The 105,004-nt window shown below is 43.7% G+C and carries 90 protein-coding genes and 2 tRNA genes (1 of these 92 cut by a window edge); 60 read left to right on the top strand and 32 right to left on the bottom strand.

Translation table 11 applies throughout. The features are described from left to right. Positions 1-196: 196 nt before the first annotated feature. Positions 197-3,031: a leucine--tRNA ligase gene (gene leuS / locus ABDV94_RS11305; RefSeq protein ID WP_343747285.1), complete on the bottom strand. Its 2,835-nt coding sequence runs from the start codon at positions 3,029-3,031 to the stop codon at positions 197-199. 363 nt (positions 3,032-3,394) lie between these two features. Here leuS and ABDV94_RS11300 point away from each other — a divergent pair, with 363 nt between their 5' ends. From ABDV94_RS11300 to ABDV94_RS11270, 7 genes are all read left to right on the top strand, one after another. Next, positions 3,395-3,604, top strand: coding sequence for a hypothetical protein (locus ABDV94_RS11300; RefSeq protein ID WP_343747284.1), 210 nt, complete (start codon positions 3,395-3,397; stop codon positions 3,602-3,604). A 188-nt stretch (positions 3,605-3,792) separates the two neighbouring features. Next, on the top strand, positions 3,793-5,994 hold the full coding sequence (locus tag ABDV94_RS11295) for a histidine kinase (protein ID WP_343747283.1): 2,202 nt from the start codon (positions 3,793-3,795) through the stop codon (positions 5,992-5,994). 169 nt (positions 5,995-6,163) lie between these two features. Further along, the gene (locus ABDV94_RS11290; protein WP_343747282.1) at positions 6,164-6,913 is read left to right on the top strand and encodes a LytTR family DNA-binding domain-containing protein; all 750 of its coding nucleotides are present in this window, start codon (positions 6,164-6,166) and stop codon (positions 6,911-6,913) included. Between the two features lie 466 nt (positions 6,914-7,379). Then, positions 7,380-7,667: a hypothetical protein gene (locus ABDV94_RS11285; RefSeq protein WP_343747281.1), complete on the top strand. Its 288-nt coding sequence runs from the start codon at positions 7,380-7,382 to the stop codon at positions 7,665-7,667. 7 nt (positions 7,668-7,674) lie between these two features. Next, positions 7,675-8,031, top strand: a complete 357-nt coding sequence (locus tag ABDV94_RS11280) for a hypothetical protein (protein WP_343747280.1) — start codon at positions 7,675-7,677, stop codon at positions 8,029-8,031. Between the two features lie 77 nt (positions 8,032-8,108). After that, positions 8,109-8,270, top strand: coding sequence for a hypothetical protein (locus ABDV94_RS11275; RefSeq protein ID WP_343747279.1), 162 nt, complete (start codon positions 8,109-8,111; stop codon positions 8,268-8,270). A 181-nt stretch (positions 8,271-8,451) separates the two neighbouring features. After that, the gene (locus ABDV94_RS11270) at positions 8,452-9,795 is read left to right on the top strand and encodes a hypothetical protein (protein WP_343747278.1); all 1,344 of its coding nucleotides are present in this window, start codon (positions 8,452-8,454) and stop codon (positions 9,793-9,795) included. Positions 9,796-9,889: 94 nt separating this feature from the next. Here the strand turns inward: ABDV94_RS11270 and lepA are convergent, their stop codons facing one another. The 3 genes from lepA to ABDV94_RS11255 all read right to left on the bottom strand — a co-directional run bounded on the left by lepA (position 9,890) and on the right by ABDV94_RS11255 (position 13,824). Then, on the bottom strand, positions 9,890-11,686 hold the full coding sequence (gene lepA, locus ABDV94_RS11265) for a translation elongation factor 4 (RefSeq protein ID WP_343747277.1): 1,797 nt from the start codon (positions 11,684-11,686) through the stop codon (positions 9,890-9,892). Positions 11,687-11,792: 106 nt separating this feature from the next. Then, positions 11,793-12,596 carry an SDR family oxidoreductase gene (locus ABDV94_RS11260; protein WP_343747276.1) on the bottom strand — a complete coding sequence of 268 codons (804 nt, stop codon included), beginning with the start codon at positions 12,594-12,596 and terminating at the stop codon, positions 11,793-11,795. A gap of 355 nt (positions 12,597-12,951) precedes the next feature. Next, positions 12,952-13,824, bottom strand: coding sequence for a bestrophin family ion channel (locus tag ABDV94_RS11255; RefSeq protein ID WP_343747275.1), 873 nt, complete (start codon positions 13,822-13,824; stop codon positions 12,952-12,954). A gap of 193 nt (positions 13,825-14,017) precedes the next feature. Here ABDV94_RS11255 and ABDV94_RS11250 point away from each other — a divergent pair, with 193 nt between their 5' ends. The 8 genes from ABDV94_RS11250 (at position 14,018) to ABDV94_RS11215 (ending at position 22,968) form a co-directional block, all read left to right on the top strand. After that, a complete protein-coding gene (locus ABDV94_RS11250) occupies positions 14,018-15,013 on the top strand; it encodes a Wzz/FepE/Etk N-terminal domain-containing protein (RefSeq protein WP_343747274.1) in 996 nt (331 codons plus the stop codon). Positions 15,014-15,015: 2 nt separating this feature from the next. Continuing rightward, complete coding sequence (locus ABDV94_RS11245) at positions 15,016-16,461, top strand: O-antigen ligase family protein (RefSeq protein ID WP_343747273.1); 1,446 nt, start codon at positions 15,016-15,018, stop codon at positions 16,459-16,461. A gap of 1 nt (position 16,462) precedes the next feature. Further along, on the top strand, positions 16,463-17,050 hold the full coding sequence (locus ABDV94_RS11240; protein WP_343747272.1) for a riboflavin synthase: 588 nt from the start codon (positions 16,463-16,465) through the stop codon (positions 17,048-17,050). Between the two features lie 172 nt (positions 17,051-17,222). Then, positions 17,223-20,189 carry a MopE-related protein gene (locus ABDV94_RS11235; RefSeq protein WP_343747271.1) on the top strand — a complete coding sequence of 989 codons (2,967 nt, stop codon included), beginning with the start codon at positions 17,223-17,225 and terminating at the stop codon, positions 20,187-20,189. 201 nt (positions 20,190-20,390) lie between these two features. After that, positions 20,391-20,717, top strand: a complete 327-nt coding sequence (locus ABDV94_RS11230) for a DUF4286 family protein (protein ID WP_343747270.1) — start codon at positions 20,391-20,393, stop codon at positions 20,715-20,717. Continuing rightward, positions 20,707-21,498: a 16S rRNA (adenine(1518)-N(6)/adenine(1519)-N(6))-dimethyltransferase RsmA gene (gene rsmA, locus ABDV94_RS11225; protein WP_343747269.1), complete on the top strand. Its 792-nt coding sequence runs from the start codon at positions 20,707-20,709 to the stop codon at positions 21,496-21,498. Before ABDV94_RS11230 ends, rsmA begins: the two co-directional genes overlap by 11 nt. A gap of 377 nt (positions 21,499-21,875) precedes the next feature. After that, the gene (locus tag ABDV94_RS11220) at positions 21,876-22,256 is read left to right on the top strand and encodes a TraR/DksA C4-type zinc finger protein (protein WP_343747268.1); all 381 of its coding nucleotides are present in this window, start codon (positions 21,876-21,878) and stop codon (positions 22,254-22,256) included. 1 nt (position 22,257) lies between these two features. Continuing rightward, positions 22,258-22,968 (top strand): signal peptidase II, encoded by a 711-nt coding sequence (locus ABDV94_RS11215; RefSeq protein ID WP_343747267.1) that lies wholly within the window; start codon positions 22,258-22,260, stop codon positions 22,966-22,968. Between the two features lie 124 nt (positions 22,969-23,092). Here ABDV94_RS11215 and kdsB read toward each other — a convergent pair whose 3' ends face one another. Next, a complete protein-coding gene (gene kdsB, locus ABDV94_RS11210) occupies positions 23,093-23,827 on the bottom strand; it encodes a 3-deoxy-manno-octulosonate cytidylyltransferase (RefSeq protein WP_343747266.1) in 735 nt (244 codons plus the stop codon). Between the two features lie 175 nt (positions 23,828-24,002). Here kdsB and pth point away from each other — a divergent pair, with 175 nt between their 5' ends. Further along, the gene (gene pth / locus ABDV94_RS11205) at positions 24,003-24,566 is read left to right on the top strand and encodes an aminoacyl-tRNA hydrolase (protein ID WP_343747265.1); all 564 of its coding nucleotides are present in this window, start codon (positions 24,003-24,005) and stop codon (positions 24,564-24,566) included. A 94-nt stretch (positions 24,567-24,660) separates the two neighbouring features. Here the strand turns inward: pth and ABDV94_RS11200 are convergent, their stop codons facing one another. Both ABDV94_RS11200 and ABDV94_RS11195 read right to left on the bottom strand, forming a co-directional pair. Beyond that, a complete protein-coding gene (locus ABDV94_RS11200) occupies positions 24,661-25,296 on the bottom strand; it encodes a response regulator transcription factor (protein ID WP_343747264.1) in 636 nt (211 codons plus the stop codon). Then, positions 25,293-28,244 (bottom strand): two-component regulator propeller domain-containing protein, encoded by a 2,952-nt coding sequence (locus tag ABDV94_RS11195; protein WP_343747263.1) that lies wholly within the window; start codon positions 28,242-28,244, stop codon positions 25,293-25,295. Before ABDV94_RS11195 ends, ABDV94_RS11200 begins: the two co-directional genes overlap by 4 nt. A 104-nt stretch (positions 28,245-28,348) precedes the next feature. On the opposite strand from ABDV94_RS11195, the gene ABDV94_RS11190 reads away from it, so the two are divergent. The 5 genes from ABDV94_RS11190 to ABDV94_RS11170 all read left to right on the top strand — a co-directional run bounded on the left by ABDV94_RS11190 (position 28,349) and on the right by ABDV94_RS11170 (position 33,035). Further along, the gene (locus ABDV94_RS11190; RefSeq protein WP_343747262.1) at positions 28,349-29,638 is read left to right on the top strand and encodes a cellulase family glycosylhydrolase; all 1,290 of its coding nucleotides are present in this window, start codon (positions 28,349-28,351) and stop codon (positions 29,636-29,638) included. Positions 29,639-29,665: 27 nt separating this feature from the next. Further along, positions 29,666-30,121, top strand: a complete 456-nt coding sequence (locus tag ABDV94_RS11185) for a hypothetical protein (protein ID WP_343747261.1) — start codon at positions 29,666-29,668, stop codon at positions 30,119-30,121. A gap of 191 nt (positions 30,122-30,312) precedes the next feature. Continuing rightward, positions 30,313-31,395, top strand: a complete 1,083-nt coding sequence (locus ABDV94_RS11180) for an acyl-CoA desaturase (protein WP_343747260.1) — start codon at positions 30,313-30,315, stop codon at positions 31,393-31,395. 152 nt (positions 31,396-31,547) lie between these two features. Further along, positions 31,548-32,108 carry a sugar O-acetyltransferase gene (locus ABDV94_RS11175; protein ID WP_343747259.1) on the top strand — a complete coding sequence of 187 codons (561 nt, stop codon included), beginning with the start codon at positions 31,548-31,550 and terminating at the stop codon, positions 32,106-32,108. A 15-nt stretch (positions 32,109-32,123) separates the two neighbouring features. Next, positions 32,124-33,035 carry a cation diffusion facilitator family transporter gene (locus tag ABDV94_RS11170; protein WP_343747258.1) on the top strand — a complete coding sequence of 304 codons (912 nt, stop codon included), beginning with the start codon at positions 32,124-32,126 and terminating at the stop codon, positions 33,033-33,035. A 65-nt stretch (positions 33,036-33,100) separates the two neighbouring features. Here the strand turns inward: ABDV94_RS11170 and ABDV94_RS11165 are convergent, their stop codons facing one another. The 4 genes from ABDV94_RS11165 to ABDV94_RS11150 all read right to left on the bottom strand — a co-directional run bounded on the left by ABDV94_RS11165 (position 33,101) and on the right by ABDV94_RS11150 (position 38,542). Next, on the bottom strand, positions 33,101-33,472 hold the full coding sequence (locus tag ABDV94_RS11165; protein ID WP_343747257.1) for an endonuclease domain-containing protein: 372 nt from the start codon (positions 33,470-33,472) through the stop codon (positions 33,101-33,103). A gap of 180 nt (positions 33,473-33,652) precedes the next feature. Continuing rightward, positions 33,653-37,375 (bottom strand): choice-of-anchor I family protein, encoded by a 3,723-nt coding sequence (locus ABDV94_RS11160; protein ID WP_343747256.1) that lies wholly within the window; start codon positions 37,373-37,375, stop codon positions 33,653-33,655. Positions 37,376-37,555: 180 nt separating this feature from the next. Further along, positions 37,556-38,230, bottom strand: coding sequence for a 2-C-methyl-D-erythritol 4-phosphate cytidylyltransferase (locus tag ABDV94_RS11155; protein WP_343747255.1), 675 nt, complete (start codon positions 38,228-38,230; stop codon positions 37,556-37,558). A 132-nt stretch (positions 38,231-38,362) separates the two neighbouring features. Then, a complete protein-coding gene (locus ABDV94_RS11150; protein ID WP_343747254.1) occupies positions 38,363-38,542 on the bottom strand; it encodes a hypothetical protein in 180 nt (59 codons plus the stop codon). A gap of 186 nt (positions 38,543-38,728) precedes the next feature. On the opposite strand from ABDV94_RS11150, the gene ABDV94_RS11145 reads away from it, so the two are divergent. Together ABDV94_RS11145 and ABDV94_RS11140 are read left to right on the top strand one after the other, a co-directional pair. After that, on the top strand, positions 38,729-39,145 hold the full coding sequence (locus ABDV94_RS11145; protein WP_343747253.1) for a BrxA/BrxB family bacilliredoxin: 417 nt from the start codon (positions 38,729-38,731) through the stop codon (positions 39,143-39,145). 120 nt (positions 39,146-39,265) lie between these two features. After that, complete coding sequence (locus tag ABDV94_RS11140) at positions 39,266-40,033, top strand: TatD family hydrolase (protein ID WP_343747252.1); 768 nt, start codon at positions 39,266-39,268, stop codon at positions 40,031-40,033. A gap of 22 nt (positions 40,034-40,055) precedes the next feature. Here ABDV94_RS11140 and ABDV94_RS11135 read toward each other — a convergent pair whose 3' ends face one another. Then, positions 40,056-40,325: a helix-turn-helix transcriptional regulator gene (locus tag ABDV94_RS11135; RefSeq protein ID WP_343747251.1), complete on the bottom strand. Its 270-nt coding sequence runs from the start codon at positions 40,323-40,325 to the stop codon at positions 40,056-40,058. 123 nt (positions 40,326-40,448) lie between these two features. Here ABDV94_RS11135 and ABDV94_RS11130 point away from each other — a divergent pair, with 123 nt between their 5' ends. Beyond that, the gene (locus ABDV94_RS11130) at positions 40,449-41,591 is read left to right on the top strand and encodes a transglutaminase domain-containing protein (protein WP_343747250.1); all 1,143 of its coding nucleotides are present in this window, start codon (positions 40,449-40,451) and stop codon (positions 41,589-41,591) included. 78 nt (positions 41,592-41,669) lie between these two features. Then, complete coding sequence (locus ABDV94_RS11125) at positions 41,670-42,698, top strand: asparaginase (protein ID WP_343747249.1); 1,029 nt, start codon at positions 41,670-41,672, stop codon at positions 42,696-42,698. 122 nt (positions 42,699-42,820) lie between these two features. Here ABDV94_RS11125 and ABDV94_RS11120 read toward each other — a convergent pair whose 3' ends face one another. From ABDV94_RS11120 to ABDV94_RS11100, 5 genes are all read right to left on the bottom strand, one after another. Continuing rightward, on the bottom strand, positions 42,821-43,375 hold the full coding sequence (locus tag ABDV94_RS11120) for a hypothetical protein (protein ID WP_343747248.1): 555 nt from the start codon (positions 43,373-43,375) through the stop codon (positions 42,821-42,823). 344 nt (positions 43,376-43,719) lie between these two features. Further along, positions 43,720-44,337 carry a TetR/AcrR family transcriptional regulator gene (locus ABDV94_RS11115; protein ID WP_343747247.1) on the bottom strand — a complete coding sequence of 206 codons (618 nt, stop codon included), beginning with the start codon at positions 44,335-44,337 and terminating at the stop codon, positions 43,720-43,722. Between the two features lie 237 nt (positions 44,338-44,574). Further along, positions 44,575-44,664 (bottom strand) — tRNA-Ser (locus ABDV94_RS11110). Positions 44,665-44,790: 126 nt separating this feature from the next. Next, positions 44,791-45,072 carry a chaperone modulator CbpM gene (locus tag ABDV94_RS11105; protein ID WP_343747246.1) on the bottom strand — a complete coding sequence of 94 codons (282 nt, stop codon included), beginning with the start codon at positions 45,070-45,072 and terminating at the stop codon, positions 44,791-44,793. A gap of 2 nt (positions 45,073-45,074) precedes the next feature. After that, the gene (locus ABDV94_RS11100) at positions 45,075-46,001 is read right to left on the bottom strand and encodes a DnaJ C-terminal domain-containing protein (RefSeq protein WP_343747245.1); all 927 of its coding nucleotides are present in this window, start codon (positions 45,999-46,001) and stop codon (positions 45,075-45,077) included. Between the two features lie 142 nt (positions 46,002-46,143). Between ABDV94_RS11100 and ABDV94_RS11095 the strand changes: the two genes are divergently transcribed. Both ABDV94_RS11095 and ABDV94_RS11090 read left to right on the top strand, forming a co-directional pair. After that, on the top strand, positions 46,144-46,908 hold the full coding sequence (locus ABDV94_RS11095) for a nucleotidyltransferase domain-containing protein (protein ID WP_343747244.1): 765 nt from the start codon (positions 46,144-46,146) through the stop codon (positions 46,906-46,908). Next, positions 46,908-47,978, top strand: a complete 1,071-nt coding sequence (locus ABDV94_RS11090) for a nucleotidyltransferase domain-containing protein (protein ID WP_343747243.1) — start codon at positions 46,908-46,910, stop codon at positions 47,976-47,978. The genes ABDV94_RS11095 and ABDV94_RS11090 overlap by 1 nt, the downstream gene beginning before the upstream one ends. Before the next feature lie 79 nt (positions 47,979-48,057). Here ABDV94_RS11090 and ABDV94_RS11085 read toward each other — a convergent pair whose 3' ends face one another. Together ABDV94_RS11085 and ABDV94_RS11080 are read right to left on the bottom strand one after the other, a co-directional pair. Then, complete coding sequence (locus tag ABDV94_RS11085; RefSeq protein WP_343747242.1) at positions 48,058-48,438, bottom strand: GxxExxY protein; 381 nt, start codon at positions 48,436-48,438, stop codon at positions 48,058-48,060. Positions 48,439-48,590: 152 nt separating this feature from the next. Continuing rightward, positions 48,591-50,348 carry an ABC transporter ATP-binding protein gene (locus ABDV94_RS11080; protein WP_343747241.1) on the bottom strand — a complete coding sequence of 586 codons (1,758 nt, stop codon included), beginning with the start codon at positions 50,346-50,348 and terminating at the stop codon, positions 48,591-48,593. A 220-nt stretch (positions 50,349-50,568) separates the two neighbouring features. Between ABDV94_RS11080 and ABDV94_RS11075 the strand changes: the two genes are divergently transcribed. After that, a complete protein-coding gene (locus ABDV94_RS11075) occupies positions 50,569-51,510 on the top strand; it encodes a hypothetical protein (RefSeq protein ID WP_343747240.1) in 942 nt (313 codons plus the stop codon). 238 nt (positions 51,511-51,748) lie between these two features. Here the strand turns inward: ABDV94_RS11075 and ABDV94_RS11070 are convergent, their stop codons facing one another. From ABDV94_RS11070 to ABDV94_RS11045, 6 genes are all read right to left on the bottom strand, one after another. Next, positions 51,749-53,326 carry a DHA2 family efflux MFS transporter permease subunit gene (locus ABDV94_RS11070; RefSeq protein ID WP_343747239.1) on the bottom strand — a complete coding sequence of 526 codons (1,578 nt, stop codon included), beginning with the start codon at positions 53,324-53,326 and terminating at the stop codon, positions 51,749-51,751. A 7-nt stretch (positions 53,327-53,333) separates the two neighbouring features. After that, the gene (locus ABDV94_RS11065) at positions 53,334-54,431 is read right to left on the bottom strand and encodes an HlyD family secretion protein (RefSeq protein WP_343747238.1); all 1,098 of its coding nucleotides are present in this window, start codon (positions 54,429-54,431) and stop codon (positions 53,334-53,336) included. Between the two features lie 11 nt (positions 54,432-54,442). Beyond that, positions 54,443-55,702, bottom strand: coding sequence for a TolC family protein (locus ABDV94_RS11060; protein WP_343747237.1), 1,260 nt, complete (start codon positions 55,700-55,702; stop codon positions 54,443-54,445). Between the two features lie 11 nt (positions 55,703-55,713). Then, positions 55,714-56,319: a TetR family transcriptional regulator gene (locus ABDV94_RS11055; RefSeq protein ID WP_343747236.1), complete on the bottom strand. Its 606-nt coding sequence runs from the start codon at positions 56,317-56,319 to the stop codon at positions 55,714-55,716. 222 nt (positions 56,320-56,541) lie between these two features. Beyond that, the gene (locus ABDV94_RS11050; RefSeq protein ID WP_343747235.1) at positions 56,542-57,843 is read right to left on the bottom strand and encodes an amidohydrolase family protein; all 1,302 of its coding nucleotides are present in this window, start codon (positions 57,841-57,843) and stop codon (positions 56,542-56,544) included. 16 nt (positions 57,844-57,859) lie between these two features. Continuing rightward, on the bottom strand, positions 57,860-59,098 hold the full coding sequence (locus tag ABDV94_RS11045) for a hypothetical protein (protein ID WP_343747234.1): 1,239 nt from the start codon (positions 59,096-59,098) through the stop codon (positions 57,860-57,862). Between the two features lie 270 nt (positions 59,099-59,368). On the opposite strand from ABDV94_RS11045, the gene ABDV94_RS11040 reads away from it, so the two are divergent. The 11 genes from ABDV94_RS11040 (at position 59,369) to ABDV94_RS10990 (ending at position 73,985) form a co-directional block, all read left to right on the top strand. Beyond that, entirely contained in the window at positions 59,369-60,538 is a 1,170-nt protein-coding gene (locus ABDV94_RS11040) for an iron-containing alcohol dehydrogenase (RefSeq protein WP_343747233.1), read from the top strand. After that, positions 60,538-61,572, top strand: a complete 1,035-nt coding sequence (locus ABDV94_RS11035; protein ID WP_343747232.1) for a hypothetical protein — start codon at positions 60,538-60,540, stop codon at positions 61,570-61,572. Before ABDV94_RS11040 ends, ABDV94_RS11035 begins: the two co-directional genes overlap by 1 nt. A 111-nt stretch (positions 61,573-61,683) precedes the next feature. Continuing rightward, a complete protein-coding gene (gene dxs, locus ABDV94_RS11030; RefSeq protein ID WP_343747231.1) occupies positions 61,684-63,642 on the top strand; it encodes a 1-deoxy-D-xylulose-5-phosphate synthase in 1,959 nt (652 codons plus the stop codon). 69 nt (positions 63,643-63,711) lie between these two features. Beyond that, positions 63,712-64,617 (top strand): AEC family transporter, encoded by a 906-nt coding sequence (locus tag ABDV94_RS11025; RefSeq protein ID WP_343747230.1) that lies wholly within the window; start codon positions 63,712-63,714, stop codon positions 64,615-64,617. Between the two features lie 353 nt (positions 64,618-64,970). Continuing rightward, on the top strand, positions 64,971-66,422 hold the full coding sequence (gene asnS, locus ABDV94_RS11020) for an asparagine--tRNA ligase (protein WP_343747229.1): 1,452 nt from the start codon (positions 64,971-64,973) through the stop codon (positions 66,420-66,422). Between the two features lie 105 nt (positions 66,423-66,527). Beyond that, positions 66,528-66,917, top strand: coding sequence for a four helix bundle protein (locus ABDV94_RS11015; RefSeq protein ID WP_343747228.1), 390 nt, complete (start codon positions 66,528-66,530; stop codon positions 66,915-66,917). 83 nt (positions 66,918-67,000) lie between these two features. Then, positions 67,001-68,452, top strand: coding sequence for an RNA polymerase factor sigma-54 (gene rpoN, locus ABDV94_RS11010; protein ID WP_343747227.1), 1,452 nt, complete (start codon positions 67,001-67,003; stop codon positions 68,450-68,452). Further along, a complete protein-coding gene (locus ABDV94_RS11005) occupies positions 68,453-69,124 on the top strand; it encodes a phosphatase PAP2 family protein (protein ID WP_343747226.1) in 672 nt (223 codons plus the stop codon). 128 nt (positions 69,125-69,252) lie between these two features. Next, a complete protein-coding gene (locus ABDV94_RS11000) occupies positions 69,253-69,663 on the top strand; it encodes a hypothetical protein (protein ID WP_343747225.1) in 411 nt (136 codons plus the stop codon). A 14-nt stretch (positions 69,664-69,677) separates the two neighbouring features. Further along, positions 69,678-73,343: a PKD domain-containing protein gene (locus tag ABDV94_RS10995; protein ID WP_343747224.1), complete on the top strand. Its 3,666-nt coding sequence runs from the start codon at positions 69,678-69,680 to the stop codon at positions 73,341-73,343. After that, positions 73,344-73,985 carry an MBL fold metallo-hydrolase gene (locus ABDV94_RS10990; RefSeq protein WP_343747223.1) on the top strand — a complete coding sequence of 214 codons (642 nt, stop codon included), beginning with the start codon at positions 73,344-73,346 and terminating at the stop codon, positions 73,983-73,985. It abuts the gene before it with no gap. 312 nt (positions 73,986-74,297) lie between these two features. On the opposite strand, the gene der is transcribed toward ABDV94_RS10990, so the two are convergent. The 4 genes from der to yiaA all read right to left on the bottom strand — a co-directional run bounded on the left by der (position 74,298) and on the right by yiaA (position 77,754). Next, the gene (gene der / locus ABDV94_RS10985) at positions 74,298-75,608 is read right to left on the bottom strand and encodes a ribosome biogenesis GTPase Der (protein ID WP_343747222.1); all 1,311 of its coding nucleotides are present in this window, start codon (positions 75,606-75,608) and stop codon (positions 74,298-74,300) included. Between the two features lie 54 nt (positions 75,609-75,662). After that, entirely contained in the window at positions 75,663-76,538 is an 876-nt protein-coding gene (gene era / locus ABDV94_RS10980; RefSeq protein ID WP_343747289.1) for a GTPase Era, read from the bottom strand. 183 nt (positions 76,539-76,721) lie between these two features. Next, positions 76,722-77,276: a hypothetical protein gene (locus ABDV94_RS10975; RefSeq protein ID WP_343747221.1), complete on the bottom strand. Its 555-nt coding sequence runs from the start codon at positions 77,274-77,276 to the stop codon at positions 76,722-76,724. A 76-nt stretch (positions 77,277-77,352) separates the two neighbouring features. Then, positions 77,353-77,754, bottom strand: coding sequence for an inner membrane protein YiaA (yiaA, locus tag ABDV94_RS10970; RefSeq protein ID WP_343747220.1), 402 nt, complete (start codon positions 77,752-77,754; stop codon positions 77,353-77,355). A gap of 353 nt (positions 77,755-78,107) precedes the next feature. On the opposite strand from yiaA, the gene ABDV94_RS10965 reads away from it, so the two are divergent. The 6 genes from ABDV94_RS10965 to ABDV94_RS10940 all read left to right on the top strand — a co-directional run bounded on the left by ABDV94_RS10965 (position 78,108) and on the right by ABDV94_RS10940 (position 82,032). Beyond that, positions 78,108-78,180: transfer RNA gene (locus ABDV94_RS10965), tRNA-Met, on the top strand. A 413-nt stretch (positions 78,181-78,593) separates the two neighbouring features. Beyond that, positions 78,594-79,076 (top strand): hypothetical protein, encoded by a 483-nt coding sequence (locus ABDV94_RS10960; protein ID WP_343747219.1) that lies wholly within the window; start codon positions 78,594-78,596, stop codon positions 79,074-79,076. A 298-nt stretch (positions 79,077-79,374) separates the two neighbouring features. After that, on the top strand, positions 79,375-79,674 hold the full coding sequence (locus ABDV94_RS10955; RefSeq protein ID WP_343747218.1) for a hypothetical protein: 300 nt from the start codon (positions 79,375-79,377) through the stop codon (positions 79,672-79,674). Positions 79,675-79,716: 42 nt separating this feature from the next. Next, on the top strand, positions 79,717-80,526 hold the full coding sequence (locus tag ABDV94_RS10950; protein ID WP_343747217.1) for a hypothetical protein: 810 nt from the start codon (positions 79,717-79,719) through the stop codon (positions 80,524-80,526). A 424-nt stretch (positions 80,527-80,950) separates the two neighbouring features. After that, positions 80,951-81,694: a hypothetical protein gene (locus tag ABDV94_RS10945; RefSeq protein WP_343747216.1), complete on the top strand. Its 744-nt coding sequence runs from the start codon at positions 80,951-80,953 to the stop codon at positions 81,692-81,694. 83 nt (positions 81,695-81,777) lie between these two features. After that, positions 81,778-82,032, top strand: coding sequence for a hypothetical protein (locus tag ABDV94_RS10940; RefSeq protein WP_343747215.1), 255 nt, complete (start codon positions 81,778-81,780; stop codon positions 82,030-82,032). A 68-nt stretch (positions 82,033-82,100) separates the two neighbouring features. Here the strand turns inward: ABDV94_RS10940 and ABDV94_RS10935 are convergent, their stop codons facing one another. Both ABDV94_RS10935 and ABDV94_RS10930 read right to left on the bottom strand, forming a co-directional pair. Then, positions 82,101-82,358, bottom strand: a complete 258-nt coding sequence (locus ABDV94_RS10935; RefSeq protein ID WP_343747214.1) for a helix-turn-helix transcriptional regulator — start codon at positions 82,356-82,358, stop codon at positions 82,101-82,103. A 517-nt stretch (positions 82,359-82,875) separates the two neighbouring features. Beyond that, a complete protein-coding gene (locus tag ABDV94_RS10930) occupies positions 82,876-84,339 on the bottom strand; it encodes a hypothetical protein (RefSeq protein WP_343747213.1) in 1,464 nt (487 codons plus the stop codon). 245 nt (positions 84,340-84,584) lie between these two features. On the opposite strand from ABDV94_RS10930, the gene ABDV94_RS10925 reads away from it, so the two are divergent. The 5 genes from ABDV94_RS10925 to ABDV94_RS10905 all read left to right on the top strand — a co-directional run bounded on the left by ABDV94_RS10925 (position 84,585) and on the right by ABDV94_RS10905 (position 89,149). Then, a complete protein-coding gene (locus ABDV94_RS10925; RefSeq protein WP_343747212.1) occupies positions 84,585-85,325 on the top strand; it encodes a hypothetical protein in 741 nt (246 codons plus the stop codon). Positions 85,326-85,357: 32 nt separating this feature from the next. Next, complete coding sequence (locus ABDV94_RS10920) at positions 85,358-86,053, top strand: hypothetical protein (protein ID WP_343747211.1); 696 nt, start codon at positions 85,358-85,360, stop codon at positions 86,051-86,053. Continuing rightward, the gene (locus ABDV94_RS10915; RefSeq protein ID WP_343747210.1) at positions 86,050-86,823 is read left to right on the top strand and encodes an ATP-binding protein; all 774 of its coding nucleotides are present in this window, start codon (positions 86,050-86,052) and stop codon (positions 86,821-86,823) included. The genes ABDV94_RS10920 and ABDV94_RS10915 overlap by 4 nt, the downstream gene beginning before the upstream one ends. Positions 86,824-86,856: 33 nt before the next feature. Continuing rightward, the gene (locus ABDV94_RS10910; protein WP_343747209.1) at positions 86,857-87,519 is read left to right on the top strand and encodes a response regulator transcription factor; all 663 of its coding nucleotides are present in this window, start codon (positions 86,857-86,859) and stop codon (positions 87,517-87,519) included. An 82-nt stretch (positions 87,520-87,601) separates the two neighbouring features. Further along, positions 87,602-89,149, top strand: coding sequence for a BBE domain-containing protein (locus ABDV94_RS10905; protein WP_343747208.1), 1,548 nt, complete (start codon positions 87,602-87,604; stop codon positions 89,147-89,149). 33 nt (positions 89,150-89,182) lie between these two features. Here ABDV94_RS10905 and ABDV94_RS10900 read toward each other — a convergent pair whose 3' ends face one another. Continuing rightward, on the bottom strand, positions 89,183-89,842 hold the full coding sequence (locus tag ABDV94_RS10900) for a hypothetical protein (RefSeq protein WP_343747207.1): 660 nt from the start codon (positions 89,840-89,842) through the stop codon (positions 89,183-89,185). A 182-nt stretch (positions 89,843-90,024) separates the two neighbouring features. On the opposite strand from ABDV94_RS10900, the gene ABDV94_RS10895 reads away from it, so the two are divergent. The 10 genes from ABDV94_RS10895 to ABDV94_RS10850 all read left to right on the top strand — a co-directional run. Continuing rightward, positions 90,025-90,843: a hypothetical protein gene (locus ABDV94_RS10895; protein ID WP_343747206.1), complete on the top strand. Its 819-nt coding sequence runs from the start codon at positions 90,025-90,027 to the stop codon at positions 90,841-90,843. A gap of 209 nt (positions 90,844-91,052) precedes the next feature. Beyond that, positions 91,053-91,475, top strand: a complete 423-nt coding sequence (gene vsr, locus ABDV94_RS10890) for a DNA mismatch endonuclease Vsr (protein WP_343747205.1) — start codon at positions 91,053-91,055, stop codon at positions 91,473-91,475. Then, complete coding sequence (locus ABDV94_RS10885) at positions 91,460-93,133, top strand: DNA cytosine methyltransferase (protein ID WP_343747204.1); 1,674 nt, start codon at positions 91,460-91,462, stop codon at positions 93,131-93,133. The genes vsr and ABDV94_RS10885 overlap by 16 nt, the downstream gene beginning before the upstream one ends. A gap of 10 nt (positions 93,134-93,143) precedes the next feature. Continuing rightward, entirely contained in the window at positions 93,144-93,938 is a 795-nt protein-coding gene (locus ABDV94_RS10880; RefSeq protein WP_343747203.1) for a DUF3883 domain-containing protein, read from the top strand. Then, positions 93,935-95,392 (top strand): ATP-binding protein, encoded by a 1,458-nt coding sequence (locus ABDV94_RS10875; RefSeq protein WP_343747202.1) that lies wholly within the window; start codon positions 93,935-93,937, stop codon positions 95,390-95,392. Before ABDV94_RS10880 ends, ABDV94_RS10875 begins: the two co-directional genes overlap by 4 nt. Further along, positions 95,389-99,075 carry a Z1 domain-containing protein gene (locus ABDV94_RS10870; protein WP_343747201.1) on the top strand — a complete coding sequence of 1,229 codons (3,687 nt, stop codon included), beginning with the start codon at positions 95,389-95,391 and terminating at the stop codon, positions 99,073-99,075. The genes ABDV94_RS10875 and ABDV94_RS10870 overlap by 4 nt, the downstream gene beginning before the upstream one ends. Continuing rightward, positions 99,065-100,969, top strand: coding sequence for an AAA family ATPase (locus ABDV94_RS10865; protein ID WP_343747200.1), 1,905 nt, complete (start codon positions 99,065-99,067; stop codon positions 100,967-100,969). The genes ABDV94_RS10870 and ABDV94_RS10865 overlap by 11 nt, the downstream gene beginning before the upstream one ends. Positions 100,970-100,972: 3 nt before the next feature. After that, entirely contained in the window at positions 100,973-102,748 is a 1,776-nt protein-coding gene (locus ABDV94_RS10860; protein ID WP_343747199.1) for an AIPR family protein, read from the top strand. A gap of 16 nt (positions 102,749-102,764) precedes the next feature. After that, on the top strand, positions 102,765-103,517 hold the full coding sequence (locus tag ABDV94_RS10855; protein ID WP_343747198.1) for a hypothetical protein: 753 nt from the start codon (positions 102,765-102,767) through the stop codon (positions 103,515-103,517). A gap of 127 nt (positions 103,518-103,644) precedes the next feature. Beyond that, positions 103,645-105,004: the 5' portion of a cation:proton antiporter gene (locus ABDV94_RS10850; protein ID WP_343747197.1), read on the top strand. It continues 872 nt past the right edge of the window; the window shows 1,360 of its 2,232 coding nt (coding positions 1-1,360); it begins with the start codon at positions 103,645-103,647; its stop codon lies off the right edge, out of view.

Raw genomic sequence — 105,004 nt, 5'->3', positions numbered from 1 at the left:
CTGTAAACAATAACATTCAGCATTTATACTATTAGAAGCGAGTGCGGTAGCCGAGCTAAAAATTTGCGCATTTGCGGTAGAAATGAAGCGTGGGTTCATAGTGTGATGAATTCCCTAACTTTTTTGTATCCAAACCTACCTGACTTAAGTACATAATTCCCCCAACTTGTTTTTATTCTATCTTTTGAAAGATCACTTAAACAACGATATTCACGATTCTTCCCGGAACAACGATTAGTTTCTTCGGTGCTTTTCCTTCCAGCCATTTTTGAGCTTCCGGCATGGCCAAAACTGCTTCTTCTACTTCTTTGGCAGAGAAGGTAGTTGGCAATTCAGCGTTAAATCGCATTTTTCCATTGAAAGATACGGGATAAACGGTATTTGCTTCTACCAGCATTTCCGGGTTGAATTTCGGGAATGGAGTTGTAGAAACCGTTCCTGCCGGATGGCCCAATGCTTCCGACCACAGCTCTTCTGCGGCATGTGGTGCATAAGGAGCGAGCAGGATCACCACTTGTTCCAGGATTTCTTTCGAATGACATTTCTGATCCGTCAGTTCGTTGACACAAATCATCAGGTTTGAAACATTCGTATTGAAGGAGAAACGCTCCAGGTCGTCTTCTACTTTTTTGATCGTTTTATGCAGCGTTTTCAGAGCTTCCTTGCTTGCAGGAGCATCCGTTACGATCAGGTTTCCATTCTCGTAGAACAAGCGCCATAGTTTGCGCAGGAAGTTGTGAACCCCGTTGATTCCTTTCGTATCCCACGGTTTGGTTTGCTCCAAAGGCCCCAGGAACATTTCGTACATGCGCAGGGTGTCTGCACCGAATCGTTCTACCAGTTCATCCGGTGTTTGAACGTTGAACTTCGATTTGGACATTTTTTCCACTTCGGAACCACAGATATAAGTTCCGTCGTCTTCCAGGATAAATTCTGCGTTCGCAAACTCCGGACGCCATGCTTTGAATGCTTCGATGTCCAGTTTATCGTTATCGACAAGAGAAATATCTACGTGGATTGGAACGACCTGCTTTCCTTCTTTTTTAGAAAAAGTAATATAGGTCTTGTTATCTTCCAGTCGGTACACAAAACTACTTCTTCCCAAAATCATCCCCTGGTTAATCATCTTCTTAAACGGTTCGTCGAAAGAGATGTAACCGCGGTCGTAGAGGAATTTGCACCAGAAGCGGGAATACAGCAAGTGTCCGGTAGCGTGCTCCGAACCTCCGATGTACAGGTCGACCTGGTTCCAGTAATCCGCTTTTTCTTTGGACACGAATTCGTGGTCGTTTTTCGGATCCATGTAGCGCAGGAAGTAGAAGGAACTTCCGGCCCAGCCCGGCATGGTGTTGTATTCCATGCGTTCGCCCTCGAAATACTTCCACGCACTTTTCTCGGCACGTGCCAATGGCGGTTCACCGTCTTCAGTTGGCAGGTATTTATCTACTTCCGGCAGTTCGATTGGCAAATGGGCATCGTCTACCAGGTAAGGAATGTCGTTTTTGTAATAAACCGGGAAAGGTTCACCCCAGTAACGCTGACGGGAAAAAATCGCGTCGCGCAGGCGGTAGTTTGTTTTTCCTTTTCCGATTCCCAGTTCTTCGATTTTTGCAATCGCAACGGTCATCGCTTGTTTGATCGGCAATCCGCTCAGGAAGTCCGAATCAGCAATGGTTCCTTCTTTCTCAACGTATGCTGCCTCTGAAATATCCACGTTTTCGAAGATATTTTTAATCGGGATCTTGAAATGTGTTGCAAAATCCCAGTCGCGCTGATCACCGCACGGAACGGCCATTACAGCTCCTGTTCCGTAGGAAGCCAGTACGTAATCACCGATCCACACCGGAATTTTTTCCCCGGAAAACGGGTGAAGCGCATAAGCTCCGGTAAACTGCCCGGTGATGTTTTTCACGTCCGCTTGTCGGTCGCGCTCCGATTTCAGGGAAGCCGCTGTTTTGTATGCTTCAACTGCATCTTTGTATTCCGCAGTGGTGATTTCATTTACCAATGGATGCTCGGGAGCAAGCACCATGAAGGAAACACCGAAAATGGTGTCGGGGCGGGTGGTGAAGACTTCGATCTCGGCTCCGCTCGATCTCCGTAGTTCATTGTTTGTTGACTGAGCGGAGTCGAAGGCAACCTCCTCCGCACTTGAACTGACAACAAACTTAACCGAAGCACCTACGGATTTCCCGATCCAGTTGCGCTGCATGTCTTTGATGGCATCTGTCCAATCCACGGTGTCCAAACCGGTGATCAGTCGTTCTGCGTATGCTTTGATGCGCATAGACCACTGGCGCATGAGTTTTTGTTCCACGGGATGTCCGCCGCGTTCAGAAAGTCCGTTGATGACTTCGTCATTTGCGAGAACGGTTCCCAAAGCCGGACACCAGTTTACCCAGGAATCAGCCAGGTAAGCCAGGCGGTATTCCATCAGGATATCGGATTGTTCTTTCTCCGAATAGCCTTTCCACTGATCAGCAGTGAAGATTTCTGCGAATTCGGTAACGGCTGTAATTCCTGCATTCCCATTGCTTTCAAAAGCAGCAATCAGGGTCGAAATATCTTCCGCCTTATCCGATTTCAGGTTGTACCACGAATTGAAAATCTGTTTGAAGATCCACTGTGTCCACTTGTAATAACCCGGGTCGGAAGTGCGTACTTCACGATCCCAGTCGAAAGAAAACCCGATTTTGTCCAGCTGGTCACGGTAGCGGTTGATGTTCTGTTCCGTCGTCAGCGCCGGGTGCTGTCCGGTTTGGATCGCATACTGCTCCGCCGGAAGCCCGAACGAGTCGTAGCCCATCGGGTGCAGGACGTTGTAACCTCTCAGGCGTTTGTAACGCGCGTAGATATCCGAAGCGATGTAACCGAGCGGGTGACCCACGTGTAATCCGGCTCCGGAAGGATATGGAAACATATCCAATACGTAGTATTTCGGTTTACTGCTGTTGTCTTCCGCTTTGAAAGTTTTATGGTCAGCCCAAAACTGGCGCCATTTCTTCTCGATTTCACTAAACTGATATTCCATGCTGTTACTTAGCTTATAAAGTGGGGCAAAGATAAGAAAAAGCGCAGCTTTTGAAGACAAAGTTGCAACAAACGTTAGTGCGACAGCAACGAAGGATAGATGTTCATCTCCCACAGCGGGAAACAGAGTCATGACAACTCTCAAAGCGGCTGTGATGACGGAGTCTTTCAATAAGGAAAATTGAAAATGTAAAAGGGAACGGGATGTAGTTCAAGGCTGACGTAATATTGCGGAATTACGTCCTGAATTGCAGGATACACACCGCTGTTCGCAAGCTACACGTTCAAAAACGGTCAAAATTCAGCCGCCCTGTTTTGGCTGTAACCAATTCGTTTTATTTGTGTTATAACTAAAAGAACGACTATGATTCTCCGTATTTTCTTTGCGCTTTTCGCAATCAGTTCCGTATTCGGAATAGCAGCTTCGGCACATGCTGCGGAACAAGTATTTACATCCGGACGAAGTGTTTTGGAAATGAAAACGTCTTCCGTAACAAAGAAGAACAACTTCAAACCCAAAAAACGTAAAAAATCGAAGCCGAGAAGACACGGATGTGAAGCGTACGGAGGATAGTTTTCGGAATTCCGGGGTAATGGCTGAAGGAATTTTTGAGAGGATATGAATCCCTTGCTGTGGCTGGGCTAATCCCGCACGTGCGGGATCCGTCATTTGGAGAGGTGTCCTGGTATGAATTTCCCAAAAAACAGCATCCCCATCCACACATAGAACAACACATTCCCGAAAAAAACTATTTTTAGTGCATGTTTCGATTACTGCTTGCGCTCCTGATACTCCAGTTTTGCTTTATTGCATCCTTCAATAAGGTATTTGCAGCAGGTGGCGATGAGGCAAGCTACAAGCGTGCATATTTAACCGAAAAGGACAATACCAAACGATTCTGGCGCCAGGTGGCACTTGGGAAGTACTACCAGTTCAACGATGTTCAGAAAGCAGATTCTATCCGCTATGCCATTATTGATGCGAGCCGCACGGAGTCTGATTCTGCGAAACTACAGGCACTCATTTTCGATTTGAGAATTGAAGAGTTGCGTGGAAACAAAACAGCATATTACGCAAAAATCCTCCAGTTACAGCCCTATCTGTCGCGTACAGACTCCAAGCTGAACCAGGTCTATATTTTTCACCTGCTGGCAGAATATCACATTGCTTTCCGGGAATACGAACAAGCTGGGATTTACCTCACAGAGGCGTTGCGCTTTTCGAAACGGGTACGCAGCTATGCGCTGATTGCTGAAACGGATCGCTTGCTGGCAAAACTGAATATGGAGCAGAACAAACGCGATGCTTCACTGGAATTTGCAGAAACTTCCACACAATATGCCCGGCGTTCATCCGATAAATCCCTGATGGCAAAATGTGTGAACATGCAGTCGGTGATTTACAACTTTTTCGGGCAGGTAGAGCTTTCGGTTTCCAGGAACTTCATCGCACTTCAGTTGGCTAAGGAAGCCAATGATTTCCCGCAGGTTGCGCAGTACCAGCGCGAGATCGGGGAATCCCAGTTCCAGATTTTTAACTACGACAATGCGAACAACTTCTTCATGCAGTCGCGGGAAACAGCGTTGCGCATTCGCGACAAACGGTTGGTCGGGTTGGCAGACACAGATATTGGTTTGGTGAAACTGGCCAAAAAGGACTACACACATGCAATCAATGATCTGAAGGATGCTGTTCGAACCCTGCAGGCATTCAACGACCAGGATGGTTTGGGACTGGCACACAAATACCTTGGAAATGCATTCAACGAGCAGAAAAAATACAACGATGCGCTCCGTTATTACAACATGGCGCTGGTTTATTTCGAATCCGCAGCCAACCGGCCACAGATTGCTGCGGTTTATCACCTGGTCGGGACCGTATTTGCTGAACAGGGAAAATACAAGAATGCGCTGAATTACCTGAACCGCTCCATTGAGATCCGCTCGCAGTACGGAAGCATCGGCGGGATTTACGCTTCTTATAAAGAAATGGCGGATGTGTACAAGAAAACCGGGAACATGGATCTGGCATACAAATACCTAAACATGTATTCCGATTATGCAGACAGTGCCCGGGTGGTGGAAGTGAGCGCCAAAATTGCCGAATTGTCGGAGTTGTACCGTTCGGAACAGCGCGAGCGTTTGATTGCCATTCAGGCAGATTCGATTGAATTGCAGCGGAAGCAGAAGGAAAACACCGAATTGCGGAATATTTTCCAGACATACATTATTATCGGGTTTATCGTCGTGCTGGCGCTTGGCGCATTGATTATCTACAACCGCTGGAAACAACGAAACATCAAACAGCTGCAGCGGGAGGCGGAAATGAGCCAGACCCTGCTGCGTTCCCAGATGAATCCGCACTTTGTCTTTAATGCGATGTCGGTAATCCAGAGTTATATCTATGAGAACGACACGAAGAACTCAACCAAATTCCTGGTGAATTTTTCCAAACTCATGCGCCTGATCCTGGAAAATTCGTCCAAAGAGTTTATTCCGCTGGGAACAGAGATCGACATCCTGAATAAGTACCTGGAAACACAAAAACTGCGTTTCGGTGATCGTTTTGAATATGAAGTTTCTGTGAATGAACAATTATTACAGCAGGAAGTCGTTATTCCGCCAATGATTACGCAGCCGTTTATTGAAAATGCCATTGAACACGGACAACTGCATACCATTGAAGGCGGGTTCATTCATGTGCGGATTACAAAAGATGAAGAAATGCTGCATGTGGTGATCGAAGACAACGGAGTGGGAAGAAAAGGCGCGAGAAATAATAAGAAAAGTGCCGAACACAAGAGCATGGCAATGAAAATCACGCAGGACCGGATCGACAATCTGAGCTACAAATACAAAATTTTGGGCCGGATGGAGATCGAGGACTTTGATAAGGAGAAGGAAACCGGTACGCTGGTGAATATCTATCTTCCGTTCCGTAAAGAGGGAGGGACTTCTTTTTAATTGAAAATGCAAAATGCAAAAGTGAAAAGAATTTGTTTTAGGAATTAGGAATTAGGAATTAGGAATTAGGAATTAGGAATTAGGAATTAGGAATTAGGAATTAGGAATTAGGAATTAGGAATTAGGAATTAGGAAAATTTTTATCTTTCCAAAAAATACTTCACAGTATATGAAAAAAGTATTAATCATTGATGACGAGCAGCGTACCCGGGAATTAATCGCGAAAATGATCGAATCATTCGACCTGGACATTCAGACATTTCCGGTCGGAGAAAACGTGCAGTCAGGACTAGCCGCCATTGCAGAAATCAAGCCCGATTTAGTTTTCCTGGACATTCAGATGCCGGACGGAACCGGATTCGACTTGTTGAAATCCGTTCCGGAAAAAGACTTCGGAGTTATTTTCATTACGGCACATGAGGAATTTGCTATCAAGGCAATTAAATTCTCCGCGCTGGACTACATCCTGAAACCAGTAGATCCGGAAGAACTCAGAAGTGCTGTTGAGCATGCACTGGATTCGATGAAAGAAGAAGAGTCGAAGCAGGAACCGCAGTTCGAAGCCCTCCAGAACAATATCCAACCGAATCAGAAAAGACGCCTGGTGCTGAAAACCCAGGAAAGTGTTCATGTAGTGGATCTGGATCACATCATTCGTTGCGAGGCCGACAGAAACTATACATCATTTTTCCTGACGGAAGGCAAGAAGATTTTGGTTTCGCGCACGCTGAAAGATTACGAAACATTGTTATCAGGACATAACTTTCTGCGCGTGCAGCAGTCGCACCTGATTAACCTGAACTTCGTAGATCGTTATGATAAAGGAAACGGCGGTGCGGTGGTGATGAAAGACGGTTCTGAGGTTCCGTTGTCGCCTGCGAAAAGAGACATCTTCTTCCAGATTCTGGAGAATTTATAAATCACGTTAACTTATTTTGGCTAAATATTCATCCAAACAGGGGATATATTCATTGGCCGGATTCGGATTCCAACACATTACTATCTTAGAAGAGGAAATAAGGAGAATGGAATCAGGTTGTTTTCTATGTTAGGTTTAAGTTAAAACGGAAAACACTGCAATGGAGAGGCAGTTTTTTCATTTTCTAGTTTTATTGAAGAGTATACAGTTCTATCTCCGTCAAAGACTTGACCAATTAAAAACTTAGAAACAACCTGATTTTCATGAATAGTTGATTTGTTCACACGCGACATAGCAAACTAAAACACTACTAAACTAATTTAGAGAGACTCATGCACCAGTTGTTCATGGGTCTTTTTGCGTTAAGAAGTATTAAACAATCTCCCGTTTAAATGTTTTTTTTCAAGTTTGGTCGAAAACTCCTTTTTCAATTCATCAAATGATTTATTTTTGCTCAAAAATGGAAATGGACACAACGAATTTTGTTCAAATTGAGAAAGAGGACGTAGCAGCGTTGCATTTTCCGAAAGAAGAAATTTTGGAAGATACAGATTTGGTTGCCGTGCGTAGAGCAAATGTGGATCGTGCAATCTCTCTTGGTAATTTGGAACATTATAAAGTAAAGATTTATTTTGCAGACGATAGCGGTGAGAAAGTTGTACATACAACTATATGGGCTGTGACAGATGTTGCAATCGTTTTGAAACAACACGTTCTTATTCCTATCAATCGTATCATCAAATTAGAAATATAAAAGCCGCATGTCGAAAAAGAAGACAATTATTAGCTATGATAAGCTGAATATCGATCAGAAGAAACAACTACTAATTGCTTTTCCGGAAGGATTTTCCGGGAACACTACTAAAATGACGAACCCAATTACCGGAGAAGTATTTGATTCCTTGCTTTGGGAAACAGACGACATCATTTATTTGGTAAAACTTCCGAAAGTAACAGTGAAGTCTCCTTCTGTAGACGATGACGACGATGACTTCGAAGATGATTTCGACGCAGTTGACGCAAAAGGAGATGATGACGACACTCCGGATGATGACGATGACGACGATTCATACGGTGATGCTCCTGATGAAGAAGCTGACGAAGAGGATGAGGATTAAAAAAACAGCATAAAACTAAAAGCCCCGGTCATTGAGTCCGCCTCAGCGGAAAATACCGGGGTCTTTTTTTTAATAATATGGCAGAAGAACAGCAAGCAGCGGATCAACCGGTCGATGAGAAAGCTCTGAAGCGTAAAAAGTGGTTAAAACGTTTCGGACTAGCTGGCTTTTTATTCTTTTTGATCAAAGGATTGATTTGGATCGCTGTCGGATTGTTTGCCTGGAAAGGCTGTTCTTAAAAAAAGCTTTTATTGCGTGAAAGCCTTCCGGTGACGGGAGGCTTTTGTTTTGATACGATTCTTTGAATCAATTTAATAAATCGATTTAGGATGTCAAGAGTTGAGTTTGTTTTGACAGAAACGGACGCTTTTCGTTTTTCAAAAGAAATTAGATTTAGCCCAAATCAAAACAAACTATTTTATGAAGCTTATTAATCACTTATTGATCGCCGGGGCGCTCCTGGCAGGAATCGGCGCATCCGCACAATATGTACCGGATCCGGCATTTACGAATGATTTTGCCGGGAGAACCGGTCATTCCAATTCCAACCTGACCAATCCTGCGGGAGCCGGATTTATGCAAGCTCCGAAATGCATCGTTCAATCCGGAAGTTACGTTTATGTTGCCGGAAAAACGGTCGATGATCAATTCATTTACGGCGGGTATATCCTGAACAAGAAACACGCAACAACAGGAGCCAATCCCTTGTTAATCAAGTTGAATTACGGTCTTTTGACCACAGGAACCGTGAATTCGGATGATATCTGGGTATATGCCATGACTCCGGATGCTAACTCGGACAGGTTGTACGTTGTGGGAAGAACATCCGCTACCGATAAAGGAATTGTCTTATGTTTTAAACTGAGTACCCTGGCGCTGGAGACGGGATTCAACGGAACCGGAATTCTGCTGATGGAAACCGGATCAGCTGTATTTGACATCGTGATGAAGGATGTGTTCAGTTTATTGTCGGTGCGAAATATCGCGGGGGAAATCCGTATCACTGAAATCTCGATCGCTGGAGTCACCAGTACGACTTCAACACTCTCTGCTTCCGGGAAAACATATAAATCAACAAGAATTAAAAGTTATCCGGGATTGGCGAATCGTTTTTTTATCACCGGGTCTTGTAAGGATAATACTTCCGGGGTCACTTCTCCGGGTGTTTGGGGAGTTGATTACGTGGCGGGTGGTCATGGTGGAACTTCTTCGATCGTTTTGAGATGCGAAAATGCCATGCAGCTTTCCACGGAAGGTCCCGGAGAGTTCCTTGATCTTTGTTTTCCGTACAATAGCAATACACAGAAGTACGACATTGTCTGTGTTGGAAAAACCAATGCAGTCAGCATTGCAGGAAGTGGAATCTTTGTCAAGTATAAAGGAAATACTACCACCGGACCAATCTTCAACATGGCGCTTGACAATACGTTCAAAAACCAAGCCTCGTTGCCGGGAACCGGGTATGCAAGTAATATTTCGGATCCGACAAACATGACTGTTTTCAGTGGTTGTGAAGTCATCGGAACTCAAATTGCAGTTTCCGGATCACACAAAGTGGGTAGCGCTGATCCGCACGATGCGCAGGTAGGAATGATCAGCTCAACGGGAGGATATACTTCCATTTACATCGCTCCATATTCTACAAACCCTACGTATAGCGGAAATGTTGTTCATTATCCCGGAAGACTTTGCACCAATGCCCAAAGCCAGATTTTTGTAGTTGGCTGTGACTATGGATTGAGTGCTTTCAAATTGAAGCCGTAATTAATCGAAAAAGGTAGGGATTAGTCCCTACCTTATTTAGGTATCATTTACACAACCGGAGAACTGAGCGGAGTCGAAGTTTCCGGTTTGTTTATTAATCATTCAATTTCAGAACCGCCATAAACGCTTCCTGCGGAACTTCTACTTTTCCGACCTGGCGCATGCGTTTCTTACCTTCCTTCTGTTTCTCGAGCAATTTACGCTTACGGGAAATGTCCCCACCGTAACATTTTGCCGTTACGTCTTTCCGCAAAGCCTTGATTGTTTCACGCGCAATGATTTTCGCACCGATTGCTGCCTGGATTGGAATTTCGAATTGCTGACGCGGAATCAGTTCTTTCAGTTTCACACAAATCTTTTTCCCCAGGTCATACGCATTGCTGCGGTGAACCAATGCCGAAAGGGCATCCAGCTGTTCTCCGTTCAGAAGCATGTCCATCCGGATCAAATCCGATTCCTTGTACCCGATCGGGTGATAATCAAACGATGCGTAACCACGGGAAACGGATTTCAAACGGTCGTAGAAGTCGAATACGATCTCTGCCAGCGGCATTTCGAATGTCAATTCCACGCGATCCTGAGTCAGGTAAACCTGGTTGCGTAATTCACCACGCTTTTCAATACACAAAGTCATAATCTGGCCGATATACTCCGACTTGGTAATCACCTGCGCTTTGATATAAGGTTCCTCAATGCGGTCGATCGTTGAAGGATCCGGCAATTCGGAAGGGTTGTTAACGATAAAACGTTTATCCGGCTCTTTGGTCGTGTAACAGAAGTACGATACGTTCGGAACGGTCGTAATCACCGTCATATTGAATTCGCGCTCCAAACGCTCCTGGATGATTTCCATGTGCAACATTCCGAGGAATCCGCAACGGAATCCGAAACCAAGTGCCGCGGAAGATTCCGGTTCGAACACCAGGGATGAATCGTTCAGCTGCAGCTTCTCCATCGAATAGCGCAATTCTTCGTACTCGTCGGTTTCTACCGGGTAAATTCCTGCAAATACCATCGGTTTTACGTCCTCGAATCCTTTGATTGCTTCTGTAGTCGGGTTTTCTGCCAGTGTGATCGTATCTCCGACCTTGACTTCTTTGGCTGTTTTAATTCCTGAAATGATATACCCTACGTCTCCGGCACGAACTTCTTTTTTCGGACTTAGATCCATTTTCAGGATTCCGACTTCGTCTGCGTTGTATTCGCGTCCGGTATTGAAGAATTTGACCTTGTCGCCTTTTTTGATCACCCCGTTTTTCACCCGGAAATAAGCAATAATTCCGCGGAAAGAGTTGAATACGGAGTCAAAGATCATGGCCTGAAGCGGTGCGTTTTCATCACCTGACGGAGCAGGAATCCGCTCGATAATTGCTTTCAGGATTTGATCCACTCCCAAACCTGTTTTCCCGGAAGCCGGGATCACATCACCCGGGTCGCAGCCGATCAATTCAACAATTTGATCCGTTACTTCTTCCGGCATCGCGCCCGGAAGATCCATTTTATTCAGAATCGGGATGATTTCAAGGTCGTGTTCTAAAGCCAGATACAGGTTCGAGATTGTTTGCGCCTCGATTCCCTGTGAAGCATCCACAATCAGCAGAGCGCCTTCACAAGCGGCAATGGAACGGGAAACTTCGTAGGAAAAGTCCACGTGTCCCGGAGTGTCAATCAGGTTCAGCACATAATCCTGACCTTCAAACTTATAGTTCATTTGAATCGCATGCGACTTAATGGTAATCCCACGTTCACGCTCCAGATCCATGTCGTCGAGGGCCTGAGCCTGCATTTCACGATCAGAGATTGTTCCGGTTGTTTGCAGCAAACGATCGGCTAATGTGCTCTTACCGTGGTCGATGTGTGCGATAATACAAAAATTGCGTATGTGCTTCATGGCGCAAAGATAATGCTTTTTTTTTCAGTTTTTAAGCGAGTCAGATCGTGCCGGAACAGCGCATTATCCGGAAAGAAAAATACCGGAGTTGAAAACGATTTAGTTGTTACTTTCTTCCTGTAAAGTGGTCCATTGTTTTATAAATACCAAGTACTTTTCCTGCTACCCAATCAAAAACGGCTAAGGGAAAAATTCCCTGTGATATGCGTGTCAAACGATAAATATATCCCGGAATGGTTACGAGAGTCTTGTTCTTTTCTATCGACCGGATGATTGTCAGTGCCGCACGTTCCGGATCCAGAATCGGAATGCGCGAACGAACCCCGTCAAACATACCCGTGTTGATATAGTAAGGCATAATGGTAGTGACGCCGATGTTTTTACCTAAACGTTTCATTTCCAGCCGCACACTATCTGACCAGCCTGCAGCTGCCCATTTGCTTGCTGCGTATACAGCCATTTTCGGATTTGAAATAAGCCCGGCGGACGAGGCAATAGTGCAAATATGTCCTTCATTCCGCTCCAGCATATCCGGAAGGAAAAACCGGGTGATGTGCATGGGAGCAATGCTATTTACGGCCATGGTGCGTTCGATTTCTGTTTCGGTGTGTTCGTGGAAATATTTTCCTGTAACAACTCCCGCATTGTTAATCAGGATGTCGACTCTTCCGTGAATTTCTATTGTTTTGAGTGCGGTTTGAAGGGTTTGTTCCCAATTCGAAAGATCTGTCTGAAAACCCGAAATAACACCGAGGTGATTCAAGGATTCGAGCGTTTCCTGAATTTTAGCCTGGTCAATATCCCAGATAATGACTTTTGCCTTTCGTTCCAGAGAGAGCCTGGACATGATTTTACCGATTCCGGAAGCTCCTCCGGTAATCAGCACCGTTTTTCCTGTTAATGAACTCATAAGTAAAACTTTAAGATAGGAAAAATAAGAGAACTGCTTACTTCTGACGAGATGAAATAGCTTCGTTTTTTTAAGCCGGCTTCGAATAGTTTTGCACCCTCCCTTTTCCCAAAGCTACGAAATTAGGTGCCTGAGTGGATAGTCAGAACCTTATTTTCGGGGTCTTTTAAGTGCTGCTACTTTTAAGTGCTGCTATCGGAGATCTTGCAAAGGATGTTTTGTAGATGCAACACATACTTTTCTGCCTGGGGGAGTAGGCAACGGAAATCCGGATTTTGATTTCGCAATATTACGAATACACCCTCTGTTTTGGATCTCTCTTTTCCGAATAACATGACAGGATACTATAAAAAGACTAAGGCCGGGCCAAAATGGTTCGCACAATCCCCTGGATGCGCAATGCCATTTCATCCGTCGGAAGGTCATTGTCGTCCGTGCCGAAAGGATCTTCGATTTCTTCCGCCAGGATTTCAATACTTACCAATACGTAGAAAATAAATGTAGCGATGATTGCGGAGTAATATCCAAAGTTGACAACGAACGCAAAAGGAAGCGTCACCACATACGTGAAAATAAACTTTTTGAAGAACATCGAATACGAATACGGAATCGGGGTGTTTTTGATGCGTTCGCAAGCGCCCACGCAATCCAGAAATCCGTTGAGGTTCCGGTCCAGGCGCAACAGATCTTCTTCCGAGAGAACTCCCGCTTTTTTCAGTTCGTTCAATCGTTTGTACATCAGTTCTACAATCCCCGAAGGAATGTGATCCAGGTTTTCGAGGAAAACACGTTCTTCGTTTGTTAAATCCAGCAGGTCAAAGTCGGTTCCCTGGCGCAGGTGTTCCTTAATACACAACGCAAAATTCCCGATGTGGCGCCCGAAATAATGGTTGTCTTCCAACGTCAATTCCAATGCGGTTAATTTCACCGCAAGGTTGCGCGAATCATTGACCAGCTGTCCCCAGTTTTTACGGCCTTCCCACCAACGGTCGTAAGCGGTATTTGTTCTGAAAACCAATAACAGCGACAAGACAAAGCCCAGGATGGAATAAACCGAGAACAGTTTTTCCAAAACAACGGCATCTGAAAAGAAATGAATCTCGAAAAAGGCAATTCCAAGTGTGAAGAGGAAAATGAAAAGCAGTTCCTTCCATAAAATGGAAAGCGTATCACTTTTAGTCAGGTGAAAGATCAATCCGATCCAACTCTTTGGGTTGTATGTTATCATGCAATAGCTTAGGGAACAAAAGTAATGAATTTTGGTACGACGATAATTTTAAAATAAAAAATGCGTTAAGGGAAGCGGGCAATCCTGACACAAAACTGAAATCAGACTGAAAGCGCTTTTTCTTCCGATCGGATGATAGAATTTGGCTATTGCTGAATTTCGGATAAATTTGCAACACGTAATTGAAAAAAGTATGGAAGAAAGCAGCAAGGTAATGCAGGAACAACGAATGAATTTATTCGTCACATTATGGGCTAAACGCAGAATATTGCTGATCGTTACGGCGGCAGGTCTGGTCGTTTCAACCCTCATCGCATTCCTGATGACGCCGCTCTATCGATCCACAGCAATCGTGTTCCCTGCTGCAACCAGTACGGTATCCTTTTCCGAACAGCGAAATGCCAAAGCTTCTTCGATGGACTTCGGGGAGGAAGAACAGGCAGAACAGCTGATCCAGATCCTGCAGTCTTCCAAAGTAAGAGATAAAGTCGTACAGCAATTTGATTTGTGGAAGCATTACGACATTGATCCTTCCGATGCCAACAAGCACTTCAAACTGGTGAAAGAATACAACAGCCACATTTTGTTCGTGCGTACACGCTACGGTTCCATCCAGATCGACGTACTGGATAAAGATCCGCAATTGGCGGCAGACATGGCGAACAAAATTGTCGACCTCATTGACACTGTGAAGAATGAAATGGTCATGGAGCGTACGGTTCCTGCGTTCCAGATCAACAAACGAAAGAAAGAAATGCTCGAAGCTGAACGCGATGCCATTCTGAAACAGTTGGATTCACTGGCAGGTTTGGGAGTTGTTCCGCTGGAAAGCCGGGCAAACCTCTTCCAGGCTTATGTAGAAACAAAAAGCGCGGAAGACAAAGCAGATTACAAGGAACGCATCGATATTAACCTGAAATACGGAGCACTTTTCGACGGATTGGAATACGAACGAAACGAAAAAATCATGAAATTGTCTGATTTCAACCAGTCTTATGAACAGGCAGAATCCGATGCGAATACGCAGTTCAACCACAAGTTTATCGTGGAACGCGCGGTCGTGGCAGATAAAAAGGACAAGCCGAAACGCTTGATCATCATGCTGCTGTCTACATTCGGAACGTTTGTATTCATGGTATTCCTGTTGTTGATCCAGGATAAAATCAAGGAACTTCGTAAGTTGTCCTAAGCGTGGCTTTTCTTCGGGAAAATAGTTGGTTATTGGTCCTCGGACTGGCATTTGTCGGTTTGCTGGGATACGGATTTTGGTTTGATAACACCTATATCCCACTGATTCCCTATGCGCTGATCGTGCTTTTTGTAGCGCTGTTTTACACCGAGTACACTTTCTTTTTCATCATCGCGGCCACTCCGTTGTCGATTAACATCGAAGAATACACTGACAGCTTCGGGTTATTTATTCCCACCGAACCACTGTTGTTCGGAACGATGCTCCTGTTGCTGATCCAGAATATGAAATACCGGGTTTTTCCAACATACCTGAGAAATTCGGCGATTGTCTGGACGGTGGTTTTCTACCTGGTTTGGGTCTTGTTTACGTCGATTACCAGCGAAAATACCGTAACTTCATTGAAATTCCTGCTTGCACGCCTGTGGTTCATTGTTCCGGTTTTGTTCTACGGAAGCGCCGTTTTTTATGAGCCGAAGAAAATCCGCTGGTTCCTGTGGCTGTTTATTTCGACCATGGTCATTGCGATTACCTACACGCTGGTGGTGCATGCTTCCTACCGTTTCGGGGAAAAGGAAAGCCACTGGGTGATGTGGCCGTTCTTTAAGGATCACACGATCTACGGAGCATTGGTTGCGCTGGTAGTTCCGCTGATTTTCTCGTTTTATTTTGCCCGCAAACACACGCCGCTGCAGCAGTTCATCCTCATCGGATTTATGTTTATTTCCTTGCTTGGATTGTATTTCAGTTATACCCGTGCAGCCTGGTTGAGCGTATTTTTGGGAATTGTGATTTGGTTATTGATCCGTTTCAAAGTGAAATTTTCCTGGTTGGCGGGAATCGCATTGGTGATCGGGTTGTATATCTGGGCTTCCTGGGATTCGATTCAGCAGGATTTGGCGCGAAACAAATACGAACATACAACGGAAGAATTCGGAGAGCGCCTGCAAAGTGCAACGAACGTAACAACCGACGCTTCGAACCTGGAGCGGATCAACCGTTGGAACTGTGCGATCGACATGTTCCGGGAGCGGCCTTGGGTGGGTTTTGGGCCGGGGATGTATTCGTTCGAATACGCCCGTTTCCAGCGCCCGGAAAACCTGACGATCATTTCGACCAATTTCGGGAATATGGGAAATGCGCACAGTGAATACCTCGGACCTTTGGCAGAAATGGGATTGCTGGGAATGCTGAGTATGCTGGCGATTGTGGCGGCTGTTTTTTACGAAGGAATCACACTTTATAATGCCTGGCCGGTTGAAGACCGTGAAATCAAAACCCTGTTGATGGGATTCATCGTTTCCCTGTCGACCTATTTTATACACGGATTCCTCAATAATTTTTTAGATACCGACAAAGCGGCCGTTCCTGTTTGGTCAATGTGTGCTATCTTTATAGCCTTAAGAGCGCGTCTGCAGAAAATGCAGCAGCAAACACAAGGAGAATAGCATGTTTACAGGTATTATAGAAACCCTCGGAAGGGTTGTTGCGATTGAAAAAGATCAGAGCAACGTTCATTTTACGGTAGAATCTACCATCACTCACGAATTAAAAATTGATCAAAGTGTTGCCCACAATGGTTGCTGTTTGACGGTTGTGAAAATAGAAGGGGATACCTATGTGGTTACGGCGATCCAGGAAACACTGGATAAAACGAACCTTGGCGAATGGGAAGTAGGCGCAAAAGTGAACCTGGAGCGCTGCATGCTGTTGGGAGCACGTCTCGACGGACACATGGTGCAAGGTCACGTAGACACAACGGCAACCTGCATTTCCGTAGAGGACTTAGACGGAAGCTGGAAATACACTTTCCGCTATGATTTTGACCAGCCGACCGTGGCAAAAGGCTCTATTACGGTAAACGGAGTGAGCTTAACGGTAGTGGATTCTGAAAAAGGATTGTTTTCCGTTTGTATCATTCCGTACACGCATGAACACACTAATTTCCACACTTTTCAACCCGGAACGAAGGTAAACCTGGAATTCGACATCATTGGAAAATACGTGGCGCGCTTAATGGAGATGCAGAAAGCTTAATGATTTAATAATACTGTTCGTTTAAATCGATTTAGTTTTAAGTATTTCATTGATTTTGAAACACTTAAAATTTTAGTAAAATTTCACCATACCGATTTAGCAACTATTTTTTTTAGGAACATAGTACCCGCTTTTCATACCTTTGGCAAAAATTTTTGAAAAAGAATACAAAATGAAAAGACTTTTACTAATACCTATTTTGTTTTTAGGTCTTGGGGGTACTGCTCAGGTTTCTATCACGGGAACCGGTTCATATACCCAGGATTTCAATACATTGGCAAGTACGGGAACCACGAACGCGTGGGTAGATAACTCTACGATTGCGAACTGGTATTCTCAAAGATCCGGAACGGGAACGACTTACCGTGCGGATGTAGGATCTTCTAATGCCGGTGCTTTATACAGTTATGGAGCTGCTGCTTCAACGGAAAGAGCCTTGGGCTCTATTGGATCAGGAAATGCAGCAGCAGGAAACTTTGCTCACGGTCTTTTATTAAAAAACAATGCTTCCGGAAATATCGGAACCATTACAGTGGGTTACACCATGGAGCAGTGGAGAGACGGAGGGTCAAGTACGACAGGTGCCGCTCAATCCATGACCTTCTGGTATAAAGTAAGCAGTACTGCAATTACATCTTTAAATCCAAATGTAAACACAGGTTGGACGCAGGTAACCGCACTTACCGGAACCAGCCCGATTTTTGTTGCAGCTGCTACTGGTGCAGCATTGGATGGAAACCTTGCAGCAAACAGAATGGTTTTATCGAATATTCAGATTCCGGGATTGGTTTTGACCCCTGGTCAGTATTTGATGATCAAGTGGGATGATCCTGATCAATCAGGAAATGACCATGGTTTATCGATTGATGATGTAACTGTTTCCTGGACTGCTGCCGGTGGTTGTGTTCCAACAACAGGCACATTAGCTGTGACTCAGTGTGGCGGAACATACACTGTTCCTTCCGGACATGAAGTTTACAGCGTTTCCGGAACTTACCACGATACGATTCCAAATGCCGGAGGATGTGATAGTGTTATCACGATTAACCTGACGATTAAAAACAACACAACCAGTACGATTTCACCGGTTGCTTGTGGTTCTTACACGGTTCCTTCAACTGACGAAACGTACAGCGTTTCCGGAACATACCACGATACAATTCCGAATGCTGCAGGATGTGACAGTATTATTACGATTAACCTGACAATTACAGGTTCCATTACGTATTACCAGGATTCTGACGGTGATGGTTTGGGTAACCCTGCGGTATCTCAACCAGGATGTGCGCCAATTACAAACTACGTAACGAATGATGACGACTGTGATGATACCAATGCTGCTATCGGATTGGGGACGACTTATTATGCCGATGCTGACGGTGACGGTTTGGGTGATGCAGGTTCTTCTGTTGTTTCCTGTACGCCGGTTGCAAACCACGTAACAAATGCTAACGATTGCGACGATACGAATGCGGCTATCGGTGCGGCTGTATTGTACTACACAGATGCGGATGGTGACGGATACGGTGCTGCAACTGCTACAGGAGTTCCTTCTTGTACACCGATTGTAGGTTCTGTAACGAATAACACAGACTGTAATGATACGAACCCTGCGATTCACCCGGGAGCAACTGAAATTCCAAATAACGGAATCGACGAAGATTGTAACGGATCTGATCTGAATACTATCGGAACAGCAATCGGATTGTATGAATTTACAGGAAACGATTGTGCTGCGCCGGTATTGGGCGTAACAACTCAGCCTGCAAACGCAACATTTGGTGATTACGGTGCTGCCGGAAGTTCTTTGACTTGTTCTTCTGCTAACAACGTAATTAACTATAACGGATTCAACACTGGAGCTACAATTGATTTGACTCAGTATTACCACTTTGCGATTACGCCTTCCAGCTGTTACGGTTTGGATCTGAGCATGATTAAATTCAGCCACAGATTGTCCGGAACAGGAGGAACTCCAACGCTTCACGTTCGTTCCAGCCTGGATAACTATGGAGCAGATTTGTTTACAAAACAATTGACAGTAAATGGATCTACTTACCTGGTAGATACCGTATTCCTGACTTCTGCTTTCGATAACGTTACTTCAAACGTTGAATTCAGATTCTACCTGACTGAAATCGGTTCGGCTACAGCAACTTACCGTCACGATAACGTAACTCTTTTCGGTGCAATCAATGCATTGCCGACTCAGACATATTATGCAGATGCTGATGGCGATGGTTACGGAAACCCAGCGGTTTCTCAAACAGCTTGTACTGCTCCAACCGGATACGTATTGGATAACACCGATTGTGATGATACAGATGCAGAGGAATTCCCTGGTGCTGTTTGGTATGCTGACGTTGATGGTGACGGATTGGGTGATGCAGGAGCTTCTCAGATTTCTTGTACGCGTCCTGCAAACTACGTTTCCAATGATACGGATTGTAACGACAACGACGCTCAGATCGGAGCTGAAATGACTTACTACGTAGATGCTGACGGTGACGGATACGGAGATTCTGATGCTTCAGGAGTTGTTTCTTGTACACCGATTACAGGATCTGTAACAAACAATGAAGATTGTGACGACAGCAACGATCAGGTGAACCCTGCTGCAACAGAAGTTTGTGACGGTGTTGACAACAACTGTGACGGAAACATCGATGAAGGTTTCACCATGACAACGTACTACGAAGATGCTGACGGTGATACATATGGTAACCCGAACGCTTCTGTAACAGATTGTACACAACCAGCAGGTTATGTAACAAACAATGAAGACTGTGACGATACAAACGCAGCGATTCACCCGGGTGCAGTTGATCAAACCGGAAACGGAATTGATGAGAATTGTGACGGTGTTGACGGTGTTCTTGGAATCGAAGAAGCTATTTTGGCAAACTTGAACGTATACCCGAACCCGGGAACAAGTTCAGTCCTATTGAACCTGGCTTCAGGATGGAACGGATTTACAGTAACATTCATTGGAGTAGACGGAAAAGAAATGGCACTGTCTGCTACTCAGAAATCTGCTGCTGAATTGGTATTCAACACAGAAACACTGGTACCTGGAACTTACTTTATTCGTTTGACTTCTGCTTCAGGAACCGCACTGGTTCGTTGGGTGAAGAACTAAGAATAGATTCATTTGAAATCATTGAAAGGCTGTCTCGTTGAGGCAGCCTTTTTTGTTGGGAGAATACCTGCCAAACCCCCTGAAACCGGACTTTTTACACAGTCCAATAGCTATCGGGATTATCAATTTGTAAAATTGTTGAGCTTAACGGTTAAAAACACCCTGCCAACCGACTCCCCAATTTTCAGTAACTTTGCACCGATGGAACAGATAATCTACAATGTCACAGTAAGCATCGACCCGGCGATCGAACAGGATTGGGTGAGCTGGATGTGCGAAGTACACATTCCGGATGTGATGGCGACCGGATGCTTTCTCGAAGGCCGGATGTCCAAAATGAACGATGAAGAAGAAGGAGCCTGCACCTATGCCATGACCTATGTGGCATACAGCCAGGAGCATCTGAGCGATTACCAGCACAATCATGCGGCAAGACTTCAGGTAGACCATAAAAGCAGATACGAAGGGCGTTTTGCCGCTTTCAGAAGTACTTTGAACGTGATCCAACACTTTCCGCATGAGCGTTAGAGCAAAAAAACACCTGGGGCAGCATTTCCTCAAGGATAAGAATATCTGTAAGAAAATTGCAGATCAGTTCAAGCATCACCAGGGAGTGACAACGGCGATTGAGATCGGTCCGGGAATGGGAGCACTGACAGAATACCTGTTGCAGGATCCGGAAACGGAATTGTATGTGATGGATGTCGATTCCGAATCGATTGATTACCTGAAAGTGCACTATCCGCAATTGGATGGACGTATTATCTTCGGGGATTTCCTGAAAATGGATCCGACCCAGATTGTGGGACAGAAACCGTTTGCCGTACTTGGAAATTTCCCGTACAATATCTCCTCCCAGATTTTGTTCAAATGCATTGATTTCAAGGATTCGATCCCGGAGATCATGGGTATGTTCCAGAAAGAAGTAGCCGAACGCGTAGCCGAGAAACCAGGCACTAAAACGTACGGAATCCTGAGCGTTTTGCTCCAGGCATACTACGATATCGAATATTGCTTCACCGTAGATGAGCATGTATTTGATCCGCCTCCGAAAGTAAAATCCGGGGTGATTCGCTGTACCAGAAACGATAGAGACAAACTTCCGTGTGATGAAAAGCTTTTCAAACAGGTCGTGAAAATGTCGTTCAACCAGCGCCGCAAAACGATTCGGAACTCCATCAAAGCGATGCTTCCGGAAACGTATGAGGAAAACCCGGTGTTGCAGCTTCGTCCTGAGCGATTGGGAGTTGAAGAATTCATCGAATTGACCAATTGGATTGAAAAGCAGCGGGCAAACGCACAGTCATAAACTAATTACCTGAACCTCAGGTTGATTTGAATAAATTGGGTGCTGCGAAAGTGATTTCCTGAAAAAGGAAGATAATTCCGTCCGGATTCACCGGTTTTGGGTGTGTAAATACTTGTAAATGTGTTTCGAAGCCCTTGTGTTGTGGTTTTTTCAATGCAATGGAAAGCGGATGTTAAATGGAGCAGAAAGGAGAATATTACATCTCTTTAACACTTTCGTTTTTTGAGCGTTTTCCTTCAGAATATCAGTGATTTACTAACAAAAACAGGTGCTGAAAGAGTATTCCTGTGAATAAGTAATTGTTACCATTCATCAATTTCTCGTTACTCCTCTGAAAATTCGATTATTTTTGTGCGAATTTCAAAAAATACGTTACAATGTCACAGGAGAAAACAAGATACTCAGATAGTGAATTGGAAGAATTCCGTCAATTGATCAATGAGAAATTGAAAGAGGCGTATGATGACTACGATATGCTGAAATCATCTTTGTCGAATGATAATCATGGAACAGATGACACCGGAAGAACTTTCAACATGATGGAAGATGGGTCGGAGACTTTGTCCCGTGAAGAAGTTGCACAATTGGCTGCTCGTCAGGAGAAATTCATTGAAAACCTGAAAAATGCGTTGATGCGCATTGAGAATAAGACTTATGGTGTTTGTCGTGTAACCGGTAAATTGATCCAAAAAGAGCGTTTGAGACTGGTTCCGCATGCTACTTTGAGTATTGAAGCTAAAAACATGCAAAACAAGTAAGTTGAAAAAACAACTCTATATCGTTATCATAGCGGTATGCTGTATTTTACTGATTGATCAGATCACTAAAATTTGGATCAAGACATCCTTCAATTATTACGATCCTCCGGTAAACGTATTCGGTTCCTGGTTTCGCCTGTTGTATATCGAAAACCAGGGAATGGCCTTCGGAACAACGTTTGGAGCCAGTATCTGGGCAAAACTGGGGTTGAGTATTTTCCGGATTGCGGCCAGCTTCGCGATTGCTTATTACTTTATCAAGCAGTGGCGAAAGGGAGCGAAAACAGAATTTCTGTTGGCCATCGGATTGGTGTTTGCCGGGGCAACCGGAAACCTGATTGATTCCATGTTCTATGATTTCATTTTCGATTACGATCCGTGTATCGGGTTCAACCACCTGGAAGGATCCGGAATCTGGTCTGATTGCGGAATAGTAGGAAAATACGAAACAAGGCACACCGGTTTCCTGCTTGGAAACGTAGTGGATATGTTCCAGTTCAATGTGGAGTGGCCTTCCTGGGTTCCGTGGTACGATCAAAATGGAGACAACCAGATTTTCCCGGCAATCTGGAACGTGGCAGATGCGGCGATCAGTGTCGGAGTGGTGATGATTATCCTGAGACAGCGAAAATACTTCCCGAAGGAAAAGAAAGTAACAGCACCGGCAAGCACGGTTTCAGCTGAAGAAAATACGATCAGAACGGAAGAGTAATCTTCCGTTTTTTTGTTTCTATCAGTTTCGAGTGATTCTGCTCATGTCAGTTCGCGTTCCCGACAGAAACGGAGCGAATAGTCGGGAGTATCAAGCACAGTGAGCAGCATCGATCCGAATTTGTTTAAAGCAACTCCAGCACTTTCTCCACATCTTCCGGAGTATCGATATTCGGCGTTTCGATTTCCGTTTCCACCACCTGAATCGAATAACCGTTGTAAAGCCAGCGCAGTTGCTCCAGCGATTCGATCTTTTCCAGCTGGGTTTCTTCCAGTCTGCTGAGTTCAAGCAACACCTCCGAACGGTAGGCATACAGCCCGATGTGTCTCAAAAACGGATAGATTTCGAGTGGTTCTCCTTTTGCGTTCGCAAAATTGGGAATCGGGCTTCGTGAAAAGTACAATGCCCGGTGATTCTTATCGATGACCAGTTTAATCCGGTTGGGGTTTTGAATATCTTCCATCGCAATTTTACGTGAAGCCAGTGTTGCGATTTGCACTTCCGGGTTAGTGAAAGCCTGCAGCAACTGGTCCAGTTGCCGTGCATCCACCAAGGGTTCATCGCCCTGGATATTGATCACCACATCGTATGATTCGGATAGCTTGCGGAGCACTTCCGCACAGCGATCCGTTCCTGTAGGGTGTTTGGAATCCGTCAGCATCACGTCTCCACCGAACCGCGCTACTTCATCTGCAATGCGCTGATCATCCGTTGCGACGACCAAATCCGTTAGCAGGGAAGCCTTTGAAGCTCCCTCTACCACGCGTTGAATCATGGTTTTTCCGTTCAAATCAATCAAAGGTTTCCCCGGAAAACGCGAGGAGCCGTAACGTGCGGGAATGATACCGAGAATGCGCATGGTTTTTCTTTCAAAGATAGTTATTCGGAGGAAATCTTCTTTGCGCTCTTTGCACCTTTGCGGTTCATTTAGGTATGTATACCTCATGTGTTTTAAATGCAGAGAAGCAAAGCACGCAAAGTTTGGGAAAGGGATTTTACCCAAATTTCTGACTTTTAGTTAATTTTGTCGCATTATGAAATACCTGTTTGTCGGTTTAGGAAACCCCGGTTCAAAATACGAAGAAACGCGCCACAATATCGGATTTAAAGTGGTTGAAGCCCTTGCAAAAGAGCTTGGCGGGACATTTAATTTGCAGAAAACCGCAGAAGTAGCGGAAGTAAAGTTCAAGGGCAGAACACTGATCCTGGTGAAACCGACAACGTACATGAACCTTTCCGGTAAAGCGGTGAACTACTACCTGCAGCAGGAAAAGATTCCGCGTGAAAACCTGGTCGTAATTACCGATGACCTGGCGCTTCCGTTCGGGAAACTGCGCATGAAAGGAAAAGGTTCAGACGGCGGACACAACGGGTTGAAAGATATCCAGGCAACGTTGAACACCACCGAATACTGCCGCCTGAGATTTGGTGTGGGAGCAGATTTCCACAAAGGACAACAGGTAGATTACGTACTCGGAGAATGGACTGCGGAAGAAAAGGAAACCTTGAACGAACGCATCCAGGTTGCAACCGAGTTTCTGAAAAGCTATGCTGCGGTTGGTATTCAGCTGACCATGACGAATTGGAATAATAAATAACGATTTTTTTGATTGAGAGGGGGATAAGCGCAAGGATATCCACCATATACCCGGGTAGGTTTTTTGAGTGTTCAACCCGGAAAGGGCATTCGTCTTATTCAACAATCCGGTTTTTCAATGCTTTTGCCACAGCTTCCGATGCCGAATTGACCTGCAATTTCGAGTAAATATTCTTGATATGCGTGCCAATCGTGTCAACCGAAACGAACAAATGTTCCGCTATTTTCTTATAGGAATAGCCTTTAGTAAGTAACTCCAATACTTCATGTTCCCGCTTGCTCAGTTCAAAACTAAGGGCTTTTGGTTTACTCTTTTCCCGGAAAGCATGAAGTACCCTGGACGCAATTCCCGGGCTGATGGGTGATCCGCCGGTAACTGTATTGCGAATAGCAGGAATCAGCTCCGAAGGAATCGATTTCTTGAGTAAATAACCATCGGCCCCGGCTTTGATCGATTCGAATATTTTAGTATCGTCTTCAAAAACAGTGAGCATGACGATTTGGGTGTCCGGACTTGCTTTTTTGATGCGTTTCGTACCTTCAATTCCGTTGATCTCGGGCAGGTCAATATCCATCAATACAATATCCGGATTCAGTTGAAGCACATGTTCAACGCCCCGGACACAATGGGGGAAGAGCCCCAGGACACGAAAATCCGGCTCATTTTCAAGCAGTAGTTTGAGTGACTCGCGCATATTGGCTTTGTCTTCGAAAACAATGATTGTCGTCATATGAGTTGAATGTTTAAAGAAACGCTGGTTCCCTTTCCCGGAAAAGAAAGAATGGAAATAGTTGCCCCGATTTCAGAGGCACGTGCCTGAAGATTGCGCATGCCGTTGCCGTTGCTCCGTATACTTGTGTCGAATCCGGTTCCATCGTCTTTGACAGCGAATTCGAATAGCCTGCCGTTCAACCGGAAAACGATCTCCATGCTGTTTGCTCCGGAATGCTTCACCGCATTGTTGATGCTTTCCTTGAAAATCAGGTAGAGGTGGTATTTTTTTTGATTGTCAAGTTTAAAAGAAGCGGCAAACTCCGGAATCCGGAGTTCGTATTCAATACCAGCAGCTTCAATCGTTTCAGAGGCATAACGCACCATCCGGCGAATTAATTCATCGAGCGAATCAAATTGCGGGTTCACGTTCCAGATGATGTCGTTGATCGTGTCACTGATCTCAACAGAGTAGCGGGAAATATTATCCAGGGCTCTTTGCGCCATGGGAGAATGAGGGTCGTTTTGCAGCATGTTTGCCAGGATATGAATCGAACTCACATTAGCGCCGAGCTCGTCGTGCAGATCCTTTGAAATCTGGTTGCGGATAGCAAGTAAGCGCAGGTTCTGGTAACGTTTATAGAAATAAAAAATACCGAAAAGCAGCGCAACAAATAAAAAGAGCAGCAGGATAAACCACCAGGTATTGTAAAAAGGAGGGGCAATATGGATGAACAACGTTTTGGACGATGCTGATCGCACACCTTCGTTGTTGATAGAATAATATTGAAGGGTGTAGTCTTCCGGAGCCAGGTTTTGAAGTTCAATGATTCCATCGGAAATGTGGGGAGCCTGTTGGTTCAGGCGATAATACCAGCGATTTTTTCCGGATTCCGGATAAACACATCCGGCCAGGTAAATGCGGATATCATTTGCATGGCTGGAAAGATCCAGTTGATTGCGGGATAGAAGCACCGGATGATTGTTCACCGTTAATTTTGAAATGACCAGGGAAGGTGTTTTTTGATTCCGGAAACGATTGGTAATCGTATACCTGCAAAAATAATCAGACACACTATAGAGAAATGTTCCGTCCCCGGAAGGCTCCAGCTGGTTGTACCATTTCTGAACATAGTTTTCATATGAAAAAAGACGCAGACTCTTTTTGGTGTCCGGGTTGTAGGTATACAAACCATCTACAGTGGTGTAAAGCAGCTGATTTCCGTCTGTAACAAGCAGGTTCTCGATTTCATCACCAATCAAACCGTCAGCTGTTTTGAGGTAATCAACCTGGTGCAGCCGGTCTGTATGCTGGCGGATGATTCCTGCGGATGTAGCCATGTAAACACAGTTATCTGCTGCCTGGATGCAATGATAATCAACCGGAATGTTTAATTGGGAAGGATGTGTAGCATATAGTTTTCGAAAAGTGGGGAACTCCCGGACTTCCCAGCCATCGAAAAAACGCAGAATCCACAATTTATGATCCTTCAGACAGACATCTTTGCAAAATAATTTCTCCGCTGCAGTGCCTGCAATGGCTTCCTCTTTGAAAACAAATTGCTTTTTCCGTATATCGAACAACATCAATCCCTTTTGAGTGCAAAACGCAAGCAAGGCATGATTCAATTGCCGGATGCGCAGGGTACTCACTGCAACAAGCGGCTTGGACTCCAGTTGATGAGTTTGTTCCGAAAAACGGAATGTTCCTTTTTTTGAACCCACCAGAATACCCAGTTCTGTTTTAGCAATAGAACTGATTTGAGTCAGCGGAACGGGAATGGAAATCAACTCATCGGAATCTGCATGGTAAAGAAAAAGACCGTCATATTCTGTTCCGATCAGGAACGATTGTCTGCTTAATGGGAGCACGGCATTGATTAGGATCCCGTTTTTCAGCGTTTCGCGATTATGGAAATGATAGCTTTTGTTCTTCTGAAGAGAGGGATGGAAATAACTGATTCCCATTCCGGTTGCAATCCACAAACCTTCGTTGTCATCGGTGCAAAACCCCTGGATCTGATTTGAGCACAAGCTTTTGGGATTGTATGGATTTACGCGGATGAAAAAGTGCCGGTGTGTTTTTTCATTCCAGGCAATAAGCCCTTTGGATTGTGTCCCGACAATCAGGAATTGTTCCTGTCCGACCCGGTAACGGATGACCTGCGAATAATCCGTTTCCGGAACGAAAACCTCCGGAAAGAAAGCCCGCACCCGGTTGGTTCCGATCGTATAGATTAATAAACCATGCTGCCGGGTGGTTAATAACAGCTGTTTTGCATTGAGTTGAAAAATACCCCGCACTACCGGACTGATCTGTTTGTTCTGAAGGTAAAAATGTGTGATGTAGTTCAACGTTCCCGATGTTGGATTCCAGTGAACCAGTGAAGGCCGGTCTTCCGGACAGGTCCAGATACTTCCGTCCCATCCGCGGTAAAGGAAAGGAAACGAATTTTTAGCGGTTTCAGGAAAAGATCGGATGGAGTGCAACGTGCTGCCTTTTTTCCGGAATAGCTCCAATCCGGTCCAAGACGAAACCAGGATTTGATCTGCTCCCACGGAAATGATTCTTCCCCAGCCTTTCACCGGATCCGCATAGCGGTAAATGGAATCCCCGGCAAAATTATAGAAAGCAATTCCCCGGTCGGTATTGATCCAGATTCCCTTGTTTTTTTCTTCATCCACATCAATCACCCAGTTGGCGGGGAGCTGCCTGTTCTTTGTTTCGGCCTGTTGCTGAAAAGTTTCCCAGCGATTGCCGTTGAAGCGGTTTAAACCGTTCAGCGTAGCAATCCAGATCGTGCCTTTCGAATCCTGGAGTACATCGTAACAATAGTTGGAGGAAAGTCCGTCTTTCATCGAGTAATTCTGGAAAACAGCATGATCAAACAGCAGCGAAGTGCTGTGATTCTGACCGAATACAGTAGCAGCATATATCAAAATCCCGGTGAGGAAAGCATTTTTCATCTGTAATCAAAGATACGGAATCCGATGCAGCTGAAAATCACCAATTCAGGTGATTGATTGAAGGGGGAATGATCGTAGGTTTGCGCTATCCAAATCTAGTAAAAATGAAACAATTTATACTGAGTCTTATCGGAATCATGGTTGTCGGAAATCTGATGGCACAAACCCCGGGTCGAATTCACACCAGCGGGAAGTACATTTTAGGGCCTTGCGGTGATACCCTGCATTTAAAAGGAATCAATTACGCTCCATACAACTGGGGCTATGATGTGAATGAACAGCGAATTTCCGAAATTGCTCAATCGGGAGCCAATGCGGTACGTCTTCCCTGGTACTGGAGTAACCCGGGAGCCGATGTATACTACAATTATGTCGCCCTGGACAGTATTATCAGTAAATGCATCCAATTCGACCTCATTCCGATTTTGGAACTGCATGACTTTACCTGTGAGAACAATCCATCGGATTTGATTACCGGATCCGGATGGTGGACGAATGCTTCCGTTTTTCCGATCCTCCAAAAGTACCGTCACAGCATCATTGTCAACATTGCCAATGAAGCATTGTACGTGAATTGGACGGGAAACCAGGCAGCTGCCCTGACAAGCTATCAAAACACCTATGAAACCATTATCAACAACCTGCGAAACGTAACAGGATTCGATTTCCCTATCATGATTGATGCTCCGGATTGCGGACAAAACTCCGACGTGTTCATTACTTCCAACACGGCAAATCAATTGATTAACACGGATCCGGAGCACAACCTGATTTTCAGTGCACATGCTTATTGGTACGCTTACGCCAATAATGACAGTACGCAAATGGCCAATAAAATCAATGCAGTGCTGGCTGCCGGTATTCCATTTGTGCTGGGTGAAATTGCCAACCAGCAGGATGATCAGAGCATGTGCCAATACAACCTCAATTATCAGCCCCTGCTGCGCTATTGTGAAGTAAATAAGGTCAATTGGCTGGCGTGGAGCTGGGATCGAGACGGCTGCCCGCAAAGACAACTATCAACCAACGGGTTGTTTGCGTCACTCACGCCTTACGGGAATGATTTGGTGAATAACCCGGATTACGGGTTGAATACCAAACCAGCCGCAAAAAGTCACTTCCTGGTTCATGGAGCTTGTGAAAGCACTGCTTCTTTAAGCGAAATGGAGATGCTTTCCGCCACCGTTTTCCCGAATCCGAATACGGGGATATTCCGGGTGTTGCCAGGAGATCATTTTCATGTCGGAATGACCTGCTATGATCTATTGGGGAATGAGATTGCGTTGAGTGATTTGGGTAGTGGAACCTATCAAATCCAATCGCCACCCGGAATGTATCTGTTAAAACTGCATACCCCGAACCAGGAAGCAATTGTTCGCATTGTTGTGAGATAACGGACTCCTGAAACCAAAGAAAAAAAGATGAAAAATGGATTTGTTTTGCTCCTTATTGCAGGAGTGGCGGCGGGAATTGTTTCCTGCAAGAAGAAAGAAATTGTGACGACCAATACGGTAGAAGTGGAACCGCAACCGTCCTTAATCGGTGCCTGGGAAGGTTACTACGGATCCAGGGGAATTACCAATTCAGGAGATACCTGTTTTTATGAACCCACGTACCCGTATTCGATGGTGCTTGAATCAGGCGGTACGGCAAAAGTTTACAACACTTTGCTGGCTGATACCTCCGCATCATCCAGGGCGGTAGGAAATTGGGTGTATGCTTCCAATAATACGATTTACGTGGATTATACCTATGTTTCTGCAGGGATTCAATACATTATCCGCGCCAGGGTGGATCCGAAAATGCATGCGATAAATGGAAAATGGTATAATTCCGACAATGCAACAGGTGGGTTGTTTTACATGGCGAAAAAGTAAGTGAGGCACCATTCCATGAATAGGAATTCAATCAAAAGACAGAAATTGATAAAACGCAATCATTTTGAAAAACAGTGTGTTAACTTCTTTTGGGAATTGAAATCGATGTATTTCGTCTTTTTTGGCTATTTTGAATTGAAACAATGAATACCTTTGTGAATGCAAATAAATACCATTTGCGGAATAAAACTATGCAATACATACGACTCACGAGAAGTGATGACTTTACAAAGAAACTCTCCCAAAAAGTAGACGAATACCTCAAAAAAAATAACTTGAAACGTTATGGTAACTGGCGCATTCTATTGAAAGTTCCCTTGATGTTTTCCCTGTTTTTGCTGCCTTATTTTTTAATGGTTTTTGGAGTCATTGAAAACCACTGGCTCATGTTTTTCATGACCATGATTATGGGAGTAGGGATGGCAGGAATCGGGCTTTCCATTATGCATGATGCCAATCATGGAGCATTTTCCAAATACAAGTGGCTGAATAAAATCATGAGTTTCTCCATGGAAATCCTGGGCGGATTTAACCTGAACTGGCGCATTCAGCACAATGTATTGCATCATAGCTTTACAAATGTGCACGACATGGATGAAGACATCGACTCCATTGGTTTGTTGCGTTTCTCTCCGAATGTACCGCACAAGAAAGTACACCGTTTTCAGGTCTATTATGCATGGTTTTTCTACGGATTCATGACCCTTTCATGGATGACGAACAAAGATTTCATGCAATTGAGCCGTTACAACAAAGAAGGCTTGTTGAAAGCACAAAATACCACTTTCGCAAAGGCCATGACACAGCTGGTTTTTTCAAAGATTTTGTATTATACGTACATGATTGCTGTTCCGTTATTGGTAATGGATGTAACCTGGTGGCAGGTGTTGCTTGGATTCTTCGTGATGCATTTCATTTGCGGAATCATTCTTGCCTTTGTATTCCAGGTTGCACACGTCATGCCGGAAACGGAATTCATGACCAGAGATGGGTATACGCATAAAAACGACGATGTTTCCTGGGCAAAGCACCAGATGATGACAACAGCGAATTTTGAGAACTGGAACCCGATTTTGACATGGTACGTGGGTGGATTGAATTATCAGATTGAACACCACTTATTCCCGGATATTTCGCACGTTCATTACCCGAAAATTTCGAAAATTGTGAAAGAAACGGCACAGGAATACGGGATTCAGTACAATTACCACAAAACATTCGGTGCAGCTATCTTCAATCATTTGCGCCTACTGAAGCAATTGGGAAGAGCTTAAGCTATTGAAAATAAAAGGAAGGGGGAACGCGATGCATCGCGTTCCCCCTTCTTGCTTTCTGTACTTCCGGTTCCGAAGGAAATATTTTGGATGCTGCCGGAATTCCGGGCGTTTCTTTGCTAACTTTAAGAAGTAATCAGATTGCAGAAACAATGACAGAAAAGGAAAAGTGTGCGGAAGGATTGATGTACAATGCCAATTATGATGAAACATTGATCCGGGAACGGATCATATGCAAAGATTTGTGCCAGGAATACAATGGACTGAAAAGCTCCGATATGGAAGCCAGAAGCGCGAAAATGAATGAAATCATCGGCAGTACGAAGGGAAATTTCCTGATCGAACAACCATTTATCTGCGATTACGGATACAACATTGAGATCGGAGAGAATTTCTACAGCAACCACAACCTGGTGATCCTGGATGCCGCGAAAGTGACTTTCGGAGACAATGTTTTCATTGCGCCGAATTGCGGATTTTACACCGCAGGTCATCCGGTTGATGTAGCACAGCGGAACGAAGGACTGGAATATGCACATCCGATTACGATCGGGAATAACGTCTGGATCGGAGGAAACGTCGTGGTTCTTCCAGGCGTTTCAATCGGAGACAATTCCATTATCGGAGCCGGAAGTGTGGTCAATAAAAGCATTCCTGCAAATGTGATCGCCGTTGGGAATCCGTGTAAAGTGAAAAAAAGCATCGATGAATAATTAAAAATCCGGCATATGGGACACGATCACTCACATCATCATCATCACCAGGAAGTTGTACTGAAAAAGGTCAACACCGCTTTTGTGGTGGGCATCGTGCTCAATTTGTCCTTCGTTGTAATCGAAGCCATTGTCGGGATTGCAATTGATTCCCTGTCCGTCTTATCGGATGCGGGCCATAACCTCGCGGATGTCGGTACGCTGGCGCTTTCACTTTTGGCTTTCAAACTGATGAAAATCAAATCGAACAGCCAGTACACGTACGGTTACCGGAAAACGACGATCCTGGTGGCGTTATTCAATTCCTTCCTGCTGCTCATCACCATCGGAGCGATTGTTTATGGAGCCGTAGACCGTTTCTTTTTTCATCCGCAGGAAATTCCCGGACTATCTGTTTCCATTATTGCCGGAATCGGCATTGTAATCAACTTTGGAACGGCGCTGCTATTTTTACGCAACAAAGAACAGGATATCAACGTCAAGAGCGCATACCTGCATTTGGTCAGTGATGCCCTGGTTTCCGCAGGATTGGTTGTGGGAGGGATTGTCATCTACTACACGCATTTGTACTGGCTCGACAGTTTATTCAGCCTGATCATTGCCGGAATCATCCTGGTGAGTACCTGGAAACTGATGAAAGAAAGCCTGCGTTTGTCACTGGACGGCGTTCCGAGTACGATCCGGCTGGAAGACGTGATTACGCAAATCTGCAGCGTAGAAGGTGTAAAAGAAGTACATCACGTGCATATCTGGCCCTTGAGTTCAACGGAAAACGCCCTCACAGCTCACTTAACCCTGGAACGCGAAATCACCGGGGAACAGGAACCGGAAATCAAACACGAAGTACGCCATCTGCTGGAGCATTTGAATATCCGGCATGTCACCCTGGAAACCGAACGGGAAGATTGTAAAACCGGCTCGTGCTGATTTTTTGTTCCGGAGGGAGTATTCTTTATTTCCCCCTTTGGAGGGGGATAAAGGGGGAGGAAAAACTAATCCTTCTCCTTCAGACAATAAATTACATGTTGGATTTGAGTGATGACATCTCCCAGATTATTGAGAACGTCTCCTTCCGAAAACCGGATAAAAGTATAACCCAGATTTTCCAATTTGTCCTGACGCATGCGGTCGTAACTTCCTTTAGTTGCGTGTGAATTCCCGTCAATTTCGATGATTAGTCCAACTTCCTGGGCAAAGAAATCTACGATAAAATGTAAAATCGGTCTTTGGCGTTTGAATTTAACACCTTGCTGATTCCGGGAAAGCGCATTCTTCCATAAATACTTTTCGGCTCTTGATACTGTTTCAGTTCTCAATTCATGGGCAAATTCACGTAAGTCTTTGTTATAGTGATTGTTTCTCATCTAATTAAGATAAGAATTTTGTCTTTGATTTACAAGAGTTTACTATCCTCCCCCTTAGTCCCCCTCCAAAGGGGGAGACAGATATTCGTTTTTACGCCTAAAAAAGGGGAGATATAAAAAAAACAAGAAACCCTCCCGGGAAAAAAGTCCGGGAGGGTTTCTTAGCGTATATAGGTTGGATTATTTCCTGATCACCAAACGCTGAGTCACTGTTCCTTCCGCAGAAGAAACCGTCAACCAGTATACTCCGTCTGCCAAAGTATCCAGGTTCAACGTGAAATCAGTGTTGGTGTTTTGTTGTGTAAACAGAGCCTGTCCGTTCATTGCGTAAACAACTACTTCAGAGTTTGTTGTATTTGTTTTGACGTAAACCAGGTTGGAAGCAGGGTTCGGGTAAACAGAGAACTCAAGAGCAGTGTTTTCAGCCAGACCCAAACAAGCCTGAGAGAAGATCACAACGGTGTCTTTATCCTGGCAACCGTGGTTATTCGTAACGGTCAACATGTAAGATCCTGCCTGTGATCCGGTGGTATTTTGAGTCGTTGCACCGTTGCTCCAGTTGTAGCTGGTATATCCTGCCGGGCCATTCAGGTTTACCGGGAAGTTGTTCGCACAGATTGTCATATCGCTTCCCAGGTTGATGGAAGGATTGGCGTATACCGTCATTACCAGCGTGTCTTTATCCTGGCAGCCATTTGCGTCCGTTCCGGTTACAATGTAATTTCCGGCTGTAGTAACATTGAAGGCCGTACCGTCGGTTACACCGTTGTTCCAAACAAATGAAGTCGCTCCGGTAGCAGTCAGCGTAACGGAAGTTCCGGAACAAACCGCCTGATCCGTTCCCGCATTGACAGTTGGAAGTGTATTGACAGTAACAGTCAGCGTATCTGAATTCTCACATCCGTAAACATCTGTTGCAGTTGCAATGTAATCCATCGTTGCAGCCGGAGCGAAGTTCACTCCGTCCTGAACGCCGTTGTTCCAGGAAATAGCAGCAGTAGTTGTTGCTTCCAGGCTTACGCTGTCTCCGGCACAAATGGCTGCATCAACACCTGCAGCTACCGTTGGCAAAGACAAAACGGTAATCATTTCAGGAAGCGTCGTATCAGCACAAGCATGCGTTGCATTCGAAACATACACACGGTAGTCTCCGGCTTCACTTACGGTCAGCGTGTTGCCGGTTTCTCCGGAGATCACCTGGTCGTTTTTCAACCATTGAACAGAGCTTTGAGCATTTCCGGGGATTGTCAGCGTCACCTGAGTTCCGTCGCAGATAGAATCATTCGGAGCAGTGATCGTTGCTCCGGCCAATTCCACACACGTATTGATTTCATAGATCGAAAGCGTAGAACTTACCTCGTTTGCAAGGATCACGATTTCTTTTCCGGTTGGAGAATCTTCTTTGCTGATCGTAATGATTCCTTCGGCTCCGCGATCCGGACCATTGGTTGCGAAAGCGCGGTTGTTGTAGTAACCCACATAAACCGGTGCAGTTGGAACGTCGATATTGAAGACCATTACACCACCGATGCGCTCCAAAGCAACGAACAAGTAGTGATTTCCATTGATTACAGTAGTAGCAAGACCTTCCGGCTCCGGACCTTTGTCATCCGAACGGTTTTTAGCCGTTGCTGCACCCGAAGAGTTGCTTGCGTTGAACAATGCACCGAAAGTAGGGTGGTTTGCAGTGATTTGCTCAAACAAATCTTTGGAATCAAATACCAAAGCACCTGTCTGTGCATTCCAGATAGAGAAAGAACGTGTTCCGAATACATGAATATCGTCGATATCTCCGTCTCCGTCCGTATCTCCGCTTGCACGTGTAACATTGATGCGACCCAGGAACTGGTTGCTTTTCAAAATGTTCTGATCCGGGATGGAGGCATCAAGCGATGCTGCTGACAACCGGCTGATTTCACTGTAAGCAGTATATTCACGTGCATCTCCTTCGTTTGCTGAGAAAATGTATTCTGTTCCCCCGATGGAAGCGTGAGCCAATGCATCGGGCATGAATAGTCCTTTTACCGGAGCAGATCCGATAAAGATTCCTGCCGACTGGTCAGAAGGATCCAACGCATCGTTTCCGTTTGCATAATTCATGGTTCCCAATGGTCTTACTGCTGTCACAGTAGCAGTAGCAATATCTACAACAGCCATCGCGTTGTTTTCCTGCAAAGAAACGTAAGCCGTTGCGTTGTCTTCCGAAATCGTGATGTATTCCGGTTCAAAATCCTGGGCAGCAGAGCTTCCGGGTCCGAAGATGCGGATTCCCTGAGCGCGGAGTGTTGCCTCCTGACCGTTGAATGCCTGGAAGTTTGCAATAGCTACGTTTGATGCGGTCAATGAAGCATAACCGCCGGTAATATCGATAATGGCGATGGAACCTTCCGGATCGGATGCGTAAGTGGTATTCGGTTCACCTTCACATGCCACGAGGATTTTCGTATGATCGTTGTTGAATGTGATCATGTCCGGCATAGCGCCAACCGGAACATCTGAAATGTGGTTACCGTTCTCGTCGAAGAAAACCACTTTCCCGTTTGCCTGCGGATTGGAGTTTTCTACCGCCACGGCCACTGTTCCGTTGTGTACTGTCAAGGAGTTCAGGTTTCCGTATGGAGTGATGGAGATCGAATTCAGCAAAGCCGGAGCAGCCGGATTGGTGAAGTCTACGATATCCATTTTCGCACCCACCGAGTTGGCGATGTATAATTTGTTGGTCGTAGGGTCGAACGAAACGATTTCAGCAGAGTTAGTTCCTTCCGCACCGTTTGAAAAGCTGGTCAGCAGGTTCAGTTTCAGTTCATTGTTTGCAACCGGAGCCTGGTAATCGTTGTCTTTGATGTAAATAATCTGGAAGCTGTTTGTTCCGATCGTTGCATTTGCCAAAGCGCTCATCTTCAGGATCACCCGTTCTGTTTTTTCTGCCAATGCATCGTCAACAATGGTCAGAGAAACGTTTTGTGTTCCCGTGAAGTTCGCAGGAATAACGATGGTATCTTCAGCCAATGTAAAATCTGCTGTTTCCGTTGCGTCTGTGTAAACCGAGTAGCTCAAAACCACTTTTGCCTGGGAACTATTGGTAGATGTTGCAGTAATTCCGATGTTGACGGTTCCCGCATTTTCCGCGAAATTCTGAGTCACTGCAGAGAATGCAAATGTTCCCGGAGCAGGAAGTACGCTCACGGAAGAAAGGTTGTTTAACGTCGGAGTACCCAATGTCCAGCTACGTTGTGTAGTCCAGCTAAGCGTTTGGGTGTTGAACGATCCGGTAGCGCGTAGCGACTGGTTGCTTGCAGGATCGCCTGCAATAAACGAACCGGATTGAAGTTTTCCACCGCTGTACAAATCGTTGACAGGAAGTTGGTAACCATCTGCACCACCATTCAGAACGGCAGTTCCAAGAGCTGTTCCGTAGAAGATCGCATCAACAGGAACCGTTGCATTGGTTAAGGAAGCGACCGGTAAATTGAAGACAGCAATTCCGTCCCCGTTGTTACCACCGTTTCCTACCACACCACCGCTTGCCGCCGTACCGAATCCGTCGCCGTTCGTGGTAGCGGTATTAATCACACGCAATTTTGTACCGGTTGGAGCCATAGATGTTCCACCGACGTATACGACATCTCCTCTGCCTACCGTTCCGCTGTTGATTTGGAAAGCGTACGTAATCAGGCCGCCTTCGATCCATCCGTTTACCGTTGCATCGGAGTTATTGCAAACTACCGTATAAGGAGTTGTTGCGAAGTTGATGTCTTGAGTTGCTACTAGTTCAATCCATTCAAACGGGGAATCTGCCCCGGAAGGATTGGTGTAAATTTCTGAAATAACGAGTCCGGGATTCTGGGAAAAACTATTGATTCCCAGCAAAAACGACCCGATGAAAAGTAAGGTTTTTTTCATTGCTGTAAAACTTTTCGCAAAGTTCCGTCCAGCATATAATCAGAGTACACGACCAAAATGACTTTTCCGATAAGATTGTGTTGGAATCGTGTAAATTTTATGAAACAGGGATTAATAAAATCGGTTTGGCGAACACGATTTGTTCAAATGAAGTTCACGAAAGGTTAAAGCCCAATCGATTTAGTGACTGTTTTTCAGGGATTGGAGCAGGATCTCAGCCAGTTTCAGGTCTACGGGGTTTGTTAGCTTAATATTTTCATCATTACCGGAGATTAAATGAATGCGTGTTCCGATGGATTCAACCACGCTGGCATCGTCTGTAAAGGAATGCGTATACTTTTGTTCGTAAGCCTTTTTCAGGAGTTTTCCTTCGAAAATCTGGGGTGTCTGAACAATTTGATACTGACTTCTGGGAACGGCAGCGCTGTGAGTTCCTTCTACCAGGCGCAGGGATTCTTTTACCGGAACTACCGGAATGACCGCCCGGTGTGTTTTGACCTCTTTAACCAGTTCCGACAAGACGTTTTTTCCTACAAAAGGACGAACCCCGTCGTGAACAGCGATCCAGTCGCCACTTGCTTTGTCGAGGGCATTTTTAATCGAGTCGAAACGTTCTTCTCCTCCTGAAACAACGGTATGCTGAATCTCACAAGCATGTTTTTCACACAGTTCCTGCCAGTCCTTCAGGTAATCTACCGGAAGCGTGACGATCAATTCCGCAGAAGGATCAAAGTGATGAATCCGTTCGATGGTATGTATGAGAACAGGTTTTCCGTCGAGCAGTAAAAATTGTTTGGGAGTAGCTCCTCCCATTCTTTTTCCGATTCCTCCGGCTGTGATGATGAATGTCAGCATGTGATAAATATAGTGGAAAAAATCTGTTGGCGCGCGATGCATTTTGTTGGTGCGCGATGCGTCGCGCACCAACAAAAAAGGCTCCTGTCAATCGACGGAGCCTTCCTAAAATTTATTATAAAGCGGAATAAATTACTTGATCTGGTTCGGATCTTTTTCTGCTTGCTTGTTGAACTTGTTTTGCCAGTTCAACCAGTAGAACAATCCGAAGAATCCAAGAATGATTACTGAATAATTAAAGATATCTCCGATGTTGTCATAAAACCATGCACCGTTCAAAATTTGTCCGAGTTTCCACCAAAATTGATTCATAATCCTTTTCTTTTATTGGAGACAAATGTAAATAAATAATTTGTTGATAAACTCTGATTTCGTTGAAAAAAAAGAATTTTTTGTCATTTAGAATCGTTTTAAACTTATTTGGCAAAAATTGAAACGGAGATTTGTTTTCCACTGAAAGAAGAATCCCTAACTTTGCAGTATTAAAATTTAAAGATTATGTACCCACCAGAACTCGTACAACCAATGAAGGAAGACCTTACACGTGTGGGCTTTCAACAACTTGAAACAGCATCGGATGTAGATGCAAGCATTCCAAACAGCGAAGGCGTTGCTTTGGTCGTAGTAAACTCTGTTTGCGGATGTGCAGCAGGAAACCTGCGTCCGGGAGTGAAATTGTCTTTGGACCAGGATGGAAAAAAACCCAATCATTTGCTGACTGTTTTTGCAGGAGTTGATACGGAAGCAACACAGCAGGCACGCAAATATTTCTTACCGTTCCCTCCGTCATCGCCATCTGTGGCTTTGTTCAAAGACGGGAAACTGGTTCATTTTTTAGAACGACACAATATCGAAGGAGTTACGGCAGCAATGATCGCTGAGAATTTAGCAGCTGCTTACGAGGAATTCTGTTAAGAGAATAGATTTTAGGACCTCAGGATTTTAAGACTTCAGGACTGGGTGACTCATACTGTCATAGGTTCTGAAGTCTTTTTGTCTTTTGTCCTGAAATCTTGGCGTCCTAATATCTCAATCATGTTTATCGATACACACACACACCTTTATTCCGAACAATTTGGTGAAGACCGGGCAGAAATGATCCAGCGGGCAATTGCTGCCGGAGTCGGACGCATGTACATGCCGAATATTGACCTGGATTCCATTGAAGGAATGCATGCACTGGAAGCACAATTTCCGGAACACTGTTTTTCAATGATGGGACTGCATCCCTGTTCGGTGAATGCAAACTGGGAACTGGTTCTGGCAAAAATGCGCCTGATGCTGGATAAACACCCGTATGTGGCAGTCGGAGAAATCGGAATTGACTTGTATTGGGATAAAACCTATATCAACGAGCAGAAAGAAGCTTTCAGAACCCAGATTCAATGGGCTAAAGAACTGCAGCTTCCGATCGTGATTCATGCACGGGATTCTTTTCCGGAGATTTACGAAGTATTGGATCAGGAAAACGACGAACGCCTGCGCGGGATTTTCCACTGTTTTACCGGAAACGAACAGGATGTTCAACAGATTCTGAACTACGGAGGATTTTCTTTCGGGATCGGGGGAGTGGTAACGTACAAAAAATCAGATCTTCCCGAAACCCTGAAACACATTCCGTTGGACAAACTATTACTGGAAACGGATGCGCCGTACCTGGCCCCAACTCCTTTCCGCGGAAAACGCAACGAGAGCGCTTACGTGGTTCATACGGCGGAGAAAATCGCAGAAATTCTCGACCTTCCGTTAAGTAAACTGGAAGAGATCACAACAGAAAATGCACTGAAAGTATTTCATCCGTAGTCGGGTACTTAACGGTCGATTTTTAATCATCAAATAAGTGACGCTTGCTTTCCAAATCATTGGGTTGAAGCAGCTTTTCAAATTCCTCCAACCGATTGAATACTTTGACCAGTTTCAGCATGCTTTCCAGTGAAATCATTCCGGTTTGCTCGAATTTTCTCAAGGTAGAAGCGGGAACCCCCGAACGATTGGCAAGGTCTTCCCGGCTCATTTTTCGTTCCTTACGCAACTGAGTAACCCGTTTACCGAAAATCAGTGTGATTTCTTTGGGAGTTTTTTCTAATCCGTACATTTAAAATGATACTATAATGTCAAAATAAATTTAATTAAAATCAAAACTCTGAAAGGTTTTTTACCGGATTTGTCAAAGTAACGGAATATTGTATAGCTTTGAGAATAAAGCTAATTCAATTCGATGCGTTCAATCTTAACGATTTCCGCGATTCTTTTATGCGGATTCACCTTTTCCCAGAAACAACAGGTACTTCGTACGAATATCAAAACGTTTCCGATGAAAGTTTCCAATGACGGCCCTCGCACGAGCCATACCTGGACCATTGCCCCGGATGTCAAACCAGATACTTATCAGACTTCGGGAAAAGAGGTTCGGTTCATTACAGATGTGGATTCCATCACGATCAAAGTCAGCAAGAAAAAGCCGGTTGTTGATTTTATTGTCATTTACAACCAGACAGATACTTGTCAAACCCGCATTCAATTTGTTGAGATTGCGGATCATCTCGGGAAATTGAAACACGCGAAAAAATACAATACTGCAGATGTCAGGGCGATTCCGGCGTTTACTTACCAGGATTCCAGCAATACCTACCTGAAAGCGCTGCGGAAAAAGTACAACCTGGATTCCATTGCCGGAGATGCAAGCGAAATTCACCAAATGCTGAACCTGATGCACTGGATTCACAACCTGGTGGAACACGATGGGCAGCATGGTAACCCGGAGGTCAAAAATGCAGATAATATGATCCGGGCCTGCAGCGATGGGTCGAGAGGTTTAAACTGCCGCGGACTGGCTATTTCACTCAATGAATGCTTCCTGGCGATGGGGTTTAAATCCCGCTACATCACTTGTATGCCGAAAGAACTGGAATTTGACGATTGTCATGTGATCAATATGGTTTACTCCAACGACCTGAACAAATGGATTTACCTGGATCCGACGCACGATGCATATGTGATGGATGAAAAAGGTGTTTTGCTGAGTGTGGAAGAAGTACGGGAACGGTTGATTACAGGGAAACCTTTGTTGCTGAATCCGGGAGCAAACTGGAACAATGAGCAGGCAACCTGGGCGGAAGATTACCTGTATTTTTATATGGCAAAAAACCTGTACCGCCTGGAATGCCCGGTATCCAGTGAGTACAATTATGAGACAAAACTTCCCGGAAAGAATACGGTTTATATAGAATTACTGCCGCTTGACGGAATCAATCAAACACCGCAAAAGACAGAAAGCGTGAACCAGGAAGCGAAATTTACCATGACTCACTACGTGACCAATAATCCGAATCTGTTCTGGGCTGTACCCGTCGTTAAATAGATTGCAGGAAGAAACTTCACTCCTGAGACTTGCTATTTCGCTAAAATCGGTGAACTTTGCTGCACAAATCGGAAGAGCATGAATACAAGCCCCCAGGTTCTCGTAATTTACACCGGTGGAACCATCGGAATGGTGAACGACCCGCAAACAGGTTCCCTCACTGCATTTGATTTCGGTGATGTATACAAACACATTCCGGAATTGGGGAGGTTGAACGTAGAGCTGACCACGCATGCCTTTCCGCATCCGATTGATTCTTCGGAAATGAACCCGGAGTGGTGGAAAGAAATGGCTGAACTGGTTTATTCCGGTTACCACCAATTTGATGGTTTTGTGATTCTTCACGGTTCAGATACCATGGCTTTTTCGGCTTCGGCTTTGAGCTTCATGCTCCAGGGATTGAAAAAACCGGTCATTTTCACCGGTTCGCAACTCCCGATCGGAACAATTCGTACAGACGGAAAGGAAAACCTCATCACGGCGATTGAAATTGCGGCAGCTAAAGATGAATCCGGGAATCCGAGAATCCAGGAAGTGGCTATTTACTTCGAGTATTCGCTGTATCGTGGAAACCGGACTTCCAAAGTTTCAGCTTCTTCTTTCGAAGCATTCCGTTCTCCGAACCTGCGTCCTTTGGCCGTAGCGGGAGTACATATTGATTACACCGGGGAAACATTTGCAACATCCGGAGATCTTGAATTATTCACAGATTTTGACGCTTCTGTGGGGCTGATCAAGTTTTTCCCGGGAATTAACTGGGAAATTTATGCTTCGATCTTCGACGTGAAAAAAGCGAAAGCAATTATCCTCGAAACGTATGGTTCCGGGAATGCGCCTTCAGATCAGCGTTTCCATGAATTGTTACTGGAATACCTCCGATCCGGCGGAATTGTTCTGAATATTACGCAGTGCTCAACCGGACGGGTGGAGCAGGGGAAATACGAAACGAGTTCTTTCTTCGAGAAAAACGGGATTTTATCCGGCTATGATCTCACCAGTGAAGCAGCGGTTACCAAAATGATGTATGCTTTGGGGAAATCGGCAGGGAATCCGGTTCTTGCGAAGGAAATTTTGGAGCGGTCTATCTGCGGAGAAGTCACGCTGTGATTGGGCAAATTATAACTTTTTCCCGCCACTGCGGGATGTCTATTCGTATTTTGAAGAGTAGCCGACGGGTTCTGAATACCAAATTTTTGTGTTCTTCGATTTTCAGCGAAATCCCCCTTTGATTACTCAATCCTCATCACCATTAACCCGTTCATTTCACACAGGTAAGCAACAAACTTCTGATCCGGCGAAAGGGTGAGACTGTGGCAGTTTTCGCCTTCGCTCGTCCAGATAATCTGTGGATCTTTTCCGGGCTTGGTAATAACCAGCGAAACGGAAAAATCGGCGGCCTCTTTCAACTGTATTCGAATTCCGGATTTGGAAATCACTTCCCGGGCATTAAAGGGAGAAACTGCCAGGAAACGTTTCAATTCGGTACTGTCCTTAATGGGCGAGACCGCTTTCGGGTTGTTCATGATCCCGATTTTCCGGTCGTGCCAGTCGGCAGGAGCCAGCTTCATTAATTTCAGGTCGAATTTATACCAGTCTCCAAAAGTATAGCAAGCTACAAAATCAGATTCCGGCGACCAAAGCGGGTATTCGTCGATGCCTTCTACATTGGCAACCAAAACGGTTTCCACTTTCATTTTTTTCATGGCTTTTTCGAGTGCTGTGGCTTCCTGGGCAGAAGCAAGCAGGGAAAAGAACAAAATCGACAAGGTAAAAAGAGGTTTCATAGCCCATGAGGTTTTGTCCAAAAGTAGGAGAATGCGGTGCTACACCGTTCGGGATTATGGAAAATTAACGTTTGGGGGAATAGAAGATCTGAAAAAGATCAATTCAATAAAAAATCCCAGGCTCGTAAACCCGGGATTCGTTCTGCAAAGAAGAGCGTACTAAACGCGATCATTGGATCGCACGAAGTTCCATTCTCCCTGATTAGTAGTGGTAGATTTGCAATATGGGAATTCTTTAAAAAGAGGGAAACCTTTTTTGTATCGCTTAAACGCGTACAAATATAGCGATAAGTCACCAGTTAGTGACTTGTTGCGGCATTTTGTTCGATTCTCAGCTTTTTAAGCTAGTGTATTTGCTCAAAAGCTTGCCGGTTGAGGAAGGAAATTGCCTCCTGGATTTGGCGGCGACCTTCTTCGCTGCTGATGTCTATGCCGCAGAACGTTCCGGTATTCATGGCGGTGTGCAGGTTCAGATAATAAATTCCTGCAACGAGAACCGCCGCAACTGCACGATAGCGTCCGGCGGATTCTCCGAAATGCGGGTCAGTCATATTACGGAATAGCAGTTCGCCTGTGCGTTCCTGGTTGTCAAGTAAGGTCGTCAGTGACTTTCGCTGTTCCGACAAACGCCAGAGAATGATCTTCTGAAGTTCAGGATTGCTGTTCATTTGTTCATATTGCTGTAGAAGCATGGCCTCGGAAAAGGCTTTCCCACCGTCAGTAACAGTTTGAGGAATCAACTCTTCTTTTACACTGCTCCAAAAATCCTTTGTCCGCAGATACTCATCCAGTAACTGATCCAGTCCGCCGAAATACTTATAGATCAATTTTTTATCCAGCCCGGCAACTTCTGCAATGGCATTGATTTTCAAAGCAGCAAACCCCTTGGTGGTCAGGATTTCACCGACCGCTTGTAAAAAACGTTCCCGGCTTCTTTCTTTATTTCGCACTGAATCTGGCATGATCGTATAAACTAAGGCAAATGTACAAAAACGGATGATCGGGTAGGATTGTCTTTTTGCAAGTGACAGAAAATGAGGAGTAATCAGGTAGGAAGAAATCGCAGATCAAATGGACAGAGCTAATTCATGATCCTGCAATCATTCGATGAACGATTGATCGCGATTTTCGTATTCAGAGTAAACGCGCATCGCTATAAAAACAAAAATCCCGACAGCAAAGCTCGTCGGGATTAGTTCTGGCAGAGAGGAAGAGATTCGAACTCTCGATACAGTTACCCGTATACTACCTTTCCAGGGTAGCTCCTTCAACCACTCGGACACCTCTCTGTATCATCTGAAAACCGTTTTTTCAAACCAACTTTCAGATTGTGGAGTGCAAAATTACAACTATTATTCGAATCCGCAAACATTCCTGGTTTTATCTTGATCGAATTCTGGTACACGCGGACAGATCTACCCGGCTTCTCCTTTCAATCGGTTTAACTCCTTCTGAAGATCATGCACCCGGTCGAGCAGGTGTTTGATGGTTTCCAATCCTTCCATATTTATTTCCAGTTCATAATGCAGGTGCATGTATTTTTCGAGATCGGAGAGTTGTTCAAACGTGATGAAAATTGTTTCATTGGAGCGGATCAATTCAATCAGACCGTGTTCATCCAGTTTTAGCACAAAGGAGCGTTCAATGTTGTAAACCACACAACATTGTTCAATGCTTATCCAATTTTCCTGTTCCATAATCACTTGTTTTTACGCTCGCCGGCAAGTTGTTCGATCAATTCTTTTTCTTTCGCAGTCAGGTTTGTGGGCAGTTGTATTTGGTATGTTACATACAGGTCACCAAATTCGCCTTCTTTTTTATAGACCGGGAATCCTTTTCCTTTCAGCCGTACCTTAGTGCCGTTCTGTGTTTCGGGAGCCACTTTCATTTTCACTTTCCCATCCAGTGTGTCGATGAATTCTTCACCGCCCAGCAAAGCCTTGTATAAATCCAGGGGAACTGTGGTGTAAAGGTCATTTCCCTTGCGCGTAAAAGAAGTGTTGTTTTTGATCTCAAACGTGATATACAAATCTCCGTTTGGTCCGCCATTCATGCCCGGAGCACCGTAACCTGCCAGTTTGATTTCCTGGCCGTTCTCTATTCCAGCCGGAACGGTGATACGGATGTTTTTCCCGTTCACTGTAAAAGTCTGCTGATGCGTTTTGGCGGCATCTGTTAGGTTCAGTTCCACAGAAGCGCGAAAATCCTGCCCCTTGAATTTGGTTTGTCTGCTACCTGCCCGATTTCCGAAAATAGACGAAAAAAAATCGGAGTAGTCACCGCCCTCTTCATACGTAAAATACTCGTTTCCGAACGGGTTGTCTGAGTTGCTGAAGGGATTTCCCTGGCCCTGTGCACCGGATGCCTGTTGCTGTTTACGGGCCTGTTCGAACTGCTCTGCATGCTTCCAGTCCTTGCCGTATTGGTCGTACTTCTTCCGGTTTTCCGGATCACTCAGCACTTCATTGGCCTCGTTGATTTGCTGGAATAATTTACTGGCTTCCGGGTTGTTGGGGTTTAAATCCGGGTGGTGTTTCCGGGCTAATTTCCGGTACGCTTTTTTGATTTCCTCTGCCGTGGCGTTCCTGTTAACCCCCAAAATCTTGTAATAATCGATATACTCCATACGATTGAACCTTGTGAATTGAAGTTACGGTTAAAATAGGAATTACACAAACAGTAAAAAATGATCCAGGTCAGGAAAAATGCAGGAAAAATCAGTTTGTTTTATTTGGACTTTTCTTCCAAACTTTTCCCATCTTTGAGTCATGAGAGAGACCATCATTGAAGCCATCCGAAAAATCGAGGAAGAAAGAAATATTCAAATTTTATTCGCTTGCGAAACAGGTTCAAGGGCCTGGGGCTTTCCTTCGCCTGATAGCGATTACGATATCCGGATCATCTACAAGCACCAGACAAGTTGGTATTTGAGCGTTTCGGAGAAGAAAGATACGCTGGAAGCCATGCTCAACGATGGCGACCTGGATATTACCGGCTGGGATATCCGGAAGTGCCTGCGTTTGCTGTGGAAATCGAACAGTGCGCTGCTGGAACGTTTGCAGTCGCCGGTGGTGTATTATGTGGAACCTGGTTTCCTGGAGATCATGCAGCCGCTTGCCGAAGCTTGTTTTGCCCCGGTTGCTTCGATGTACCATTACCTGAATATGGGAAAAAACAGTTTTGAAGAGATTGATGGTAAAGATGAGGTGAAATTGAAAAAGCTGTTTTACGCGTTGCGAGCTGCTTTTGCCTGCAAGTGGATCCTGGACAAAGATTCCATTCCGCCGATTGTTTTTCAGAAAATGCTCGATGAACTGGATATTCCTGCAGCTTTGAGAACCCGGATTTATGAATTGATCGAATTGAAATCCGGGAAAAACGAAGATTATCTGCACCCAGAGGAAGCCGCAATCAATGCGTTTATCCGCGAACAATTTGAGCGTTCCGAAAAAGAATCTCCGAATCTGAAAGGCCGAAAACAGAAAACGGCAGATTTAGACGGCGCGTTTTTAACCGTTTTGAATACCTTGTAATGGTCAGCCTGCACCAACTGCACGAAGAAAACCGGTTTCTGTTACTGAAATGTATCAGTGGGAGCCGGGCCTATGGATTGCATACTCCGCAGTCGGATACGGATTACAAGGGAATTTTCGTTTCGCCCAAGCGCGTGTATTACGGATTGAATCCGCAGGAGCAGATTAATAATGAAACGAACGATATCGTCTACTATGAGTGGAAGAAGATCGTGGATTTGTTGGGGAAAAACAACCCGACCGTTTTGGAATTGCTGGCAACTCCGGAAGAGTCTGTGCTCTACAAACATCCCCTGCTGCACCAGTTGCAGGTTTCGGATTTTCTTTCGAAATTATGCTGTCAGACTTTTGCCGGATATGCGCAATCGCAGGTGAAAAAGGCGCGCGGACTGAAGAAAAAGATCAGTAACCCGATGGAACCGGTGCGCAAAGAAATCCCGGATTTTTGCTACGTAATTGACGGCATGTACAGCATTCCACTGGCGCAGTGGCTTTCCGATTTCCGGATGAGTGCTGCGGATTGCGGATTGGTGAAAATTCCACACATGCGCGACGCGTTTGCACTGTTCCATACTTCCCAGTTGGAAAATGGTTCCCTGAAAGGAATCTATTCCGGTCCGGATGCAAACGATGTGTCGCTGAGTACTATTCCGATAGGTATTCGACCGCTGGCCTTGATGAGTTTCAATAAAGACGCTTATTCCATTCACTGCCGGGAATATGCTCAGTATTGGGAATGGATCGGAAAACGCAATGAAACCCGTTATCAAAGTACGGTTTCGCACGGCAAAAACTACGACGCCAAGAACATGATGCATACCTTCCGGCTGCTGCATATGGCGGAAGAAATTGCCCGTGAAGGAGTGCTTCATGTGAAAAGGCAAGACCGCGATTTCCTGATGCGTATCCGGGAAGGACAGTTCGAATACGAAGATTTGTTGCAGCAGGCAGAAGAAAAAGTACAGCTGATTGAAGAGCTGTTCGAAAAAAGCACCCTTCCGGATGAGCCGGATTTGAAAAAGCTGGAGGAATTGCTAATTGATGTACGCGATGCGTATTACAGGAATTGATTGCTGGTTGAGGGGTATTTTTTCCCGCAAATGCGCAAATAAAAGCTCGCCTAACGGTCTCGCCGGTTAAACGTAAAGATTATCGTTCTAAAATGACACGTTTGTATTGAAGTTTGGGGTTTCGAAAATTGACCAATAGTCCGACTTCCATCCCGGAAACTGCGAGGTAGTTGATAGTCTGTTCAAAATGTTCTTTGCAAAAATCAGATACTGCTTTTACTTCCAGTATAATACAGTCAAAAACAACAAAGTCTGCAAAGAATTGGTGTGGCAGAATCGTGTCTTTGTATCTAACCTGGTAACAAACTTCACGGGCAAATGGAATTCCATTTTTTTTGAATTCGTATTCCAAAGCATCTTTATAAACGATTTCAGAAAACCCAAAGCCTAATTCATTATGGACTTCCATGCAAAATCCGATAATTTCGTAGCATTCTTCTTTTAGTAAATAGTGTTCCATTTTACTTAAGTTAATCAAAAAGATCATTTGTTCAACTCAGAATGGAACTTTTTTCGTAATAAGGCGACCGGTAGGCGCCTATCAAATTTGCGCATTTGCGGGAAAGAGAGTAGCGGCGTAATTCACTACGCCACTACTAAATTAGATGTTTTTTATTCCGTTACAACCTCACGGCGTTCACCGATCTGCTGTCTCCACATGGCGTAATACAAGCCTTTTTCATCCAGTAATTCGCTATGTTTTCCAGTTTCGATGATCACACCTTTTTCCAGTACGAAAATGCGGTCTGCATGCATGATGGTCGACAAACGGTGTGCGATCAGTACCGTAATATGTTCTTTTTGATCCGTAATTTCGCGGATTGTATTTGAAATGGCTTCTTCCGTGATGGAATCCAGGGCTGAAGTGGCTTCATCAAAAACCATCAGGCGCGGATGGCGCAGTAAGGCACGGGCAATGGACAAACGTTGTTTTTCGCCACCGCTCAATTTCATACCACCTTCACCGATTACTGTATCGACTCCATATTCACTGCGGGCGATCAGGTTGGTACAGGAAGCTTTTTCCAGCGCGATGTCGATCTCTTCTTCCGTTGCATCCGGTTTGACGAACAAGAGGTTTTCACGGATGGTTCCAGAGAACAATTGGGTGTCCTGGGTCACGAAACCAAGCTGCTGTTGCAATTCTTCCTTATCGATCTCGGAGCTGCTCACACCGTTATACGTGATTTCTCCGCTTGGAGCAGTATACAATCCAACCAGCAGTTTCACAAGTGTACTTTTCCCGGAACCACTTGGCCCGACAAATGCGATCGTTTCTCCTTTATTGACTTCGAAGGAAATATTGCTCAATGCATCGTAGGAAGCTGTTTTGTGACGGAATCCGACGTTGTGGAATGCCAGTTTTTCAATCGCGTTCAGTTTACGCGGATGAACCGGTTTTGCTTCGATCGGCGTATTGATGATTTGCTCGAAATTATTCAGAGAAGCTTCTGCTTCCCGGTATGAAATAATGACGTTCCCGACTTCCTGCAACGGCCCGAAAATGAAGAAGGAGTAGAACTGGAGCGTCATAATTTGACCGATAGTCAGCACATCTTTGAATAATAGGTACATCAGGAAGAACATGATGGACTGGCGCATGAAGTTCACAAAGGTCCCCTGGATAAAGGAAATACTTCTGATTTGACGCACTTTTTTCAACTCTAGCTGCAGGATTTTCCGGGTTGTGTCATTCAAACGCTCCGTTTCCTGAGTTGCCAATCCCAAACTTTTCACCAATTCGATGTTGCGCAAACTTTCGGTGGTACTTCCTGCCAGTTGATTGGTTTCCTTCACAATGGTTGTCTGCACTTTCTTGATGCGTTTCGAAAGTTTATTCGTGATATAACTCAACAGTAAGGCAGAACCCAGGTAGATCAGAATCAGTCCGGGATGCACACTTAGGGCATAAACGATTACGAACACCAAACCAACGAGCGAGGTAAAGAGGATGTTGACAAAGTTCGTGATGAACTTTTCATTGTCGAGGCGCACTTTTTGCAGGATATTCAGCGTTTCGCCACTGCGTTTGTCTTCAAATTCGCTGAATGGAATCTGGAGTGTGTGTTTTAGTCCGTCGGTGTAAATGTCTGCACCAACCTTTTGAATCGTCAGGTTGACGGTGTAATCCTGGAATGCTTTTGCAATACGGCTCACCATGGCTGCACCGATCGCCAGTCCGATCAGTCCGGCCACTCCAACAAGGAAATCAGATTGTGAATAATCTCCTTTGTGAGAAGCATATCTGTCGAGTAATTTCCCGAAGATGTAAGGATCCAGAAGAGAGAAAACCTGGTTAACACTTGCCAGGATCATGGAAAGGAAAACGAGTCCTTTGTAACGTTTCAGATAAGATACGAGAATTTTCATGTAACTGTAAAAATGAAGTTTTTTCCTGAAGAATGAATTGTCTGAATATTAAAAATATCGGGTCTGTATGATTGTTTCAATCAGGAGGTGCAAAAGTAATGAAAAGTAATGATTTACACCAATCGATTTTTGACCTATTTGAATCAAAATTTGATACCATTGAGGAAAATGAAGGCTTCTGAAAAGAATGGATTGATATGTTTGTTTCAAATACAGCCAAATGAAACGATCCATCTTCCTTGTACTGCTCTCTCTGAGTGTGTTGATTCCAAAAGCGGGGTTTTCGGAATGCGCTCCTTTTTACTTCCGCATTTGGCCGGAAGGTGAAACATTGAATAGAAACCCGATGGTTGTCCTGAATTTTTCTGAGTCCGATTATCCCTGGAGTAAGAAATCAGAATTGGTAGCTCCGGAGTTGGGTAAAAAAATCCGGTTCTTTTTCAAATCCGAGCATTCATCGATTCCGTTGAGATTGATCCAGCGAAACCGTGGAAAGTCTGATGAAAACCAGGTAATCCTGAAACCTGCGCGTTTACTCGAACCAGGTGTGGAGTATACTCTGGAGTTTTTCTGCCAGGATTCTGTTTTGGCGAAAAGATTTCTGCAAAATATCCGGTTCCGCTCCCGTAGCTGGGTTGTGAAGAATGAAATCGATAAGGAAGTGCCGGTCTGGTTGTCTGAGCCTGTATTTCAGTTTAAGAATTACGTTCGTTACGGATGTGGTCCGGAAAGCTATTGGAAATTTTGTGCCTCATTCAAAGACCAGTCTGCTGTTTTCATCCAAACCATTGTGAGACATTTGGAAAGTGGAAAAATCTCGGAGTATCTGCTCTTGCCCGATACCCATTCGCTTGTAGTCGGATATCATATGTGTGGCGGTGCATTCAATATGGTTCCCGGTGAACATTATTCCGTTTCGTTTAACCTGGTCGACGCATCCGGAAATACGCTGAATCAATTTTCCGATCCGGTTTTTGTTCAGGCCCCCACAGAATCCGATTATCTGTCGGAAGAGGAATTGGAAAAAAAGAAATGTCCCTGTGTTTCTGAGCAAAACGAATTAGAAGAAAGAGTCTCATTGGATTTTGCCTGGATTTTGGGAATCGTTGCCTTGATTGTGCTGTTGGCTGTTGCCAATTGGTATCGAAATGCGATAAAGTAATGGATAAATGTCCATGTCATGAGTACAACAAAAGATCAGGCACGATTTGATGCACGGCTTTCCAGAGAGCAGAAGTAGTTTTATGCCAAATACGATTTTATCAAACTGCCGGATAGTGGAAAAATGATTCTTCCCACCGGAACATTGAGCGCACTTTTTGGAGCATAAAAAACCTTCTTTCTCTAAACAGATAGCTGTTCCGAAAAAGAAGGTCTATGTAGGGGCAACCCGAAAGTTCTTAATGGTCTGCAGCCACTGCTTTTGTTCCTTTTTTGTAACGAATCAACAGCGTAATCGGGACACAGATCAAAATCAATCCTGCTACCATGAGGAATCCGTGGTCATAGCTGACCAGCATCTGCTGTTTGGTCATCAGGTTATCCATCGTCTGGTTGGCCATCATTTCGGCATCCACACTGGAAAATCCTTTGGAAATATAGTTTTGTGACAGCATCTGGATGCGTTCCGTAACCGTATCACTGTACTGGTTAATGTAAGCCACCATGTTTCCGCGCACCAGGGCGTTTTGATCACTCAAATACAAGTTGATCAATGCGATTCCGACGGAACCTCCCAACTGGCGGATCATGTTGGACAAACCGATCGCCTGCGGAATATCCTTTGGATTCAAACCTCCTACTGCCAGGGTCAAAATCGGTGACATCATGAATGCCATCCCGAATCCGCGCAGCGCAAAAGGCAGGTAGAAATTCCATTCGGAAGAATCCGGAGAGGAGAAGGACAACATGAACACGAAGGTAAATGTCATCGTAATTCCCATCATGATTACCGCTTTCGGGTTCATTCCCCGGCCTAAGAGCTGGGCAACGAGCGGCATGGCGAACGCCGTACAAAGTGCTCCCGGAATCATAAATGTTCCGGTCTGTGTGGCGGTCCATCCCAGTGAAATCTGTACGAAAAGCGGGAAGATGAATACCGTTCCGAAGAGCATCAATCCCAAAAGGAAGTTCATGATCGCACCCATTACCATGTTGTAATTGGCATACAAGCGGATATTTACAGCCGGATGTTTGACACTTAGCTCCCGGATGATGAAAGCAATCAACCCGGCAATACCGATAATGGTCATTGCAACGATCTCATGGCTTTCAAACCAGTCTTCAGATGTTCCTTCTTCCAGTACAAATTGAATGGAGCCGATCGCAACAATCAGGAAAATAATTCCCCACCAGTCAATTTTCTTGGGCCTGACGGCTCCGGGTCGATCGGTCACATAGGTATAACTCAGGATCGTCGCAACGATTCCAATCGGAATATTTACGAAGAATACCCAGTGCCAGGAGAAGTTATCGGTAATGTAACCACCCAAAGTTGGCCCGAATGTTGGCCCGAGGATGAGTCCCATACCGAAGATAGCATTTGCTACAGAGATTTTTTCCGGGGGGAAGGCTCCGATAATGATGGATTGTGCTGTAGAAAGCAAACCACCACCACCTAATCCTTGCACAAAGCGCCAGAAAACAAGTGTCCACAGATTGGACGAAAGTCCACACATCAGGGAGGCAATAGTAAAGATGATCACAGATCCGGTAAAGTAATTCCGGCGACCGAAGAAGTCACTGAGCATACTTGTAAGCGGAATAATGATAACATTGGAGATGGCGTAGGCTGTAACTACCCAGGCAATTTCCGTTGTTGTAGCACCCACACTACCACTGATTTCACGTAAGGCTACGTTTACAATGGTGGTGTCGAGGAGCTCCAGGATTGCACAGCTGATCGCTGTGATGACCAGGATCCATCTTTCTGCCCCCGTCGGGTAAACGATCGGTGTTTTTAAAGCAGAAGTTTCCACGTGATTCTTATTTAACTTTTACTGAAACGTTCGCACTCAAACCCGGGAACAACAACTTGGATTCTTCCTTGGTCAAGTGATTGATAGTGATTTTTACCGGAACACGCTGAACGATTTTCACGAAGTTTCCGGTAGCATTGTCCGGAGGAAGCAGGGAGAATTTTGCTCCTGTAGCTCCTACGAAAGAGTTCAGTTTACCAGCCAGTTTCAGGTGTGGGTATGCATCGATGCGGATTTCGACAGGTTGTCCAACGCGCATGTGCTCCAATTGCGTTTCTTTAAAGTTTGCGCTGATCCACAGGTTGGTGTTGTCTACCGTAGAACAAACAGACTGTCCGGTAGAAACGTATTGTCCTACTTCTACACTTCTTTTAGAAACGATTCCGTCACACGGAGCTTCGATGGTTGCATAGTCCAATTGTGTTTTCGCCAGGTTCAATTCCGCTTCGCGCTGACGAACCAACGCTTCAGCCAAAGAAATCATGGATTGTTGTCCCAAAGCCTGTGATTTCACACCTGCAGATTGAGATTGAGATACTTTCAGCAATTTCTGAGCCGATTCATATTGTGCCTGCGCTACTTCCAATTCTGCTGTTGCGTTATCCATCTCAGCCTGTGTGGAAGCTTTTGCGTCGAACATGTTTTTGATCCGCTTGTAATCTGCCTGCGATTTATTCAAACGTGCTTTGGCAGAATTGATGCTTTGTTGTGAAGATTCTGCTGAAAACAGGGACGCAACGGCATTTTGATTGGATGCGCTTGCATTATTTTGTGCGGCTTTCAGGTTTGCTTTTGCATTTTCCAATGCTGCTTCTGCCTGAGCAAGTTTCGCGCGGTATTCTGTATCGTCAATTGTAACGAGCAATTGTCCTTTTTTCACTTCCTGGTTGTCTTCGAAATGTACTTTCTGAACATAACCGGAAATCGATGAGCGGATCGGGATGATGTTTGCATCGATTTGAGCATTATCCGTTGATTCCGTTCCGCCACCCATTAAAAAGATGACGATTCCGACGATAACAACGGCAGCCAATCCACCGATAATGAACTTCATACGTTTTTTGGAGGAGTTCTTCTTTTGTTTTTTTGTTTCTTTATTTTCCATGAGTTTGCTGTTTAAAATTTAATTGATCCGGATGTTGCGTTGATTGATGAAATAGCGTTCATGCGTTTGATCTCATGAACTGTTTTATTCAGCTTAGCCTGTAGTTCTGAGTTGAGTTGAGCCAGGTAATTCACCACGGTAATTTTCCCGTTTTCCATTTGGGAAGTCGCAGTAGTGGTTACATTGTGTCTCTTTACAATAATGGTTTCGTCTTTTTCGATCATTTGAGCGATCGCCTCCAGTTGCGCAGCCTGAGTATTCAGGGATGCCTGGATGTTGAACAAGAACGCTTCTTTTTGAATATCCAGCAAGTTTTTATTCAATTCCACTTTGGTACGCTCGCGTTTCAAACCATAGAGAGAGCTGATGTTCCAACGAATCGTCAGGTTGGCACTGGCGAAAAAGCGAAGTTCCTGGTTGATGAAGTTCGGACCCGGGCGACCATAGTTTCCTGCAGCTCCAACTGTAATACGTGGAATCGCATTCACATTAGTCAGCTTAAATCGTTCATCCAGCATTTTGGATTGCAGGTCGAAGATTTTCATTTCCGGTCTGTTGATGTCCAAACGAGCCGCATTTCCTCCGATCGGGCTCATGGAGAACTCCGTTGACTCGTTTACCGGTTTCCCGATGTAAAGAGCCAGCGTTTTGTACAAACCTTCCAGCTGGTATTTGGACTCGATGATGTTCTGATCGGTTTTCAGAATCTCCGCTTCCAGCTCATCCAGTGAACTTGCTAATACCATTCCGTTGTCAACAGAGATTTTCATGTTGGAAGCACGGTTGGTTAAATCCTCTTTATACAACTGAAGAATTTTTAAATTCTCCCGGCCCAGCAGGATATTCACATAGAGCTGATTCACGCGGTCAACCAACTTGTAAAGTTCTACCTCGTTCTGCTGAACAGTTAATTCTGTGTTGATTTTTTCAATGGAATGCTGTGTTTTTGTCTGACCACCGTCATAAACGTTTTGCTCCAATCCTAAAGACGCCATGTATGCATCGTGCGGAAATTTCAAATCCATTCCCGGGAAATTGAATTGAACCACTTCCGTATTATAGGTTGCCTGCGCCTGGAAATTGATTTTTGGAAGCCAGTTTTCGCGGATTCCCTTTTCGTTTTGCTCTGCCTGACGTAGTGTTACTTCATTTTGTTTGATGATCGGATAGTTTTTCTTTGACCAGGCAATGCAGGAATCCAGTGAAATGGCAGTTTGCGAGAACCCCATTCCGGTAAAAGCAATGCTTAGTACTGTAAGTAATTTGCGCATAATTGTTTGTATTATTGAAATTTGAAGGAAATAAATTCTTTTACGGATTCTTTGATTCTGTTTTGAGCATCTTCATCCCAGTCGTACCCGTTTTTCTGGAGCATCAGCTTATAGAGCGGAGATGCCAGGAACGGATAAGCACAAAGCGAATGCAGGTTAATCATGAACATGACCGGGTCGAAAGCCGGAATTTCGCCTTTTTCAATAGCTTCCAGGAGCGTTGGAATCAGCAACGACTTGTCGTATTTGAGCTTTGCCACCTTCTCATGGAACATTTGAGGATTGATCGAAATTTCCTTGATAATGAACATGGACATCTGCGGATATTCCCGGAAAAAGTTGAAGATGTTGTCTACATACGCCATCAACCTTTCTTTGATTGGAAGCGATTTGTCACCGATCACAGTCATTTGGTCAAAATACTTTGCCAGGGCTTTCTCAAAAACCGAATCAAATAGTTTTTCCTTGTTTCTGAAGTAGTAATGAAGTAATGCCTTGTTGATCCCCGCAGTGTCAGCAATATCCTGCATGCGGGCGCCGTAGAGACCGTACTTCATGAAAACATCTTTTGCAGCTTCGAGGATCTTTTCTTCCGTAGTTGAATCTTTTAATCCCATGGTTTAATTATTAGGTTTAACTAAATGGTTAAACTTTTTTGCAAAAGTAGAGACTTATTTCGATATGCAACGGATCGGAGTGTAAAAAAATGTTATAAAAATGGGTATAATGCTCTTGCTGAGTGATTTTGTTTTTGGAAAGACGGATCTTGAGCGCGAAAACGCCCCCCCAAAAAGACGGATCCCGCATGTGCGGGATTTGCCCGGAAAATCAACGACTTTTTAAAGCGGCTGACGTAAAAACTCCGCCGGATTCTGTCGTGTAATCAGGTCATTAAACGCTGCGAGTTCCTTCATGGCGAGTTTGTACAAATCACTTTCACGCTTTTCCTGCTCCGTCATAAAGAAATCTGTTCCGAACAACACCCGTTTTGCGAGAAGTTCTCCACGGTCGTCCGGCGTATTCATAAATCTCAAAATGGCAGCGAGCACCTCCGGGTTGTCGAGATCACTGAGCGTATAGGAAATGTCGGTATACAAATTGGGGTAGCGAACCATCATGTCGCGAATCCGGTCGCACCACAACTGGCTGTCGAAACGGCGAATCTGCTGCAAATCCGGGTCATCCTTACTATTGTCCACAATTTCATTGGAACCGCCCATGTGCGCCAGGCAGATTTTCAACTTCGGGTATTTTTCAACGATCGGAATGTAATTTTCCGGGTGTGTGAACAGGTCGCATGCCTTATCGTTGTTCCCGATCTTACTGTCCTCGATCCATTTTTGCTCTGCATAAATCCGGATGCGGTTGTAGGTGTTTTCCTGCGCTGTCAGCACTCTTTCCGACGGATTTCCGGGTAACAGCATGTTCGGTTTCATCGGGATCAGTTCCGAAATCCGCGTGCCGATGTATTGCGATCCCACGCGTGTAACATGCGTGATGACCGGCAGTTGATTGGTTTCCGCGTATGCGTAAAGTTCGTCCAGGCGGGGGTCAAAGGGAAAAAATCCGAGTGCCGGGTAGAGTTTGATGCCCGAAAAATAAGGAAAGACTTTTCCGTCGGTCCACAATCCTGTTTCAAAATACGCTTTCGACCAATTCACCAGGTCGGCACCTGATTTGTGTCTCGGATCAATTCCCAGGAAAGGGAAGAAGTTTTTCGGATAGTAGCGCTTGATGTCCTTCACGGCTTCCAGTTGCGATTCAAACGTAATCTGGCGTCTGGAAGTGCGGTTATCCATAAAGTCCATATTCATGGTCAGCCCCACAATGCGGACTTGTGAGTCATATTGCCGGGCAACTTCGAATTCCAGTTCAAAGACGTCGAGTTGTTTGCGCTGCGTGGCGACTTCCAGAAACGCGATGTACTTATCGAAACTGTTGCGTTTGTTGCTGTCTTTTTTGGCTGAAATTTTTGAAAGCGCCACAATCGTAGCCCGCGACCATTTGGTGTCGAGCAGTGCTTTGATAGCTTTCGGCATGCGCCTAACGGTTTTATTCGGAAGGATGCGCAGGAAATTATCGGGAACGCATTCGCTGTTGAAAACGTGCGTGTGTACATTGGAAAAAGGTAATTGTTCCATTGGTGAAGGTGTTGATTTAAGATTTTGTTGATTGGTTTCCCTCCGGAATTTTCCCGGAGCGGCGGATATTGACGAATTTAGCCAGGATATCGAACCAGAACGGCGCACCGAAGCTCAGTGAAATCCCCGAGATAATGATTCCGACGAAATAGGAGAAAATGTCCCAGCCGTCGGGATGGTTGTTGCGCGCATTCAGGTAAGATGCCAAGCCCGGATTTTGAGAAGAACTTAAAATGGTGGCTTTTTCCCCGGAAGACCGGAACCAGGACAAGGGAGCACTGCTCCGTGACCATCCGATCGGGATATTGAGTTCAGATACCAGTGCGAGCGTGCTGTCCAGCTTTTTGATATTTTTCATCGCAGTCACGTTATTTACTCTGCGCGTGCTGTCCAGTTTGTTGAATTGACACAGCAGTTCCTGCACTTTAGTAGTATCGACCTGAAAAGCGCTGCTTTTTTGCAGGTTGTCTCGCTCGATAAAAACAGTTTTCATCATATTGGAAGAGTTGTCCAGGGCGGTTGAGTCCCGTTTCATATTATCTACCGTCTGCTCAGCACTTGCTACCAGCCGGGTTCTTAAATCTCCGTCCATACTTAACACTTTCAGCAGGTTCAGACTATCCACGTTCAATGCGATCGCTACGATAAAACCGGCAATGATGAACTTCTTCCGTTGTTTGGTCTTATACCACCCGGAAACACGATCCATATAATCGTTGTACCACTTTTCGATGTGGGATTTGAGCAGGTCGTAGTGATTTTTGTTTTCAGAAGCGCCGGATCTGGATTTATCGATAAAGGATTGAAGCAAATCTGCAAAAGGGCTGGTATTCATCCCGGAAACGCCCAGCTGGAAGCGTTCCATAATGTCATTGGGAATAGTGTTGCTCTCCATTTGATATTCGCGGGTTCCGTCGGCATTGATCACCAATTTGACTTTTTGATTGTTGACCACCTGTTGTGCAATGATGTCGATGAGTGCTTCGGCAAACATGGTTCCCGAAATATAATGCGGATCGCGGTCAGGTGCGCTTTTGAGCCCGGCGATGGTTACGTGGTTGTAAAACAGGTAGCCATAATCCTTGTTCAGCGGATCTTTCAGCAATTTGTAAATGGAATCTTTGAGGAAAATTCCCCGTTCCTTGAAATAAGCGTTCCACCATTCCGTGAGAATGGATACCAAAATGCTCAATACGGCATAAATAAAAACCAATGAAATGAGAATCAGGAGGATGTTGTTGTCGGCAAAATTCATGTTCAGTGAATCGTTTAGGTTAGTAAAATGGCCGGCTCTGAAAGCTTGCGGAGCGAAACCAGTATCAAAAATAAAAAACTGTCCGGATCTGCAATGAAAAAAGCACTAAAATTTTACGGAAATACCGCTTTGTATCGGGTTGATAATCAGTTAAGTTAAAATTAGTCAATACATTAAGGATTTTTCAGAAAAGAGCGTGTATTTTTTGTGTTAAAATCCTATCTTGTTTTCATATCTTTACAGTCCTTAAATTTGCAACTTTGGTACGCCATGAACAATTTTGAAATAACGACTCCAACTACCATTGTCTTTGGAAAAGATCAATTGGGACGAATTTCCCAGCTGCTTAAAACGCAGGCTGTTGACGGGAAAGTAATTGTACTATATGGAGGAGGCTCCATTGAAAGATCCGGTTTCCTGGATAAGCTGAAAGCTGAATTGACTGGCCTGGATCTTCATTTCTTCAAAGGAATCGAAGCAAATCCGGAGTATACAACCCTGATGAAAGCGGTGGAATACATCCGTGAACACCAGATCGGGTATATGCTCGCAGTAGGAGGAGGTTCTGTTATTGATGGAGCAAAGTTTATTTCCGGAGCAGTAAATTATGCCGGTGATCCGTGGGATGTACTGACACAGGTTCCGGGGTGTACCTTTACTTCTGCTGTTCCGTTCGGATGTATTCTGACGATTCCGGCTACCGGTTCCGAATCCAATTCAGGAGCTGTAATCAGCCGTTCCGAACTGAAAGAAAAAAGAACGATGGGCGGACCGTTGTTCTTCCCGAAATTTGCGTTACTCGATCCGACTTTTGTGGCAACTTTGCCGAAGCGCCAGGTGGCAAACGGGGTCATTGATGCCTATACACATACCATGGAGCAATACCTGACTTTCAAAGGTGAGAACCTGCTCCAGGAACGTTATGCGGAAGGAATTTTGTCTACACTGATCGAAATCGGTGAGAAAGTACTGGCAAATCCGGAGGATTATGATCTGGCTGCCAACCTGATGTGGTGTGCAAACCAGGCCCTGAACGGTGTATTGCGCTGTGGTGTCACAACCGACTGGGCAACACACATGATCGGACATGAATTAACCGCTCTGCATGGAATTGATCACGCGCAGACGCTGGCAATCATCGCTCCGAGATTGTATGAAGTGAAATTTGAAAGTAAAAAAGCCAAACTGGCTCAATACGGAAGACGTGTTTGGGGATTGGAGGGTTCTGACGAACAGGTTGCCCGCAAAGCGATTGCTCAAACAGAAGCATTCTTCCATTCGTTAAGTGTCAAAACACGCATTTCGGAATACACGAAAGACTATCACGATACGGGACGTATTGTGCATGACCGTTTTGTTTCACGCGGTTGGAACGGACTTGGTGAGAACAAGGACCTGACCCCGAAAGAAGCAGAATATATTGTTAATCAAGCGATATAATGGGACTTTCAAGTAGATATACGATTCGTAAGGAAGCAACACCTGCTTTGATTGAGTTATTGACCCAGACTACTTTGGGAACCAACGGAGCACGCTACAAACACCTCGACACGGCAACACGCATTCATGAGGCAGACAATCCCCTGTTTATTTCGCTGGAAAGAGACGGGAAAGTGCAGGGAAACCTCACGTTGTGCGACAGAGGTCGTCAGTGGTACGTGCGTTATTTCGCCTTTTCCAATCAAAAACAGGCTTCCAAAAATGTGAATCGCGTACACAAAAGCAATTCACGCCTGAAAATGGAGATGGCCAGCTTTTTCGACGAAACCTTTGACGGAAAACTGGGAGCTGCCCCGGATGCTTTTTACGCGTATATCGACCCGGCAAACGACCGCAGTAAGTGGATGTCGGAACAATTCGGTTTCCGCACCGAAGCACAATTGATTTCGCAGTCATTCAGCCGCACAAAGCCGCGTTTACAAAGCCAGGTACATCTGTTGAAAGACGAACAGCTGATCTCGGAACAACTTGATAAAATTGAAAAAACGCACGCTTTTTTTGTGCGGAAACACGCTGAGCGCGGCCCGTTTTATGCCTATTACGACGATATGGGAAAGGTGATCGGTTTTGCCAAAATTACACGTGCCAATTGGGTGATTGAGCGCCTGCCCGGATTTTTGGGCGGTATTTTTACCCATTTGATTACCATCACACCGGGAATCCGCCGGATTGTAAAACCAAAGAACCACCAATTCCTGGTTCCGGAATCGATCTGGGTTCAGGACAATGATCCGGGTGTCTTGTCGGCGCTTCTGGAAGGAATTCTGGCACATGAAAACCGGAACATGATGCTCTGGTTTGTGGACAGGAGAGAACCGCTTTGGAGAGAAGCGCGTCATTACATTGACTGGGGTTTGTTCCATAAAATGACGCCTCAGCCGATAGTTGATGTGGTGGTGCTGCGCAAGAATCCGCTGAAGATGGACGACCTGCGTTCCAAGCCAATTTTTGTGGCTGGCTGGGACATGGTTTAGCCCGCTTTTACAGGCAAAATTTGTTAAATCGGGACAAACTCAAAATAATCGCATGATTTCTTTGTTATGCATGAACCGAACTCGTAAATTTGTACGTTGAACACTCTTTTTATGCATCCATACAAAGCAGGCCCCTTATTGGAACAAATCGTTATCCCGCAGGATCTGAGGGATCAAATGACAACGGAGCAATTGCCCCAGGTGGCGGATGAGTTGCGTCAGTACATTGTTGATGTGATTTCTGAAATCGGGAATTCCCATTTCGGAGCCAGTTTGGGAGTGGTTGAACTGACCGTTGCCCTGCATTACGTCTTCAATACGCCTTACGATCAGTTGGTGTGGGATGTCGGTCACCAGGCATACGGACATAAAATCCTTACCGGGCGCAGAGACGTTTTCCATACGAACAGAACAAAGGGTGGAATCTCCGGTTTCCCGAAACGTTCCGAAAGTGAATACGATACCTTTGGAGTAGGGCATTCGTCCACTTCCATTTCCGCTGCGTTGGGAATGGCGGTTGCAAGCCGCTACAAGGGCGAAAAAGAACGTCAGCACATTGCAGTTATCGGCGACGGAGCCATGACTGCAGGTTTGGCTTTCGAAGGAATGAACCATGCCGGTTTTGAAAAAGATGCGAATCTATTGGTGGTTTTGAACGATAACTGTATGTCGATCGACCCGAATGTGGGGGCTTTGAAAGAGTACCTGACAGATATTACGACTTCTCATACTTATAATAAAGTGAAAGATGAGGTCTGGAAACTGCTCGGAAAGATCAGTAAATTCGGACCGGATGCCCAGTCAGTGGTGTCGAAAATCTCTTCTGCTCTGAAAGGTTCTATCCTGAAGCAGAGCAACCTGTTTGAATCATTGAACTTCCGTTATTTCGGCCCGGTCGACGGACATGATGTCGTTGGTCTGGCAAAAGTGCTGGAAGATTTGAAAGATATTCCCGGCCCGAAGATTTTGCACTGTATTACCCGCAAAGGCGCCGGATATAAATTCTCGGAAGAAGGAAACCCGACGAAATGGCATGCTCCGGGCGTTTTCAATAAGGAAACGGGAGAAATTGTCAAGATCGTTCCGAAATCTCCGCAACCTCCGAAATACCAGGATGTATTCGGTCATACCATTGTAGAACTGGCAGAGCAGAATGACAAGATTATGGGAGTGACCCCGGCAATGCCTACGGGTTGTTCACTGACTTTCATGATGGAGGCCATGCCTGATCGTGCCTTCGATGTGGGGATTGCTGAGCAGCATGCCGTGACTTTCTCTGCCGGACTGGCAACTCAGGGATTGATTCCTTTCTGTAATATTTACTCCTCTTTCATGCAGCGTGCCTACGACCAGGTATTGCATGATGTGGCCTTGCAAAATCTGCCGGTAGTATTCTGTTTGGATCGCGGCGGATTGGTTGGTGCCGATGGTGCTACACACCACGGGGCGTATGATATTGCCTACATGCGGAGCATTCCGAATATGATCGTTTCTGCCCCAATGAATGAAGCGGAATTGCGAAACCTCATGTTTACCGCACAAGCTGAAAATCACGGACCTTTCTCCATTCGCTATCCGCGTGGAAACGGGGTGATGACGGAGTGGAAAACACCGATGAAAGCTATTCCGGTCGGAACAGGACGCAAAGTAACGAACGGGGAAGATATCGCATTGGTGACAATCGGACACGTGGGGAATTTTGCACAGGAAGCTATTCAGTCACTGAAAGAAAGCGGCGCATCGGTTGCGCATTACGACATGCGTTTTGTGAAGCCGCTGGACGAAACGTTATTACACGAAATCTTCACGAAATTCGACCAGGTCATCACGATCGAAGATGGTTGTGTAATGGGCGGCTTCGGATCTGCAGTCATTGAGTTTATGGTCGACAACAACTACCGCTCAAAAGTGGTGCGCCTGGGGATTCCGGATAAATACATTCATCACGGCACACCGGAGCAGTTGCATAAAGATTGCGGATTTGATTCCGGATCGATTGCGGCGAAAGTGCGTGAATTGTTGCATCTTTCTGCTTCCGGGGAGCAAACTCCTCAGAGTGAGGTCGGTTAGACGAACCTATAGCTTTTTAGCAACTTATTTCTGAGTTAATTCGTTCATAAGCGATAATTTTACGTTGTTATGTCGAATTTCATCCTGATTGGAGTGTGTTTTATCGCGGGATTTTTACTGCGGAAAACCGGCGTTCTTGCAAAAGGAAGTCATCAGGGAATCAACGTTTGGATTATTTACGTGGCACTTCCTGCCGCAACACTCAAATACCTTCCGGGAATTCAATGGTCGAATGATTTGCTGATTCCGCTACTCACGCCTTTGGTTTGCTGGGCCGGAGCCTGGGGCTTATCCGAATTGCTGGCCAAACCTTTTCATTTCGACCAAAAAACAAAAGCTGCTTTTCTGATTGTTACCGGATTGGGGAACACGTCGTTTGTCGGTTTTCCGTTAATTTCAGCTTATTATGGCGAAAATAACCTGTCGATTGCTGCGGTAACGGATCAGATGTCGTTTTTTATACTGGCGGTTTTCGCCTCGATTGTGGCAATGAAGGCTTCCGGAACGGCGAAAGCTGATTTCAAGACCATCAGCCTCAAATTGCTGAAATTCCCACCGTTTTTAGTGATCATCATAGCACTGGTACTTCCGCGTTTTGTGTCTTTTGATTCGATTACTCCATTGGCATCCACACTGGCTGCAACGCTTTCGCCGCTGGCACTTTTTTCCGTCGGATTGCAATTCGAACTCGGTAAAATGAAGGATGTTCTGAAGCCGGTTCTGGCGGCATCTGTTTACAAATTGATTCTTTCACCGCTAATCATCCTGGGACTGGCTTTTGCTTTTCATACAGGAGCAATGCAGACAAAGGTTGCGGTTTTTGAAGCCTCGATGGGAACGATGATCAGCGCGGGAATCCTGAATGATCAGTTTGGGTTGAATCCGCGGTTGAGCAACCTGATTGTTTTCATGACCATTTTGCTGTCGTTTGTGACGAGCGGGGTGTGGTACTGGGTGATGGAAAGGGTGGTTTGATGTGGGAGGATTTTTCTCAATCCCTCTGATAACGGACTTTTTACACATCCCTATAGCGTTCGACTGAGCTCACGCCGAAGTCTATCGGGATTATAAATTTGTAAAATTGAGATTTTTGAGATCGGAATGCAGTCCGGAATCCCAATGGTGATCACCATCTTCCAAACGCCTCCTGATTTGAGTGTAATTCCCTGGAAATCGTTTTGAAACCCTTCTGAAACCTGGCGGTTCGCCATTTGGCAAATTTGCGAATTTGCGTCCGGAACCGAATGTCGATAACTCTTGATTCCTTTCGCTTTACAGGTCATCCCTTTCAAATTTCTTTCCTATTTTTGCGTTTATAGAAAAATAACATGAAACGAACTAAAATTGCTGATGTATTTAGTCAACCGAGAGTCGGTGAACGCTATCTTGTAAAAGGTTGGGTGCGTGGATTTCGCAACGACCGCTTTATTCAATTGAATGATGGTTCTACCATCAATAATTTGCAAGGTGTGATTGAATCCGCAAATTTTGACGAGGCAATTTTGAAAAAGATCACAACCGCAGCATCTGTCGGACTAACCGGAATTTTGGTGGAATCGCAGGGTAGCGGACAAGCATATGAGTTGCAGGTTTCCGAACTGGAAATTATCGGGGAAGCAAATCCGGATGATATCCAGAAAACGGTCATGCAGCCGAAAAAACACAGTTTGGATTTTCTTCGTGAGCAAGCATACCTGCGTTTCAGAACCAACGTGTTCGGAGCGGTATTCAGAGTGCGCCACGCGGTGAGCTACGCTGTTCACAAGTTCTTCAACGACCAGGGATTCTTCTACATCCACACACCGATTATCACCGGTTCGGATGCAGAAGGTGCAGGAGAAATGTTCCGTGTAACAACATTAGATGCGAAGAACCCGCCGTTGAACGAAGACGGATCGGTAAACTTTTCAGAAGACTTTTTCGGGAAGCCGGTAAACTTGACCGTTTCCGGTCAGCTGGAAGGAGAATTGGCAGCGTTGGCTCTGGGGCAGATCTATACTTTCGGGCCGACATTCCGTGCGGAAAACTCCAATACATCGCGCCATTTGGCTGAGTTCTGGATGATCGAACCGGAAGTAGCATTCAACAAACTGCCTGAAAACATGGATCTGGCGGAAAGCATGTTGAAATACATCTGTCAGTACGTAATGGATCATTGTGCAGACGATCTGAAATTTCTGAATGACCGCGATGCACAGGAACAGAAGTCGAAACCACAAAACGAGCGCAACGAACTGGGCTTGATCGAGCGTCTGCAGTTTGTGGTAGAAAACGATTTCAAACGCATCACATACACCGAAGCAATCAGCGTATTGTTGAATTCGAACCATTACAAAAAGAAGAAATTCAAATACGACGTAAGCTGGGGAACGGATCTGCAATCAGAGCATGAGCGGTACCTGGTGGAAAAAGAATTCAAACGCCCGGTGATTATTACGGACTACCCGGCATCATTTAAAGCATTCTACATGCGTGCAAACGACGGTTGTGAACCTGGAAAAGAAACTGTTGCAGCGATGGATATTTTGTTCCCTGGAATCGGTGAAATGGTCGGAGGTTCAGAACGTGAAGAGCGCCTGGATGTTTTGAAAAAGAAATGCGCCGATTTTGGAATCCACGAAGAAGATTTGTGGTGGTACCTGGACACACGCCGTTTCGGTTCGGTTCCTCATTCCGGTTTCGGATTGGGCTTCGAACGCATGGTGATGTTCGTGACCGGAATGACCAACATTCGCGACGTAATCCCGTTCCCAAGAACACCGTTGAACGCGGAGTTCTAGTAAGTGCAAATGTTGAAAAAGTTCAAAGGGTTTAACCGAATCTGTTAGTTCAATGTTTTGGATATGAGTTATTTTTTCTTATATTCAATAGAAATCATTGAATGAATGGAAGGAGTAAAACGATTTGAGGAATTACAAATCTGGCAGAAGAGCAGAGCATTTTCAAAGGAAATCCATTCGATTTTCAAAACGAAGAAACAGCTGGAAGAACGTGCTCTGAGTAACCAGATTATTCGTTCAAGTAGCAGCATTATGGACAATATTGCTGAAGGGTTTGAACGCGGAGGGAATAAAGAATTTTTACAGTATCTTTGGATTTCAAAGGCAAGTGCCGGAGAAAGTAGGTCCCAGTTATATCGGGCTTTAGATTTTGGAATGATTCAGGAAAATGAGTTTTTACAGTTAAAATCGAAAGCAGAGTTATTATCAGTTGGGATTTATGCATTGATTGTTCAAATCAAGAAATCTGAGCACAAAGGGCAAAAGTTTCGCTAAAAAGAATTTTGAACTTTTGAACTTTTGAACTTTTGAACTTTTGAACTTTTGAACTATAATATTTAGACAAGAATAAACCCTACATGGCACTAAGGCAGCAGCTCACCCAGAAACTGGAACAACGGCTTTCCCCACAGCAAATTCAATTGATGAAGTTGTTGCAGGTTCCGACTATGGAACTGGATCAGCGCATCAAACAGGAGCTGGAGGAAAATCCGGCACTGGATGAAGGTGCAGAAGAAGTGGATGAGTTTGATAACGATCCGGAAGATGATTACAACGACGATGAAAACGAATTCGATACCGATTTCGACATCAGTGATTATTTTGACGACGACACACCCGACTACAAAACGCAGGTAAACAATAAAAGCAAAGACGATGAAGAACGTGGTGTTCCGCTTTCGGTGGACTCGTCGTTCCAGGACAAACTAACGGAACAATTGCACCTGCTGGATTTGGATGATACGCAGTTTCAAATAGCAGACACGATCATCGGAAACCTGGACGAATCGGGATATCTGAACCGCGAACTGGATGCCATTGTAGATGACCTGGCTTTTTCTTCCAACGTCATGGTAACGGAGGAAGAAGTGGAACACGTCCTGAAGGTAGTTCAGGAACTGGATCCTGCGGGAATCGGTGCACGTGACCTGCGGGAATGCCTGTTGCTGCAAATCGAACGCGTTCAGGAAGGAAACATCACGCTGTTTACGGCGAAAAAGATCCTGGAAGACCACTTTGAGGAGTTTACACGAAAACATTACGATAAAATCCAGAAAAAACTGGAGATCGAAGACGAAGACCTGAAAGAAGCCATCGATGCGATTATCCGCTTAAACCCAAAACCGGGAGGCTCCCTGAAAGACAATTCGAAAAGCGTTCAGCAGGTTATCCCGGATTTCATGATCACGGAATTTGACGGAAAACTCGAGTTGACAATCAACGGAAGAAACACCCCGGATCTGAAGGTTTCGAAAGAATACGAACAGCTGCTCAGAAGTTATGCCGAAGGAGCGAAAACCTCCAAAGCAGATAAAGACGCGCTGACGTTTGTTAAAACAAAACTGGAAGGCGCAAAATGGTTTATTGATGCGATCCGCCAGCGCCAGCAAACACTCTACACAACGATGCATGCGATTATGATGTATCAGTATGAGTTTTTCCTGACCGGTGATGAGACTAACATGAAACCGATGATCCTGAAAGACATTGCTGAAATTGTTAACCTGGATATTTCAACTGTTTCGCGCGTAGCCAATTCGAAATACGTTCAGACGGCTTATGGAGTTTACTCTCTGAAATACTTCTTCTCTGAATCCCTTTCTACCGATACCGGTGAGGAGGTTTCGACCCGGGAAGTGAAAAAAATCCTCACGGATGCCATTGAATCTGAGAACAAGAAGAAGCCGCTCACAGACGAACACCTGGCGAAGCTGCTGAACGACAAAGGATATAACATCGCACGAAGAACCATTGCCAAATACCGTGAACAGCTCAATATTCCGGTAGCACGTTTGCGTAAAGAACTCTAGATGAAGGCCGTTTCCAAAATTCTTTCGTGGATTTTTCTACCGCTCCTGGCGCCGGTTTATGCCGTTGCCATTGCAATGTATGTAGAGAACTGGGAATATATGTATTCTTTTTACCAGGACAATAACCTGTATATCCTGGATCCGAAGGCAAAAGAAGTGTTGATGTACCTGTTTTCCGCTTTTTCGGTTTTGGCGCCTTCGTTAACTGTTCTTTTCCTGCAAACGAGAGGATCTGTGAGTTCTGTCATGATGGAGAAACGGTCGGAAAGAATCATTCCGGCGATTATGACCAACCTGTTCGGAGCTTCCCTGCTGGCGATCCTGCTTTACAAAGTACCGCTTGCCCTGCAGGGTTCCCGCTTTTTGTTCGGACTGGCCGGAGGTTCCCTGCTCGCCGTGTTGGTTTGCACCATTCTGACCTTTCGCTGGAAAGTTTCACTGCATGCTGCCGGAATGGGAATTTTAAGCGGTTTTCTCTTCATGTACTACAGCAAAATGCTCATCTTCCCGATGTGGATTTTAGCGGCTGCATTTATTGCGAGCGGAGTCGTGATGTCGGCCAGAATGTACCTGAAACTCCATACGTTGGGCCAATTATTGGCCGGTTATGCGATCGGTTTTATCGGTCTGGTGCTCGGAATTTCATTTTTCTTTTATGTGTTCCAAGCTTAAATAATCCGGGAAGTTTCGGTTAAAATACGCTATAAAAAGTTAAGCTTTGAATTAATTTTGTTCAACTTTCAGACAACCTTTCTGAATTTTTCGTGTCTGATAGTAACAGAATTAAAAATAAACCGAAATTGAAAACAGTACTCATCCTGGCAGGATTACTTATTACCACAACAATCTCTTTTTCCCAGGAGATTGATTCACGAATCCTCAAAAACAAAGGCAAAGAAGCCGAAAAAATATACGAGTATAATCAAAATGCCTACAATTACCTGGTGTTTGAGTTAGACCATTCTTATGAAATCGTTTCCCGAAAATCACTGACAAGAGAACAGCTTAAGCAGATCAAAACAGAGATTCAGCTTTCCGATTCAGACATTAACAACTTAGGCACGAGCAGTTTTAACTTTTACGACCTGGGCATCAAATTGTCTAAATCAGAAAGACAGTATGTCCGGTTGGATAAAGACCGCGTGCTGGTTTTCTACGCTATACCCGAAATTACCAGGGCTTTTACCACAAGCCCGTTTAATACGAAATAAGACCTGATATCATTATGAAGAAATTTCTTGCCGCGTTAATAGTTTTATTGACGCATGTTGCCTTTTCGCAGCAAATGACGATTCCAATGTCTGCTGCAAGTAACAACCAAACATTCAGTACCTGTAACGGATTTATCATCGACTCCGGAGGCCAGGGTGGGCCAGGCTACGGAAACAATGAAACGATTGTTATTACGATTTGTCCCGATACCCCGGGAGACATCATCTCGGTTGTATTTAACCTCTTTCAGTTGAGTACCGTGGACGATAACCCGGCGCCGAATATTACGAACGTGGATTACATGGACGTTTACGACGGAAACTCTACAGCTGCGCCTACTTTGGGTACTTACTCCGGAAACCAGCTACAGGGTGTGGTTATTATGGCAACAGCTTTGAATCCGTCGGGATGTATCACGCTGCGATTCCGTTCGAATACGACCGGAACGGGGATGTTTACAGCGAGTGCGACTTGTACGACGCCTTGTGCTACTCCGACAGCTGCAGGAATCATTGTGGGTGGTGAAACAGCCGACAGTACACGCGTTTGTGTAGGTGAGCAGGTCGATTTCACCGGAATTGCGTCTTACGCGGCACCGGGTTTTACGTTGACAAACTACGAATGGGATTTCATGGACGGAAATACCGCAACAGGTGCAACTGCTTCACACGCATTCAGTGTACCGGGACAATACCGCGTACAATTATTCGTAACAGATGATAACGGTTGTGGAAATACCAACCTGATCGACTTACAGGTGTTTGTTGCCACGATTCCGACATTCGAAGGTTTCCCGGGCGATACAACGCTTTGTTTGGGAGAAAATGTGGTCTTCACCACCGACCCCGATTCCTATGAAGTTACCTGGAACGGTTTCACCGGGTCGCAAACAATCGACGACGGATGTTTACCGGATACCCTTTTGGGAGTTTCCCAGGATGTGCAGATTATGCAGACCGGTTTTGCCGCAGGTTCTACCATTACACAGCTAAGTGATATCCAGAGCTTGTGTCTGGGGTTGGAGCACTCGTTCATGGGCGATTTGGTGATCATTGTTGAATGTCCGAACGGACAGAACCAAATCCTGCACCAGCAGGGTGGAGGAGGAACCCAGATCGGGGAACCGAATCCGCTTGATAACGTGGATTGTAGTGATCCTACAACGATGGGGATTCCATATACGTATTGCTTCACGCCGACAGCGACGGAAACCTGGGTCGACTGGGTAAACAACAACGGTTTTGCGGGAACAATCCCTGCAGGAAACTACGCTCCGGTGCAATCGTTTAACAACCTGATCGGATGTCCGCTGAATGGAATCTGGACGCTGACGGTGATCGACAACTGGGCGGCAGACGACGGAACCTTATTCTCTTTCGACATCAACCTCGATCCTTCTTTGTATCCTCCTGTAACGGTTTACGAACCGCAGATCGGTTTGGGAAGTGATTCTTCTTACTGGGTCATGCCGGCTAACTTCGCGTCGATGTCTCCGAACGGAGATGTATTGACGGTGAACCCGACTGCTGCCGGAACATATACTTACACGTATGTGGTGATTGATAACTTCGGATGTCTGCACGATTCAACCGTGAATGTAACGATCAATGCGAATCCGCAGGCAGATGCAGGTCCGGATGTGACAATCTGTAACGGAACGCCGGTTCAATTGGATGGAAACGTTGTTGGTGGAAACATGAGCTGCGACTATACTTTTAACCTCGTAGATTCCTGGGGAGACGGCTGGAACGGAAATTCCCTGATTGTGATTGTAAACGGTGTTTCTTCTTCCTTCACCATTCCGACCGGGATGAACTCGACCTATACGCTTTCGATCCCGAACGGAGCAGCTTTCACGGTTCAGTTTGACGGAGCCGGATCATTCCTGAATGAATGTTCCTACCAGGTCGTAGATCCTTCGGGAACAGTAGTATTGTCTGACGGAACAAACGGAAGTCCTTCGACGGCGGTGCACAACCTGACAGGAAACTGTTTGGGGAACCTGACATACGAATGGACGCCGCCTACTGCGGTTTCGAATCCGGGTATCCTGGATCCGACGGCATCTGTTTCCGGGAATACGACACTGACCCTGACGGTGTATCCTACCGGACACCCATTGTGTGCTACTACAGATGATGTAAACGTGAATATTTCTGCTTCCGCTTATCCGGGAGCAAACAATACGCTGACGATCTGTTCTCAGGGCGCCCCAACGGATTTATTCCCACTTTTAGGGCCGGGAGCATCTGTAAACGGAAGCTGGACAAATCCTGCGGGAGTTCCGGTTAACATGCCTTACGATCCGGTGACGATGAACCCGGGAGCATATACCTATGCGGTGGATTCAAATGGCTGTACTTCTTCTGCAATTGTTACGGTAACGGAGATTACTCCATCGGTGACTGCTGTTCCAACTCCTGCAAACTGTCACGGAATTCCGAATGGCTCTGTTACACTGACTGTGACAAGTGCTACGGAATATTCATTCGACAACGGTCCGAACACGCCGATTCCGAACCCGTTTATCATTAACGGACTGGCGGCTGGTTCTCACCAGGTGATTGTTTACAATGTTGCCGGTTGTACCGACACCGTGGATTTCGTGATCACCGAACCACCTGCATTGGTCATTACATCGGTTACTCCGAACCTGGTTGTGTGTTCGGGAGATGTTTCCGCGATTACCGCTGTGGGATCCGGAGGTTCTTCACCTTATACGTATACGTGGTTCACCACTACGGGAATTGCAGGTGTAGGGTCAACAATCAATGTGACAACGACTCAAACAACACAATACGGTGTTATTCTGACGGAAGCCTGTGGTTCGATGCCAGATACGGCTTTCATGACGATTGTCGTTCCTCAGCCTTTGGTTCCGGTGCTTACTCCGGATGATCCCGACGGTTGTTTCCCGCATCACGTGATCTTCTCAAACAACACCGGAGGTCCGGGGAATGTGGTGACGAGTGTTATCGATTTTGGCGACGGAACACCAACAATTACGACCAATGCATTGGATACGTGTTCGCATACCTATGAATCCCCGGGCGTGTACACGGTCAGCATTACCTCTGTTTCCGACAGTGGCTGTGTGTACACAAATACCTTTACGAACCAAATTTCGGTATATGGAAACCCGCTTGCGGCGTTCAATATTTCTCCGAATCCAACGACGATTTTTGAGACGAATATCATGCTGCAAAACAACAGTTCTTCAGACGTAGTGAGCTACAACTGGTTGATCCAGGGCGGAACTCCTGCTACGTCTTCACTGGAAGATGTGAGCGTAAAACTGCCGGAAGGAGTGGTTGGAAACTACAACATCACACTGATTGTTACCAATGCCAACGGCTGTGTGGATTCGGTTACAAATACTGCAGTGGTTCTGAGTGACGTGATTTTATATGCTCCGAATACCTTTACGCCGGATGGTGATGAGCACAACCAGACCTGGTTCCTGTATATTGACGGAATCGATATCTACCAGTTTGATCTGCGGATCTTTAACCGCTGGGGAGAGGAAATCTGGGAAAGTCATGACCCGAAAGGTTCATGGGACGGAACGTACAAAGGACTGATTGTTCCGCAGGGAATCTATAACTGGGTTTTGGAAACACGCGAAATAGTTAGCGATAAAAAGCATACCTTTAAGGGACATATTAACGTTTTCAGATAAATGAAAGTTCAGGTATTTACCGGAAATCCGATTCAGCAAAATGGATCGGTTGTTTACAATGACCAGGGAGATGCGGTTATCATCGATCCAAGCTGTTACGAGCGTTTTGAGCAACAGGAATGGGTGGATTTCATCGCGGAAAACCAGTTGAAAGTGCATGCTGTATTGAATACGCACTGTCACATCGATCATGTTACCGGGAATGCCTTTTGTGTAAATACCTTTGATGTCCCTTTAATGGCTCACAAAGAAGAATTGTTTACACTGAGTTTTGCAGAACGCTCTGCCCAGATGTACGGATTGGTTGCTTATGTTCCTTCTCCGGAACCTACTGTTTTCATTGAAGACAAACAGGTTTTGCGTTTTGGAGACCTGGAACTGGAAGTTATTTTCGGCCCGGGTCACGCGGTGGGTCATGTGGCTTTTTACCACGCTGCCAGCAAAACATTGATCGGAGGGGATATCCTGTTTAAGGGAAGTTTCGGACGGGTTGATTTGCCGGGCGGATCGATGGACGTGCTGAAGAAGACCATTCACGAGCGGATTTTTACGCTGCCGGATGATACGGTGGTGTATCCGGGACATGGCCCGACGACTACGATCGGAGAAGAAAAACGAACGAATTATATCTTACAGTTTTAGAAAAAATGCGCAGATTCGTAAAATTGCGAAATGGCAATTTCTAAGAATCGACTAATTGTGAAATAGTAGCATCCAGGAATAAGTAAAAAGCAAAAAGTCCCGATGATCATCGGGACTTTTTAATTCTTGAAAAGGTGTACTTCTATGACTGCGCTACCGCTTGTCAGTTATCGAAAGCGATGCTTTTGACTGCGCTACCGCTTGTCAGTTATCGAAAGCGATGCTTTTGACTGCACTACCGTTTGTCAGTTATCGAAAGCGATGCTTTTGACTGCACTACCGTTTGTCAGTTATCGAAAGCGATGCTTTCTCTTATTTCTTTCTGAAGTAGATTCGAACCGGAACCCCTTCAAAGTTGTACATTTCACGTAATCTGTTTTCCAAAAATCGCTTGTACGAATCCGGAATATACTGAGGAAGGTTACAGAAGAATGCAAAAGCAGGAGCATGCGTAGGCAGCTGCTGAACATATTTGATTTTCACATATTTTCCTTTCAGCGATGGCGGCGGATTACTGTCAATAATCGGTAGTAACACATCATTCAATTCGGACGTAGAAATTTTTCTGGTTCTGTTTTCATACACTTCCATAGCCATTTCCAGTGCTTTGTGAATCCGCTGTTTGGTAATAGCCGAGGTGAAAATGATCGGAACATCGTTGAAAGGAGCCAGATCATTTCTCAGTTTTTTCTCGTATTCTACAGCCGTCATGGTGTCTTTCTCCACCAAATCCCATTTATTTACCAATACCACCACACCTTTGTGGTTTTTCTCGATCATGTAGTAAATCGTCAGGTCCTGTTTCTGGATTCCTTCCGTTGCATCGATCATGAAAATACAGATATCGGAATTTTCGATGGTACGAACTGAGCGCAAGACAGAGTAGTACTCGATATCTTCGGTTACTTTCGCTTTTTTGCGGATTCCTGCCGTATCAATCAGCATGAAATCGAAGCCGAAGGATTTGTAGCGTGTATCAATCGAATCGCGGGTTGTTCCGGAGATATTGGTTACGATGTTGCGTTCTTCTCCGGTCAGGGCGTTAATCATGGAAGATTTACCCACGTTTGGTTTCCCGACAACGGCAATACGAGGCAGGTTTGCTTCTTCTTCGCCGCGCGGATCCTCCTTGTCAAAGTATTTCACTACCTCATCCAGGATTTCTCCTGTTCCGGAACCATTTGCCGCGGAAAGGTCGAAGACATCTCCCAGTCCGAAAGACCAGAATTCTGCCGACATCCCGATGCGGTCGTTGTTATCCACTTTATTGGCAATCACGAGGATTTTCTTCTTCGTTTTGCGCAAGAGGTTTGCCACTTTCTCGTCCAGGTCTACGATTCCGGTGGTAGCATCTACCACAAACAAAATCACATTTGCTTCTTCAATAGCAATTTCCACCTGTTTGCGGATTTCACCTTCGAAAATATCTTCCGAACCTTTGACGTAACCACCTGTATCAATGACAGAAAAAGGAATTCCGTTCCACTCTCCACGGCCGTAGATCCGGTCACGTGTCACACCACTAACTTCTTTTACGATGGCGTGGGAACTTTCTGTTAAGCGGTTGAAGAGGGTAGACTTACCGACATTCGGTCGTCCTACGATGGCAATAATATTTCCCATTCTTTGTTGTTTTAGACGTACTTCACAGCACTGCGTTATAGATAATCCCGGGTTTTAGTACCCGTACTTTTTCAATTTTTGTTCACTGGTTCTCCAGTCTTTGTCCACTTTGACAAACGTTTCCAAAAACACCTTCTGACCCAGGAAAGCTTCCATGTCGAGGCGTGCATCGCGACCAATCCGTTTCAGCATATCGCCTTTTTTCCCGATAATGATTCCTTTCTGAGAATCGCGTTCCACGATGATCAGTGCCCGGATGTGGACAATACTCTCTGATTCCTTGTACGATTCGATTTCCACCTGGCAGGCGTAAGGGACTTCCTTGTCGCAGTGTAGAAAGATCTTTTCACGGATCATTTCTGCAACGAAGAAACGCATCGGGCGGTCGGATAACTCATCTTTGTCAAAATAAGCCGGACCTTCCGGAGCCAACTGCAGGATGCGGTTCCAAATCACATCGATGTTGAATTTATGCAAGGCGGAAGTCGGGATAATTTCTGCATTCGGAACCTTTTCCTTCCAGTATTGTACCCGTTCTTCCAGTTTTGTTTGGTCGGCCAAATCAATCTTGTTCAGGATCAACAGGACCGGAATGCGCAATTTTACGATTCGTTCAAGGGTTTCCTTGTGGTTCATTTCATTTTCACTCATATCCGTAATGAACAATAAAATGTCCGCATCCTTGAAGGAACTTTCCACATAGCTCATCATCGCCTCGTGCAACTTGTAGGACGCATTGACCACTCCGGGAGTGTCGGAAAAAACGATTTGATAGTCGTCTCCGTTCACCAACCCGTGAATCCGGTGCCGGGTCGTTTGCGCCTTGGAGGTAACGATGGAAAGCTTTTCGCCCACCAACCCGTTCATAAGCGTTGATTTGCCGACATTCGGACTTCCAACAATGTTTACGAAAGCTGATTTGTGAGACATCATTCAGAAATTTTTGTGCAAAGATACGTTTCTTATTTTGTTTGTTGCAAATGTCTCTGAATTGTAGGCTTTTTTGTGAAACCGTTCTGCTCTGAATGTTAGGTTAAGAGTGTGAGAACACTTTACGCTCTTTAGGCTTCATTATTAACCGTAAAGAGCGCAAAGCGCCGGAGTTATTCCGGATCAGTTATTCCATAAAAGCAGGTTGAATGTGGTGGAGTACTGCATCCCGGAATAATCTTCGAAGTATTTGACCGTGTAATTGTAACCGGCCTGGACATTCCAAATCATCCGTTTATTGGAGAACAGCTGAACCCCGGCAACGGGAGTAAACTGCATGGAGGAATAGTTGCGCTGGAACAATCCGCCCACTTCCAGTCCGAAGTACGGAATCAGGTACTTGCGGTTGCATTTTCCTTCAAAAGAGAGATTCAGCCCGAAGTTGACGTTGAAAATATTTCGTGCCGAATCCTGGTCGCTCTTCAAGATGCTCAGGTTGGCGTAGGTCTTCACCCGTGCAGGTCCGCTCATGCGTGAAACCTGGTTTTTGGCACTGGCGTAAATCACAAATTCGGTCACAATTCCCTGGTAAACGCCCAGTTTGGAGTGATTCTTCGGAGTGTAGACCTTGTACCCGATTCCGGGCATGAAATAATCGTCCCATTCTTCACTGGAGGATTGGGAATAAACACTGCTTCCGAACAGCAGCATGATAGCGATAAAGAAAAAACGGTTCATATTATTTAGAATTTAGTTTAGGTAAGAAAAGCCTGTCTGCCCGAAGGCAAACAAGCTTTTTATGGATATTCGGGATTTAGAATGGTTTCTCTTTGGATAAGGAATCGCGGGTGTTTTTTTGAATGGCGATGGCACCAAACAGGGCGAGGACAAATGAAAAGGCAAAGAATCCTTTTTCGCTTCCCCACATGTTGGCATTCCACAAACCGACTACGAGCAGGGCAATGGAGAGAATGGTGCAAAACCAGCAGATTCCGTAATAGAGGTCCGTTACCGGAATTCCTTCCAGGCGGTCGCGTACGCTTTTTTGCACACTGATGACGGAGAAGAGTCCGAATAGAATGATGGTGAAATAATATCCCTTCTCACTCAAGTGTAAATCCGGGTTACTGAAGACGCCGGTAAGGTATCCGATCAGGCCTGTTCCGAAAGCTACCCAGCTGGCAGCGATGAATGCAAATGAAGGTTTCTGTGTCATGTTTCAAGTTTTAAAGTTGAAGCAAAGATGCGTGTTGCTACTATTTTAGTAACATGATTTAGCAGTACTCAAACAGACCCAGTTGCGATTTTCCGTACAAGAGCAAGCGTCAGCTTGCGATAAAGTAACAAGCGTTAGCGCGGTTACCTATAATTTGGATGTAGATTTACAACAATAGAAAAACGGACTCCATTTACCGGATAATCCAGGTATTGGGCTGCTGAATTAGGAAAGAAATCCAAAAGTTTTTCAAAAAAAGCTTGCGTATTGATAAAAAGTGCGTATCTTTGCACTCCACTAACGGAAACGACTGTTAGTAACAAGAAATAGCAAGAATCAAACAAAAGATATATTGCGGGGTGGAGCAGTTGGTAGCTCGTCGGGCTCATAACCCGAAGGTCGCACGTTCGAGTCGTGTCCCCGCTACAAAGAAAAAAGCGTCATTACGAAAGTAGTGACGCTTTTTTCTTTCCCTCTGGCCTCACTCTCGCACTCGTTCTGAGAAACGCTTTTTTCTAGTGTGAGAATTGAGAGCGAGAGTGTCATCGAATCGTTATACCGTTATCAAATTTGGCAACCTTTTTTGCTTTTCAATCTTCCTGTTTTGGATATATTTGATCAATCGTATATAATTTGTTTTAATAATGCCATATACAGTAGACGACAGGACATCAGCAGTTTGAAAGAATCCGTAAAATAGATATCTGCTCTTAGTATCCCCGATAACCTAAATATTCAACCATCGTTTATGAACTATCTTCCCGCGTTTACAAACTATCTCTCCCGCTTAACACCTCATTAACCGGTGAGCGTTATCTTTGCGGTCTAAAACACACATCATGAAGAAAGCTATTGCATTTGCAATCCTTGCAACGCTTGGTTGCACGACTTACGTTTCTGCTCAGGGCGGAACAACAACGTCTAAAACGGCTGTTCCTGCAGGTAAGGAACGCATCAGCCTTGCTCCAATTGAAATCAACGCTACGATGATTGTTCCGGCAGGAGTGAAAGCGGTAGAAGAAACGTACAGCTATTACATTTCCGGAACCAATTTCGTGATTTCCGTAGAGTCGGCGTATGATATGACACTCGACAAATTGAAAGCAAATATTGCAGCGGATCCGGACAAAAAACTGATTTCTACAAAAGAGCATTCCGTCATTTACAAAGAAAGCATGATGGGTCGGGAGATGGTGCATTTCGAATCATACATCGAGATCGAAGGAAAACTGTACCGCTTCTACGACAAGCGCGTTGCTCCGCTGACTTTGGAGCAAATCACGCCAATGTGTGAAGCGGTGGAAACCATTCAGCCGATGTAGTCCTTTTAAAGGAATCTGTTTGGGATTTTAGGGCTATCGTTTATATTGAAAAGGTTGCTAGATTTCGGCAACCTTTTTTTGTATAAAAAATGTATGCTAATCAGTATTTTCTTTTCGTCTTTCTTAGCATAGAATGGCGTATAAGATTAATTAACAGATTGAATGTGTAACGAAATAGATAATCAATCGTATCTATATTGTACATTAGCTGTTTAATAAGTAAAGAGAGCTATTCACATAAAAACTCATGTTAAATACAGGGAGATTTAGTATCTTGTTTAAACGATAAGTCCATATCATGATTACAATTGAAAAAGATAAAAAAAGAGTAGGATCGCTCCACCATGTGAAATGGGATCCAACTGATTCTTTTCCACGTGAACTTGCATACTTCATGAGGAACGTTGTCGGAGTGGATCAACACCAAGCTGAGATTTTTGCGGATTGGATTGATGATGAGGAATTACGAGAGCATATTTATGCAATAGTTGAAGATGGATATTTGATAGAATTTATTCCGGATGATGATTATTATAAGTTAAAGGGTATTACTAAACCGGATTTAAATAAACACAAAAAGAACATTAGTTTTTACTGAATGAGCAGAAACTAGCTTTTTACTTCATAAATCACTATCACATTGCCTTCAATTTCTACTGCCCTTCTGGCTACAGCATTTGTTTTACTATTACTTCTGCCTGGTTTTGCTTTCCTGAGAAGATATTGGGTAAGTACAAAGGGAGATTTGCAGGATAGCAGTCTCCATATATTTTTATTGTGGGGAACTCCAATATCAATAGTGATTTATGCCATCATGTATATCATTTTTAGAGTTCTTTCCCTTTGTTTTATTTCATGGTCATTTAACCAGCTAAATTACCTTGGGATAAATATTGGAGAACTCTATAATAAAATTTTTATTGAACATACCCCTCCTGGCCCAAACGAAGTTCTTCAGATGTTGGTATATTCTTTAGTTAGTTGTGTGTTTGGTATTTGGTTAGGCAATTATACACGCGAAAAGGTCATAGAACTGGGATTAGATGTTCAATATAGTATTTTAAGGTTTAGTAATGATTGGTTTTACATGTTGTCTGGGAGAGACAAGGCTTTTGAAAGGTCTAAAGATGGAATCAAGATCGTAAAGAAAATATCTACGATTGTTGATGTTTTGTGCGTGATAGATCATTCTCCAATAATCTTTAGCGGCTATCTTCTGGACTATAATTTAAAAAAAGATGGATCACTGGAATTTATCCGTATTACGGATGCTACGAGGACTCCTTTGGAAGAATTTTCAAATCATAAAATTTTTTGCAAAGACACTCAGTATAAAATACCTGGTAATGGGTTTATAATAAAGGGCGAAGAGATTAAAAACATTAATTGTCGGTACGTAACCATTCCAGAACTCAAGTTACCTTCTGTATTGCCTCAAAAAATGCTTTAATACGTTGCTTCCATGATTTGGAAGCCATCCAAAAACAAAAGGCCGTCATTCCCGACGGCCTTTTTAATGTGCAGAAATGTTATTGATCTGCCAATATTCCCAATACCAATAGGATTAAAATTCCAATGCCCTGACGCATCAGATCACGTCGTTCCTTTACGCGAAAGGAACGGCTGAAAACATATTTTAAGATGTACTTCATTTCTTCAAGTTACGAATTATAAATCATTTTTGCAAGATAGTTGTACAGTCTGCAGTATGGCAGGGATTTTGTAACCGATCTTTCGTATCTTGCTTACAATAAGACGAAACGCAAAACGTTTTATCGAAAGAACTTTCGGATCAACGCTTAAATATTCGCTTAAAAGGAGTATATTTGCTTAGAATCTAATCGCCATTCGTTTAATAAACCGCCAAAATCATTATGAAAAAATTAATCTATAATTTTTTAATGCCGCTTATTGGTATTGCCGTCATCATTGTCAACATCAGTGATGTCAAAAAAAGCATTACCGAATACCTGGGAGAATACGGTCCTACCATCATTACCGCCTTCCTGATTGCAGCGTCATTACTGAATCATTTCATGACCTACCGGACGCCATACAAGGAATTACAGGAACGCAATAAGGAACGCTGGGAGAAGTTTACACAAACAGCACTGGAGTCCATTAAAACGATTAAAACGAACTCCGGGATTGATGTCAGCTTTAACGTGATGAAACCCCGAAGGAAATTGTTTTGCATCCAGCCGGGCAGAATCGTGTTTTTCCCGCTGGTTTTTGATGTGGTGTGGGAATGTGGTAGAAACCATGTGAACAAGCGCTTGAAAATTACCACCAAGCAAGGAGTTTGCGGCATGGCTTACGAACAGGAAGATTTTTTTTCGTTCGACCTGGAGAAAATGAAAGCTGCCAGCCACAACTTTGAAAAGGAATTTAACTTCACATCTGCACAGGTCCGGCTTACAGATAAAATTACGATGGTGGCTTCCTGCCCGATTATTTTAAGGGAAACACTGCCCGACAGACAGCGGATTAAAGTGTTGGGTGTTTTATCCGTTGAAAGCCGGATGCTGAATAGCGGGATTCTGATCGACGACGAAACGAAAAAAGCTGCGATTTATTCAACAATGGAAACCCTGACGGATATGGTTGCAGTAATTTAACACTTTTCGGGTGTTTTATTGCTAAAAAACAATTAATTTAGAAAGAGTCTTAGGATATGGGTTATCATATAAATACATATAACATGGAAGCGATCGTGGGAATCGAGGATAGTGCGGTGAAAAAATCGACTCGTCAGAATCAAAAGAAGGATGACGAAGCACAAATGCCTGTCTGGCGCGAACTGAAACCAGGTGTTCACGTCGCATTCAGATCCACGGAGTCGATCCCCGTTGTAACCAACAGTTGGGCAGAAAGAGCCGAACAGGATAAAAAGATCGAAGAAAAATTCCACAAAAGCATGCAAATGATTAAAGATGCTTTTAACCCTGGAAAGTAATTTACTCTTTCAACAATCACCCGATTGACAGAAGCGCCGTTTTATGTATTATCCTCCCGCTATCTGTTCTATAATTTGACCGCTAAAAACTCCGGTAATGTCATTCCGTGTGCACGAGCTAAAATCAGCAGACTCTTATAGGTGATATTCTTTTTCCCGGATTCCCAACGACCATAATGAACGCGAGACAAGTTGTGGTCGAGTGCAAATTTCTCTGCACTTCTATATCCTTTGGCAATCCGTAAGGCCCTTATTCTTTTTCCTAATTCAATAAGTTCCTGGTCACCATTCATTTGACCATTTTCCGCCTCTGTTTCTTTGTTCATACTAATACAAAACAACGTGAAAGCAACCAAAAAGTAAACAACTTTAAGATAAACAACCAAAAAGTTACCAACCTAATGGTTTATTTTATATATTTAGGCCGTAAATAATGGTTAGGTAATTTTTAGTTTTTTACAATCTACTCCAACTCCTAACAACTGAAAAAGGGAAACTTCCACCCTCCCTGAGAGAGCGCAACTGACAACGGTCGGTAGTTAAGAGGTGGATATGTGGTAAAGTGGCATAGAGGTTTCTAACATCCTCTATGCCTTTTACAGTTTTCGCTATTTTAATCTCAAAAATTACAAATTATTTCATTGAAAAACAGATAGTTAACTGTTTTTATTTTCATTGTTGGATTCTGTCCTTCCAAACGGCTTTCTGTGCTCAAAAATGGGTCGGATTGGGATGTGTTTTTAAAGACAAAACGAGTCTTTGGTGGTTGAAGAATGGTCTTGACAAACAAAAAGCGCGGCTATAACAGCCGCGCTTTCATATTACTTGTATTGGAGCAAGAACTTATCTCGCCCTCACGAATTTGAGAATGCGCTGTTCTTCAGCAGATTTAAACTCTTCTATTTGCTTCGGAGTCGCTCCTTGTTTCAGACGTACATAATCCCTGAAAACATGACTGATGTATAACGGTGAGGTGATTGTTTGCTTAGTAGCCTTATCTTTTTGGGACGAAGAATGGCATGTAAAACAGTTGACCAGGTTATTGACATTAATTGCCTGAATGGAGTCTTCGAAGGTCTGGGTGAAACTTTCCATAGTTACATTGGCGCAGTTGAGACTTCCCCGGGCATAACTTCCTGTAGTTGCATTCCCCATATTATTCCCCAGACTATCAATAATCTGTGCTTGTTGTGCATGCGTTGTTCCGTCCATGTTCAACCAGATGGATCCGTTGTAGAAGTAATTTGCCCAAACATCATCCAATTGCGATTTGACACATTGATTGATCCCGTCAATATTCTGAAATTCAGCAGATCCGGATTGGGAAGTATTCATCATGAAATTACCATCACTGTCTAGAGGAACGCCATATTGGAATAAATCAAAAACCTGGTTTGGAGTATTTCCGAGTTGAGAAGTTGAATTGTACGTGATTCCCCCGATCCCTGTAACTGAACCTTTCTTAAACAAAAGCTGGTCTAAATCGGAGCTTGCTGATTTTGCTTTCCAATCATAATCCGGAGAAAGGTCATCATGCTCGAAAGTAGCCCAGATAAATTCCGGGTGATTTTCTACGATACCCACTACGTGCATCCCGATCAGGGCAACTTTCGTATTCGTAAAGCTCTTACCGGCATTGGTAGAAAGTGACGCAGTAGTTGTATAATATAAAGATTGTTTCGATTGGGGAATAGCTGAAATTGGAACCCAAGCTACTTTCAGTTCGAAAGACCCTACCGGAAATACCTTATCGTTGGTCGGCTTGATAATTCCGTTTTTGATTCCTAGTCCAAAAGCAACTGCCGCATCATACATCAGGGGATTCATATGAATCGAATAATAAACCTTCCCGCCAACTCCGTTGTTGTAACCGGGGTTGGTTTGCAGAAGGGCACTGCTTCCTGCCTGTGCGGTATCCTGGAGTACAACCAACGTACTGTCAGGAACAGAAATTGGTAACATGGTTGAAGTAACCTGCTTTACTTTTGAGGTGTTCAGGAATAGCGGATTTCCACCCTTATCCGGCTTGGTCAGCCACAGGAACTTGTTCCATGACCACTGGTGAAAGATTTGATTGGTAGTACTCGATGCATCAAACGGACTTCCTTTTCCTTCAGCGGGAGCAGGAGTCTGGGCGTGGGGAAACCAGCTTGGATTGACAATACAGAGTGAATCGGGTGAGGAAGCTGAAGCATTGTCATTGTAGGTGCCTTCTTTTCCGGGTTCTCCGTCGGAACCACAGTTGGTTAGTATCAAGGCACTAATAACAGCTAATCCTCCTAGCAAAGGTAATGTTCGTTGTTTCATGAATAGAAGTAATTAAGAATTCAATCGAAAATAGGGCAAAGCCCGCATGCAGAAGAGAGTAGAAATACCTGTTTTTGCTTTTTTAGGAGAATCCGGGGATTTTCCCGGGTACGAAAGGGGGAAAATCACGGGGAGAAAAGTTTGACAGTAAATTGAAAAGAAACACATTTGGGAAACTTTTAACTCTTAAAACTATGCTGTCGAATCCTTTAAATGTTATCCCGTTTGTGCAAAGACATCGTTCATTGAACGGTTTATTAGACGAATCGCTCATTGATCTCCAGATGTCTATTCTGGATGAACCGGATGCATACGATCATGTCATAAAATGTCATCTGTATCTGCGTTTGAGAAATCAGTATGTGAAGCCACTTTTGTGCGATCAGGTTTCAATGAATAAGTTTGAACCTCTTTTTAATGAGGTAACTGGCAAGCGACAAGTTATTGGGAAGTATATTACCGGTTTACTTGTTTTTATGGCTACTGATGAAACAAGCACGGAAATTACCCCGATTTATCAGCCGGTATGTTTGGACTGGAAGGATTACGATGGATCTGCGCAAAAAGATCGGTATGTGATTCAGGATACGGGATATGGGAACTATTATATCTACGACGGGAATGATTTTGCCGTTGTATCTGAAGCAGAAAAGAACAAATTGGTTGCGAATTACAGAAAAGACATGTCATTCATCCACACCATTGGAGGAGCAAATTATGATCCTTTTAACGCGGCTCATGATGTAACGGCTTGTTTGGTAACGTTTCAGTTAATTTACAAGTTGCTGGATGAAACACCGTCTGAAACACTTTTTGTAACAAACGGAATACGCGAAATCAGATCGGATCAGACTTCCCCCATCAAACACATGTTCATTTTTAGCGGCGAAGCGATTAAAGAACATCAGGCAGCGCCGGCTAAATACGCCAACCGCTCACATCTCTGCCCGCCATGCAGTACGATTTTCGGGTTTGATTTGGCATAAGAAAAAGTTCTAACTTAAAACAGTATCTTAGCATGTCTCACTACCGCATTGAAACCGACATGCTTACACTCTTCACAGAAATCACGTGTTTATCACTGGCCGTTTTTACCGGGCTTCTTGCGTATCGATCGATGAACCGTTTTTTCAGAACCCTGTTGCTGCAGGTAATCATCTGGAGCCTGTTTTATGCCGGTTCCTATTCGGTCACCTGGAGCCAGCAGTCGGCAGGACAGGAAGTGGATAACCGCTGGCTGATGAATATTCACCTCATAATCGAAACCGGGTTGCTCTTTACTGCGGCCTGGTTTGTATTGCCTAAACCGCTTCGGACGTTTGTAAGTGCCGGGGCCTTTTCGCTTTTCCTGTTGGTGCTGGGAATCCAGATCGGGAAGCAAGGATTTGAAGTCTACCTGAATTACGCCGATGTAACCGCCTGTATGCTCATTACCCTGGTTTTTTCCCTGGTTTTGTACACTTTCGGACAACAAACCAGTGTGCGTTTGTGGCGTTCTCCTGAAAAATGGGCCTGTTTGGGTATTTTGATGTACTTCGCATGCAGTGTTCCCTACGTTTCGATGATGAATTACCTGCAAACCGAAAACCCGGAGGCAAATACCTTTTTATACTACTTAATCAGCGGAGTACTGGCAAACCTCCGCTACCTCTTACTGGCACTTGCGTTTTGGTTGATTTATCGAAAAACAAAACAGAAAACCCTGAACGTATGAACGATATTATTTTAAGTATTGTTGCGGCAACACTGCTCATTCTGCTTCTGATTGCGGGAATTGTGATTACTTTTTTTATGACCAACCGCCAGCGGATGCGCCAGGAGCATGAACTCACGGAAACACGACTGGCTTTTGAGCAGGAACTGCGCCGGGTAGAAGCAGAAGTGAGTGAACACGTGATGAGCCAGTTTTCCAACGAATTGCACGACAACATCGGGCAGCTGCTTACGGCGATGCACATTGAAATTGAAAACCGGAAACTGGATGATCCGGAGAACCAGGAATCGTTTAAACCGCTCGAAATCTATCTCGCAGAAGTGCGGCAACAGCTGCGTTTGCTGAGTAAAACCCTGAACAATGACTTCATTTCCTACAGCGGCTTGCTTGCATCTTTAAAATTGGAAGTGGACCGCTTGAATAAACTGAAGCGCTTTGTTGCCCGGATAGAGGATGAGGTTACCGGAACTCCGCTCAAAAGTGACCAGGAACTGATGATTTTCCGCATCTTCCAGGAAATCATTCAGAATGTAATGAAACACGCGGAAGCAAAGCAGGTCGTGATTACCCTGAAATCAGATTCTGAGCAGTTCGAACTGTGCATCCGGGACGATGGAAAAGGCTTTGATTACGAAGAAACTTTCAGGGAAAACAAAGGTTCCGGACTCCGCAATATCCTGAAAAGAACCGCGTTGGCCCAGTTGGAATGTACGATTCACACAAAAATTGGGGAAGGAACTACCTATATTCTGAAAAAATTGCCACATTAGTACCAGATTAAACTGGTTAACTGGCTGCTTTTCATGGATAAACGAAGAATTGTTCTGGTGGATGATCATGTGATTGTCCGGAACGGACTAAAAGAATTAATCGAGAAATTGGGAGATTATTCCGTTATGGCCCAATTTGATTCCGGAACCGCTTTCCTGGAAGCCCTTCCCATGCAGCCAAACCCGGATTTGGTGATTGTCGATTTGAACATGCCCGGAATGAACGGTTCCGAGTTGGTACAGGAGTTGAAAAACTCCGGCAATGATCAACGGATTCTCATCCTCACACTCGACAGTGACGAGCAAACCATTATCCGCCTGTTCCGGAACGGTGTTCGCGGATTCCTGAAGAAAAATTGTAGTGCCGAAGTACTGAAAGACGCGCTGCATTCCATTTTGAACACCGGGTATTACCACAACGAATTCCTGACGCTTTCCCTCAGAGAAGAAGTGGAACCTCCCAAACCTTCCGAGCGCGACAAGATTTTGGGACAGTTCACCGACCGGGAGCGCGAATTTCTCCGCCTGGTTTGTCACGAAAAAGAATACACCTACGAACAAATTGCCGACCAGATGCAGGTGAGTGCCCGCACCGTAGACGGTTACCGCGAAGCGATTTTCGACAAATTTGCCATCAAATCCAAAACGGGACTGGTGTTGTTTGTGCTAAAACATCAGCTGTTTGAAGAGTTGTAATCCCGGCGATTTTGCATAAAATAGAATAGGAGCTATCCGTGAAAGTCTAAAAATGATATCTTTCGGCCATTAAACTATTCACATGAGCCAGCAAAACAACTTACAGGGTTTTTCCAAATACCCGGTTTCAGCAACAGATCCACGATTTCCCAGTTTTTTACAAGGATTTAACCAGCGGTGGCAGGCAGCCCATTGCGAAATGGTCTACGTCTGTTATTCCGCAGAAGGAGCTAAAGCAGCTTTGGAGGAAGCAATCTCCCTATACGGAAGAGATGTCAAAATCAAGAGTGGCGGACATTGCTACGAGAACTTTGTGTTCAGTCCGAAAACCAGAGCGATCATCGACGTATCTGCGCTAAATGGTTACGGATATGACTCCCAAAAAGGATACTACCTGGATTCGGGAGGAACCAATTGGAGCGCATTCAACAGCCTTTTCCGGGATTATGGAAAGGTGCTCCCGGCCGGATCCTGTTATTCGGTTGGTTTGGGCGGACATATCTGCGGAGGTGGTTATGGGTTATTGTCCCGCCTGAACGGATTAACGGTCGACTGGCTGACAGGAGTTGACGTGGTGGTGAAACAAGGACCGGATGTACCGGCAGCGTTGAAATACGTTTCCAGGGAATCTACAGATCCGGATGAACAAAACCTCTTTTGGGCACATTGTGGTGGCGGAGGTGGGAATTTCGGGGTGATTACCCGCTATTACTTCAAGGAATTACCCGACAGTCCTGTTTCTGCTTTTATCACGCAATTAAGTATCGAATGGAGTAATCTCACACCGGAGATTTTGTCTTCCGTTCTGAATTTGTTTACAGCAATCGCCGAAGATCCTGCTAACTGGAGGCAATTTGGAATCCTGGCATTGCATCATCAATCCCAGGGAGAAATCGTCATGACCATCCAAACCGCTGTTTTACAATCCGAAGATCCTGCTGAAATTAAAGGGCGGTATATCGACACGCTGCTTCACGATCTTGGCGGATTCGTGGCCTACAAGCTCACAACGACCCCTTCGGTCACTCACTTAGGCGGATTTGTTCAGCCGGCAGCCCATACTTTGAGCTATACGTTTTATGAAGCGGTTCAAACCTTAAACGGTTCGGGGGCCAACCAACGCGGAAAATACAAATCGGCCTATATGCGCAAAGGATTCCCGATGGATCAGGTCGAAACCATATACGAATACCTCCAATTGGTTCCGCCGACACTTACACCGCAGGATATGTCACAGTGTTTATTGCAGATAGATACGTATGGAGGCCAAATTAACGAGGTCGCTCCAACCGCAACGGCAATTCCTCAGCGTTCTTCTGTGCTGAAATTACAGTATCAGGCCTATTGGACGGAAGAAAAAGACGATGCGGCTTTCCTGGATTGGATGAATGACTTCTATACGGCTGTTTACAGGAAAACAGGCGGAACACCCAATCCCCGCTTCGATCCGACGGATAATGTGGATGGCTGCTATTACAATTATCCCGACTCTGATTTGAATCTGTCCGGAGGATTGGAAGGTGCTCTGCAACTGTATTTCGGTCAAAATCTTCCCCGTTTGAAAGAAGTGAAAAAGCATTGGGATCCGACCAATTACTTCAATAGTTTTCAATCGATCCCGGTGGAGTGATGCTGCTTTCTTAGCAGACTTTACCGGATCTGATTAGTTGGAATTGCCCTCGGGATTACCCTGGGGGCCTTTCTTCGTCTCCTCTGGTTTTGGAGGAGTTACGTTTTTCGCCTCCTGCAGAACTTTGTTTTTGCGTAGTTCTTTAATGGAATTGAGCAGATCCAGCAGATCATGCCAGAATTTGGAGCCCAGGCTCATGCAGAAACCCGTGAGCGTGCAGCCGACAATCGAGTAGAAAACGATGTAAAACGTAACTGGTTTTTTCTTTCCCGGAGATTCAGTATCACCCGTTTGGGATTTACAGTTCAAAGTATCACAATTCTCTTTTTTTGGAGCTTCACTTTTGGTATAGGCGATTTTAGACTTTGAGGAATCCGGAGTTTTGCTGTCCGTATAGAAATTTTTCCAGCCCAAATTTTCTGTTGGATTTTTTTCGCGAAGAAAATCAAAGACATTGGCATTCATCAGTAGAGCAATGAGGATGCAAATAATGATGTTTAGACCGGTAATTTTTTGCTCCCGAACCGGATTGGTGGGATCATCTACCTGTTTTAAATAGGCCTTGTTGTCTACAGACATGAGAAGCAATTTGTTTCCCTCTTGTCCCAAATAGAGTTTAAACCAGGTAATAACCCGTTCAGAAATTAAGCTCAAAGTGAGAAGAGCTGTTACGAGTGTAATGAATTTTTCCATTATGAATTGTTTAAAGTTAGGGAGCAAAGATTTTAAAAGAAATTAATGGTTACCAGGGTAGTTTCCCCGAAATAAGCCAGTGTTTTTCTATTGTTTAAAGGGGAATAGTATCACGTGCAAAAATTGATCTGAGTAATTGTTTATCAGACTTTTGAAACGTGAAACCAATTAAATTTTTAAACATGATTAAAGTAATTGCTACTCCATTTGAAGAGCTTATCGAACTCCATGAGTTTCTTGATCCGATTCAGAATGAAGATCAACTTAGCCTGGAACTGGCAGATGTGGATGTTGCCGAAGCGAACAACCGGATTATGAATTGCAGAGCGTATCTGCAATTAAATGCTCAGCCAATACCCTATCCTATTGGGAATGGAATGATTGATAAAACCGAGCTGGACGTACTGTTTAATTTGATATTAAATTATGTACCGGCTACACCCAAAAAATACATTACAGTACTGAAAATTATTTTGGGGAGTAAAGAAGTCAGCACTGGAGTCTTCGAGATTCACCCGATCTTTCAGCCAATGGTTTTGATTTGGAACGGCTATTATCCAAACTCAAATAATCATGAATTCATTCGTGCGGATTCTAATCCATCAGAACTGTTTCAGCTTGACGCAACTAATAAATTTATTCCGGCAACACCTGCTGAAAGGGATCGGTTTGTTAAAAATTACAGGGAGAAAATTCTTATCAAACACAGTGATACGGAAAACCATGAAAAGTATCGTGATGGGGTGGATGTCAAAGAGGTTGTTTTCCCATTCCAGACAATTTACACGGTGATGGAAGAAAATAACAGCACCATCTTTGGATTGTCGAATTGTATCCAGAAGATTATACATCAGGAAATAAACCCTGTAAAACATGCGATTCTCATTTCGTCCCCAGACAACCATCCCCACACTCCGGGCCCTTTTACGGGGAAGTATGCAAACCGGTCACACCTCTGTCCGCCATGCAATGCAGCAACTTTCGGTTATGATTTGGCATAACGAATTTTTTCAACTGTAGCGTTTTGAATTTTGTCTTTAGGCCGGATACAGCTAGTGTATTTGGCCTTTTTTGATTGAATCAGGAGATTTCATTTGAAAAGTGTTAAAGGGTGGGCAAAAAATCAGTTACAGATTCTTAATTATCTCGTTATCTTACCTATTTTTATAGGCACATTCCACTGTTTGCGGAAATGTGTGCATTTAAAAAAATGTCAGACGTACATTCCATAGAGACCAGAAGCTACAACATGAGCCGGATTCGTTCTAAAAACACGAAACCGGAAATGCTTGTGCGGAAATTTCTGTTTGGAAAAGGACTGCGTTACAGATTGCATGACAAAACTCTTCCGGGAAAACCCGACCTGGTCTTCCCAAAATACAACGTAGTGCTCTTTATTCACGGCTGTTTCTGGCACGGTCATGAAGGATGCAAATATTTTGTTGTACCAAAAACACGAACAGAATGGTGGTTGGAGAAGATAGGCAAGACAGTGAAGCATGATGATGAAACTATCCTGAAGTTGTATCAATTGGGGTGGTCTTCGCTGATTGTTTGGGAATGTGAACTCAAGCCGGAAAAAAGAAACAAAACATTAACTGATTTATATACTAAAATATGCCAATACCTGTAATTGACCTCTTTGCGGGTCCGGGTGGCCTTGGAGAGGGTTTTTCTTCTGTTTTAAATGAGAATGAGGAACATGTGTTTAAAATTAAACTTTCCATTGAGAAAGACTCTTGTGCTCACCAAACGTTAAAACTTAGAAGTTTTTTCAGAGAATTTAATGGTCATGTACCAAAAGACTATTATTCATTTGTTAGGGGAGAAATTACCATTGATGAGTTATATAACAGATTTCCAAAACAAGCTGCTTCTAGTGAGTTGGAAGCTTGTTGCGGAACATTGGGGGATCCGGATGAAGGAGATACCAATCCGCTAACGAACGAAGAGATTGATAATAAAATTCAGGCTGCATTGGAGGGGCGAACTAATTGGGTTTTAATTGGAGGTCCTCCATGCCAGGCATATTCATTGGTTGGAAGATCAAGAAGGCAGGAAAAAATACTTGACGAGACAAAAGATAAAAGGGTTGGTCTTTATAAAGAGTATTTACGAATAATTGCGGTTCATAAACCTGCAGCTTTTGTGATGGAAAATGTAAAGGGGATATTATCCGCCAAAACAGAAGAAAATCTGATTTTCAATAAAATTCTGGAAGATCTTTCCGACCCGATAGGAGCCTGTATTTCTGAAGGAGAGATAGAGGATAACAACCAACCACATGTTTGTTATCGCATATATTCACTCACTCAGGTTCCGGATAGTTATGATGTAGCGGGGAATCCGGTTTTTAATCATAATGACTTTATTATTAAGTCTGAAGAGTATGGAATACCTCAAAAAAGGCACAGGGTTATTTTATTAGGAATCCGCGAGGATATTCCGGCCCCTAAGCGTATTCTTGAAAAAGGAGAGGAAGTATCTCTGTTCTCTGTTATTGGAGGGCTACCAGAAATCCGAAGTGGCATTACTCGTAGGTTTACTCATTTTACGATGGAGATATATGAAGATGGTCATTTTAAAAAAAAGAGACACTATGAAAAAGTAAAGGATTGCTTTGAAGAGTGGTCAGCTTATATGGAGGAATTTAATAATCAAATTAATTATATCCTTGGAATTGATGAAACAGAAGAACAATTAATTGTTCCTAAGACTTTAGGAAAAGAATTTCTTCCAGGGGAAGATTATGGTTTATCGGCAGATCACCCTTTGTTAAATTGGTACTCGGACAATAATCTCATGGGGATACTTCATCATGTATCACGTAAACATCTACTTCAGGATATCAAGAGATATATGTTTGCCAGTCGTTATACAGAATTGCATGGTAATTTTCCACGTCTTGAAGATTACCGGGATGCTGGAGAGGGTTTAATGCCTGACCATGAAAATGCCGAATCAGGAAAATTTACAGATCGTTTCAGGGTGCAGCTGCCGGATATACCAGCGACTACAATTACAAGTCACATATCCAAAGATGGGCATTATTTCATCCACTATGACCCGAAACAAAGCAGGAGTTTTACAGTGAGAGAAGCCGCCCGTGTACAAACATTCCCTGATAATTATTATTTCTGTGGCGGACGTACACAACAGTTTCACCAGGTGGGGAATGCTGTTCCTCCATACTTGGCGTATCAGATAGCGGAGGTTGTGGCAGAGATATTTACTCAGATTCCCATACAAAATAACCAACCCAATGAAGTAATCAGGCAACAAACCTTTTAAACGTTAAGTAATGGATAGCAATAGAAAACTGGCACATATTGTAACATATTATTTGTCAAGGTTTGATAAAGTTGCTTTGGCTAAACTTGGATATAAAACAGATAAAGAAGCATTCCATAAAATCGCGGAAGCCTTGGATGTACTACCTAATTACATTAAGTTCAGGCGTGATGAATTTGATGTTGCCCATCCGCACCGTAAAGGATGGCATAAAAGAGCCATGACCATGAGCATAATTAATACAATCAATGCCTTGCAGGATATTGATGAACCGACTCTGAGAAGTATCGTTCTGGATATTCTGTCAAAAAGAAAAGATATTGAAGCTTCAGAAGACCTAGAGCCGCTCATGACAATTCTACCTGACGAAAAAAAGAAAAAGCGAGTATATGTTCCACGAAATATTACAGGAAAAAAAGCTGAGGAAATCTTTGTAGAATGGTTCAAATCAGGTCAGGAAAACATTCCTCAGGGAAAAGACTTTGTGGATATGAGAGACTATGGTTGTGGGTATGATTTCCAGATTGTAGTTTCTGATAAGAAAGTACATGCTGTAGAAGTTAAAGGTTTTTCAGAGGATGAGGGGGGAATACTAATTACTGGAAAAGAATGGGAAACAGCTGGTATTATGAAAACAGATTACTATCTCGTTCTTGTGAGTAATATTGATAAAAATCCGGTTATTACTGTTATCAATAATCCATATAAAAAACTCTCTCCAAAGAGAAATTTACAAACCGTCATTCAGGTGAATTGGACAGTATCATCAAAGGAAATTCGCCAGCTTAAAGAAATTTTACCATGATTACAGATTATTCAGAATATCTGACTGCTGATGCTTCCCCCGTTGCAGTAAATATGCTCGAATCGTTTAGGGCTGTGGGGTACAGTATGGAAGCAGCTGTTGCAGATATTCTAGATAATTCTATATCAGCAGGTGCAAAAAATATATGGATAGATTTTGACTGGAATGGAGCAGACACCACATTTTCATTGAAAGATGATGGTTGTGGTATGACGAATGATGAATTGATCAACGCAATGCGTCCAGGTTCTAAGGATCCTAATGAAGAGCGAGATATAAATGATCTTGGTCGTTTTGGTCTGGGATTGAAAACAGCTTCTTTCTCACAGTGCAGAAAGTTCACGGTCATTTCTAAAAAGAAATCAAAAGAATTTGTCTACTGGACATGGGATCTGGATTATATATACTATCATGCAAAGGAATGGAAACTAATTGCATTGTTACCTGATGGGAACTGGGGTGAACAAATGCAGCATTTATTTTCAGGAACGATTGTTATCTGGCGGGATATAGATTATTTGTTAAAGGATGTTGGCAAAGACGATAAAATAGCTTTCGATAAATTTTTGCAAACGATGGAACGTGTCAAAAAACATATTGCCACAGTTTTTCATCGGTATATCGAAAGCAATAAAATAAAAATATTTTTCAGTGGCAGAGAAGTTGAGGCTTGGAATCCTTTTCTGATACAGCATACAGCAACGCAAAGTTTTCCTGAAGAACCGTTACATCATGGGAAAATAAAAGTCCGGGGCTTTGTGTTACCTCATAAATCTAAGCTTACACCGGAAGAATTCAGAAATGCAGAAGGTGTCAGAGGATGGAATGCACAACAGGGATTTTATGTGTATAGGAATGAACGTATGCTGGTTAGTGGGGAATGGTTGGGATTATTCAGAAAAGAAGAACACTTCAAACTGGCAAGAATAATGATTGACCTGCCGAATAGTCTGGATGGAGAATGGCAGATTGATATTAAAAAATCAGTTGCAAGAGCTCCTTTCGGGTTAAAAGACAATCTGAAAGCTTATGCGTCTCTGGTAAGAGCTCAGGCTGTTGAGGTTTACAGGCACAGAGGTAAAGTTGTTCAACGGAATTCCACAACTCAGCATTTTCAGCCCGTATGGATAGAGAAGCAAAAGGATGGAAAGCGTTATTACGAAATAAACCAGGAACATCCCTTCATTTCATCAATGGATCTGAAAGCTATAAAACCGCTTATCAGATTGCTGGAAGAAACACTACCAGTCCCATTGATTGTTATTAATGAGTCTGAAAACCCGGATTCATTTTTCAGACCATTTGAAAAGTTAGCAGCTTCTAATGAATTGAAAGAATTACTGAAAACAGTATATCATTCATTATTGAATACTAACACACCGGAACAGGCAAAAAGCAGATTATTGCTGATTGAACCATTTAACGAATATCCGGAATTAATTGAATGTCTATGAGTAATTATCAACAGGCAAAAAATGTATGTATTACAATGCTTTCAGGATTTACAGAAAGCATGAATGCCGATTTAATAAAAAATACAGTTGAGAATGTAAACAAGCTATTTTCTCTTTCTGAGGATGACCTGACAATACTTCGTGATGAACTGGAATCATTATATGCAGTCTTTTCTGACCAATATCGTATACTAGATGCTGAAGAAGATAAAAAGAGAATTCCCTGGATAAAAGATGCAAAAGCAGAGATATCGTGGAAATTCTGGAAGCGTTACAGAAGGTTGCTGGAACAAAAGAATTATGCTCCGGACACACTGAATAAAATGGACAATCTGACTGACGATATTCTTGACAGATTGATACGACCAGGAAGCAATATTCCTTTTGATAAAAGAGGGTTAATTGTCGGTCATGTACAATCCGGAAAGACCGGAAATTATATTGGATTGATATGTAAGGCTGCGGATGCCGGATATAGGTTGATTATTGTATTAGCAGGGATTCACAATAGTTTACGTTCACAGACCCAGCTACGTATTGATGAAGGGTTTCTGGGATTTGATACCCAGCAAGCCCGAAGTATAACCCAAACCACAAATAGAATCGGTGTAGGTAAGATTGATCCGAATCTGGTAGCACATTCTCTGACTACAAATGAAATTAATGGAGATTTCAATAGAAGAGCTTCTGAAACTTCGGGTATAAATATTCGTAGTAATGATCCGATCGTACTTGTCATCAAGAAAAATGCTTCTGTGATGAAAAATCTGCTGGGCTGGCTGGCAACCAGAGCAGAAACAATGGAGGATGGAAAAAAGCAGATCAAAAATCTGCCTTTGCTGGTTATTGATGATGAAGCAGATAATGCATCCATTAACATCAGTAAAAATTATGTTTCAGGAATCAATGCCTGTATCCGTTCTATGCTGAAATTGTTCGAACAAAGTGCTTATATTGGTTATACTGCTACTCCTTATGCCAATATTTTTGTAAAGCAATACACAGATGAAGATGTTAAAGGACTGGATTATAATGTCCATAACATACCGTTATCTTTAGGAAACGACATTTTCCCTAAAAACTTTATTGTTAATATACCAGCTCCTTCTAATTACATCGGTCCAGAAAAAATTTTTGGTATCGAGACTATTGAATCCATTGAAGATTATGATAATCCGTCGCCTCCCTTGAATGATTTAATAGTACCCGTAGATGATTATTTGAATTATATAAAGGATGGGCATAAAATGGATGATGAGAAACCTGATGAACTCCCTCCAAGCCTTCATAAAGCAATAAAATGTTTCTTTTTATCCTGTGCAGCCAGAAGAGCCCGTGGTCAGGAAAATGAACATAACTCAATGTTGATACACGTAACAAGGTTTATAAAATGGCAGGCCAGAATTGGCCGTTTGGTAGAAGAACAGGTAAAAACATACGCACGTTTAGTAGAATTTAATGATAATGCATTCCTGAGAGAACTTGAACATCTATGGAATGAAGAATTTATACCCGTTACAAAAAATATTATAGCTAATCCAACGGTCAAAGATCCATCCATAAAAGAAATGTCCTGGATGGATATAGAATCTCACCTATATCCGGCAGTAGCTAAAATAGAAGTCAGATCTGTACATGGCGACACAAGAGTTGAAGGACTTGAACATAAAAATATCCGTCCGCTTGATTATTATGATAATAAAAACGGACTTTCTGTAATTGCAGTTGGAGGTAACAAACTTTCTCGGGGACTTACCCTTGAAGGGCTGACGATTACCTATTTCCTTCGTGCGTCAAAAATGTACGACACATTGATGCAGATGGGCAGATGGTTTGGCTACCGTCCAGGATATCTGGATTTGTGCAGATTATTTACGAGTAATGAGCTTGTCCAATGGTATCAGCATATTACAGTGGCTACGGAAGAAATGCGGGCTGAATTTGACCGAATGGGAGACCTTGATAAAACACCTGCTGAATATGGGTTGAAAATAAGGACGCATCCTGGTTCACTGGTAGTAACTGCGGCAAACAAGTTCAGATACAAGAAAATTATGGAGCTTAGTTATTCTGGAGAGCTTGAAGAAACCTATTCTTTCCGTAAAAACGATACAGCAAATCTTTCCAATTATACACTCGCTCTTTCATTTATCAATAGCTTGGGATTACCTGATGGAATTTCAAATTCAGAAGCTGCATTCCGCAATCATTTTGTATGGAGAGGAAAAAACAATGCTGATAGAATTGTTAGCTTTTTGTCTGCATATAAAACCAAACAACTATCATTTAATGTTTCTTTGATGTCAGATTATATTCAGGCACAGCAAAGACATGGAGTGATTACAGATTGGACTGTAGTACTGATTAATAATACAGATGATAAAAAAGGCATAAAGATTAATGAGGATATAACTGTAGGACTTACTAGGCGAAGTGATTCTGAAACGCAGGTAAATCATTATACTATTAATAAATCACATATTATTGACCCAAAGCATGAATACATTGATCTGACAGATGATGAAATAAGAAGAGCTCTTGAAAAATCAAAAAAGGATGCAATAGAAAAAGGAAAAGATTCATCACGGGTAAATAAACCAAGTCCTGTAAGAATTAAAGAAATTCGCCCAGAAAATCAGGGATTGCTATTGATTTACATATTAAACCCTCAACCTGACCTAGAGAAACCTGCATTATCTGATATCCCGTTTGTAGGATTGGCTGTAAGTTTCCCTTGGATTGAAAAAGATATTAAAATTGAATACGCAGTAAATGAGCAGTTTCTAAAGGAGATATTAGATTATCCTGATGAGCTGGATGAAGAAGATATTGATGATCCTTTGATAGCCGAAACAGAGGAAAAAGGTACTGAAATGAAATCATTTCTTCTCAGAACGATGAAGGACAAAGAAAACTTCAATAAAGAGCTGTCTATTCATTTTCAGGAAGGGATTAATATAAGTTACAGTAAACAGTATAATCCCGGTGAAATAAAAACTGTTGCAGTACCGGAACAAGTAGAAAGCAGCGTTCCCTTAATCAGAGCCGAAGATATTGATAGATACTATATAAAACCTTATCCTGATTTTCAGGTTGTAAATGCAGGAGAGATATTAACAAAAGAGAAAAGCATTATAACACCTGTTATATATACTGATCAGAAGTGCACACTTTCTGAAGGCGGTTTTGTTGCCGATAGTAATTGCTTGACTGTTCAAAGTTCAGAGCTCGCTTTAGAGTATTTACTGGCATTGTTCAATTCTGCACTTTTTGCTTTCTACAATATAGGCCGAAAAGGAGAAAAAACGGAAATACTAATCAAAGAATTTCCTGTTATCACTGATACGCAGTATACACCAGCAATGAATGCTTTAGTAGAAAGTATATTACGTCTCCAGCAGGACCAAGCATCAAGAGAAAACAGGGTAATAAGCTCATACTTCATGAATGTTCTGGATGTAGCTGTATTTGAGATTTATTTTCCGGAAATATTTAAAAATAACCGTTTAAATGTTCTTTCGGAATTAAAAAAAATCGAGCCTTTTAATGATGATATAGAACAAGTAAAAAGCTATTATCAGATACTGAATGCTCCACAGAGTACTGTAAAAAAAGCAGTGTATGCCATTAATACGATTCCTGAATTCAAACTCATTTATCAAACACTGACGAATGAAAATTAAGCGTATACACATAAGCAATTACAGAGCTTTCCTGGTAAATAATGATCAGGAATCGTCTCGTTATACGATAGATCTCCCTAACGGAGAGAACTTATTGATATATGGTGAAAATGGAAGTGGAAAATCGTCACTATTCAGGGCTTTAAAAGACTTTTTTAATGTTGCATCAAACACAGGAAAGCCATTTCAGAAAAACCTGTTTTATGAAGAAGGTAATACTTCGGATGAGCCCTTTATTGATATAGAAATTGATGATAATAGCCATCATAGGTTTTCCTCTGATGGTAATCAATACCTATTGATTAATAATGAGTCAGGAGTTGATACAAACTATATTACTCAGGCAAATATTACCAATGGATTTATCAGTTACAGGGATTTGCTTAAACTACATTTCAGACAAGATAATCAGGAACCCGATTTGGTTTCTTTATTTCTTGGACAAGATGGATTATTCTCAGATATGGTTGTTCCAGCTCCTGCACAACCAGAAAATAAAATAGCTTATAAAGATCTCTGGATTAAATGCGGAGGATTGAACCAGGAAGCTTTGACGGATTACAATACGAATGTGGCTACTCTTTTCGGAGAGCTTGAAACAAAAGCAAATATACTGCTTGCTTTTTTTCAAAAAGAGTGCAGCTTAAAAATACAATATACAGATGGAGAAATAATAGATGGAGCACTCAGTAGTCCTGCAATTTCATTTAAGGTGAAACTTTTTGGTAAGAATTTGCCAGAGCATGATGATATGCTGAATGAAGCCCGTCTCACAGCTATAGCAATTTCTGTATTTCTGGCACATCAACTCTGTATTCCTCCTGCGGAATTAAAAATTCTTTTTTTAGACGATATTTTTATTGGATTAGATATGTCGAATAGAATTCCTCTACTGAAAATACTCACTTCTGATGATCTCGGAGATCGTAGTTCATTTAAAGGCGTTCAAATTTTCCTCACTACTTATGACAGAGAATGGTTTAATGTTGCTAAATCATATCTTGAAGGCTGGGAAAAAACAGAATTTTATGTAGATAACCATAGTCATAATATTGAACGTCCTTTTATACGTAAATCTGATACGTACAGAGAAAGAGCAGAATACCATTTGACAAAAGGAGATTATCCTGCCTGTGCTAATTATCTGCGAAAGGCATTTGAAAAAGAGCTAAAGAGAATCTTACCTGAAAATGTACTTTATCCGGGGTTTAATGGTACATCGGGAGACAATAGTGTAATTACTTTGTCAAAAAGGAATTTTTCAATTTCGGAAAATGATAATGCCTGGTTTTATAAATTAAAAGAGGAAGAAGATACAGATGTAGATACTTTCAGATTTATCTCTTTACAACAAATGATAGATCAGTTTAAAAAGTTAGTCAATCAATATGAAATTCCATTCTTACTTATTGACGAACTTACCGGAATCAAAAACCGGTTGCTAAATCCCCTTTCTCATGATGATCTGAAATCCTCAATATTTAAAGTAGAACTCATCACCGGATTTAAAATATTAGATGAGCTTCAGAAAATAGTTTCAAAAGTCATACTATCTGTCAAAGACAATAATGCCATTCAGATGTACAGCATAAAAACTGATTATAAGAATGATAGCTATTATTACAGATTTGAATTAAGAAGCAATCTGAGATACTTTCAATATGGTACTCATAAAATATTTCTAAACGCAGCTTTTCATACTCAATATAGGTCAACAGAAGATAATTTTTCAAATTTTGAGATTATGGAATATGATTATCCTTCAATTGAAAAATTATCAAAAGCTATATTTTATGCTTCCACAGAACCCGAAACCGATTATACTTTTTATGAGAATTTCATGTTTGATGAAATTTACACAGCTGATGGGAAAAAAATATCTGAACTGATTTAATTTATGGCACAACAGGAACTCAATCGGTTTTATACCGATTTATTACAGGATATTCGTTCAGAGCAGCTTTCAAATGAAGAAGGAGGTTCATTAGAGCAGTTATTTACTAATCAGGCAATTGTTCTTTTGTCGGAAGGAGGAGAAACTGCCGATGTCAGGATTTCTTTTCATGAAAGTATTGTACCAAGAAACCGCCATAAGATCAATGCTTATGCTATTGCTGATAATTATGAAACCCTCGATCTTTTTGTTACAGTATTTAAATGTACGGAAGAACCTATACGTGTTCAGAAATCGGATATTGATAATGCTGCAAAATTATTACTCTCATTTTTGAAAAAAGCCGATAACAGAGAATATGCAGATAGCCTGGAAGAATCATCGGAGATATTTGACTTTGCACATACATTAAATGCCTCAGTGGAACTGAGAGAAAACCTTGTAAGAATAAATATATTTATTTTAACCGATGGTATTTATAACGGGGAAATTCCTTCACAAAAAGAATTAAATGAGATTCCTGTTTTTTTCAGAGTGATTGATTTGAATTATCTTTTCAATGTTTCTGAGAAAGAATATATCCCTATTGAAATCGATTTTGAACAGGATGGTTTTGAAGTTCCATGTATCAAGGCAGACATAGATAATCCTGAATATCAGTCTTACCTGGCATTAATCCCCGGACATGCACTTGTTTCAGTTTATGAGCAATATGGAGCCAGACTATTAGAACAAAACGTAAGGTCTTTTCTACAATTTACAGGAAAAATAAATAAAGGAATACGTAATACAATACTGAAAGAACCACACATGTTTCTTGCATTTAACAATGGTATTGCAGCTACTGCCGACGATTTAAAACTCAAAAAGACAGAAAAGGGTTATCTGATAGAATCTGTAAAAGATCTTCAGATTGTAAATGGAGGGCAAACAACAGCATCTATATACCACACTTGGAAGAAAGATAAAGCTAATATAAAAGACATTGTAGTTCAGGTCAAACTGAGTATCATAAAAGATAAGAATAATTTTGCGGAAATCGTGAGCCGTATTGCCGAATATGCCAATACTCAGAATAAAGTGTCCATATCCGACCTGAGTTCTAATACTCCATTTCACATTGAACTTGAAAAATTATCAAGAAATATATGGGCTCCACCTGTTAGTGGTCAATCTCATCAAACCAGATGGTTTTACGAAAGAGCCAGAGGTCAATATAGAAACGCAAGGTCAAGGGAAGGAACTACAAAAGCTAAACTGAAGGCATTCGATCTTAAAAATCCTAAAAAGCAGTTTTTTACGAAAGAAGAGCTGGCCAAATTTGTAAATACATGGAGTGAAGTTTATGTAGAAGACAAGCTTGTTATCGGACCTCATATAGTTGTAAGGGGAAGCCAGAAAAATTATGCACAGCTTATTGCACACAATATTCCTGAAAATCCTGATAACGAATATTTCGAATATGCAATCGCAAAGGCTATTCTATTCAGGACTGCAGAAAAGCTATACGGAATAAAACCGAATTCTATCGGAGATATGAGATACATTACGGTTCCTTACACTCTTGCGTTACTATCATATAAAAAAGGAAAGGAAATAAATCTGTCTGATATTTGGAAAAAACAAAGTCTATCGGAAGATTTACAGACAACAATTTATAACCTGATGATTCAGGTAGAACAATTTATAAAAGAGAATGCACCAGGAGCTTTATACGGTGAGTGGGCAAAAAAGGACGAATGTTGGGAACAAGTCAAAAAGAAATTCAGTTTAAATTAAGACTGATCTTCCTTTCATGAAAACAGTTAGCACGTTACTGCTCATCTTGTACGGTTCACTTGCGTTGGCGCAGCTGAACTGTAAAACGACGAATCAACCCGATGGTTCGGTGATGAAGCAGTGTTTTCACCGAAACGGGAAAGCCTCTACGGTGGAAACGTGGGATAAAAACAAACGTTTCGGGTCGATCAAAGCATACAACAGTAAGGGAACGGAATTGTTTTCGCACGGTTTGCGTTCTGTTGGCAGGCATGCATCCGTTTCAATGACCTATTTTGGAAACGGACAAGTGGAAAAAGTCGATTTCAGTGATGCTCCGGATGGTGGAATCCAGTTTTACAATTCTTCCACGCGTTTTGATGAGCAGGGAAACCAAGTGGAGTTTTCCGAAACAAAATACCCGTTTGAACTGGAAGGGATTCCCGGGAAAACGACAGATACGGTGAAACCCCGGAAACCGCTGGTGGAGATAAATCGGGTGCTGGTTCCCGAAAAGAAGGAGCGAATCGATTTCCTGATTGTCAATAAAACAAAATCAAAACAACGGGTGAGTCTTGATCGCGGGATTGGTGAGGAAGATACATTGCTGGTCATTCCTGCCAAAAAGGAGGTCTACCAGATGATCTTCCCGCTTGAAAATCAGCTGAAGTTCCGTGAAAAACCGGAGCTTTCGTTGTTGCAGAATGCCGACAGGTTTGAGCTGATCCGGGTGAAAGAAGAACACATCGATGACCACCTCCTGGTGACCTGGTATATGATCAAAAAGTGAATTTTTAATCATTTTTCACAAGTTTTTCGCGGTTTTAATCTGTTTTTAAGCCGAAATCAGGTCAAATTACCTAATTTTAGAAAAATCACAAATTGGTTTCTTTTCGGAGAAACATAAACACTTTTTCATGGGTCACGTTCCGGAGTTAATTATAGATTTGGCATTAATTTTAGGTGCGGCTGCAGTCATGACGATCATTTTTAAAATGCTGCGTCAGCCGGTCGTGTTGGGATATATTATTGCAGGGGTTGTTGTTGGACCTTATTTTAATTTCTTCCCGACAGTCGTTGAGTCCGACGGGATCAAAACGTGGGCGGAAATCGGGGTGATTTTCCTGCTGTTCGGTCTGGGGTTGGAATTCAGCTTCAAAAAACTGCTGAAAGTGGGTAACGTGGCCGTCATTACTTCCCTCATGGGAGTCGGGATGACTTTCCTGATCGGCTACAACGTGGGAGTGATTCTCGGCTGGAGCATGATGGACAGTTTGTTCATGGGAGGAATTCTCAGTATCGCGTCCACCACGATTATCTTCCGCGCCTTCGATGAATTGGGTGTTAAGAGTCAGAAATTTGCCGGAATCGTATTGGGAGCACTGGTCATAGAAGACCTGGTAGCCGTTGTTCTCATGGTGATTTTATCCACTGTTTCGATCAGCCGTTCCTTCGAGGGAATGGAAATGATCTATTCCATCGGGAAACTGGTATTTTTCCTGGTGTTGTGGTTCGTTTCCGGAATATTTTTCTTGCCAACTTTATTTAAAAGACTGAAGAAATACCTGAGCGATGAAACACTTCTGGTGGTTTCCCTGTCGTTGTGTTTCATGATGGTAGTATTGTCTTCCCAGGCAGGATTTTCACCGGCTTTGGGAGCCTTTATCATGGGGTCCATCCTGGCAGAAACACCGAAAGTAGAGCGGATCGAACACCTGGTTCAGTCTGTAAAAGACCTGTTCGGAGCCATTTTCTTCGTATCGGTCGGGATGCTGCTCAACCCGGATATGCTGGTAGAATACGCACTTCCGATCGGGATTTCAACCCTGGTGCTTTTGCTTGGAAAACCGACCTTTGCGACCATCGGAGCCCTGTTTGCCGGTCAGCCGATTAAAGTAGCGGTACAGACGGGGATGAGTTTGTCCCAGATCGGGGAATTCTCCTTTATCATTGCAACGCTGGGAGTTACCCTGGACGTAACGAGTGACTTCTTGTATCCGGTTGCTGTGGCAGTATCGGTGATTACCACGTTTACAACCCCGTACATGATCGGGTTTTCGGGCCGGATTTCGGATTGGGTCACGCTGAAAATGCCGGAAAAATGGAAAAACCGCCTGTACAAATACAGCTTGGGAACGCAACAGGTAACGGAGGCAAGTGATTGGAAAAAACTGATCCGTTTTTATGTCATCAATACCTTGATTTTTTCGGTCGTGATCATCAGTATTATTCTGCTGGCAAATCAATTCCTGGCGCCGTTTTTTGAAGAGAGCAAGT

Source organism: Fluviicola sp. (assembly GCF_039596355.1).
In the GTDB taxonomy this organism is placed as follows: Bacteria; Bacteroidota; Bacteroidia; order Flavobacteriales_D; family Crocinitomicaceae; genus Fluviicola.
Note: the sequence above shows the minus strand (reverse complement) of the source record. Positions and strands in the feature narration are given on the sequence as shown.

What these genes read in the sequence shown, in the direction of transcription:
- ABDV94_RS10875 (WP_343747202.1), top strand. Translation starts at nt 93,935, where the DNA reads ATGATTACAGATTATTCAGAATATCTGACTGCTGATGCTTCCCCCGTT.
- ABDV94_RS11050 (WP_343747235.1), bottom strand. Translation starts at nt 57,843, where the DNA reads ATGGAACAATTACCTTTTTCCAATGTACACACGCACGTTTTCAACAGC.
- ABDV94_RS11065 (WP_343747238.1), bottom strand. Translation starts at nt 54,431, where the DNA reads ATGGAAAATAAAGAAACAAAAAAACAAAAGAAGAACTCCTCCAAAAAA.
- kdsB (WP_343747266.1), bottom strand. Translation starts at nt 23,827, where the DNA reads ATGCGCATTCTCGGTATCATTCCCGCACGTTACGGCTCCTCGCGTTTT.
- ABDV94_RS10975 (WP_343747221.1), bottom strand. Translation starts at nt 77,276, where the DNA reads ATGAACCGTTTTTTCTTTATCGCTATCATGCTGCTGTTCGGAAGCAGT.
- ABDV94_RS11095 (WP_343747244.1), top strand. Translation starts at nt 46,144, where the DNA reads ATGAGAGAGACCATCATTGAAGCCATCCGAAAAATCGAGGAAGAAAGA.
- ABDV94_RS11295 (WP_343747283.1), top strand. Translation starts at nt 3,793, where the DNA reads ATGTTTCGATTACTGCTTGCGCTCCTGATACTCCAGTTTTGCTTTATT.
- ABDV94_RS10870 (WP_343747201.1), top strand. Translation starts at nt 95,389, where the DNA reads ATGAGTAATTATCAACAGGCAAAAAATGTATGTATTACAATGCTTTCA.
- ABDV94_RS11255 (WP_343747275.1), bottom strand. Translation starts at nt 13,824, where the DNA reads ATGATAACATACAACCCAAAGAGTTGGATCGGATTGATCTTTCACCTG.
- yiaA (WP_343747220.1), bottom strand. Translation starts at nt 77,754, where the DNA reads ATGACACAGAAACCTTCATTTGCATTCATCGCTGCCAGCTGGGTAGCT.
- ABDV94_RS11015 (WP_343747228.1), top strand. Translation starts at nt 66,528, where the DNA reads ATGGAAGGAGTAAAACGATTTGAGGAATTACAAATCTGGCAGAAGAGC.
- vsr (WP_343747205.1), top strand. Translation starts at nt 91,053, where the DNA reads ATGTCAGACGTACATTCCATAGAGACCAGAAGCTACAACATGAGCCGG.
- ABDV94_RS10940 (WP_343747215.1), top strand. Translation starts at nt 81,778, where the DNA reads ATGGAAGCGATCGTGGGAATCGAGGATAGTGCGGTGAAAAAATCGACT.
- ABDV94_RS10900 (WP_343747207.1), bottom strand. Translation starts at nt 89,842, where the DNA reads ATGGAAAAATTCATTACACTCGTAACAGCTCTTCTCACTTTGAGCTTA.
- ABDV94_RS11090 (WP_343747243.1), top strand. Translation starts at nt 46,908, where the DNA reads ATGGTCAGCCTGCACCAACTGCACGAAGAAAACCGGTTTCTGTTACTG.
- ABDV94_RS10855 (WP_343747198.1), top strand. Translation starts at nt 102,765, where the DNA reads ATGAAAACAGTTAGCACGTTACTGCTCATCTTGTACGGTTCACTTGCG.
- lepA (WP_343747277.1), bottom strand. Translation starts at nt 11,686, where the DNA reads ATGAAGCACATACGCAATTTTTGTATTATCGCACACATCGACCACGGT.
- ABDV94_RS10885 (WP_343747204.1), top strand. Translation starts at nt 91,460, where the DNA reads ATGCCAATACCTGTAATTGACCTCTTTGCGGGTCCGGGTGGCCTTGGA.
- ABDV94_RS11040 (WP_343747233.1), top strand. Translation starts at nt 59,369, where the DNA reads ATGAACAATTTTGAAATAACGACTCCAACTACCATTGTCTTTGGAAAA.
- ABDV94_RS11080 (WP_343747241.1), bottom strand. Translation starts at nt 50,348, where the DNA reads ATGAAAATTCTCGTATCTTATCTGAAACGTTACAAAGGACTCGTTTTC.
- dxs (WP_343747231.1), top strand. Translation starts at nt 61,684, where the DNA reads ATGCATCCATACAAAGCAGGCCCCTTATTGGAACAAATCGTTATCCCG.
- asnS (WP_343747229.1), top strand. Translation starts at nt 64,971, where the DNA reads ATGAAACGAACTAAAATTGCTGATGTATTTAGTCAACCGAGAGTCGGT.
- ABDV94_RS11160 (WP_343747256.1), bottom strand. Translation starts at nt 37,375, where the DNA reads ATGAAAAAAACCTTACTTTTCATCGGGTCGTTTTTGCTGGGAATCAAT.
- ABDV94_RS11130 (WP_343747250.1), top strand. Translation starts at nt 40,449, where the DNA reads ATGCGTTCAATCTTAACGATTTCCGCGATTCTTTTATGCGGATTCACC.
- ABDV94_RS11155 (WP_343747255.1), bottom strand. Translation starts at nt 38,230, where the DNA reads ATGCTGACATTCATCATCACAGCCGGAGGAATCGGAAAAAGAATGGGA.
- ABDV94_RS11230 (WP_343747270.1), top strand. Translation starts at nt 20,391, where the DNA reads ATGGAACAGATAATCTACAATGTCACAGTAAGCATCGACCCGGCGATC.
- ABDV94_RS11115 (WP_343747247.1), bottom strand. Translation starts at nt 44,337, where the DNA reads ATGCCAGATTCAGTGCGAAATAAAGAAAGAAGCCGGGAACGTTTTTTA.
- ABDV94_RS10960 (WP_343747219.1), top strand. Translation starts at nt 78,594, where the DNA reads ATGAAGAAAGCTATTGCATTTGCAATCCTTGCAACGCTTGGTTGCACG.
- ABDV94_RS11025 (WP_343747230.1), top strand. Translation starts at nt 63,712, where the DNA reads ATGTCGAATTTCATCCTGATTGGAGTGTGTTTTATCGCGGGATTTTTA.
- ABDV94_RS11285 (WP_343747281.1), top strand. Translation starts at nt 7,380, where the DNA reads ATGGACACAACGAATTTTGTTCAAATTGAGAAAGAGGACGTAGCAGCG.
- ABDV94_RS11120 (WP_343747248.1), bottom strand. Translation starts at nt 43,375, where the DNA reads ATGAAACCTCTTTTTACCTTGTCGATTTTGTTCTTTTCCCTGCTTGCT.
- ABDV94_RS11260 (WP_343747276.1), bottom strand. Translation starts at nt 12,596, where the DNA reads ATGAGTTCATTAACAGGAAAAACGGTGCTGATTACCGGAGGAGCTTCC.
- ABDV94_RS11085 (WP_343747242.1), bottom strand. Translation starts at nt 48,438, where the DNA reads ATGGAACACTATTTACTAAAAGAAGAATGCTACGAAATTATCGGATTT.
- ABDV94_RS11145 (WP_343747253.1), top strand. Translation starts at nt 38,729, where the DNA reads ATGTACCCACCAGAACTCGTACAACCAATGAAGGAAGACCTTACACGT.
- ABDV94_RS11220 (WP_343747268.1), top strand. Translation starts at nt 21,876, where the DNA reads ATGTCACAGGAGAAAACAAGATACTCAGATAGTGAATTGGAAGAATTC.
- ABDV94_RS10990 (WP_343747223.1), top strand. Translation starts at nt 73,344, where the DNA reads ATGAAAGTTCAGGTATTTACCGGAAATCCGATTCAGCAAAATGGATCG.
- ABDV94_RS11235 (WP_343747271.1), top strand. Translation starts at nt 17,223, where the DNA reads ATGAAAAGACTTTTACTAATACCTATTTTGTTTTTAGGTCTTGGGGGT.
- leuS (WP_343747285.1), bottom strand. Translation starts at nt 3,031, where the DNA reads ATGGAATATCAGTTTAGTGAAATCGAGAAGAAATGGCGCCAGTTTTGG.
- ABDV94_RS10935 (WP_343747214.1), bottom strand. Translation starts at nt 82,358, where the DNA reads ATGAACAAAGAAACAGAGGCGGAAAATGGTCAAATGAATGGTGACCAG.
- ABDV94_RS11195 (WP_343747263.1), bottom strand. Translation starts at nt 28,244, where the DNA reads ATGAAAAATGCTTTCCTCACCGGGATTTTGATATATGCTGCTACTGTA.
- pth (WP_343747265.1), top strand. Translation starts at nt 24,003, where the DNA reads ATGAAATACCTGTTTGTCGGTTTAGGAAACCCCGGTTCAAAATACGAA.
- ABDV94_RS11075 (WP_343747240.1), top strand. Translation starts at nt 50,569, where the DNA reads ATGAAACGATCCATCTTCCTTGTACTGCTCTCTCTGAGTGTGTTGATT.
- ABDV94_RS11240 (WP_343747272.1), top strand. Translation starts at nt 16,463, where the DNA reads ATGTTTACAGGTATTATAGAAACCCTCGGAAGGGTTGTTGCGATTGAA.
- ABDV94_RS11135 (WP_343747251.1), bottom strand. Translation starts at nt 40,325, where the DNA reads ATGTACGGATTAGAAAAAACTCCCAAAGAAATCACACTGATTTTCGGT.
- ABDV94_RS10860 (WP_343747199.1), top strand. Translation starts at nt 100,973, where the DNA reads ATGGCACAACAGGAACTCAATCGGTTTTATACCGATTTATTACAGGAT.
- ABDV94_RS11270 (WP_343747278.1), top strand. Translation starts at nt 8,452, where the DNA reads ATGAAGCTTATTAATCACTTATTGATCGCCGGGGCGCTCCTGGCAGGA.
- ABDV94_RS11140 (WP_343747252.1), top strand. Translation starts at nt 39,266, where the DNA reads ATGTTTATCGATACACACACACACCTTTATTCCGAACAATTTGGTGAA.
- ABDV94_RS10895 (WP_343747206.1), top strand. Translation starts at nt 90,025, where the DNA reads ATGATTAAAGTAATTGCTACTCCATTTGAAGAGCTTATCGAACTCCAT.
- ABDV94_RS11100 (WP_343747245.1), bottom strand. Translation starts at nt 46,001, where the DNA reads ATGGAGTATATCGATTATTACAAGATTTTGGGGGTTAACAGGAACGCC.
- ABDV94_RS10910 (WP_343747209.1), top strand. Translation starts at nt 86,857, where the DNA reads ATGGATAAACGAAGAATTGTTCTGGTGGATGATCATGTGATTGTCCGG.
- ABDV94_RS11275 (WP_343747279.1), top strand. Translation starts at nt 8,109, where the DNA reads ATGGCAGAAGAACAGCAAGCAGCGGATCAACCGGTCGATGAGAAAGCT.
- ABDV94_RS10945 (WP_343747216.1), top strand. Translation starts at nt 80,951, where the DNA reads ATGAAAAAATTAATCTATAATTTTTTAATGCCGCTTATTGGTATTGCC.
- ABDV94_RS10920 (WP_343747211.1), top strand. Translation starts at nt 85,358, where the DNA reads ATGTCTCACTACCGCATTGAAACCGACATGCTTACACTCTTCACAGAA.
- ABDV94_RS11150 (WP_343747254.1), bottom strand. Translation starts at nt 38,542, where the DNA reads ATGAATCAATTTTGGTGGAAACTCGGACAAATTTTGAACGGTGCATGG.
- ABDV94_RS11005 (WP_343747226.1), top strand. Translation starts at nt 68,453, where the DNA reads ATGAAGGCCGTTTCCAAAATTCTTTCGTGGATTTTTCTACCGCTCCTG.
- ABDV94_RS11185 (WP_343747261.1), top strand. Translation starts at nt 29,666, where the DNA reads ATGAAAAATGGATTTGTTTTGCTCCTTATTGCAGGAGTGGCGGCGGGA.
- ABDV94_RS10865 (WP_343747200.1), top strand. Translation starts at nt 99,065, where the DNA reads ATGAAAATTAAGCGTATACACATAAGCAATTACAGAGCTTTCCTGGTA.
- der (WP_343747222.1), bottom strand. Translation starts at nt 75,608, where the DNA reads ATGGGAAATATTATTGCCATCGTAGGACGACCGAATGTCGGTAAGTCT.
- ABDV94_RS10995 (WP_343747224.1), top strand. Translation starts at nt 69,678, where the DNA reads ATGAAGAAATTTCTTGCCGCGTTAATAGTTTTATTGACGCATGTTGCC.
- rsmA (WP_343747269.1), top strand. Translation starts at nt 20,707, where the DNA reads ATGAGCGTTAGAGCAAAAAAACACCTGGGGCAGCATTTCCTCAAGGAT.
- era (WP_343747289.1), bottom strand. Translation starts at nt 76,538, where the DNA reads ATGTCTCACAAATCAGCTTTCGTAAACATTGTTGGAAGTCCGAATGTC.
- ABDV94_RS10905 (WP_343747208.1), top strand. Translation starts at nt 87,602, where the DNA reads ATGAGCCAGCAAAACAACTTACAGGGTTTTTCCAAATACCCGGTTTCA.
- ABDV94_RS11125 (WP_343747249.1), top strand. Translation starts at nt 41,670, where the DNA reads ATGAATACAAGCCCCCAGGTTCTCGTAATTTACACCGGTGGAACCATC.
- ABDV94_RS11290 (WP_343747282.1), top strand. Translation starts at nt 6,164, where the DNA reads ATGAAAAAAGTATTAATCATTGATGACGAGCAGCGTACCCGGGAATTA.
- ABDV94_RS11200 (WP_343747264.1), bottom strand. Translation starts at nt 25,296, where the DNA reads ATGACGACAATCATTGTTTTCGAAGACAAAGCCAATATGCGCGAGTCA.
- ABDV94_RS11105 (WP_343747246.1), bottom strand. Translation starts at nt 45,072, where the DNA reads ATGGAACAGGAAAATTGGATAAGCATTGAACAATGTTGTGTGGTTTAC.
- ABDV94_RS11180 (WP_343747260.1), top strand. Translation starts at nt 30,313, where the DNA reads ATGCAATACATACGACTCACGAGAAGTGATGACTTTACAAAGAAACTC.
- ABDV94_RS10930 (WP_343747213.1), bottom strand. Translation starts at nt 84,339, where the DNA reads ATGAAACAACGAACATTACCTTTGCTAGGAGGATTAGCTGTTATTAGT.
- ABDV94_RS11175 (WP_343747259.1), top strand. Translation starts at nt 31,548, where the DNA reads ATGACAGAAAAGGAAAAGTGTGCGGAAGGATTGATGTACAATGCCAAT.
- ABDV94_RS10880 (WP_343747203.1), top strand. Translation starts at nt 93,144, where the DNA reads ATGGATAGCAATAGAAAACTGGCACATATTGTAACATATTATTTGTCA.
- ABDV94_RS11165 (WP_343747257.1), bottom strand. Translation starts at nt 33,472, where the DNA reads ATGAGAAACAATCACTATAACAAAGACTTACGTGAATTTGCCCATGAA.
- ABDV94_RS11055 (WP_343747236.1), bottom strand. Translation starts at nt 56,319, where the DNA reads ATGGGATTAAAAGATTCAACTACGGAAGAAAAGATCCTCGAAGCTGCA.
- ABDV94_RS11035 (WP_343747232.1), top strand. Translation starts at nt 60,538, where the DNA reads ATGGGACTTTCAAGTAGATATACGATTCGTAAGGAAGCAACACCTGCT.
- ABDV94_RS11190 (WP_343747262.1), top strand. Translation starts at nt 28,349, where the DNA reads ATGAAACAATTTATACTGAGTCTTATCGGAATCATGGTTGTCGGAAAT.
- rpoN (WP_343747227.1), top strand. Translation starts at nt 67,001, where the DNA reads ATGGCACTAAGGCAGCAGCTCACCCAGAAACTGGAACAACGGCTTTCC.
- ABDV94_RS11250 (WP_343747274.1), top strand. Translation starts at nt 14,018, where the DNA reads ATGGAAGAAAGCAGCAAGGTAATGCAGGAACAACGAATGAATTTATTC.
- ABDV94_RS11300 (WP_343747284.1), top strand. Translation starts at nt 3,395, where the DNA reads ATGATTCTCCGTATTTTCTTTGCGCTTTTCGCAATCAGTTCCGTATTC.
- ABDV94_RS11060 (WP_343747237.1), bottom strand. Translation starts at nt 55,702, where the DNA reads ATGCGCAAATTACTTACAGTACTAAGCATTGCTTTTACCGGAATGGGG.
- ABDV94_RS11045 (WP_343747234.1), bottom strand. Translation starts at nt 59,098, where the DNA reads ATGAATTTTGCCGACAACAACATCCTCCTGATTCTCATTTCATTGGTT.
- ABDV94_RS10955 (WP_343747218.1), top strand. Translation starts at nt 79,375, where the DNA reads ATGATTACAATTGAAAAAGATAAAAAAAGAGTAGGATCGCTCCACCAT.
- ABDV94_RS11280 (WP_343747280.1), top strand. Translation starts at nt 7,675, where the DNA reads ATGTCGAAAAAGAAGACAATTATTAGCTATGATAAGCTGAATATCGAT.
- ABDV94_RS11170 (WP_343747258.1), top strand. Translation starts at nt 32,124, where the DNA reads ATGGGACACGATCACTCACATCATCATCATCACCAGGAAGTTGTACTG.
- ABDV94_RS10915 (WP_343747210.1), top strand. Translation starts at nt 86,050, where the DNA reads ATGAACGATATTATTTTAAGTATTGTTGCGGCAACACTGCTCATTCTG.